Here is a 115343-nt window from a genome sequence, read left to right on the forward strand (position 1 = left end):
CCGCACCCGTCGGTGAACATCGTCTTCCAGTGCTACGAGGGCCGGGAGCCCTTCGCCGAGCTCTCCGGCATCGGCCTCGGCCTCTTCACCCGGAAACTGGAGGGCAGGGGCCGGGTCTGCGACTTCACGACCACGGTGGGGGTGCCGCCGACGGCGTACGCGGAAGCCGTGGCGCCTCCCACTACTTCGCGTGCGTGACCGCGTAGATCATCACGAAGGCCACGAGGTGGATGCCGAAGAGGAAGTACGCGAGGTACCACCACACGTACCGCTCGTCCTTCTTCTCCTGCGCGAGGCGACGCCCCTCGGGCGTCAGCTCCTCCTCCGCCATCACAGCTCCCGGTGCACCTTGGTGTTGGAGGCCTGGGCGCGGGGGCGCAGCACGAGGAGGTCGACGTTGACATGGCTGGGCCGGGTGACCGCCCAGGTGATCGTGTCGGCGACGTCGTCGGCGGTCAGGGGCTCCGCCACGCCCTCGTAGACGCCCGCCGCCTTCTCCGCGTCGCCGCCGAAGCGGGTCAGGGCGAACCCGTCCGTCTTCACCATGCCGGGTGCGATCTCGATGACCCGCACCGGCGTGCCGACGATCTCCAGCCGCAGCGTCTCGGCGAGGACGTGTGCGCCGTGCTTGGCGGCGACATAGCCCGCGCCGCCCTCGTACGTCCCGTGGCCCGCCGTCGACGACACCACGACCACCGTGCCGTCTCCGCTCGCGGTCAGCGCGGGCAGCAGGGCCTGGGTGACGTGGAGCGTGCCGATGACGTTCGTCTCGTACATCGAGCGCCAGTCGGCCGGGTCGCCGGTGGCCACCGGGTCGGCGCCGAGCGCACCGCCCGCGTTGTTCACCAGCACACCGATCGTCCGGAACGCGGTCGCGAACTCGTTCACCGCCGCGCGGTCCGTGACGTCCAGGGCATACGCCGTGGCCTGCCCGCCGCCGGCGTCGATCTCCTCGGCCAGCGCCTCGATGCGGTCCTTGCGGCGCGCGGTCAGCACCACGCGGTACCCCGCCGCGGCGAGCTGCCGGGCCGTGGCGGCGCCGATCCCGCTGCTCGCACCGGTGACGACGGCGATGCGGGCGGCGGCGGACGGTGCGGCGGTGGCCATGAGCTGCTCCTGAACGGTACGGAATCGGACAGTCCTTGCCCGGCCAGGATAGGCGTGCGGTGGGACAATGAGACGGGTGGTCCCTGTACAGGAGGTGGATCATGGGACAGGCCCGCGAGACAATGGACCAGTTCACCGAAGCGCTCACCACACATCAGGACGTCAAGACCATCGCGAACCTCTTCGCGGAGGACGCGGTCGCCTACACCCCCGACGGCGGAGAGATCCACGGGCGGGAGAACATCGCCGAGTACTGGCGGCAGATGACGAACGCCGTGCCCGAGGCCACGTTCGAATCGCTCGCCGCGTTCGAGGTCGGCGACACCGCCGTCGACGAGGGCATCTTCAGCGGCAGGAACACCGGCCCACTGGCCTTCCCCGACGGGACGTCCATCCCGGCGACCCAGAAGGACATCAGGCTGCGCGGCGTGGACTTCGCCACCGTCCAGGACGGTCAGATCACCAGCTACCGGCTCTACTTCGACCAGCTGGAGTTTCTGGGCCAGCTGGGACTGCTGCCGGAGGAACTGGCGCAGCCTTCGTAGCGGTCGACCGGCCCGCCGTCACCCGCCTCGCGGCGCATACATGATCACCGCCATGCCCGCGAGGCAGATCAGCGCGCCCGTCACGTCCCAGCGGTCGGGCCGATAGCCGTCCGCGACCATCCCCCAGGCGATCGACCCGGCCACGAAGATCCCGCCGTACGCGGCGAGGATCCGCCCGAAGTGCGCGTCCGGCTGGAAAGTCACCACGAACCCGTACGCCCCCAGCGCGAGCACCCCCGCACCGATCCACACCCACCCCCGGTGCTCCCGCACGCCCTGCCACACCAGCCAGGCCCCGCCGATCTCGAACAGCGCGGCGAGCACGAACAGGGCGGCGGAGCGGGCGATCACCATGAACGACAGCTTCGCACGGGGCTCCGGGCGGGTCTCAGCCCTTCACGCACACGACCTGCCTGAGCTTCGCCACCACCTGCACCAGGTCCCGCTGCTGGTCGATGACCTGCTCGATCGGCTTGTAGGCGCCCGGGATCTCGTCCACGACACCGGAGTCCTTGCGGCATTCCACGCCCCGCGTCTGCTCCTCCAGGTCCTTCGTCGAGAAACGCCGCTTCGCCGCGGTGCGGCTCATGCGCCGACCGGCGCCGTGGGACGCCGAGTTGAAGGCCTTCTCGTTGCCGAGGCCCTTCACGATGTACGAGCCCGTGCCCATCGAGCCCGGGATGATCCCGTACTCGCCGGAGCCCGCGCGGATCGCGCCCTTACGGGTCACCAGGAGGTCCATGCCGTCGTAGCGCTCCTCGGCCACGTAGTTGTGGTGCGCGCTGATCTCGGGCTCGAAGGTCGGCTTCGCCTTCTTGAACTCCTTGCGGACGACGTCCTTGAGGAGGGCCATCATGATCGTGCGGTTGTACTTCGCGTACTCCTGCGCCCAGAACAGGTCGTTGCGGTACGCCGCCATCTGCGGGGTGTCCGCGACGAAGACGGCGAGATCACGGTCGACCAGGCCCAGGTTGTGCGGGAGCTTCCGGGCGATGCCGATGTGATGCTCCGCCAGTTCCTTGCCGATGTTCCGGGAACCGGAGTGCAACATGAGCCAGACATAACCGGTCGAGTCCGTGCAAACCTCGATAAAGTGGTTTCCTCCGCCGAGCGTTCCCATCTGCTTCTCCGCCCGGTCATGACGGAACTTGACCGCTTCCGCCACCCCGTCGAACCGCCCCCAGAACCCGTCCCACCCCGCGGTGACGAGTCCGTGCAGTCGCCCCGGATCGACGGGGTCGTCATGCATCCCCCGCCCCACCGGAATCGCCTGCTCGATCTTCGACCGCAGCCGGGACAGATCCCCGGGAAGGTCATGGGCCGTCAGGGACGTCTTCACCGCCGACATTCCGCAGCCGATGTCGACGCCCACGGCCGCGGGACAGACGGCCCCCCGCATCGCGATGACGGAACCGACCGTCGCGCCCTTGCCGTAATGCACGTCCGGCATCACGGCAAGACCCTTGATCCACGGCAGGGTCGCCACGTTGCGGAGCTGTCGCAGCGCACCCTCCTCGACCGACGCGGGGTCGGTCCACATGCGGATGGGTACCTGCGCGCCCGGTATCTCGACGTACGACATATCAGCCTTATTCCCCCGAAAAGAAAATGAAATTCCCAGAACGCAAAACCGGCGCCAAGGTCAACGAAAGGGATGCCGGACCGGCGTCCACGGCAGTGCGTGCGATACACATGGTGCCCGGGGGTCACCCCCGGACGGCAAGTGAATAACCACAGGACAGGACAGCGCAGGCGTCCCGAGGGACCCCGTCGAGAGGAGCCCCACCGTGCAGCGGAAGGCGTACGTACCCGGCGTCGCCGTGCTCCTCGCGGCCCTGCTGGCCGCGTGCACGGGGTCGCAGGACAGCGCTTCGACCGACGATCCCCGTCCGGGCGACGCCGCCGCGACGGCCTCCGCGGCCCAGCCCGGCCGCTACGACACCCTCCCGGAACCCTGCGGCGTGGTCGGGCACAGCACCCTCGACTCTCTCCTCCCCGGCATCAAGCAGCTCACCGACGCGGAGCAGCGCGAGCAGGCGTACGAGGGCGAGGCGACGCAGACCTACGACACGGACCGGAAGGTCGGCTGCCGTTGGAAGGTGCCGTCCACGGCCGCCACCGACTATCTCCTCGTCGATTTCGAGCGCGTGGTGTCGTACGACAACGCGGTCAGCGACGACAACAAGGCGCAGGAGGTCTACGGCGGCAAGGTGGAGGCGGCGGACCTCCCGGAGCCGTCGCCCAGCGGGACCACCTCCGAGGAGAGCGAGGACACGGAGGAGACGGCGGAGACGGCCGAGGCCAAAGACGCCGACCAGGCGGGCGAGACCGCCTCCGGCCCGTCGGCGAGCGCCTCCGCCTCACCCACCGGCTCATCCGGATCCCCCGGCTCCTCCCCGACCGCGACCGCCTCCGAGACCCCCGCCTCCCTGCAGCCCCGCACGCTCGACGGTCTCGGGGACGAGGCGTTCCTGAACGACCGGCTCGGGACGAGCCGGCAGCGCACGGTGACTGTGGTGTTCCGCACGTCGAACGTGATCGTGACGGTGGAGTACGAGGAGCAGCCGGCGACCACGACGGTGGTGCCGGACAGTGCGGAAATGCAGGACAGGGCTGGGATTCTGGCGCAGCGACTGGCCGAGGCGTTCGACGACTGAGCAGAGTTCGGGGGCGGTTCGGGTGTCCGCGCGAACCCCCTGATTCAGGACCGCACTTCCTCGTCACCGCGTACCGTGGCCCCTCGGACCCGATCCGATCGCGGGAACACCACAGGAAGCACGCAGGAAGCCCGCAGGAACACCGCAAGCAGACCGCAGGAACCGCGAGCGTGATGAAGTCATGAGTGAAGGAACCATGCAACGAGCCGCAGAGTCAGATCAGCACCCGTCGCCACGCCTCGTGCCCTCGGCACGTGTCGCGCGTCGCGGGCGTCCGGGCCGGGCGCGGGTTCTCGTGGGCGCGGCCGTCGTCCCGGCGCTGCTGTTGGCGGTCGGCTGCTCGTCGGGCTCCGACTCCGACGGTGCCTCCGGTGACGAGACGCCGGCGGGGGTGAACGAGACGTTGACGGAGAGCGCCACGCCGGAGGTGGTCGAGGCGGCGTACGCGTCGCTGCCGGACGCGTGTGAGGTGTTCTCGCAGAAGACGCTGAAGTCGGTGGTGCCGGAGGGCGCGAAGTCCGGCAAGGCCATCAACACCGCCGAGGAGAACGTGACCGGGGACTGCCGATGGATCAGTCTCGACAACAACGGTGTGGACGGCTCCCAGTACCGCTGGCTGAGCGTGTCCCTGCACCTGCTGGCGTCGGACGCGGCGAACGGCCCAGGGGAGGACCGGGCACACAAGGCGTTCCGGTCGAAGGTGACCGCGGCGAAGGCGGTGGACGGGGCGAAGAACGTCAAGACGGAGCCGGTGACGGGCACCGGCGACGAGGCGACGGTGGTCCGGTACGACCTGAAGAAGGACGGGGACTCCTTCGAGCAGCAGACGATCGTGGTGCGCACGGAGAACGTGGTCATCACGCTCGACTACAACGGGGCCGGTCTGGCCGGTGACAGGACGCCGGACGCGGACGACCTGCTGAAGTCGGCGAAGTCGGCGGCCAAGGAGGTCGTGGAGGCGGTCGAGGACGCGAACGACGGTACGGACGCGTCGGCGTCCCCGTCGAAGAGTGCCACCAAGGCGCCGTCGGGGGACGCGACGAAGGAGTCGTCGGGTGGTTCGGGCGCGGATGTGAGTTCCGACTCGGATTCCGACTCGGACTCCTCCACGTCCGGCGGCAAGAAGAGCAGTTCCTAGCCTTCACCTGGTGTTTTTCCGGAGCCCGGTCCCGCGCGGGACCGGGCTCGGCACCTTCCGGCAACCCGTTCGCCGTACACATGTGCCACCCTGTTGCGCGCAACAACACGCAAGGGGAGGGGAGTACGGGTGGCCGCGCCAATGCAGCTGACTCGAATGCACCGCGTTCTCATCGGCGTGGTCGTGTTCGGCGCCGTCATCATCGCCGGGATCGGCTTCGCGGGTTCGTACGCGGCCGTACGGGAACTGGCCGTCCAGAAGGGCTTCGGGAACTTCTCGTACGTCTTCCCCATCGGCATCGACGCCGGCATCTGCGTCCTGCTGTCCCTGGACCTGCTCCTGACGTGGATCCGCATCCCGTTCCCCCTGCTCCGCCAGACGGCGTGGCTGCTGACGGCGGCGACGATCGCGTTCAACGGGGCCGCGGCCTGGCCGGACCCGCTGGGTGTCGGCATGCACGCGGTGATCCCGGTCCTGTTCGTCGTCTCGGTCGAAGCGGCCCGGCACGCCATCGGACGCATGGCCGACATCACGGCCGACAAGCACATGGAGGGCGTCCGCCTCACCCGCTGGCTTCTCTCCCCCTGCCCACGTTCCTCCTCTGGCGCCGCATGAAGCTCTGGGAGCTCCGCTCCTACGACCAGGTCATCAAGCTGGAGCAGGAACGTCTCGTCTACCAGGCCCGTCTCCGCTCCCGCTTCGGCCGGGCGTGGCGCCGCAAGGCCCCGGTCGAGTCCCTGATGCCCCTCCGCCTGGCCCGCTACGGCGTCCCCCTGGCGGACACGGCCCCGGCGGGCCTGGCGGCGGCGGGCATCGAGCCGGCCCTGCTGCCCCCGACGCCGCAGACCGACGTCGACATGGCCGCGGGCAATCGTGCCGCCGGGGTGTCACGGGTGGGCGCGGCGGCATCTCCCGGCGAGCAGCGCCCCCAGTTGGAGAGCACCCCCACCCGGCAGCAGCCGGAGCACGCCGAGCACCAGGAGCAGGCCCCTCCCGCCGCCGTGCCGGACGAAAGCCCCTGGCTGCACGCCCGCCACCCCCAGGAGGTGCCCTACCAGGGCGGCTACAACCCCTCGTACGAACCCGAGGAACAGTACGAGGACTGGTACGAGGAGCAGGACCCGGAGCAGTACCAGGCCGAGCAGTACCGGCAGTACCGGCAGCAGGCGGAGCAGTACCGGGGGCAACAGTTCGAGGAGCCCGAGCCCCAGGACCGCGACCCCTCTCCGGAGGAGACCGGCAGCTTCCCCATCCCGGCCGGCCCCGGCCGCACCCGGGAACTGGGCGGGGGCGGCGGCACCCCCGAACCCGCCGCGCCGGACGAGGAGTCGTACTACCAGGTCTTCAAGCAGTCGATAAGTTCCGACAGCGGCTACCCGACCCCCCGCGAGTTCAGCGACAACATCGAGACGACCTACGGCGTCTCCGTCCTGGACGCCGATGCCAAGCGCATGGTTCTGCGCTTCCAGAACCGCCACACCGCGGAGTTGGAGGACGATCACATCGCGTGACCCGCGCGCGTTACGACGATGGGGGCGCCCGGCAGACACAGGGCGCCCCCATCGTCGTAACGCTGGGTCGGTCTACTCCCCGAGCAGGGCCCGCACCCGCTCCTGCCCCACCGCCAGCAGCAGCGTGGGCAGTCGCGGACCGGTGTCGCGCCCCACGAGCAGGTGGTACAGCAGGGCGAAGAACGACCGCTGGGCGGTCTTGATCTCCGCCGGCAGCTCCTTCGGCGTCGCGTCGGCCGGGAACCCGGCCTGCACCTTGGGCACGCCGTAGACGAGGTGCGTGAGTCCGTCCAGGGACCAGTGCTCGGCGAGGCCGTCGAGCAGCAGCCGCAGCGACTGCTGGGACTGCTCGTCGAGGGACTTCAGCAGTTCGGCGTCGGCCTCGTCGCGCACGATGGTCCGCTGGTCGGCGGGGACGTGCGTGTTGATCCAGGCCTCGGCCCTGTCCAGCCGGGGCCGGACCTCGTCGAGGGAGGACAGCGGGTCGGCGGGGTCGAGTTCGCTGAGGATGCGCAGGGTCTGGGCCTCGGCGCCCGCGGTGATGTCGGCGACGGACGCGAGGGTGCGGTACGGCATCGGGCGGGGCGTGCGGGGCAGTTCGCCGGCCGCCGTGCGCACCGCGCGGGAGTGCGCGGCGATGTCGGCCGGGAGGGCGGACCCGTCGGCCACCTTGGCGTCGAGCTTGTCCCACTCGTCGTACAGCCGCTGGATCTCCTGGTCGAAGGCGATCTTGAACGACTGGTTGGGCCGGCGACGGGCGTAGAGCCAGCGCAGAAGCTGCGGCTCCATGATCTTCAGGGCGTCGCCCGGGGTGGGCACACCGCCCTTGGACGACGACATCTTGGCCATGCCGGAGATGCCGACGAAGGCGTACATCGGCCCGATGGGCTGCTCGCCGCCGAAGATCCCGACGATCTGCCCGCCGACCTGGAAGGACGAGCCGGGCGAGGAGTGGTCGACACCGGAGGGCTCGAAGACGACACCCTCGTACGCCCACCGCATCGGCCAGTCGACCTTCCAGACGAGCTTGCCGCGGTCGAACTCGTTCAGCGCGACGGTCTCGGCGAAGCCGCAGGCGGTGCAGGTGTACGTCAGCTCGGTGGTGTCGTCGTCGTAGGCGGTGACGGTGGTGAGGTCCTTCCCGCACCGCCCGCAGTAGGGCTTGTACGGGAAGTACCCGGCGGTGCCGCTGCTGCCGTCGTCCTCGGCGGCGGCGCCGGAGCCTTCCGCCGCCTCCAGCTCGGCCTCGTCGACGGGCTTCTGGGACTGCTGCTTCCTGGCCGGGGCCTTCCTGGTGCGGTACTGGTCGAGGATCGCGTCGATGTCGCCGCGGTGCCTCATGGCGTGCAGGATCTGCTCGCGGTACACGCCGGAGGTGTACTGCGCGGTCTGGCTGATCCCGTCGAACTCGACGCCCATCTCGGCGAGCGCGTCGGCCATCGCCACCTTGAAGTGCTCGGCCCAGTTGGGGTGGGCGGAGCCCTTGGGGGCCGGCACGGAGGTGAGCGGCTTGCCGATGTGCTCGGCCCAGGAGGCGTCGACGCCGTCGACGCCGTTCGGGACCTTGCGGTAGCGGTCGTAGTCGTCCCAGGAGATGAGGTGCCGGACCTGGTGCCCGCGGCGGCGGATCTCGTCGGCGACGAGGTGCGGGGTCATGACCTCCCGGAGGTTGCCGAGGTGGATCGGGCCGGAGGGGGAGAGCCCGGACGCGACGACGACCGGTTTGCCCGGGGCCCGACGCTCCGACTCCTCGATGACCTCGTCCGCGAAACGGGAGACCCAGTCGGTGGTCTCGGTGCTCTGAGCCACGATCGGCACGTCCTCTTTTTCTGGTTGCTCCACCGCAGCCGGTACGGTCGCACGGCTGTCCGGCCCCATTCTCCCAGCTCTCCCCGCAACCACGAAAACGCATTGCCGTCGGCCGGCGCCGCCGGCACGGAGCCGCCCGCCGGCCGGGCCCGCGACGCCGGGTCACTCCCCTACCCGGATGTCGAGGGTGACGCCGGCACCGCCGTCGATCACGTCGGTGAGGGCGACACCACCGGACACCGCCCGAGAAAATCGCTTTGCCCCCCATGGGATACTGGCGTGTCTATCCATCCCCACGAGGAGAACGGCACCCACCCCATGGCCTCGGTCACGTCCCTCACCGCCTCCGTCCACCAGCGTCTCGCGCACGCCCTCACGGCAGCCCTGCCGGAGGCCGGCACGGACCCGCTGCTGCGACGCAGTGACCGGGCGGACTTCCAGGCCAACGGCATCCTCGCCCTCGCGAAGAAGGCGAAGGCGAACCCGAGGGAGCTGGCGACCCAGGTCGTGGCCCGGGTCGAGTCGGGCGAGCTGATCAAGGAGATCGAGGTCTCGGGCCCCGGCTTCCTGAACATCACGCTCACCGACCGGGCGATCACCGAGAACCTCGCGGCGCGGTACGCGGACGCGGACGCCCGTCTCGGCGTGCCCCTCGCGGAGCACCCCGGTACGACGGTCATCGACTACGCGCAGCCGAACGTGGCGAAGGAGATGCACGTCGGCCACCTCCGCTCCGCCGTGATCGGTGACGCGATGGTCCAGATCCTGGAGTTCACCGGCGAGAACGTGGTGCGCAGGCATCACATCGGCGACTGGGGCACCCAGTTCGGCATGCTGATCCAGTATCTGGACGAGCACCCGCACGAGCTGGACCACAAGGAGACCGACGGCGACCTCCAGGCGTCCGGCGAGGCCGCGATGTCGAACCTGGACCGGCTGTACAAGACGGCCCGCAAGCTCTTCGACTCCGACGAGGAGTTCAAGACGCGGGCCCGCCGCAGGGTCGTGGACCTCCAGGCGGGCGCCCCTGCGACCCTCGCCGCGTGGCAGAAGTTCGTGGACGAGTCGAAGATCTACTTCTTCTCGGTCTTCGACAAGCTGGACATGGAGGTCCGGGACGCGGACATCGTCGGCGAGTCGGGTTACAACGACATGCTCGCGGAGACCTGCCGCCTCCTGGAGGAGTCGGGTGTCGCGGTCCGCAGCGAGGGCGCGCTGTGCGTGTTCTTCGACGACGTGAAGGGCCCGGACGGCAACCCGGTCCCGCTGATCGTGCAGAAGTCGGACGGCGGCTACGGCTATGCCGCGACGGACCTCTCCGCGATCCGGGACCGTGTCTTCCACCTGAAGTCGGACACCCTCCTGTACGTGGTCGACGCCCGGCAGTCGCTGCACTTCAAGATGGTCTTCGAGACCGCCCGCCGCGCCGGCTGGCTGAACGACGGCGTCACGGCGCGTCAGCTCGCGTTCGGCACGGTCCTGGGCAAGGACGGCAAGCCGTTCAAGACCCGTGAGGGCGAGACCATCCGGCTGGTGGACCTGCTGGACGAGGCGATCGACCGGGCGACGGCCGTCGTCCGGGAGAAGGCCGAGAAGATCGGCCTGTCGGAGCGGGAGATCGTCGAGAACGGCCGGTACGTGGGCATCGGCGCGGTGAAGTACGCCGACCTGTCGACGTCCGCCGTGCGGGACTACAAGTTCGACCTGGACCAGATGGTCTCACTGAACGGCGACACGTCCGTCTACCTCCAGTACGCGTACGCCCGTATCCAGTCGATCCTCCGCAAGGCGGGCGGGGCCGGCCCGGCCGCCCGTCCGGAGGTCGGACTGGCCCCGGCGGAGCGCGCGTTGGGGCTGCACCTGGACCAGTTCGGCGAGACCCTGGCCGAGGTGGCCGAGTCGTACGAGCCGCACAAGCTGGCCGCGTACCTCTTCAGGCTGGCGACGCTGCTGACGACGTTCTACGACCAGTGCCCGGTCCTCAAGGCCGAGACGTCGGCCCAGATGGAGAACCGCCTGTTCCTGGTGGACCTGACGGCCCGCACCCTGCACCAGGGAATGGCGCTGCTGGGCATCAGGACGCCCGAGAAGCTCTGAACCGCTCTCAGCAGGCTCAGTCGGCGAGTTGCCCGACGCCGGGAGCGGCGCGCGCGTCAGCCGCGCCGCCTCCGCGGCCCGCGCGCCCCGTACCGCGCGGCGAGCGCCGCCCGGAGCGCGGGCTCGCCCTCGGTTGTCGCGTACCGCAGGGCCGTCCCGCCGACTCGGCGAGCACATCGCGGTAGGCCGCCGCGATCCCCTCGGTGGCGAGCAGCTCCGGCGCGGGCAGACCACCCGCGAAGTTGACGACTTCGGGACGCGAGGTGACGGCGAGGATGCCCCGTACGGGGGAACCTCCGACGGCCGCGACCCGCTCGGCGAAGCGTGGCACAGCCGCCCCGGCACCCGCCGCGTCTTTGTCGCCCGAACCGCCCGTGCCCCCTCCCCTCCGGCAAACCCCACGTCACGCGCGGCACGCACGGCATCCACGGCACTCGTCCCATGTCTCCCTCGTCGCTCCCGGACGGCACGACCCCGCCCCTGCCCGCCCCACCCCGGACAGGTTCATGCCCCCACATCCACCGCTTCCGCGATGCGGCCCCCTCGGCACCCCCTAGGCTGCGTCCATGCTGCCCAGCGTGGACACGAACGACGAGTTGCAAGAAGTCGTCGGTGACGAGGCGCTGCTGCGACCGGCTGCCCAGGATCTCTGCGGTCAACTCGGTCTCACAGGCGCGCGAATCGTGCGTTTCCCCGAGGGCTCGCTGCCGGTGTACGCCGTCGGCGACGCCCTCGTCCTCAAGCTCTATCCGAGCTTCGAGGCGGCCGAAGCCGTCAGAGAAGCCCGCCTGTTGGACCTGCTGCGGGGAAAACTGCCCATCACCACACCCCGGTTGCACTCAGCCGGCCAGTACAAGAGCGGCTGGCGCTATGTGCTGATGTCGCGTCTGCCCGGCGAGGACCTCAACGAGGCCTGGCCCCGGATCCCCCGGCCCGACCAGGAACGTGTCGTCGCCAAGGCCGCCGAAGTCCTGGCCGCGCTGCACGCCCTGGACGCCGGGCCGGTGACCGCCCTCACCGGACCGCCGGACTGGGCCGGCTTCGTCGCCGCGCAACGCTCGGCCGCCGTCCAGCACCAGCGGATCGCCGGACTGTCGGCCCCCTGGCTGGAACAGATCCCGGATTTCCTCGACTCCGTCCCGCTCCCGGCACCGCGCCGCACCGTCCTCCTGCACACCGAGTTCATGCGCGAGCACCTCACCGTCGACCCCGGCGACGGCTGGCGCCTCACCGGCCTCTTCGACTTCGAACCAGCCATGGTCGGCGACCCCGCCTACGACTTCGTCAGCGTCGCCCTGTTCCTGACCCGAGCCGACCCCGCCCTCCTGAAACTCTTCTACGAGGCCTACGGCCACCCCCCGTTCGACCCCCGCGTACTGATGGCCTACACGCTGCTCCACGTCTACAGCGACCTGCACTGGTACCTGCGCAGCCTCCCGGCCCCACCACGCCAGGACCTGGAGGCACTGGCGGAGACGTGGTTCGGGGCCGGGGGGTGAAGGGGGCGCGGCCCTCACCGGTCCGCGCCCGGCCGGCTACGCCCTACGGCCCACCGCCGCGTACACATTGATGTCCGCGTCCGTCACATCGTTGATGTCCCGATACCGAACCTTCTCGATGTCGTCCAGCGCGGCCAGCCTCAAGGGATCGATCGCCTCCGGCAACGGTGCCCCACCCTCGAAGCGCCAGTGGTGGGCCGGCACCACACCCGGCTCGTCCAGCACGAGGCCGCTCTGCTCGAAGAAGCGGGCGACCTCGTCCCTGGACCGCAGCACGAAGGTGAACCCCCGCTTGGTGTAGGCCTCCTGCACGGCACGGACGTTCTCCGGATTGAGGTCCTCGGTGAGATGGCTGAGGACCAGCCGGCTCCCGGCGGGCAGCGCGTCGACCAGCTCACGCACGACGGAGTATGCCTCGTCGTCCTCGACGAAGTGCAGGACCGCCACCAGGCACAGCGCGATCGGCTGGTCGAAGTCGAGGGTCCTGGCTGCCTCTTCGACGATGCGCGCCGGTGCCTTGAGGTCGGCGTCGATGTAGTCCGTGGCGCCCTCGGGCCCGCTCGTGAGCAACGCGCGCGCGTGGGCGAGCACCACCGGGTCGTTGTCGACGTACACGACCCGCGAGTCGGGGGCGAGCGACTGGGCGATCTGGTGGACGTTCTCGGCGGTCGGCAGCCCGGTGCCGATGTCGAGGAACTGCCGGATGCCCTCGTCCTCGGCGAGCGTGGTCACCGCGCGGCGCATGAAGTCACGGTTGTGCCGGACGTCGAGGTAACCGCGCGGGTTGGCCGCCAGCGCCGCGCCCGCCGCCTCCCTGTCCACGGGGTAGTTGTCCTTGCCGCCGAGGAACACGTCGTAGACCCGCGCCGGGTGAGCCTTGGTGGTGTCGATCCTCTTCCGCAGTTCGGCGGGGTCCTGGCTGAGCGCCTCACCGGCCATAAAAGCTCTCCCTGGAGGGTCACATCATTGGGTGTCCAACAACCTAACTCGCAGGGGGAGTTGTAGGTGCCCGGCCATCGGTGACCCCGCGCTCCGGTACCGGTCGGCCGCACCCGGCTCTGTCCAATACCGGACGCACTTCGGCCCGTCGAGCGGACACTCGTACGCCGGTCGCCCGTTGACGTCAGCCGGGTCGCGGCCCCGGGCGGCGGACACCCGCCGCCCGGGGCCGCGCGCTCAGCGCAGCATCCGGGCGGCCTCGACGGCCCAGTACGTCAGGACGTTCCGCGCGCCCGCCCGCCTGATCCCGGTCAGCGTCTCCAGGATCGCCCGGTCCCGGTCGATCCACCCCTTCTCCGCGGCGGCCTCGACCATCGAGTACTCCCCGGAGATCTGGTACGCGACGACCGGCACGTCCACGCCGTCGGCGACCCGCGCGAGGATGTCGAGGTAGGGCCCGGCCGGCTTGACCATCACCATGTCGGCGCCCTCCTCCAGGTCGAGGGCGAGTTCCCGCAGGGACTCCCGGACGTTCGCCGGGTCCTGCTGGTACGTCTTCCGGTCGCCCTTCAGCGACGAGCCGACGGCCTCCCGGAAGGGCCCGTAGAACGCGGACGCGTACTTGGCCGTGTAGGCCAGGATGACGACGTCCTCGCGCCCGATCCGGTCGAGGGCGTCGCGGATGACCCCGATCTGGCCGTCCATCATCCCGCTGGGCCCGACCACGTGCGCGCCGGCGTCGGCCTGCACCCGGGCCATCTCCGCGTAGCGTTCGAGGGTGGCGTCGTTGTCGACCCGCCCCCGCTCGTCGAGGACCCCGCAGTGCCCGTGATCGGTGGTCTCGTCGAGACACAGATCGGACATCACCAGCAGCTCGTCGCCGACCTCGGCCCGCACATCTCGGATCGCGACCTGCAGGATCCCGTCCGGATCGGTTCCCGGCGTCCCGAGCGCGTCCTTCTTCTCCTCCTCCGGCACCCCGAACAGCATGATCCCGGAGACCCCGGCCTCGACGGCCTCCGCCGCGGCCTTCTTCAGGCTGTCCCGCGTGTGCTGCACGACCCCCGGCATCGCCGCGATGGGCACCGGCTCGCTGACGCCCTCCCGCACGAACGCGGGCAGGATGAGGTCGGCCGGATGCAGCCGCGTCTCCGCGACCATCCGCCTCATCACAGGCGTCGTACGAAGCCGACGGGGCCGCGTACCGGGGAAGGATCCGTACTTCGACATACCTCTACGCTACGCCCGCCCCGACAGCCCCTTTGCCGACGGCCCGTCGGCGGCCCCGAGCCCTTCCTACGCCCCCTGAACGCCATCCCCTGGGGCACGGGCGGCCCCTTCCTCGTCCCTGACGACCCGCAACACGGGCTCCGGCGCGAACTCACCGATCTCGAACGTGGCGTCCCGCCAGTGCGCGGCCAGGTCCAGCAACCGCTGGGGGTCGTCGTCGACGGGCGGCCCCGGCTGGCAGGGCAGCAGGGGGTACAGGACGGCCACGGCGAACCGGACGGCGTGCATGGCGGCCCCGGCATGGGGTTCCACGCCCTCCTCCACGCCTTCCCGCTTCAGGAACTCCAGGGTGGCCGCCGTATCGCGCAGGGTGTGGTAGGCCTGCACGTAGACGGAGTGGATCGTGTGGTCGGCCATGCGGTACTCCCTGGGCAGCTGTGTGGATCGGTCCGGCTCAGGCCGCACGGACGGATGCGGGTCCCGCCGCCCCGGCGGTACGGCGGTCGCGTTCGGCGCGGCAGTCTCGACACCACGTTCCCCTGGGTGCGCGGAAGGCACGATCACAGCCGCCCGCGCAGTCCACCATGGTGTACGACAGGGGCGGCTCGACCTCTCTCCTCGAAGCCGGGCTCCTGTGCGAGCGCGCAGTCCGCGGAGAACGGAACCGGATCGTCCGTGCTGCCCTCGCTCATGCCGTTCACGCCATGCACGCCGACCCGAGGCCCTTACGCCAAATAACCCGGCACACTCCGGCGTAACTCGACCGCACAAGGAGAAACGGCGTGAGGTCCCCGCGGACCTCACGCCGTTCTCCTGCCAACCCGTCCCCTCAGGTCGTAGACCGCCGTCTGCGCGCGCCCGGCCGCCGCTCACTCGGCCGAGTGACGGGGTCCCCCGCCTCGACCGCCGCGGCCCGCCGCCGCAGCCCGAAGTCCGCGAGCGCCTCGGCCAGCCTGTGCACGGACGGCTCGGGAGCCATCACGTCCACCCGCAGCCCGTGCTCCTCGGCTGTCTTGGCCGTGGCCGGACCGATACAGGCGATCACCGTCACGTTGTGCGGCTTCCCGGCGATCCCCACCAGGTTCCGCACGGTGGAGGACGACGTGAACAGCACCGCGTCGAACCCGCCTCCCTTGATCGCCTCCCGGGTCTCGGCCGGCGGCGGCGAAGCGCGCACGGTCCGATAGGCGGTGACGTCGTCGACCTCCCACCCGAGCTCGATGAGGCCCGCCACCAACGTCTCCGTGGCGATGTCGGCCCGGGGCAGGAACACCCGGTCGATCGGGTCGAAGACCGGGTCGTAGGGCGGCCAGTCCTCCAGCAGCCCCGCGGCCGACTGCTCCCCGCTCGGCACCAGATCCGGCTTCACACCGAAGGCGATCAGCGCCTTGGCGGTCTGCTCCCCCACCGCGGCGACCTTGATCCCAGCGAAGGCACGGGCGTCGAGCCCGTACTCCTCGAACTTCTCCCGCACGGCCTTGACCGCGTTCACCGAGGTGAAGGCGATCCACTCGTACCGCCCGGTCACCAGCCCCTTGACCGCCCGCTCCATCTGCTGCGGCGTCCGCGGCGGTTCGACCGCGATCGTCGGCACCTCGTGGGGCACGGCCCCGTACGAGCGCAGTTGGTCGGAGAGCGAGGCGGCCTGCTCCTTGGTCCGTGGCACGAGGACCCGCCACCCGAACAGGGGCTTGCTCTCGAACCACGACAGCTGGTCGCGCTGGGCCGCGGCGGAACGCTCACCGACCACGGCTATCACCGGCCGGCCGCCCTCCGGCGAGGGCAGCACCTTGGCCTGCTTCAGGGTCTGGGCGAGGGTGCCGAGGGTCGCGGTCCAGGTACGCTGCCGGGTCGTCGTACCGGCGACCGTCACGGTCATCGGCGTATCGGGCTTGCGGCCCGCCGCGACCAGCTCACCGGCGGCGGCGGCCACGGTCTCCAGCGTCGCCGAGACGACGACCGTCCCGTCGGACACGCCGACCTCCGCCCAGCAGCGGTCCGAGGCCGTGCGCGCGTCGACGAACCGCACATCCGCGCCCTGCTCGTCCCGCAGCGGCACACCGGCGTACGCGGGCACGCCGACGGCGGTCGCCACACCGGGCACCACCTCGAACGGCACGCCCGCGGCGGCGCACGCCAGCATCTCCTCGGTGGCGTACGTGTCGAGCCCGGGGTCCCCGGACACCGCACGCACGACCCGCTTGCCGCCCCGCGCGGCCTCCATGACAAGATGTGCGGCATCCCGCACAGCGGGTGCACCAACGGTTGTTGACGCGCCGTCAACGACCGTCAGCTGAGGCGTGCCTGGGCCCGGATACCTGTCCGCTGAAGTAGCCGCGGAAGAGGCAGAGGACGCCGAGGTCGGTGCCGACGGCGGGCCCGGGTCGGTGTCCAGTAGGGCGACGCCCGCGCGGGCATGCGTACGCACCACGTCGAGCACGTCGTGCTCGGCGATGAGAACGTCCGCGTTCGCCAGCGCCTCGACGGCGCGCAGTGTCAGTAGTCCCGGATCTCCGGGTCCGGCACCGAGGAAGGTGACGTGACCGTGGTCCGGACCGGCGGAAAGGGTGGTGGGGCTCAATGTGCTCGCTCCCCCATCAGACCGGCCGCGCCCTTGGCAAGCATCTCGGCGGCGAGTTCACGGCCGAGCGCCATTGCTTGGTCGTACGTCTCGGGCACGGGACCGGTGGTGGACAGCTGCACCAGCGTCGAGCCGTCGGTCGTGCCGACGACGCCGCGCAGGCGCATCTCCTTGACAGTCTGCCCGTCGGCCAGCAGGTCGGCGAGCGCACCCACAGGTGCGCTGCAACCGGCCTCCAGGGCGGCGAGCAGGGACCGCTCGGCGGTCACGACGGCCCGGGTGTACGGGTCGTCGAGCCCTGCGAGCGCGGCGATCAGTGCTGCGTCTTGGGCGGTGTTCCCCGCCCTGCATTCGATCGCGAGTGCCCCCTGGCCGGGGGCGGGCAAAACGGTGTCGACCGAAAGGAAGTCGGTCACTTCGTCGATACGTCCGATCCGGTTCAGTCCGGCGGCGGCCAGGACGACCGCGTCCAGCTCACCCTTCCGGACGTATCCGATCCGCGTGTCGACGTTCCCGCGGATCGGGACGGTCTCGATCGTCAGCCCGTGGCCGCGCGCGTACGCGTTCAGCTGGGCCATCCGCCGCGGCGAACCGGTGCCGACGCGGGCGCCCTCGGGAAGAGCCTCGAAGGTCAGTCCGTCCCGGGCGACCAGCACGTCCCGCGCGTCCTCGCGCACCGGTACGGCGGCCAGCGCCAGGCCGTCCGGGTGCGCGGTGGGCAGGTCCTTCAGGGAGTGCACGGCAAAGTCGACCTCACCGCGCAGCAGCGCCTCACGCAGCGCGGTGACGAACACGCCCGTGCCGCCGATCTGCGCCAGCTGCTCGCGGGAGACGTCGCCGTACGTCGTGATCTCCACGAGTTCGACAGGCCGTCCGGTCAGCCGACGGACCTCGTCCGCCACCTGCCCGGACTGGGCCATGGCGAGTTCGCTTCGCCTCGTCCCGAGCCTCAGTGGCCCGTTTTCACCCGCCCGCCGCGGGGCGGCTTCAGCCGGTGTCTCGTGCGGCTCACTCATGATCGCCCTCGGTTCTCGGCGTTCTGCTGGACGTTCTTGTCGCTGGCTTCGGCCCGGGACACGGCGGCGACCGTCTCCTGGTCCAGGTCGAACAGGGTCCGCAGCGCGTCCGCGTACCCGGCGCCGCCGGGCTCGGCCGCGAGCTGCTTGACCCGTACGGTCGGCGCGTGCAGCAGCTTGTCGACGACGCGCCGTACGGTCTGGGTGATCTCGCCGCGGTACTTGTCGTCGAGGGCGGGCAGCCGGCCCTCCAGGCGGGCGATCTCGGTCGCGACGACATCGGCGGCCATGGCGCGCAGCGCCACGACGGTGGGTGTGATGTGCGCGGCCCGCTGAGCGGCGCCGAAGGCGGCCACCTCGTCCGAAACGATCCTCCGCACCATGTCGACGTCGGATGCCATCGGAGCGTTGGCGGAGACCTCGGCCAGCGACTCGATGTCGACCAGCCGGACACCGGCCAGCCGGTGCGCGGCGGCGTCGATGTCCCGGGGCATCGCCAGGTCCAGCAGCGCCAGCACGGGCGCGGGCCGGGGCACTGCGGCGACCGGCTCGGGCCCGCGCAGCTCGGTGATCCGCCCGGTGACGGCCACGGCCGCGGCGAGCGCGGCGATCAGTTCGGCGTCGGCGGCCGGTGTGCGCGTGGATTCCCGCTCCGGCGTACGGCGGCTCGCGCGCCGGTCCACGGTCGCGTTGTCCACCCAGGCCGCGTGCTGCTCCAGCGTGGCCGCGTCCATCCCGGCCACCGCTGCCTCCCCGAGCACGGAGAAGCCTCCGCCCTGCGCGGCGGGCAGGTCGAGGGGGCAGTCGTCGTCGCCGGGGGAGACGGACGGCAAGACGGGCCGTATGTCGCTACGGATGTCCGTGCGGCCCTCCGGGCCGGCGGGGGCTCCCTCGGGCACCCGGCCCTCGACCGCCGCGGCGACCGTGTCGACGCTCAGGACCAGGCCCGTGGCGCCCGTGCAGGAGACGGCGACATCAGCACGTGTCAGTTCGGCCGGCACCGATTCCATCGGTATCGCGCGGGCCAGCACGCCCGTTCCGCCCTCTTCGGTCAGGCGTTGTCCATACTGCTCTTCGAGCAGGTGGGCCAGCCGCTCGGCCCGGTCGTACGTCCGGTTGGCGATCACGATCTCGCCGACGCCCGCCCGCGCGAGCGTCGCGGCGGCCAGCGAGGACATGGAACCCGCGCCGATCACCACGGCCCGCTTGCCCCGGGCCCAGCTCCCGACGTCCGCGCCGGCGGTGAACTGCTCCAGCCCGAAGGTGACCAGCGACTGCCCGGCCCGGTCGATCCCCGTCTCCGAGTGCGCCCGCTTGCCGACCCTCAGGCCCTGCTGGAACAGGTCGTTCAGCAGCCGCCCGGCGGTGTGCAGCTCCTGCGCACGGGCCAGGGCGTCCTTGATCTGCCCGAGGATCTGGCCCTCGCCGACGACCATGGAGTCGAGCCCGCAGGCCACCGAGAACAGGTGGTGGACGGCCCGGTCCTCGTAGTGCACGTACAGGTAGGGGGTCAGCTCGTCGAGTCCCACCCCGCTGTGCTGGGCGAGCAGCGTGGACAGCTCGGCGACGCCCGCGTGGAACTTGTCCACGTCCGCGTAGAGCTCGATGCGGTTGCAGGTGGCGAGGACGGCGGCCTCGGTGGCCGGCTCGGCGGCGACCGTGTCCTGAACCAACTTGACCTGCGCGTCCAGGGACAGCGCGGCCCGCTCCAGGACACTCACCGGAGCGCTGCGGTGACTCAGCCCGACGACCAGAAGACTCATGCCGGCATCACGGCGGGGACATCCCCGTCCGGCCCTTTCCCGGAGCCCTCAGGAGCCGGCAGCACGGCACCGGCCTCGGCCGCGGCCTCCTCGCCGGCCTTGCGCTGCTCGTGGAAGGCGAGGATCTGCAGCTCGATCGAGAGATCCACCTTGCGTACGTCGACCCCGTCCGGCACGGACAGGACGGTGGGCGCGAAGTTCAGGATCGACGTGATCCCGGCGGCGACCAGCCGGTCGCACACCTGCTGGGCGGCGCCGGCCGGGGTGGCGATCACCCCGATGGACACCCCGTTGCCATCGATGATCTTCTCCAGCTCGTCCGTGTGCTGGACCGGAATGCCCGCGACCGGCTTGCCCGCCATCGCCGGATCGGCGTCGATCAGCGCGGCGACCCGGAACCCGCGGGAGGCGAACCCGCCGTAGTTGGCGAGCGCGGCGCCGAGGTTACCGATACCGACGATCACGACCGGCCAGTCCTGGGTCAGCCCCAGCTCACGCGAGATCTGGTAGACGAGATACTCGACGTCGTACCCCACACCCCGGGTCCCGTAGGAGCCCAGGTACGAGAAGTCCTTGCGCAGCTTGGCGGAGTTGACTCCCGCCGCAGCCGCCAGTTCCTCGGATGACACCGTGGGTACCGAGCGCTCCGACAGCGTGGTCAGGGCACGGAGGTACAGCGGAAGCCTGGCGACGGTGGCCTCGGGAATCCCTCGGCTACGGGTCGCCGGTCGGTGAGTTCGGCCAGTTGCCACGGTGCTCCTGCGGGTAGAGCGGGGCTGCGGGCGGTCATGCGTCCCCAGACCGCCCCGTCGACAGCAGGCTATGTCTTTGTGAACGCGTGCACAAAGATGGTGTCCGATTTGCCCGGCCAACGTGACCGGGGTCACGCACGCTCGACACGCGCCCGGGGAACCGGCGCAGGCGTGCCTTCGTTCCTCGCGCGACACCCTGCTCGGCGCCTTCCTCGACGGGGGCAAAACCGCACACTCTCCTCACGAATCCCGCCCCCGAGACCAACCAGCCCGTCGATCCTAAGCGACCTTCGGGACCACTTGGACTGGTCGGTCAGGTCACATCTACGACAAGGCTTTGCGAAGGCGTTCCTCGTTCACACGCCAGAAGGTGTGCTGAGCGCCGTCCACCAGCACCACGGGGATCTGCTCCCAGTACTGGCGGTGGAGTTCCTCATCCTCGGTGATGTCCTTCTTCTCCCACCGAACGCCCAGCTCACCGCAGACGTTCTCGATCACCGCCTGCGCGTCGTCACACAGATGGCACCCGGGCTTGCCGATCAGTGTGACGAGCCGCTCACCGGAATCCTTCGGCGTCCGCCGAAACATGGCACTCATGCCGGCCATTGTCGCTCCGCACCGGATGCGCGCACCTCCTCCTCACCACAAAGCGCACGACCTGCACTTTTCCGCACCGGTTCCGCCTCGTTCCGCATGCCGACACGCCGCCGGGCCCCTTCTTCGACGGCATGGCCGCCAAGAGTTCACACCACGCGAACCTCTCAGCTCCGGAAGTCCCGAACAGACTGGCTATGCTCACGCCATGGCCGCTCTCGGATGGCTCACTCCCCGTAGGCGCTCCGCCACGGCGCGGAGCGTTTTGGCAGGCGAGGCCTCGGCGGAGGCAGCACGCAAGTCCTCCCAGGAGCTGGAGGACGCCGCCCCCGCGCCCGACGCCGTCCAGGAACCGGAGTTCCCGGTCCTCGGCGACGACAAGGCCGCCGCCTTCTTCGACCTCGACAACACCGTCATGCAGGGCGCCTCGCTCTTCCACTTCGGCCGGGGCCTGTACAAGCGGAAGTTCTTCGAGACCCGCGACCTCGCCCGGTTCGCCTGGCAGCAGGCATGGTTCAGGCTGGCCGGGTCCGAGGACCCCGAGCACATGCAGGACGCCCAGAACTCCGCGCTCTCCATCGTCCAGGGCCACCGTGTCGCCGAACTGACGATCATCGGCGAGGAGATCTACGACGAGTACATGGCCGAGCGCATCTGGCCGGGCACCCGCGCTCTGGCCCAGGCCCACCTCGACGCCGGCCAGAAGGTCTGGCTGGTCACGGCCGCGCCCGTGGAGATCGCCCAGGTGATCGCCCGCCGCCTCGGCCTGACCGGCGCCCTGGGCACGGTGGCCGAGTCGGTCGACGGCGTGTACACCGGCAAGCTGGTCGGCGAGCCGCTGCACGGCCCCGCCAAGGCCGAGGCCGTACGGGCCCTGGCCGTCGCGGAGAACCTCGACCTCTCCCGCTGCGCCGCGTACAGCGACTCCCACAACGACATCCCGATGCTGTCGCTGGTGGGTCACCCGTACGCCATCAACCCCGACAGCAAGCTCCGCAGGCACGCCCGCGACATGGACTGGCGGCTGCGCGACTACCGCACCGCCCGCAAGGCCGCCAAGGTGGGCCTGCCCGCTGCGGCCGGCGTGGGCGCGGTGGCCGGCGGCACGGCGGCGGCGATCGCGCTGCACCGGCGCCGCCGCTGAACCGGCTGTCGTTTTCCGAACACCGGAGGGGCTGGGACTCCCAGCCCCTCCGGCGTTCGCGCGTCCAGCCCTGCGGCCCCGCATTCCAGCCGTCCTACCCCCACTCCCCCCGCCTCAGTCCCGCCGTCCGCACCCGACCACAACCCGCCCCGCACCCAGACGGAACACGAACCCAATCGTTCAACAACCGATCACCGAGCAGTACTTGAGCAGCCGTCAATCGGTAACAGAAGCGACGTAATCGATGATTTGAGCAACCGGGTGTAGCAGTGCCTGTACGAAGCGTTATTCTCCTCAAACGCAAACCGGTACCCCCTCCGTCGCTACGACGGGTGAAAGGTCCCGCACTGCACGTGATGGAAGCTCTGCCTCTGGGAGTCCCGTGTACCCACACGTCGGGGTTGACGCCTCGGGCCTGGCTACGCTGCGCGCGACGGTCAACCACCTGTTGCGCGGCTTCGTCCCCACCGCGTACGCCGTCCCCGCCCTCGCCGCCTCCGCCGCGTCGCCCGTCGGCCCGTGCTACGCACGGGCCGACGGCAGCGCGGCGGTGGGCAGACGAGGCCGTTCGGGATCCACCGCCACCACCCGCCGGCCGGCCGCGGACAGCGACAGCGCCCGCATGATGGAGCTCGTCGAACGCGCCCAGTCCGGCGAGGCCGACGCCTTCGGCCGCCTGTACGACCAGTACAGCGACACCGTCTACCGCTACATCTACTACCGCGTCGGCGGCAAGGCGACCGCCGAGGACCTCACCAGTGAGACGTTCCTGCGCGCCCTGCGCCGCATCGGCACGTTCACCTGGCAGGGCCGCGACTTCGGCGCCTGGCTGGTCACCATCGCCCGCAACCTGGTCGCCGACCACTTCAAGTCCAGCCGTTTCCGCCTCGAAATCACCACCGGAGAGATGCTCGACGCCAACGAGGTCGAGCGCTCCCCCGAGGACTCCGTCCTGGAGTCCCTCTCCAACGCCGCCCTCCTCGAGGCCGTACGCCGCCTCAACCCCCAGCAGCAGGAGTGCGTGACCCTCCGCTTCCTCCAGGGCCTCTCCGTCGCCGAGACCGCCCGTGTCATGGGCAAGAACGAGGGCGCGATCAAGACCCTCCAGTACCGCGCGGTCCGCACCCTCGCCCGCCTCCTGCCGGACGACGCCCGCTGAGACCCCCGGCCGGGACGACCACCGACGACCGCCGCTGAGCGGCACCGCGCCGCCCGCGCTGACCACCTACCCCCGGCGACACTCAACTCACCCTCCGTCGACGTCCGTTGCCTTCCTGGTCCGGTCATCCGCCGTCCGTAACCCATGTGCCGCGCCACTCGTTGTGCGGGATACAGGCTCCCTGTGGTCGCACCCCGACCGACATCGATCACTCGATCGTGTGGATCGGTCGGAGACGTGCAACCCTCAGGACCCCCTGGGGAGTCGACCGTCATGACGAGAGGAGGTGCCGCCAGTGATCGCGAACGTATCGGCGCACCGGCGGGCGAACGCCTTCGCCCAGGCCCTGGAGGAGCTGTCCGACCGGGGCACGGCGGCCGAGCAGCCCGAGGGATCGACACCGGCCCCGGCAGCGGATCAGACCGAGCAGGGCCGCATGGTGGCCCTCGCGACCGGTCTCGACGAGCTGCCCAAGCCGGTGTTCGACCCCGAGGTCAAGGTCGTCCAACGCGCCCAACTGGTGGCCGCGATGGAAGCCATGCTGCGGGACGGCACGCTCACGGGGCGCGAGGCGGACCCTTCGGTGCCCGAGCAGAAGGGGAGCTCAGCGACTTCCGCGGAACGGTGGTCGCGGGAGACGGGCGGACGTGCGGGCAAGGCGCGAGGAGCTCACCGGGCAAGTCCGCTGGGAAAGCTGCGACCACGGTCTCGCCTGACGAAGGGGCTCGCCGCGGGCGGGCTCAGCGTCGGTGTGGCCGCGAGCGCCTTCGGCGGTGTGGCCGCGGCCAGCTCGGACGCCCTGCCCGGTGACTCGCTCTACGGCCTCAAGCGCGGCATCGAGGACGTGAAGCTCACTCTGACCGACGACAGCGACGACCGCGGTCGGCTCTACCTGGACCAGGCGTCCACCCGGCTCGGCGAGGCCCGTCGGCTCATGGAGCGCGATCGCGGCGGACAGCTCGACCACGAGTCCCTCGGCGAGATCCGCCGCGCCCTCACCGGTATGCGGCACGACGCCTCCGAGGGCCACCGCCTGCTCCATGAGGCCTTCGAGCGGGATCCCGACTCCCTGGGCCCCATCCAGGCCCTCTCGGCTTTCTCCCGGTCGCACCGAGAGGCTTGGGGCGCGCTCCGCGACCGGCTGCCCGTGCAGCTCGGGGACGTGAGTCAGGAAGTCTCGTCGGTCTTCGACGCCATAGACGAAGAGGTCGCCCCGCTCCAGTCGCGGCTGCCACGGCCCCCCGCCCAGGGCGGCGACGACAAGCAGCGCTCCACGGGCTCCGGCGCCCCCGGCTCCACGGACCCCGGCCGCCCGGCCCCCAGCGCCACCGGCGGCTCCGCCGACGGCAGCCCGGAGCGCGGCGGCAAGCCCAAGCCGTCCACCTCGGACAGCGGCGGCGAAGGCCTCGTCGGCGGCACCACCGGCGGTCTCCTCGACCCGCCCCAGGACGACACCACCAGCACCTCCCCGTCCGCCGGCAAGTCCACCCCGCCCGCGACAGAGCCCGACGTCACCCTCCCTCCCCTCCTCCCGGGCCTCCTGCCCGGCCTGGGCATCGACGGCGACGACACCGACTAGCCCGTACGACGGTGGGGGGCCCTTCCTGCGAAGGGCCCCCCACCGTCGAATCCGTGTCCCCGCCCCCTCAAACGCCCCGACCGGCGAAACCCCCGCTCAGAAGAACACCGACCGCCGCTGCACCAGCAGCTTGGCCCTTCCTCTCTGCTGCCCTCGCACTGCTTCGCAGGCTTCGGACAGCTGCGCCGGACTCCGTCCGGCTGCTCCGGGCGGCCGATGGGCTCCCCGACGCCCCGACCGGCGAAACCCCCGCTCAGAAGAACACCGACCGCCGCTGCACCAGCAGCTTGTACAGCGTGTGCTGGATCTGTTCCCGGACCTGGTCCGTCAGGTTGAACATCAGCATCGGGTCCTCGGCGGCCTCCGGCGGGTAGCCGTCGGTCGGGATGGGCTCGCCGAACTGGATCGTCCACTTCGTGGGCAGCGGCACCGCGCCCAGCGGGCCCAGCCACGGGAAGGTCGGCGTGATCGGGAAGTACGGGAAGCCGAGGAGGCGGGCCAGCGTCCTGGAGTTGCCGATCATCGGGTAGATCTCCTCCGCGCCGACGATCGAGCACGGAATGATCGGCGTACCGGCGCGCAGGGCGGTGGAGACGAACCCGCCACGGCCGAAGCGCTGCAACTTGTAGCGGTCACCGAACGGCTTCCCGAGGCCCTTGAAGCCCTCCGGCATGACCCCGACCAGCTCACCCTGCTGCAGCAGGCGTGAGGCGTCCTCCGCGCACGCGAGCGTGTGGCCGAGCTTGCGGGCCAGTTCGTTGACCACCGGCAGCATGAAGACCAGGTCCGCAGCGAGCAGCCGCAGATGCCGCCCGGCAGGGTGGTTGTCGTGGACGGCGACCTGCATCATCAGGCCGTCCATCGGCAGCGTCCCGGAGTGGTTGGCGACGATCAGGGCTCCACCGTCCGTCGGGATGTTCTCGATGCCCTTCACCTCGACCCGGAAGTACTGCTCGTACACCGGCCGCAGCAGCGACATCAGCACCTGGTCGGTGAGCTCGGCGTCGTAGCCGAAGTCGTCGACCTCGTAGTCACCGGTGAGGCGCTTGCGCAGGAAGGCGAGCCCGCCCGCGATCCGTCGCTCCAGCCCGCCGCCGTCCTGCGCCTCCGCGGCCCCCGGGGGCGGCTCCGGCTTCTCCCGTGTCACAGGGACATCATCGGTGCTGCCCGGCCGTCCGGGGAGGGCCTGGACCTCGCCGGATTCGCGGCCGTCTCGTGCGACCGCGGGCTCACCCTTGCGTCGGCTCCCCGCACTGCGGCGGCGCGGCGGGCGCTGCACGGCGCCCCCGCGCGCCCGGTCGTCGTCGAACGGAATGACCTTGGCATCCGCCATCGTTGATGCGCTCCTCAGTTGGCGCTCTGCGTCGGGGGGTGGCCGCCGCCCACCACGGGCACGGGCAATGCGGCGATCCGGTCGATGGCCCCAGCGAGGGCCTCCGGGGGCAGCAGTCCGGGCCCCCGGCTGCGCGCGAAGTCCGCGAAGGTCTCCGCCGTCGTGTACTTGGCCCGGTAGCCCAGCGTCTCGCGCATCTGGTTCGTCGACACGACCCGCCCGTGGGTCAGCAGCCGCAGCTGCTCCGGCGAGAAGTCCGTCACCCCGAGCGTACGGACCATCGAGCCGAGCCAGCTGACGGCCGGCATCAGCAGCGGCACCGTCGGTCGGCCCAGGCGCCGCGCGCACTGCGACAGCAGAAGGACGCCGTCACCCGCGATGTTGAACGTGCCGCTGTTGAGCGTGGCGCGCTCCGGCTCGTGCGAGGCGATCCGCAGCACCTCGATGACGTCGTCCTCGTGCACGAACTGCAGCCGAGGGTCGTACCCCAGCACGGTCGGCAGCACCGGCAGCGAGAAGTACGAGGCCAGCGGCGAATCGGCGCTCGGTCCGAGGATGTTGGCGAAGCGCAGCACACACACGGCAACATCGGGCCGCCGCCGCGCGAAGCCGCGGACATACCCCTCGACCTCGACGGTGTCCTTGGCGAAGCCGCCGCTGGGCAGCGACTTGGGCGGGGTGGTCTCGGTGAACACGGCCGGGTCGCGCGGCGCGGACCCGTAGACGTTCGTGCTGGACTTGACCACCAGACGTTTGATCAACGGGGACTTCTGGCAGGCACCGAGCAGCTGCATGGTGCCGATGACGTTGGTCTCCTTCAGCGTGGTCCGGCCGCCGCTGCCCAGTGGCGTGCCCGTGACGTCCATGTGCACCACGGTGTCCACGTTCTGCTCGGCCAGCAGACGGGCGATCGCGGGCTGACGGATGTCGGCCTGCACGAAGTCCGCGCCGCCCAGATGATGCCCCGGCGGCACCGCGTCCACCGCGATGACCCGGTCCACCTGCGGGTCACGCTGGATCCGCCGCACGAACCGGCCTCCCAGCTGGCGGGCCACCCCGGTCACGAGCACGACCTTTCCCAAGATCAGCGCCTTCCTTCCAGATGTCCGCTCACGTAGGCGTAACTCTGCTCGTACTCTGCCGCGTTCCCCGTGGCGGCCACGTTAGCGGGTCCATGTCGCACTGTGACGACCGCGACCCGTCAATGACCGCGAAAAACACCGTGGCCCCCCACCTCATTCGGTGGGGGGCCACGGCAACGCGCTCTCAACAGCGCTCGCGCAAGCAAGCAAGGCGTACGACCCCCTACGCGACGGGGGCCGGTCAGGCCCCCTCACAGAGGCCGGACCGCCCTACTTCTTGTTGCGACGCTGAACGCGGGTGCGCTTGAGCAGCTTGCGGTGCTTCTTCTTAGCCATCCGCTTGCGCCGCTTCTTGATAACAGAGCCCACGACTACCCTCGCTCACTTCTCATCACTCGGTGTTTGGGCGCCATGGGCCCATACGACCTACGAGGGGCCAGCCTACCCGTCCGAGCGCTGAGGTCGTAATCGAGGGGGAGCCGGGGGCATCCCGGGGGCCCACAGGACCTCCGGGAGCCCCTCGACCCGGTGGCCGTCAGGCCGTCTCCACCCCCACATAGCTCTCGCGGAGGTACTCGTGAACCGCTTGCTCCGGCACCCGGAAGGACCTGCCCACCCGGATCGCCGGCAGATGACCACTGTGCACCAGTCGGTACACGGTCATCTTCGACACTCGCATCACCGAGGCGACTTCCGCCACGGTCAGGAACTGAACCTCGTTCAGAGGCCTCTCGCCAGCAGCAGCCATGACACACCTGAACCTTCCGCACTCGACGGCCACCGGCTTCCCCTTCCGGTGACTCTTCGTCGTTGCGTGCTCACTCCCCAATGTAGGGGCGGGTGATGCGAGTGGGGAAGAGGGGATGCCATCGGCGGCCTACTGTGACAGACACGCCCGATTGAGTACGTAGCGGGTCAGCGGTCGGTAGTAATCAGACCGCACACCGTCATCAAGTGGAACGACGACGGACACGCGCCCCTCCGCCTCTCCCACGAAGAGCGCCGGATCGTCCGTATCGGCCAGCCCGATCGCCTCGAACCCCAGCTGACCAGCCCCGCAGACCCATCCATGGTCTCCCACCACGAGTTCCGGGAGGGGTCCGCCACCCTCCGCCGCAGCCGCCAGAACCGTGCGAACCGGCAGCGGCGAATGCGTGTGCACGCCGGTCGCACAACCGGAGCGCAAGGCGGTCGCCTCGCGGACGAGGGCGACGCCTCGTACGTAGTCAAGGTTGTACGTGCGTAGACCGAACCGGGTCGTTATGTCGACACGTCTACCCGTCGCAGGGGTGAGAACCTCACATCCCGCCGCCGACAAAGCGTCCGCCAACGCGCCGTAGAAACCGATCAGCCGATGCGGATGCCCGGTCCCGAAGAGGACCGCGCCACCACGCTGAGCCACCGCCCCGACCCGTTCCGCGAACCGGTCGAGCGCCCTCAGCGTCCGCGCGGGGTCAATCACATCCTGCCCGGATGTCGACCCGGGATCGGCCGAAACCCCGCACCTCGCCGCCATCAATCCGAGCACATCCGGCTGCCCCCAGGACAGCTCCGGATCAAGTCCGATCAGAAACCGAGGGTCGCGAGCCGCGAACAACCGATAACTGCGCAGACTCGCCTCACGCGAGGTAGCCACCCTCCCCGCCAGCCCGGAAGCCACCAGATACTCCCGCAACGCCCCAACGCTCACCACGCCCCGATGCTGACGCATCAAAGCTCTCTCGGCCGCCACGCCCCAGGCACACCACACAGTTGGCGTAACGACCGTCGCCCCGAAAGGGGCGCGGGGAACCGCGCGCCAAGCCCCCACTCACCCGCAGCCAACCGACGCGCCCGAAGGCCCCAAGAGGGCGAAGGGCACAGCCCCTGGATGGGGGGTCCCCCGCACGAACGAAGCCGAGAGTGGGGTGGGAGCGACGGGCAGGGGCGGGGGCGAGACTCCCTAGGGCAACAACCCCCGCAACGGAAACACGGCCTTCCGCGCGGCCAGCACCGCCTGATCCAACCGATCCGCGGGGTCGTACCCCGCCTCCCACCCGGCCGCCGACACAGGCCACCGCCCATCAGTCATCCGCACCGGCGCCAACTGCCGCGTCCGAGCGAACACCTCCTGCCGCCACCCCTCGGGAATCACACTCTCCGGCGCGATCTCCCGCCCCGCCACGATTCCCACCAGATGCGTCCAGGACCGCGGCACCACCTCCACCACCGCGTACCCGCCCCCGCCGAGCGCGACCCACCGCCCGTCGGCATACTCGTGCGCCAGTTCGTGCAACGCGACCTGCACCGCCCGCTGCGCGTCCAACGAAACCGCCAGATGCGCCAACGGATCCTCGAAGTGCGTATCGGCGCCATGCTGGGTCACCAGCACCTGCGGCCGGAAATCGGCGAGCACCTCGGGCACCACCGCGTGGAACGCCCGCACCCACCCCGCGTCCCCGGTCCCCGCCGGCAACGCCACGTTCACGGCCGACCCCTCCGCACTCGACGAGGCCCCCGTCTCCTCCGGCCACCCGGTTTGCGGGAACAACGTCCGGGGATGCTCGTGCAGCGAGATCGTCAGCACCCGGGGGTCCTCCCAGAACGCCGCCTGAACCCCGTCCCCGTGGTGCACGTCGACATCCACGTAGGCGACCCGCTCGGCCCCCAGCTCCAGCAACCGGGCGATGGCGATCGACGCGTCGTTGTAGATACAGAACCCCGACGCGCCCCCGGGCATCGCGTGGTGCAGCCCACCCGCGAAGTTCACGGCGTGCAGCGCGTCCCCCCGCCACACGGCCTCCGCCGCCCCCACCGACTGCCCCGCGATGAGAGCCGACACCTCGTGCATCCCGGCGAAGGCCGGATCGTCCACGGTCCCCAGCCCGTACGAGCCGTCCGCACCCCGGGGATCCGCGGACGCGGCCTTGACCGCCGCCACGTAGTCCTCCCGGTGCACCAGCCGCAGGGTCGACTCCCCCGCCGGCTTCGCGGCGACGACGTCCATCTCCCGGTCGAGCCCGAAGGCACTCACCAGACTCCGGGTCAACGCCAGCCGGACCGGATCCATCGGATGGTCCGGCCCGAAGTCATAGCCCGTTACTGCCTCGTCCCACATCAGCTGTGCGCGGCCGCTCATGCCCGCCACCGTATCGCTCCGGTTCCGTCTCGAACGAGCGGGCGTACACCAACGTCACCAGCACCAACACCATCGGCACGAGCATCGCTCCCCGGTAGCTCCAGAGGTCTCCCAAAGCCCCCACCAACGGAGAACCGATCAAGAACCCGACATAGTTGAAGATGTTCAGCCGAGCGACGGCCGCGTCCGAAGCCCCCGGGAACAGCCGCCCCGCCGCCGCGAACGTCTGCGGCACCAGCACACACAGCCCGAGCCCCAGCAGCGTGAACCCGAACATCCCGACCCAGGCCCCCGGCGCCCCCGCCACCACGGCGAACCCGACCGCCGCCACCAGCGCCCCGGCCCGCACGACGGCCGCAGCCCCGAACCTGCGCACCCCGAAGTCCCCGATCGACCGCCCGATCAGCGTGGTGACCATGTAGACGTTGTACGGCACGGTCGCGAGCTCCTCCGAGCTCCCGAGCACGTCCTGCAGATACTTGGCACTCCAGTTGGAGACGGTCGAGTCCCCGATGTACGCGAAGCACATCACCAGACAGAGCGGCAGCAGCATCTTGAAGGCGACGGACCCACCCGCCCCCACGGCGACGGCGTCCTCCTTCTTCTCCCCGGCCGGCCCCCCGTCGACGTACCACCGGCTCCCGGCCAGGACGGCCGGCAACAGTACGACCACCACCGGCAGATACGACACGAGCAACGGCAGCTGCCAGTGCGCCCCGACCCATGCCAGCGAGGCCCCGGCTATCCCGCCCAGGCTGTACACCGCGTGGAAGCCGAGCATGATGCTCCGCCCGTACGACCGCTGCAGGCTCACCCCGAGCATGTTCATCGACGCGTCGAGCGCCCCGACCGCCAGCCCGAAGGCCGCCAGCGAGGCACCGAGCACGGCCATGTGCTCGCCGGCCCCCACGCCGAGCAGCGCCAGGAGCACGACGGGCTGGGACCACCGCAGCACCCGGCTGGGCGGCACCCTCTTCACCAGGTGCTCGGTGCAGACGCTGCCGACTCCGGCCAGAATCGGTACGGCGGCGAGGAAGGCGGGCAACAGCGCGTCGGAGACCCCGTACCGATCCTGAATGGCCGGAATCCGCGTCACGAGCAGCGCGAAGGCGACACCCTGAGCGAGGAAGCTGAACGCCAACGCGGCTCTACCGCGCCGCAGCACATCTGTCATGGCGGCACAGTAGGGGGCACGCCCTACTCGTGGGTAGAGGAACTTGAAGATTGCTCAACTAAGCTGCGCGAGCAGCTGCTCCATGTCCGAGAAGTACCCTCTGGCCCCGGCCAGCTTCTCGGCGGGCGTCATCGCCGTGAACCCGTACACGTCCATCCCCGCCGCGCGACCCGCCCGCACTCCGAGGGGGCTGTCCTCCACGACGGCACACCTCTCCGGCGCGACGCCCATCCGAGCTGCCGCGTGGAGGAAGAGATCGGGCGACGGCTTCCCCCGCCCCACGTCCTGCGAACTGAACACGAGCCCCTCCACGAACCACCGGTCGAGCCCGGTCTTCCGGTGCCCCACACGGATCCGCTCATGGCTCCCGGACGACGCCACGCAGTACGGCACCTCGTCCGCGACCAGCTTCTCCAGCACCGCGACCACACCCGGCACAGGCTGCAACTCCCGCTCGAACGCGGCGAAGACACGGCGATGGAAGACATCGTCGAAGTCCTCCGGCAGCGTCTCCCCTGTCCGCTGCAGAACAAGCTCGTGAATCCGGTGCATGGCCGAGCCCATGTAGTCCCTGATGGACTCCTCATACGAAGTCGGGTGCCCGAGCTCGGTGAGGTATTCGGCGAGGAGCCGGTTGGAAATCTCTTCGCTGTCGACAAGAACACCGTCGTTGTCGAAGATCACGAGGTCATAGCTCATGACTCGACCCTAAACGCAGAAAACCCCCGCCGGTCACCCGGCGGGGGTTTTCTCACTGTTTGTTCGGCGGCGTCCTACTCTCCCACAGGGTCCCCCCTGCAGTACCATCGGCGCTGTAAGGCTTAGCTTCCGGGTTCGGAATGTAACCGGGCGTTTCCCTCACGCTATGACCACCGAAACACTATGAAACAGTCAACCGCACCGCCGTGACCATGGCGGGGTTGTTCGTGGTTTCAGAACCAACACAGTGGACGCGAGCAACTGAGGACAAGCCCTCGGCCTATTAGTACCGGTCAGCTTCACCCATTACTGGGCTTCCACATCCGGCCTATCAACCCAGTCGTCTACTGGGAGCCTTAACCCCTCAGAGGGGGTGGGAGTCCTCATCTCGAAGCAGGCTTCCCGCTTAGATGCTTTCAGCGGTTATCCCTCCCGAACGTAGCCAACCAGCCATGCCCTTGGCAGGACAACTGGCACACCAGAGGTTCGTCCGTCCCGGTCCTCTCGTACTAGGGACAGCCCTTCTCAAGACTCCTACGCGCACAGCGGATAGGGACCGAACTGTCTCACGACGTTCTAAACCCAGCTCGCGTACCGCTTTAATGGGCGAACAGCCCAACCCTTGGGACCGACTCCAGCCCCAGGATGCGACGAGCCGACATCGAGGTGCCAAACCATCCCGTCGATATGGACTCTTGGGGAAGATCAGCCTGTTATCCCCGGGGTACCTTTTATCCGTTGAGCGACGGCGCTTCCACAAGCCACCGCCGGATCACTAGTCCCGACTTTCGTCCCTGCTCGACCCGTCGGTCTCACAGTCAAGCTCCCTTGTGCACTTACACTCACCACCTGATTACCAACCAGGCTGAGGGAACCTTTGGGCGCCTCCGTTACTCTTTGGGAGGCAACCGCCCCAGTTAAACTACCCATCAGACACTGTCCCCGATCCGGATCACGGACCCGGGTTAGACATCCAGCACGACCAGACTGGTATTTCAACGACGACTCCACAACCACTGGCGTGGCTGCTTCAAAGTCTCCCAGCTATCCTACACAAGCCGAACCGAACACCAATATCAAACTGTAGTAAAGGTCCCGGGGTCTTTCCGTCCTGCTGCGCGAAACGAGCATCTTTACTCGTAGTGCAATTTCACCGGGCCTATGGTTGAGACAGTCGAGAAGTCGTTACGCCATTCGTGCAGGTCGGAACTTACCCGACAAGGAATTTCGCTACCTTAGGATGGTTATAGTTACCACCGCCGTTTACTGGCGCTTAAGTTCTCAGCTTCGCCCACCCGAAAGTGAGCTAACCGGTCCCCTTAACGTTCCAGCACCGGGCAGGCGTCAGTCCGTATACATCGCCTTACGGCTTCGCACGGACCTGTGTTTTTAGTAAACAGTCGCTTCTCGCTGGTCTCTGCGGCCACCCCCAGCTCGAGGAGCAAGTCCTCTCACCAGTGATGGCCCCCCTTCTCCCGAAGTTACGGGGGCATTTTGCCGAGTTCCTTAACCATAGTTCACCCGAACGCCTCGGTATTCTCTACCTGACCACCTGAGTCGGTTTAGGGTACGGGCCGCCATGAAACTCGCTAGAGGCTTTTCTCGACAGCATAGGATCATCCACTTCACCACAATCGGCTCGGCATCAGGTCTCAGCCACATGTACGACGGATTTACCTGTCGCACGGCCTACACCCTTACCCCGGGACAACCACCGCCCGGGATGGACTACCTTCCTGCGTCACCCCATCACTCACCTACTGCAGGTCTGGTCCGTCGGCTCCACCACTCCCCTTTGCCCGAAGGCTCCGGGACGGCTTCACGGACTTAGCATCGCCTGGTTCAATGTTTGACGCTTCACAGCGGGTACCGGAATATCAACCGGTTATCCATCGACTACGCCTGTCGGCCTCGCCTTAGGTCCCGACTTACCCTGGGCAGATCAGCTTGACCCAGGAACCCTTAGTCAATCGGCGCAAACGTTTCTCACGTTTGTATCGCTACTCATGCCTGCATTCTCACTCGTGAACCGTCCACAACTCGCTTCCGCGGCTGCTTCACCCGGCACACGACGCTCCCCTACCCATCCATACAGGCGTTGGCCCTGTTGTATGAATGACACGACTTCGGCGGTACGCTTGAGCCCCGCTACATTGTCGGCGCGGAATCACTAGACCAGTGAGCTATTACGCACTCTTTCAAGGGTGGCTGCTTCTAAGCCAACCTCCTGGTTGTCTCTGCGACTCCACATCCTTTCCCACTTAGCGTACGCTTAGGGGCCTTAGTCGATGCTCTGGGCTGTTTCCCTCTCGACCATGGAGCTTATCCCCCACAGTCTCACTGCCGCGCTCTCACTTACCGGCATTCGGAGTTTGGCTAAGGTCAGTAACCCGGTAGGGCCCATCGCCTATCCAGTGCTCTACCTCCGGCAAGAAACACACGACGCTGCACCTAAATGCATTTCGGGGAGAACCAGCTATCACGGAGTTTGATTGGCCTTTCACCCCTAACCACAGGTCATCCCCCAGGTTTTCAACCCTGGTGGGTTCGGTCCTCCACGACCTCTTACAGCCGCTTCAACCTGCCCATGGCTAGATCACTCCGCTTCGGGTCTTGAGCGTGCTACTGAAACGCCCTGTTCGGACTCGCTTTCGCTACGGCTACCCCACTCGGGTTAACCTCGCAACACACCGCAAACTCGCAGGCTCATTCTTCAAAAGGCACGCAGTCACGAGACAAGCACACGTGCTTGTCCGACGCTCCCACGGCTTGTAGGCACACGGTTTCAGGTACTATTTCACTCCGCTCCCGCGGTACTTTTCACCATTCCCTCACGGTACTATCCGCTATCGGTCACCAGGGAATATTTAGGCTTAACGGGTGGTCCCGCCAGATTCACACGGGATTTCTCGGGCCCCGTGCTACTTGGGTGTCTCTCAAACGAGCCGTTCATGTTTCAGCTACGGGGGTCTTACCCTCTACGCCGGACCTTTCGCATGTCCTTCGCCTACATCAACGGTTTCTCACTCGTCTCACAGCCGGCAGACTGTGAAAGAGAGATCCCACAACCCCGTATACGCAACCCCTGCCGGGTCTCACACGCATACGGTTTGGCCTCATCCAGTTTCGCTCGCCACTACTCCCGGAATCACGGTTGTTTTCTCTTCCTGCGGGTACTGAGATGTTTCACTTCCCCGCGTTCCCTCCACTTGCCCTATGTGTTCAGGCAAGGGTGACAGCCCATGACGACTGCCGGGTTTCCCCATTCGGACACCCCCGGATCAAAGCCTGGTTGACGACTCCCCGGGGCCTATCGTGGCCTCCCACGTCCTTCATCGGTTCCTGGTGCCAAGGCATCCACCGTGCGCCCTTAAAAACTTGGCCACAGATGCTCGCGTCCACTGTGCAGTTCTCAAACAACGACCAACCACCCATCACCCCGAACCAGAGCGGTCCGAGTGCACTGGGGCCGGCACTGAAGGCAGCCATACGGCCATACCCTCAGACACCCAACAGCGTGCCCGACACGATCAGTCGATGAGCTTCGCGTTCCACGCCGAAGCAGTACTAACGCTCTCACCCATACTGAACCGTGCCGAATAATCAACGTTCCACCCATGAGCAACCAGCATCAGACGTTCGCTGATGTCCTGGCCTCTGACCAGCCGAAGCCGGTAAGAAGTGCTCCTTAGAAAGGAGGTGATCCAGCCGCACCTTCCGGTACGGCTACCTTGTTACGACTTCGTCCCAATCGCCAGTCCCACCTTCGACAGCTCCCTCCCCACAAGGGGGTTGGGCCACCGGCTTCGGGTGTTACCGACTTTCGTGACGTGACGGGCGGTGTGTACAAGGCCCGGGAACGTATTCACCGCAGCACTGCTGATCTGCGATTACTAGCAACTCCGACTTCATGGGGTCGAGTTGCAGACCCCAATCCGAACTGAGACAGGCTTTTTGAGATTCGCTCCGCCTTACGGCCTCGCAGCTCATTGTACCTGCCATTGTAGCACGTGTGCAGCCCAAGACATAAGGGGCATGATGACTTGACGTCGTCCCCACCTTCCTCCGAGTTGACCCCGGCAGTCTCCTGTGAGTCCCCATCACCCCGAAAGGCATGCTGGCAACACAGAACAAGGGTTGCGCTCGTTGCGGGACTTAACCCAACATCTCACGACACGAGCTGACGACAGCCATGCACCACCTGTACACCGACCACAAGGGGGCGACCATCTCTGGCCGTTTCCGGTGTATGTCAAGCCTTGGTAAGGTTCTTCGCGTTGCGTCGAATTAAGCCACATGCTCCGCTGCTTGTGCGGGCCCCCGTCAATTCCTTTGAGTTTTAGCCTTGCGGCCGTACTCCCCAGGCGGGGAACTTAATGCGTTAGCTGCGGCACCGACGACGTGGAATGTCGCCAACACCTAGTTCCCACCGTTTACGGCGTGGACTACCAGGGTATCTAATCCTGTTCGCTCCCCACGCTTTCGCTCCTCAGCGTCAGTAATGGCCCAGAGATCCGCCTTCGCCACCGGTGTTCCTCCTGATATCTGCGCATTTCACCGCTACACCAGGAATTCCGATCTCCCCTACCACACTCTAGTCTGCCCGTATCGAATGCAGACCCGGGGTTAAGCCCCGGGCTTTCACATCCGACGCGACAGACCGCCTACGAGCTCTTTACGCCCAATAATTCCGGACAACGCTCGCGCCCTACGTATTACCGCGGCTGCTGGCACGTAGTTAGCCGGCGCTTCTTCTGCAGGTACCGTCACTTGCGCTTCTTCCCTGCTGAAAGAGGTTTACAACCCGAAGGCCGTCATCCCTCACGCGGCGTCGCTGCATCAGGCTTTCGCCCATTGTGCAATATTCCCCACTGCTGCCTCCCGTAGGAGTCTGGGCCGTGTCTCAGTCCCAGTGTGGCCGGTCGCCCTCTCAGGCCGGCTACCCGTCGTCGCCTTGGTGAGCCATTACCTCACCAACAAGCTGATAGGCCGCGGGCTCATCCTTCACCGCCGGAGCTTTCCACACCGAGGAGATGCCTCCCGGTGTCGTATCCGGTATTAGACCCCGTTTCCAGGGCTTGTCCCAGAGTGAAGGGCAGATTGCCCACGTGTTACTCACCCGTTCGCCACTAATCCCCACCGAAGTGGTTCATCGTTCGACTTGCATGTGTTAAGCACGCCGCCAGCGTTCGTCCTGAGCCAGGATCAAACTCTCCGTGAATGTGTACCCGTAATCGGGTGCAACACCACGAGAGCGGAACAGTCAGGCGGAATAAGCCCGACCGTTCACAGCGTCCTCGCTGTGTTTGTTTCAAAGGAACCTCGCCCCGACCGAAACCGGCCAGGAACGGGGTATCAACATATCTGGCGTTGATTTTTGGCACGCTGTTGAGTTCTCAAGGAACGGACGCTTCCTTTGTACTCACCCAAACCAACCGGCTCAGGCTTTCCTCCGGACGCTTCCCTTCGGTCTTACCTTTCCGACTCTATCAGATCCTTTTCCGATCCGATTTCCTCGGCGCTTTCCAGGTTCCCGCTTCCGCGTTTCCCTTTCCGGCGGCTCCGACTCTATCAGATCCCTTCGGGCCTGATTCCCAGTCAGCGGGAGTCGCCTTCGCGGCTGTTGAGCCGCTCCGACGAGTGAGACTTTAGCGGATTCCCAGCTCCCGAGCTAATCGGGGGCTGCATCCTTTCGAACGCGGATTCCTCATTCCACAAATACGCATGCCAATGGCGCGACGACGGATCGTCGACTGTTGGTGGTTCCTGCGGAATGGCTGTCCGGGGACCGACCGAGGGTCGGCGCTCGCGTCGGACAACTCGGAGAACAGTACGGATCGGCTCGGGGTGTGTCAACTCGCTGTCGGCCGGCATCCCGGAGGCGTAGCCTGGCCCCCATGACTACGCGTACGTGTCACCAGCTGTGGTGGGCCGCCTGACTGGCGGCCGTGTTCACGTATGCATGCGACGGCCGCCTCCTCGGCGGCCGTTGTCGTATCTCCTTCCTGAAGGGCGGCCGGACGGTGGCGTCGGTCCTGACAGAAGGAGGAGAGATGACACGGGTCTTCAGCGGGGTCAAGCCGACAGGGCATCTGACGCTCGGGAACTACCTGGGGACCGTACGGCGGTGGGCCGAGGTCGACCAGCACCGGACGGACGCGCTGTTCTGCGTCGTCGATCTGCACGCGCTGACGGTGGACCACGATCCGGCGCGGGTACGCAGACTCAGTCGGCAGGCGGCGACCTTGCTGCTGGCGTCGGGACTGGATCCGGAGCTGTGCACCGTCTTCGTGCAGAGTCATGTGGATGAGCACACGCGGCTGTCGTATCTGCTGGAGTGCGTGGCCACGGACGGCGAGATGCGGCGGATGATCCAGTACAAGGAGAAGGCCGCGCGGGAGCGGGAGCGGGGCGGCGGTGTTCGGCTGTCGCTGCTGACGTATCCCGTGCTGATGGCGGCGGACATCCTGGCGTACGGAACCGACGAGGTGCCGGTGGGGGACGACCAGACGCAGCATGTGGAGCTGACGCGGGATCTGGCGGTGCGGTTCAACCAGCGGTACGGGCAGACGTTCGTGGTGCCGCGGGCCACCCCTCCGAAGGTCGGAGCCCGGGTGATGAACCTGCAGGACCCGGCTTCGAAGATGGGGAAGACGGATGACGTCGGGCCGGGGATCGTCTATCTGCTGGACGAGCCGGATGTGGTGCGGAAGAAGGTCATGCGGGCCGTGACCGACAGCGGGCGGGACGTCGTATACGACCGGGAGGGGCGGCCGGGGCTCGCGAATCTGCTGGAGATCCTCGCGGCGTGTGAGGGTGGGAACCCCGAGGACCTGAGCGGTGTATATGAGTCGTACGGAGCTTTGAAGAAGGACACCGCAGAGGCCGTGGTCGAGCTTCTCAGGACCGTGCAGGAGAGGCACAAGGAGTTGTGCGCGGATCCCGCGTATGTGGAGGGGGTGCTGCGGTTGGGTGCGGAGAAGGCCAGAGAGATGGCTCGGCCGAGGGTGGATCAGGCGTATCGGGCGATCGGTCTTCTGGCCGGTTGACCGCGGGCGGCGTCAGCTGTTGTTGCCGGAGGCCAGTTCGCGGCTGCGGTCGCGGGCGGCCTCCAGTGCGGCGATCAGTGCGGCGCGCACGCCGTGGTTCTCGAGTTCGCGGATGGCGTTGATCGTCGTGCCGGCGGGGGAGGTGACGTTCTCGCGGAGCTTGACGGGGTGTTCGCCGCTGTCGCGGAGCATCGTGGCCGCGCCGATGGCGGACTGGACGATGAGGTCGTGGGCCTTGTCGCGGGGCAGGCCGAGGAGGATGCCCGCGTCGGTCATGGCCTCGACCAGGTAGAAGAAGTACGCCGGGCCGGAGCCGGAGAGGGCGGTGCAGGCGTCCTGCTGGGACTCGGGGACGCGGAGCGTCTTGCCCACAGCGCCGAAGATCTCCTCGGCGTGCGCGAGATCGGCCTCGCTCGCGTGGCTGCCGGCGGAGATCACGGACATCGCCTCGTCGACGAGGGCGGGGGTGTTCGTCATGACACGGACGACAGGGGTGCCTGCGGCCAGGCGCTCCTCGAAGAAGGAGGTGGGGATGCCCGCCGCGCCGCTGACCACCAGGCGGTCGGCAGGGGTGTGGGGGGCGAGTTCGTCGAGGAGGGCGGCCATGTCCTGGGGCTTGACCGTGAGGATGAGCGTGTCGGCGGTCTTCGCGGCCTCGGCGTTCGTGACCGGGATGACGCCGTGGCGAGCGCGGAGCTCTTCGGCCCGTTCGGGGCGGCGGGCGGTGACCAGGAGGTCCGCGGGAGCCCAGCCGGCTCGGATCATGCCGCTGAGCAGGGCCTCGCCGATCTTGCCGGTGCCGAGGACTGCGACTTTCTGGGTCATGGTGCGGGTGCCCTCCGGGATGCGTCGTCCTGGAGTCATCCTCGCATTGGGAGTGGGGGTTCGGCCGGGGTGTCCGGTGGTCGGGACGTTCGGGTGAACGGATATCCGGGGGAGCTGGGCCCTCAGACAGCCCTCATGGTCTTGCGGGTCATGACGTTGTCGACGGGGCAGCCGTCAGTCAGAGCGCTGCGTATCGGATATCGAGGTGTCGTGGTGTGTCGGACTGTCCGGGAGGAAGGTGACGCATGGCCGCGACGGCGGGATTGGATTGGAGCACCGCCGCCGCACACAGAACTGGTCCGCCTCCCGGATCGCATCCGGGCTCCAGGCAGAGAGGATCTCGATCCGTCGCCGCACGGCGTCCCGGCGCCTCTTCGCGCCGGGCTGAAGCGCCGTCGGTTCCTCGACCCGGACGGTGAAGCGAACCGGGAGCCATGGAAGATCACCGCCCGACGTCCCGGGCTCATGGTCCGCGGCGACGTGAAGAAGGTCCGCCGGATGCCTGACGACGGCGGCTGGAGAGCACACAGAAGAGCGAGCGCGAGCCTGGTTCGCCGCCCACGGCATCGTCCGCGTCGAGCCGCCTGGTGCCGCGGACCTTCTAGGTCGTCCGGCGCCTCAGGGTTGCTGCTCCCAAGGTCAGGACCAGGAGGGCACAGCCCGCGACGATCGCTGCGTCTCGTACGAAGCTGGCGGTCATGTCGGTGTGGAGGAGGACTTCGTTCATGCCGTCGACGGCGTAGGACATGGGGAGGACGTTCGAGATGGCTTCCAGGGCGGGGTGCATGTCTGGACGGGGCGTGAACAGGCCGCAGAGGAGGAGTTGGGGGAAGATCACGGCCGGCATGAACTGCACGGCCTGGAACTCGGAGGAGGCGAAGGCCGAGACGAAGAGGCCGAGGGCGGTGCCGAGCAGGGCGTCGAGGAGGGCGACGACAAGGAGGAGCCAGGGGGAGCCGGTGACGTCCAGGTCGAGGAACCAGACGGCCAGACCCGTGGCGAGGGCGGACTGGATGATCGCCAGGGTGCCGAAGGCCAGGGCATAGCCGGCAATGAGGTCTCCCTTGCCGAGGGGCATGGCGAGGAGGCGTTCCAGGGTGCCTGAGGTGCGTTCGCGGAGGGTCGCGATCGAGGTCACCAAAAACATCGTGATCAGCGGGAAGATGCCGAGGAGTGAGGCACCGATGGCGTCGAAGACCCGTGGGCTGCCGTCGAAGACGTAGCGGAGCAGGAAGAGCATCACGCACGGGATGAGGATCAGCAGAGCGATCGTGCGGGGATCGTGGCCGAGCTGGCGGAGAACGCGGGCGGCCGTGGCGGTCGTACGGGAGTAGTCGAGGGCCCGTGGGCGCGGGGCGGTGGGCATGGGCGGCTTCGCCTTTTCCGTCGTCGTCTTCGGCTGCGGGTTCGCGTTCGGTGTGGTGGTCATCGCGACGGCCCTTTCCGGTCCTTCCGGTGTGTGTCGGTCCCGGTGACAGTCGGGGGTGCGGGCGCTGTCGCCTCGTCGACCAGGTGGAGGAAGGCCGCTTCGACCGTTTGCGCGTGGGTGCGGGTGCGGAGGGCCTCGGGGGTGCCCTCGGCGAGGATCTCGCCGGCGCGCATGAGGAGCAGGCGGTGGCAGCGCTCGGCCTCGTCCATGACGTGGGAGGAGATCAGGAGGGTCGCCCGGCGTTCGGCGGCGATGGTGTGGAAGAGGGTCCAGAGTTCGCGGCGGAGGACCGGGTCCAGGCCGACGGTGGGTTCGTCGAGGACCAGGAGTTCGGGGGTGCCGAGGAGGGCCACGGCCAGGGAGACGCGGCTGCGCTGGCCGCCGGAGAGGTTGCCGGCGAGGGCGTCGGCGTGAGTGGTGAGGTCCACGTCGGCGATGGCCCGGGCGACGTTCTCGTGACGGCGGTCGGCGGCGGCGCGGCCGGGGTCGAGGATCGCGGCGAAGTAAGCGAGGTTCTGGCGGACCGTCAGGTCGTCATAGACCGAGGGCGCCTGGGTGACGTAGCCGATGCGGGGACGGAGGGTGGCGTCGCCGGCGGGGTGGCCGAGGACGTTCAGGGTGCCGGTGACCTTGGCCTGGGTTCCGACGATCGCTCGCATCAGGGTGGACTTGCCGCAGCCGGAGGGACCGAGGAGGCCGGTGATCCGGCCATGGGGGACGGCGAAGTCGAGGTGGCGGAGGACGGTGCGGGAGCCTCGGGTCACGGTGAGGTCCCGGGCGTGGACGGCGGGGGCGGCCGGGGGCTCGGGTGGGGGCTTCTTCGGGGAGCGATTCGAGTAATTCATCATGTGGTGAATATTGCGCAGGGCGGGTGGAGCGTCAAGGGAGGGGGCCATACGGGTTCGCGTGGGCGGTCGCGTGGCTCGGCGAGGTGATCAGGGGGGCGGAGTTCCGGGGGCGGCACTCCCACTGGGGAGTGGCGATCGCGGGAAGTGGGTGCACGGCATGCTCGCTTTGGGTGACAATGATATTGCTGAGCGTGTTCGGTCGCCCAGGGTGGTCGGCCGCGCGATGTCGCCCGGGTGATGTGTGACGGTCTCCCGTCGTGAGTTCTCGTGATCACCGTCGGAATCGGTTGCCTGGCTCGGGGCCGCGCATCTCCTGACGGCCACTCCTGTCGATCGCCGGCTGCCGGAGGTGCGTCTCTCGTGCGTAATGCCCCAAGCCCGTCTCGGTTCCGCTCTCGGTTCCGCTCTCGGTTCCGCTCTCGGCTCCGGCCTCGGCTGCGGGCGCGTGTGCCGGGGGGCTCGTTGTGGCGGGGCGAGTTGGCGGCTTCGCTCGTGGTGTTCCTGGTGGCGTTGCCGTTGTGTGTCGGGGTCGCGGTGGCTTCCGGAGTGCCTGCGGAGTTGGGGCTGGTCACCGGGATCGTCGGCGGGCTGGTGGTCGGGGCGTTGCCCGGGAGCAGGCTCCGGGTGAGCGGGCCGGCGGTCGGGTTGACCGTGTTGGTGTACGAGGCCGTGCGGGCGTACGGGGTGCAGGCGCTCGGTGTGCTGGTGCTCGGGGCCGGGGTGGTGCAGCTCGGGTTGGGGGCGTTGCGGCTGGGGCGGTGGTTCCGGGCCGTGTCGGCGGCCGTGATGCAGGGGATGTTCGCCGGGATCGGACTGGTGCTGGTGGCGGGGCAGGTGTACGCCCTGGGGGACGTGGCCGCGCCCGGTGGTGGAGGGCTGGGCGAGCTGGCGGGGCTCGGGGCGTTGCCCGGCGCCGTCGATCCGGTCGCGCTCGGGATCGGGGGCGCCACCGTGGCCGTCCTGGTGGTGTGGCCGTGGTGGCGGTGGGGTGCGCGTCTGGTGCCCGCGCCGTTGGTGGCCGTCGGGAGCGCGGCTCTGGTGACCTGGGTGTTCGACCTGGGGGTGCGGCGGGTCGAGGTGCGGGGGCTGCTGGAGGCCCTACGGCTGCCGTCGGTCGATGATCTGGGGCTGCTCGCGGAGGCGGGGGCGGTCGGGACGGTGCTCGCCTTCGCGCTGATCGCTTCCGCCGGGTCGTTGTGCGGTGCGGCGGCCGTGGACCAGCAGCATGACGGGGCGCGGACCGACTACGACCGGGAATTGGTAGCCCAGGGGGCCGGGAACGTGGTGTGCGGGGTGCTCGGGGCGTTGCCCATGTCCGCCGTGATCGAGCGGAGCACGGCTGGGGGTGCCCCCTTGGGGGGAGTACGGGCGGGAGCGCGCCCCAAGGCCTCACGGGTGCTGCACGGGGTGTGGCTGTTGGCGTTCACGGCCCTGTTGCCCGGAGTGCTCGGGGTGATTCCCGTCGCGGCGCTGGCCGGGCTGTTGGTGCACGCGGGGTGCAGGCTCGTGCCCGTACGGGAGGTGCGGGTGTGGTGGCGGGGGCGGGACCGGGGGGAGGCGGTGGTGCTGGGGGTGACCGCCTCGGCGATCGTGGCCTGGGGGTTGTTCGAGGGTGTGCTCCTGGGGCTCGCGTTCGCCGTGGTCAAGACCGCGTGGGACATCAGCCACGTCCATGTGGAGACCGAGGACCGGGGGGACGCGGGGGTGGTCGTGCGGGTGGTCGGCAACGCGACGTTCCTGCGGTTGCCCAAGCTGCTGGACGCGTTGGAGAGAGTGCCTCGGGGGCAGGGTGTGCGGCTGGAGCTGGACGGGCTGTGGCATGTGGATCACGCGTGCGCGACGGCTTTGGAGGCTTGGGAAGCGGGGTGGGGCGTGGAGGGGCAGGAGGAGAAAGCGGTGGGTGAGGCCGGCGCTCAGGAGGGTGAGGCCGAGAAGGGTGGGGCCGGCGCTCAGGGGCGGATGGCGAGGAGCAGGTCTACGCCGTAGGTCTCTTCGATCGTCTCGCGGGGGAAGAGCTTGCGGAGCCGGGCTCGTTCCTCGGTGAAGAACTCGGTGGCGGCCTCTTCGCCGAGGACCAGGAGGCCCGAGTGGCTGGCGGTGTTGGCCGGATGGGTGTCCAGGGTGACCTCGCGGCACCAGCGGATCTGACGGCGGGTGGAGTCCAGGTGCCCGGCGGTGTCGGCGAGGACGGCGGGGGCGCCGGAGCCGCTCCTCTCGACCGGGGGTGTCGGGGGCGACACCGAGGAAGCGGTGGATACGGGTGGAGGACCGCTGCGGTACCGCGCCTGCGGCGGTGCCGCGACGGCCCCCCACCCACCCCGGCGCGGGTCAGCCGCAGCGCGGCGCCACGTAGCCGTCGCTGCCGGTGTAGACGTAGGCGTCGGAGACGTACTGGCCGTCGGCGATGCTGTCCCAGACGTTGCTGGTGCCGTAGGGGCCGGAGATGGTCTGGCCCGGGGTCTGGCAGAAGATCGGCACCGTGGAGCTTCCGGCGAGGACGCGGACGACGCCGTAGTTGGTGCTCGGGCCGCTGCGGACGTTCAGGCGGATGCCGGGAGCGGTCGTGTAGTAGCGAACGGATGCCGTCACGGTCGCGGCGGTGGCCTCGGCCGGAGCCGTGGCGGCGGCCGTCTTTCCGCCCTCGCCGTCCCCCACGATCTCTTCTACACGGTCGACAGACATGGCAAAACTCCCCCCGTTTGAACCCCCATGAACGCCATGGGGAACCCGGTGATACCCCCGAATCAAGCCACGCACACCTGCGCGTTTCTCGCACGTGGTCGCCAGTAAGCCGCCTCTGTCCCGCACGTCTCATCGACTAGGCTCCGTGCGTCGCGGGAGCGGCCGGAACAGCACGGGGGTGGGCCCATGGCACCGCAGCGGGGCACCGGGTCGGGAGCGGAAGCGGATTTTCCGGAGTACGCCGGTCAGTACCGTCTGGAGTCGTGCTTGGGTTCCGGTGGCATGGGCGTCGTCCATCTGGCCACGTCGACCTCCGGACTGCGGCTCGCGGTGAAGGTGGTGCACGCCGAGTTCGCCAAGGACCCCGAGTTCAGGGGGCGGTTCAAGCAGGAGGTCGCCGCCGCTCGGCGCGTGAGCGGAGCCTTCACCGCGCCCGTCGTCGACGCCGACACCGACATCGCCCGGCCCTGGATGGCCACCCTGTTCATCCCCGGCCCGACCCTCGCCGAGCACGTCAAGCGGAACGGGCCCATGGCTCCCGGGCAGGTGCGCCGGCTCATGGCCGGACTGGCCGAGGCCCTGCGGGACATCCACCGCGCCGGTGTGGTGCACCGGGATCTCAAGCCCAGCAACGTCCTGCTCGCCGAGGACGGGCCCAAGGTCATCGACTTCGGGATCTCCCGGCCGAAGGACAGCGAACTGCGCACCGAGACAGGGAAGTTGATCGGCACGCCGCCGTTCATGGCCCCCGAGCAGTTCCGGCGGCCCAGGGAGGTCGGGCCCGCCGCCGACATCTTCGCCCTCGGGTCGGTGATCGTGCACGCGGCCACCGGGCGCGGGCCCTTCGACTCCGACAGCCCTTACGTCGTGGCGTACCAGGTGGTCCACGACGAGCCGGACCTCACCGGCGTACCGGAGAACCTCGCGCCGCTCGTCGGCGCCTGCCTCACCAAGGAGCCAGAGGACCGGCCCACGGCCGACGAGCTGATGCGCGAACTCCGTTCCGTGGCCGCCTCGTACGACACCCAGGCCTTCATACCGGCCCAGCGCGCCGAGTGGGAGGGGCAGGGGGAGGCTCTTGGAGGGGCGGAACGGGCCGGGCGGAGGGAGCGGGGGGACAGTTGGGGTGCTCCGCCGGTCCCGACCGCCGCCGCGGACACCGGTGCGGACACCGGTGCGGGCGGCGGCGAGGACGGGAGCACCGGAGCGGGCACGGGAGCGGGCACCGGCCGGGGCGGCGGCGGTGAAGGGCCCGATGGCCGTGGCGACTTCGTGCGTGACGGCCGCGTCGGTCACCGGCGGCGTGGGCGAGCCGTTGTTGTCGCCGCCGCGCTGGTACTCCTCGCGGGTGGAGGGCTCGTCTCCGTGCGGATGCTGGGGGACGACGGCGGACAGGGCGGCAGCGGCACGGCCAGGCCCCGGGCCAGTGGTGCCGTCGCTACCGCGCGCGCCCTCGAACCCTGGACCGCCGCGCCGGCGGGCGGGAGGAACGGTGCGCCGCAGTGCTCGTACGGGGCGGGGAAGTTGTTGTGTGTGCAGCCGGGGCTGGTCTCCGCGCTGGACCCGGCGGACGGCGGAGTGCTGTGGCGGCACGCCGTCGACGGGGTGGGCGTGGCCGGCACGGGTGAGCCGCCCGTCGAGTCGGGCGGTCTGGTGCATGTGCTGACGGACGAGGGCCGCCGGGCGCAGGCGCTCGACCCCGCCGACGGCAAGGTGCGGTGGGAGCGGGACATCTCCGCGTACGGCGGCAAGCGGTACGTGGGCGGCACGCTGCTGCTGACCGCGGCGGACGGGACGGTCACCGGCGTGGACGGCGCCACCGGCGACACCAAGTGGAGCGGACGGCTCCCGGGGCAGCCGGAGGCTTACTTCAGGGCGCTCGACGGGGACCCGCTGGCCTACGTGGCGAGCGTGTCCGGCGCGGGGGCGGCGGCTCGGACACGGATCACCGCGGTGGCCCCGGACACCGGGGACGTGCGGTGGGACGCCCGGCTGGAGGGCCATCTGGAGCCGGTGGGAGCCCGTGAGGGCGCTCTCTTCCTCACGGCGAGCGGGGGGGCCTACGCCGACTCGGTGGCCGTGGTCCGGTACGACCCCGGCACCGAGGCGACGGTCCGGGTCGAGCTGCCCGTACGGCTCGAACAGGCCCGCGCGACCGTGCGCGGCGACATCGTGTACCTGCTGAGCGGCGTCGGCGGTTCGCTGGCGGCCGTCGACATGGGGTCCCGCGAGCAGCTGTGGCGGACCGAGACGGGAGTGGCGCGGAGTTCGGCACCGGCCGCCGACGACCGGCACGTCTACTTCACCTCGTCCGACGGGCGGCTCCTCGCGGTGGACTCGCGCACGGGCGAGCCCGGCGGGGCGACCGACTCGCGGTTCGGCGACCCCGGCCGGGTCACCGCCGCGCTGCCCGAGCCCGTGCTCATCGACGGACGGATCTGCGCGGGCGCGCCCGACGGGACGGTCCTCGGGCTGGACGGGAGCGCTCCGGCCGACTGGTGAGCCCGGACACCCGCGACGGGCCGCCCCCGAGGTCCCCCGGGGGCGGCCCGTACCGCTCTCTCGTTGCCCCCTCAGGGGCCGGGCTCAGCCCAGCTTGCTGACGTCGCGGACCGCGCCCTTGTCGGCGCTGGTCGCCATCGCGGCGTAGGCGCGGAGCGCGGCGGAGACCTTGCGGTCGCGGCCCTTGGGGGCGTAGACGCCGTTCAGGGCCTGGTCGCGGCGGGCCAGCTCGGCGTCGTCGACCAGCAGCTCGATCGAACGGTTCGGGATGTCGATGCGGATGCGGTCGCCGTCCTCGACGAGGGCGATGGTGCCGCCGGCTGCCGCCTCCGGTGAGGCGTGGCCGATGGAGAGGCCGGAGGTGCCGCCGGAGAAGCGGCCGTCGGTGATGAGCGCACAGCTCTTGCCGAGGCCGCGGCCCTTCAGGTACGAGGTCGGGTAGAGCATCTCCTGCATGCCGGGGCCGCCCTTGGGGCCCTCGTAGCGGATGACGGCGACGTCGCCCTCCGTGATCTGTTTCATGAGGATCTTCTGGACGGCCTCCTCCTGCGACTCGCAGACGACCGCCGGACCCTCGAACGTCCAGATCGACTCGTCGACGCCGGCCGTCTTGACCACGCAGCCGTCGACGGCGAGGTTGCCCTTCAGCACCGCGAGTCCGCCGTCCTTGGAGTACGCGTGCTCGGCGGAGCGGATGCAGCCGCCCTCGGCGTCGTCGTCCAGGGAGTCCCAGCGCTCGGACGTGGAGAAGGCCTCGGCGGAGCGGACGCAGCCCGGGGCCGCGTGCCACAGCTCGACGGCCGCGGGCGACGGGGAGCCGCCGCGCACGTCCCACGTCTTCAGCCAGTCGGCGAGCGAGGGGCTGTGGACGGAGTGCACGTCCTCGTTGAGCAGGCCCGCGCGGTGCAGCTCGCCCAGCAGGGCGGGGATGCCCCCGGCCCGGTGCACGTCCTCCATGTAGTACGTGCGGTCCTTGGCGACGTTCGGCGCGACTTTCGCGAGGCACGGGACGCGGCGCGAGACCGCGTCGATCTCGCCCAGGCCGAAGGGCACGTCCGCCTCCTGGGCGGCGGCCAGCAGGTGCAGGATCGTGTTGGTCGAGCCGCCCATGGCGATGTCGAGGGCCATGGCGTTCTCGAAGGCCGCGAAGCTCGCGATCGCGCGGGGCAGGACCGTCTCGTCGTCCTGCTCGTAGTAGCGGCGGGTGATGTCCATGACCGTGCGGGCCGCGTCGACATACAGCTGCTTACGGGCCGTGTGCGTGGCGAGGACCGAGCCGTTGCCCGGGAGGGAGAGGCCGATGGCCTCGGTCAGGCAGTTCATCGAGTTGGCGGTGAACATGCCGGAGCAGGAGCCGCAGGTCGGACAGGCGTTCTCCTCGATACGGAGGATGTCCTCGTCCGAGATCTTGTCGTTCACGGCGTCGGAGATCGCGTCGACCAGGTCGAGCGTGCGGACCGTGCCGTCGACGAGGGTGGCGCGGCCTGACTCCATGGGACCGCCGGAGACGAAGACGGTCGGGATGTTGAGCCGCAGGGCGGCGTTCAGCATGCCCGGGGTGATCTTGTCGCAGTTGGAGATGCAGATCAGGGCATCCGCGCAGTGGGCCTCGACCATGTACTCCACGCTGTCCGCGATCAGGTCGCGGGAGGGGAGGCTGTACAGCATGCCGCCGTGGCCCATCGCGATGCCGTCGTCCACGGCGATCGTGTTGAACTCGCGCGGGATGCCGCCGGCCTCGCGGATCGCCTCGCTGACGATCCGGCCCACCGGCTGGAGGTGGGTGTGGCCCGGCACGAACTCGGTGAAGGAGTTGGCGACGGCGATGATCGGCTTGCGGCCGATGTCCGCGCCCGGTACACCGGAGGCGCGCATAAGGGCGCGGGCGCCCGCCATGTTGCGGCCGTGGGTGACTGTGCGGGACCTCAGCTCGGGCATCGCGCTCGCTCCTTCAGAGACTGCGATCAGAGACTTCTGACTGAGTCGAGCGTACGCCCGTTGCTCCACGGGTCGGACACCTCGTCCGGAATACGGGACGGGTGTCTCGGTTTTCGACTGCGGGCCCGCCGTGGTCGCTCGCGCCCACGCGGCGGAGCCACACATGTCACAGCCCGGCTCCCCTAAGGGCTTGCAGAGAATTAACTTACTGGTCCTGAACTTGACTTCGCAGGTCAGTGCGCTACTCGCCCGCATGTTGTTCCTCTGCAGGCCCTAAGAGGTCCTTGCGCTGTGAGCGCCAGGACTCCCTAGGGGCGCGGTGAGGTGAGCCTGCACCACGGGCGCCACCCTCCTGATGATCTGCTCCGGGTCCGCCGACGCCAAGGGCTCGACCTCGATCACATACCGGAGCATCGCGATGCCCACGAGCTGCGCCGCCGCCAGCTCGGCGCGCAGTTCGGCGTCCGGGAAGTCCAGGCGGTCGGCGATGCGGCGGAGTACCTGTGCGGCGATGATGCGGCGGAAGACGGCGGCGGCGGCCTCGTTGTTCACGGCGGAACGGACGATCGCGAGCACGGGCGCCCGGGTCGCCGGGTTCTCCCAGATGCCGAAGAAGAAGCGGGTGAGCCGTTCGCCGACGCCGTCGAGCGGGCCCTCCTCGACGGCCTTGGGGGCCTCCAGTGCCGGGGCGAAGGACAGCGTGACGGCCGCCTCGAACACCTGGTCCTTGGTGCCGAAGTAGTGGTGCACGAGCGCCGAGTCCACCCCGGCGGCCTTGGCGATGCCGCGTACGGACGTCTTGTCGTAGCCGCGCCCGGAGAACTCCTCGCGGGCCGCGGCGAGGATGCGGTCGCGGGCCGCGGGGGCGTCGGCCTCCGTACGGGGCGGCCGTCCCCGGCGGCGGGGGGTGGCCCCGGTCACGGCCGGGGCACCTTCATGGCGGAGGCGAGGTGCAGCCGGGTGAAGGCGAGGGCCTCCGCCAGGTCGGCCTCGCGCTCGGCGCCGGACATGGCGCGACGGGTGTTGACCTCGATGACGACGTGGCCGTCGAAACCGCTCAGGGCGAGACGTTCCAGCAGCTCGGCGCAGGGCTGGCTGCCGCGGCCCGGCACGAGGTGCTCGTCCTTGGCCGAGCCCTTCCCGTCGGCCATGTGCACGTGGCCGAGCCGGTCCCCCATCCGGTCGACCAACTCCAGGGCGTCGGTGCGGGAGGTCGCCGCGTGGCTGAGGTCGATCGTGAAGTGCCGGTAGTCGTCCTTCGTCACGTCCCAGTCGGGCGCGTACGCGAGCATCTCGCGGTCGCGGTAGCGCCAGGGATACATGTTCTCCACGGCGAACCGGACGTCCGTCTCGTTCGCCATCCGCCAGATGCCGGTGACGAAGTCGCGCGCGTACTGGCGCTGCCAGCGGAACGGGGGGTGCACGACGACCGTGCTCGCGCCGAGCTTCTCGGCGGCTGCCTGGGCGCGCTGGAGCTTGACCCACGGGTCGGTGGACCACACCCGCTGCGTGATCAGCAGACAGGGGGCGTGCACGGCGAGGATCGGGATCCGGTGATAGTCGGAGAGCCGGCGCAGGGCCTCCAGGTCCTGGCTGACCGGATCGGTCCAGACCATGACCTCCACGCCGTCGTAGCCCAGGCGCGCGGCGATCTCGAAGGCCGTTGCCGTCGACTCCGGATACACGGAGGCCGTGGACAGGGCGACCTTCGCATCCGGGATGCGTACGGGTTCTGCCACGCAGGACAGCCTAAGGGGTGCGTTTCGTGGTGCGGGCCGGGGAGGGGTGTCGGCCGAGGGTGAGGCGCCGTCGCCTGATCGCCGCCGGGGCTTTCTCGGTGGGCGTGTGCGGGCGGTTCGTGGCTGCTCGCGCCCACACGGCCAAGCCGCACCTGTCACAGCCCCGCGCCCCCTGAGGGGCGCCGCTGCCCCGCGCCCCGCCACAAGGCGCCCGAACACCTAGACCGTACCCATGTGGTCCAGGCGGCGCAGGATCACGCCCTCCCGCAGGGCCCACGGGCAGATCTCCAGGGTCTCGACCCCGAACAGGTCCATCGCGCCCTCGGCCACCAGCGCGCCCGCGAGCAGCTGGTTGGCGCGGCCCTCGGAGACGCCGGGGAGGGCGGCGCGTTGGGCGGTGGTCATGTCGGCGAGTTTGGGGACCCAGGACTCCAGCGCCTGGCGCTTGAGGTCACGCTGGACGTAGAGGCCCTCGGCGGAGCGGGCGGCGCCGCCGATGCGGGCGAGTTGTTTGAAGGTCTTGGAGGTGGCGACGATGTGGTCGGGGGCGCCGAAGCGGCTGAACTCACCGACCGTACGGGCTATCTCGGTTCGGACGTGGCGGCGCAGGGCCCGCACGTCGTCCGGGGCGGGCGGGTCGCCGGGGAGCCAGCCGGCGGTGAGGCGGCCGGCGCCGAGGGGCAGTGAGACGGCGGCGTCGGGCTCCTCGTCCATCCCGTAGGCGATCTCCAGGGAGCCGCCACCGATGTCGAGGACGAGGAGCTTGCCGGCCGACCAGCCGAACCAGCGGCGGACGGCGAGGAAGGTCAGCCGGGCTTCCTCCGCGCCGGCGAGGACCTGCAGTTCGACGCCGGTCTCGTCCTTGACGCGGGCGAGGACGTCGTCGGCGTTGCTGGCCTCGCGCACCGCGGAGGTGGCGAACGGGAGCATCTCCTCGACACCCTTGTCCTCGGCGGCCTGGAGCGCCTCGCGGACGACGGCTATGAGTTTGTCGACCCCTTCGGAGTCGATCGCCCCGGCCTCGTCGAGGAGTTGCGCAAGGCGCAGCTCCACCTTGTGTGAGTGCGCGGGCAGGGGGCGCGCGCCCGGGTGTGCGTCCACCACCAGCAGATGCACCGTGTTCGATCCCACGTCGAGGACACCGAGTCTCATGTACGGAACGCTACTGCCAGCGGAGCCGTGCACCGTCCTGGATGTGGTCTCGGGCGCCGTACTCTGGACGCGTGCCAAAGACGAAAAAGGCAAAGGCCGACAAGTCGACAGCGGGAGCGGCGGCGACAGCCGGATCGTCGCGGGCCAAGGCGGCGACGAAGCCCCCGAAGTCGAAGAAGGGGCCGGCGGAGTCCGGCGCGCCCGACGAGAAGGGACTCGATTTCGCGCGCGCCTGGGTGGAGTTCCCTGATCCGGCGGACGACGAGCAGGTCTTCCGCTGCGATCTGACATGGCTGACCTCGCGCTGGAACTGCGTCTTCGGCAGCGGATGCCAGGGCATCCAGGCGGGCCGAGCGGCCGACGGGTGCTGCACTCTGGGTGCCCACTTCTCCGACGAGGACGACGAGAAGCGGGTCGCCGAGCATGTGGCGAGGCTCACTCCGGAGATCTGGCAGTTCCACGATGTGGGCACGGAGACCGGCTGGGTCTCCGAGGACGAGGACGGCGACCGTCAGACCCGCCCGTACCAGGGCTCGTGCGTCTTCCAGAACCGGCCCGGCTTCGCCGGCGGCGCGGGCTGCTCGCTGCACATCCTGGCCCTCCAGGAGGGCCGCGAGCCACTGGAGACCAAGCCGGACGTCTGCTGGCAGCTGCCGATCCGACGCACCTACGACTGGATCGACCGGCCCGACGACACGCGTGTGCTCCAGGTGTCGATCGGCGAGTACGACCGCCGCGGCTGGGGTCCGGGCGGCCACGACCTGCACTGGTGGTGCACGTCGGCGACGTCGGCGCACGGCGCGGGCGACCCGGTGTACGTGTCGTACCGGCCGGAGCTGATCGAGCTGATGGGCAAGGCGGGGTACGACCGCCTGGTCGAGCTGTGCGAGCAGCGACTGGCGTCGCGGCTGCCACTGGTGGCACCGCATCCGGCGGATCCGGTAGGGCCGTAAGGGGCATGGACGGCCTTGGGGAGCTGGAACTCCGCAAGCGCACTACGAGGCCGGCGGGAACCCGCCGCCGTCGCTCGGCGGTGGGGTCGGGTCCGGGTCGGTCTGGTCCGGGTCGGTCGGGGCCTGGCCGGTGGGTGTCGGAGCCGGTTCGGGCTGGGCCGGGCCGGTGTGGGTGGGGTCCGGTGCGGGCGCCGGGGGCGGTGCGGTGGGCCTCGGCGGGCCGGGGTTCGGGACGGGCGGGGTCGGCCGGGAGCCGACCGGAGGTACCGGCACCGGGCCGTAGCCCTCGATCGTCACCACGGCTCCCGACGGAGCCAGCGACACCTGCGCCGTCCAGTACCCGGCGGGCTCGCTCAACTGGTCGACGTACACCTTGATCGTCAGTGACTCGCCGGGCCGCAGGGTGCCCGAGGACCGGCTGAGGTAGAGCCAGTCGGCGCCGGTGCGGGCGGACCAGTGGACCGGGGAATCGCCGGTCGGGGTCAGGGTGATGAGGGTGATGTCACCGTCGTTCGCGGCGACGACGGAGAGCGCGCCCCGCCCCTTCCCCTGGGAGACCTCCACCAGGACGTCGTCCGCCGCGCGCTTCCCCCGCCCGAGGCGGGCGCCGGGCTCGGCCCTGGCGCTGCCGGCGTTCTCGTACGTGTCGCCGCTGCCGTCGCCGAGGATTCCGTCGCCGTGTTCCTCGCCCGCGGTGACCGGGCGGCTGTCGCCGCCCTCGCCCATGAGGGGGGCGCCCCGGTAGGCGACCCAGAGGGCGAGGACGGGTGCGGCGACGACGGTGGCGACGACGGTCGTGGTGACGGCACGCGCGCGCAGGCGGTCCCGGCGGGCCGCGCGGTCCCTGGGGTCCATGGGGTCCACGGGGAAACCCCGCCGGTCGAAGCGGGGGGCGCCGCCACGCGCGCGCGTAAGGTGTGCCATCGCCGGTCCCAGAGCGGCGCGCGGGGCTTCGAGCACGGGCAGCGCGGCAGGCGTGACGCTCATGCCGGGCCAGCGGCCGGGGACGGCGCGCTCGGCGGCCCGGCGGCAGACGGGGCAGTCGTCGACGTGCCGGACGAGTGCCCGGCGCAGGGTGGCACTGAGGACGAGCTGATGATCGCCGGTCAGGCGGGCGACGGCGGGGCAGGCGCCGGTCTCGACCACGGCGAGGGCCGCGCGGGTGCGCTCCACCTCGCAGGCGGCGGAGGCGAGCAGTTCGCGCGCGGAGGCGGGGTCCATCCCCAGGACGTCGGCGACCTCGCGGGCGGCGAGCTGATGCCGCACCGCCAACTCCAGCGCCTCACGCTGCTCGGGGGTGGTGCCGACGGCCTCCGGCCAGGCGAGCAGGGCCAGTTCACGCCGCCGCTCCCGCTCCTCGTCCGCGGAGAGCGGCACGGACCCGACGGCGCCCTTCTGAGCGGCCTTCGAGGTGTGCTGCCTCTCGGCACCGTTGCCGCCGTGTGCGGGCCGGCGCCCGGAGACATGTGTGCCCTGGCTCTTCTGCCGGGCCTCGGCGAGCTTGCGCAGACAGGCCCAGCGGGCCAGCGCGTACAACCAGGCCCTGCGGTCGTCGGCGGCGTCGGGGCCCCGGCGGCGCTCGGCGAGCGCGAGCACGTCGGCCAGGGCCGCGGTCGCCGCGTCGCGGTCGCACAGCACGGACAGGCAGTAGGTGAACAGGCCGTCCAGGTACGGCTCGTAGCGCGCCGGCGGGCGCTCCGCCACCGCGTGCGCCGCCGCCCGATCGCGCGCCTCACGGTGCGCTCGGTGTGCGCCGGTGGTGCGGGTCGAGGTCTCCGGACTCCTGCTCATCATCCGTGGACGGTAGGCGCCCGGGAGCAGCGCCTTCCCACCTCTTCAGCACAATTACCCCGTACGGGTGAAACGATCCCTCATAAGGGGACAGGAATCCCGGGTTCCACGGTCGCGGCACATACGTTGTGCACTTCACTGACCGCCACTGCAAAGCAGCCCTACATTCCCGACGACCCAAGTCGCCTCCGGTTACGTCCCGCCACGTCCACCATTTCCCCTCCCCCGCGCGTCGACACGAGCCGCACCTCGTTCGGCGGCGCGGCGTACGTGCCGTACCGCCCGGCGGAGCTGACGGTCGGGCGGCGCTCACAGGGCACCGGCCGCCACCGCGCATGACGGCCCCTTCTCCTCCCTCCGGCACCCCCGGTCTCGCCCGCGAACCGGCCGACCGCCGGATCCCGCTGCGAATATCGATGTCAGTGGGGTCCGTTACGGTTCGTGCATGGCTGCCCGTACGAAGACCGCGAAGGACCGGCCGTCCTACCGCTGCACCGAGTGCGGCTGGCAGACGGCCAAGTGGCTCGGCCGCTGCCCCGAATGCCAGGCATGGGGCACGGTCGAGGAGTACGGCGCGCCCGCCGTCCGTACGACGTCCCCCGGCCGGGTCACCACCTCCGCCGTCCCCATCGGCCAGGTGGACGGCCGCCAGGCCACCGCCCGCACCACGGGCGTCCCCGAACTGGACCGCGTCCTCGGCGGCGGCCTCGTCCCAGGCGCCGTGGCCCTCCTCGCAGGCGAGCCGGGCGTGGGAAAGTCCACCCTCCTCCTCGACGTGGCGGCCAAATCGGCGAGCACCGAGCACCCGACCCTCTACGTCACGGGCGAGGAGTCCGCCAGCCAGGTCCGCCTCCGGGCCGACCGTATCGACGCCCTCCACGACCACCTCTACCTCGCGGCGGAGACCGACCTCGCCGCCGTCCTCGGCCACTTGGACGCGGTCAAACCGTCCCTGCTCATCCTCGACTCGGTCCAGACCGTCGCCTCCCCCGAGATCGACGGCGCCCCCGGCGGCATGGCCCAGGTCCGCGAAGTCGCCGGCGCCCTCATCCGCGCCTCGAAGGAGCGCGGCATGTCGACGCTCCTCGTGGGCCACGTCACCAAGGACGGCGCGATCGCGGGCCCCCGCCTCCTTGAGCACCTCGTCGACGTGGTCCTGCACTTCGAGGGCGACCGCCACGCCCGTCTCCGTCTGGTCCGCGGCGTCAAGAACCGCTACGGCGCCACGGACGAGGTCGGCTGCTTCGAGCTGCACGACGAGGGCATCACGGGCCTCACCGACCCCAGCGGCCTGTTCCTGACCCGGCGCGACGAACCGGTCCCGGGCACATGTCTCACGGTGACCCTGGAGGGCCGCCGCCCCCTGGTCGCCGAGGTGCAGTCCCTCACGGTCGACTCCCAACTCCCCTCCCCCGCCGTACGACGTCGGGCCTGGAGACCTCGCGGGTCTCGATGATGCTCGCGGTCCTGGAGCAGCGCGGCCGTATCAGCGCGCTGGGCAAGCGGGACATCTACTCGGCGACGGTCGGCGGCGTGAAGCTCTCCGAGCCCGCCGCGGACCTCGCGATCGCCCTCGCCCTGGCGTCCGCGGCGATCGACACCCCCCTGCCCAAGAACCTCGTGGCGATCGGCGAGGTGGGCCTCGCGGGCGAGGTCAGACGGGTGACCGGCGTCCAGCGCCGCCTCGCCGAAGCGCACCGTCTGGGCTTCACGCACGCGCTCGTTCCGTCCGATCCCGGCAGGACCCCTCCCGGCATGAAGGTCCTGGAAGTCGCCGACATGGGGGACGCGCTGCGGGTACTGCCCCGATCGCGTCGGCGAGAGGCCCCACGGGACGAGGAGGACCGCCGGTAGACTTTGCCCAGGTCTCGCCGTCCGTACGAACCACGTGTGCGAAACGGGCGCGCCCCAGAACCTGCGACCGGAGGAGTGCAGTGGCAGCCAACGACCGGGCAGCAGCTCCCGGAAAGTCCGGTGGGAGCTCCGGTGCCGATCGCCTGATGCGCGCCTCACTGAGCGCCGTGGCCCCAGGCACTGCGCTGCGCGACGGGCTTGAACGGATCCTCCGCGGCAACACCGGCGGACTCATCGTCCTCGGCTCCGACAAGACCGTCGAAGCCATGTGCACGGGCGGTTTCGTCCTGGATGTGGAGTTCACGGCCACGCGGCTGCGTGAGCTGTGCAAGCTCGACGGCGGCATCGTCCTGGCCTCGGACCTGTCCAAGATCCTCCGGGCGGGCGTCCAGCTGGTTCCCGACCCGACGATCCCCACGGAGGAGACGGGCACCCGGCACCGCACCGCCGACCGCGTGAGCAAACAGGTCGGCTTCCCGGTCGTCTCCGTCTCCCAGTCGATGCGCCTGATCGCTCTGTACGTCGACGGACAGCGGCGCGTCCTGGAGGACTCGGCGGCGATCCTGTCCCGCGCGAACCAGGCCCTGGCCACCCTGGAGCGGTACAAACTCCGCCTGGACGAGGTGGCGGGCACCCTCTCCGCACTCGAGATCGAGGACCTGGTGACGGTCCGGGACGTCTCGGCGGTCGCCCAGCGCCTGGAGATGGTCCGCCGCATCGCCACCGAAATCGCCGAATACGTGGTCGAACTGGGCACGGACGGCCGTCTCCTGGCCCTCCAGCTCGACGAACTGATCGCCGGCGTGGAACCGGAACGCGAGCTGGTGGTCAGGGACTACGTTCCCGAGCCGACAGCCAAACGCTCCCGTACGGTCGACCAGGCCCTCCACGAACTCGACGCCCTCGCCCACGCCGAACTCCTCGAACTCCCCATCGTCGCCCGCGCCCTCGGCTACACCGGCTCCCCCGAGGGCATGGACTCCGCCGTCTCCCCGCGCGGCTTCCGTCTCCTCGCCAAGGTCCCCCGCCTCCCGCGCGCCATCATCGACCGTCTCGTCGAACACTTCGGCGGCCTCCAGAAACTCCTCGCCGCAAGCGTCGACGACCTCCAGACCGTCGACGGAGTGGGCGAAGCCCGCGCCCGCAGCGTCCGCGAGGGCCTGTCCCGCTTGGCGGAGTCGTCGATCCTGGAGCGTTACGTATGACGGGTCCTTGCACTATGAGCGCCCGATGAGGTCGCGTGGTCCGGTGCCGTGCATCGCAAGGCGGAGGGTCGCCCGCGTACTGGGCGTACGCGGGCGATCCCGACAACGCGGCGAGGTGCGGTGCCAGACCACGCGACCCGGGCGTTCATGGTGCAAGGACCTCTAAGGGCTTGCAGAGAATCAACTTACTGGTCCTGAACTCGACTTCGCGGGTCAGTGCGCTACTCGCCCGCATGTTGTTCCTCTGCAGGTCCTAAGGCCTCGGGCCGCGTTGCGGCCCGTCCGGCCGTTTGATGACGAGCCCGAAGGGCGACAGCGGGGGCCCGGGGCGCGGCCTCAGGGTGGTACGGGGTCGAGGGGGCAGCATCCCTGAGGACGGACGGGCAGGGGCGGCGGGGGCGAAGACCTGAGGGCGACTCCGGCCCCAGTGTCCTTCTCCAGCCCTCAGTCCTTCTTTGGCCCTCAGTCCTTCTCCAGCACGAAGGACGTCCGTGCGGTGGCCAGCCCCGGGGCCTCCGCCTCCACCAGGTACGTCCCGGCGGCGGCCGGATCCGCCGACGGCGTCGCGCAGTTGGGCTCGCTCGGATCCCGGTTCCACTCCACTGTGTAGGTCACCCGATCCCCCGCCGGCACCTTGAACACCAGGCTGCCCGCGGTCTCATGGCAGTCCTCGGACGACCAGAACGCGTCGTCCGCGTCAGCCGGAGTGATCGTCACCACCGTGTTGTCCGGCCCGAGGTCGAGCTTGCAGTCACCACCGGAGGAGTTACGGGCGATGAGTTCGAATGTGGGGTTCACCCCGGGCACGTAGGCGTTGCGCACGCTGCGCACGGTCAACTTCACGGCCCCGGCGGTGCAGTCGGGCAGGCTGGAGTTCGCCGGCACCTGTTCGCCGGAGCTGCTCCCGTTCTTGCCGCCGTCGTCCGACGTACCGCCCCCGGCAGCTCCTGCGCCCCCTGAGCCCGAACCGGAGCCCGAACCGGAGTCCGAACCAGACCCGGAACCGGAGTCGGCGCCCGACCCGTCGCCCCGGGAACTCGCCTCGTCGCCCGACTCGTCGCGCCCGCCCGGCGCCTGACTGATCGCGGGACCCGAACCGGACGGCCCGGGGGTGATGGAGGTCACGGGATTCTTGCCGTTGGGCTCGCCCGCCTCGTTTCCGCCGCCCCCGCCGCCGCTGGTGACGACCCAGGCGACCAGCAGCGCGAGCAGGCCGACGACAGTCAGCAGAATGGCCCTCCGTCGCCAGTAGATGGAGGAGGGAAGCGGCCCGATCGGATTGCGCAGAGATCCCACGGCGCAAACTTTACGAGAGATACGGCACATCGCTTGCCCCACCCGCCGCCCGAGACTCAACTTTTCCGGATCATCATTCCGGTCGCCCCCGCCACTGGCCCGACCGGGCGGTTCACGATCGCGTTACGTGACCGGAGAGACCGGTCGCGCACCCTCCGTGACCGCGACCGCTCCTCGCGCGGACCACGAACGCCCCAGCCACACCCACCCGTTCACCAAACCCGCTCACGGGCCCGCCTCCGGCAACCGTCCCCACCACCAGAGCGCCCCGGAGGAAGACGCGGGGCGGATCCACGGCAGCGATGTCGGGGCCGCCGCGGAAGGCCGTTGGCTCCTGACCATCGACCTGTTCGACGGGGCCGGCCCCGCCTTCGTCCGCGGTACGCGGAGATCACCGAACGGCCGCACGGCCATGCACGGGACCGCCGGCCGCCGCGCTCCGTGAGATCGACGAGGCGGCCTTCGCACTGCCGTTCGCCCTTGACCCCGAGGACCACGTCCGGGCCTCACGGACATCGCGACGAAACCCGGCCCGCGACTGGACCGGCGCCCGGCCCTGACTTCACCTTCCTGGCCCCCCTCTCCCGACCCACCCCCGCCGGTCCCCGCCCCCACCGTTCCCGCATGGCAGGATCGTTGATGCCATGACTGCACCCACGAAGCCCCAGAGCAGCCCCGTCGCCGTAGCCCCCACTGCCCTGCACACCCCGGTGATCGCCTGGTTCGAGACGCACGCGCGTGATCTGCCCTGGCGGCGGCCTGAGGCGGGGGCGTGGGGGGTGATGGTCAGCGAGTTCATGCTGCAGCAGACCCCGGTCAATCGCGTACTGCCCGTTTATGAGCAGTGGTTGGCGCGCTGGCCCCGTCCGGCGGACCTGGCGAAGGAGCCGCCGGGTGAGGCGGTGCGCGCTTGGGGCCGGCTCGGCTATCCGCGCCGCGCACTGCGACTGCACGGCGCGGCGGCGGCCATAACGGAACGGCACGGCGGGGACGTACCGCAGGATCACGCGCAGCTGCTCGCGCTGCCGGGGATCGGCGAGTACACGGCCGCGGCGGTGGCCTCGTTCGCGTACGGGCAGCGGCACGCCGTGCTGGACACCAATGTCCGCCGTGTCCTGGCCCGCGCGGTCAGCGGCACGCAGTACCCGCCGAACGCCACCACGGCCGCCGAGCGCAGACTCGCCCGGGCCCTGCTGCCCGAGGACGAGGGCACGGCATCCCGCTGGGCCGCCGCGTCGATGGAGCTGGGCGCGCTGGTGTGCACGGCGAAGAACGAGACGTGTCAGCGCTGCCCGATCGCCGGGCACTGCGCCTGGCGCCTCGCAGGGAAACCCGCGCACGACGGTCCGGCCCGGCGCGGCCAGACGTACGCCGGTACCGACCGCCAGGTCCGCGGCAAGCTCCTCGCCGTACTGCGGGACGCGATCACGCCCGTACCGCAGACGGTTCTCGACCGGGTGTGGGACGAGCCGGCCCAGCGCGCCCGCGCCCTCGACGGGCTGGTCGCCGACGGACTGGTGGAACCGCTGCCGGGCGGTCTCTACCGTCTCCCCCTCAGCTGACCGCCCCTGGCCGCACGTCACCGCCGATCACCGGGGCCCAACGGGGCAAGCGGGCCCATTCCCACCCCAAGGGGCAGTCCGCCTCACCCCGTTCCTCCTTCTGTTACACAACCGACGGACAGCCGAGCGTTCACCGCAGGCTGCCTCGGACGTGTCCGTGACAACCCCTCCGTAGCTTCATGGACGTACCGCAGGAACCCGCGAAACGAACCAGCGGATCCGGCGGAACGAGCGGCACGAAGCGGTGGACAACCGGCGGCGCGCGAGAGCGCGGCCGTCGGAAACGGGGAACGGAGGCGGTTGATCATGGCGCACGGCGAGGTGCTCGCATTCGAGGAGTACGTACGCACCCGGCAGGACGCGTTGCTGCGCAGCGCCCGTCGGCTCGTCCCGGACCCGGTGGACGCCCAGGATCTGCTGCAGACGGCGCTGGCGCGGACGTACGGCCGCTGGGACGGCATCGCGGACAAGCGGCTGGCGGACGCGTATCTGCGCCGAGTCATGATCAACACGCGGACGGAGTGGTGGCGGGCCCGGAAGCTGGAGGAGGTCCCGACCGAGCATCTGCCGGACGCCTGCGTCGACGACTCCACCGAGCAGCACGCGGACCGCGCCCTCCTCATGGACATCATGAAGGTGCTGGCTCCCAAGCAGCGCAGTGTCGTGGTGCTGCGACACTGGGAGCAGATGTCCACGGAGGAGACGGCCGCCGCGCTCGGCATGTCGGCCGGCACGGTCAAGAGCACGCTGCACCGTGCGCTGGCCCGGCTCCGCGAGGAGTTGGAGTCACGGGACCACGAGGAGCGCGCCGCCCGCGCACTCGAACTGAGCAAGGAGCAGGAGCGTTGCGCGGCCTGAGCACAGCGGCCGACCCGGGTCCAGGGGTCAGGCAGCCCGCAAAGGCGGTGATCACGGCGGTGGCCGTGCTCGCCGCCCTCGGCCTTTCCGTCTCCGCCTGCGGCACGGGCGGGACCGGCGCACGCGACGAGGGTCCGGCGGAGAACGACTCCCTGGGCCCCGGCGCGGCCTCGCCGGCCGTCACCGCCTCGGCCGCCGGCGACCATCCGAGTGTGGGCCAGGTCGTCCGCATGGTCCGGGCCGACCCGCAGGTCAGCAAGGCGGTGAAGAGTGATCTGGAGCCGTGCGTGGCGAACAGGTACCCGGTCGACGTGATCTACGGCGACCTCACCGGGGGCTCGGCGGACGACATCGTGGTCAACGTGCTGTCCTGCGCGGACGCCGTCGGCGTGGCCTCGTACGTGTACCGGGCGGAGAAGGGGAAGTACCGCAGCGTCTTCCTCTCCGAGCAGCCCCCCGTCTACGCGGAGATCGACCGGGGAGACCTGCTGGTCACCAGGCAGTTGTACGAGAACGACGACTACGGCGACCCGGCCTCGTATCCGTCCAGCGAGGACGTGACCACCTACCGCTGGCTGAAGGACCGCTTCGTCCAGCGGTCCAGTACCCGCACCGAGTACAGCACCTCGGTCGGCGGTGCGGAGACGGCCACCCCCGAGCCGCACTGACACCGCCACCACTGGCGCGGCCGACGCCGACGGGCATCATCACCTTCGTTACCTTCGATCACTACCGAGAACGGACGAGAAGACCGGATGGCAGAGCAGACCCACGTCCTGTTCGTCGAGGACGACGACGTCATCCGTGAGGCCACCCAGCTCGCGCTGGAACGGGACGGCTTCGCGGTCACGGCCATGCCCGACGGGCTGTCCGGCCTGGAGGCCTTCCGCGCGGACCGGCCCGACATCGCGCTCCTCGACGTCATGGTGCCGGGCCTGGACGGGGTCTCGCTGTGCCGTCGTATCCGTGACGAGTCGACCGTCCCGGTGATCATGCTCTCCGCGCGCGCCGACTCCATCGACGTCGTCCTGGGCCTGGAGGCGGGCGCCGACGACTATGTGACCAAGCCGTTCGACGGCGCGGTGCTGGTCGCCCGGATCCGCGCGGTGCTGCGCCGGTTCGGACACGCGAGCGGTGGCGACGCCAAGGCCGAGGAGGCCGGGTCCCCCGGCACCGGCGGGGTGCTCACCTTCGGTGAACTGGTGATCGACACCGAGGGCATGGAGGTACGGAAGGCCGGGGTACCGGTGGCGCTGACGCCCACCGAGATGCGGCTGCTCCTGGAGTTCTCCTCGGCCCCCGGCACGGTCCTGTCCCGCGACAAGCTGCTCGAACGCGTGTGGGAATACGGCTGGGGCGGCGACACCCGGGTCGTGGACGTCCACGTCCAGCGGCTCCGGACGAAGATCGGCCAGGACCGCATCGAGACGGTTCGCGGCTTCGGCTACAAGCTGAAGGCCTGAGCGGGGCGAGCCGACATGAACATGAGGGGGATACGAGGCGAGCGGGACCCGGAGCCGTCGCGCCCCGACGACACGGGAGCGGGACCGGACGCCGGCGGACACGTCGGCCGTAACGCGGGATCACGCGCCACCAGCCATGGTGGAGGTTCAGGTGTCGCCGGTCGTGGCAGTGGGTCGGGGGCCGTCGGGGTCGGCGGTCATTCCGGTGTTGGGGCCGCTGTTCGGAGCGTTGCCGATCGCCGGGCCGGCGCAGGGCTCGCCTCGGGCGTGCGGACCGGTCTGCGGTGGCAGTTGAGCGCGGCGATCGCGCTGGTCGGCGCGCTTGTGGCGATCGCGCTCAGCCTGGTCGTGCACAACGCGGCGCGTGTGTCGATGCTCGACAACTCGCGCGACCTCGCCGACGAACGTATCCAGGTCGCCCAGCGCATGTACGAGTCCGGCCGCCCGCTGAAGTCGGGCGCCTTCGGGGTGAAGCTCGACGACCCCGACATCCCGAAGGACCTGCTGGCCAAGGTCGCGGAGGGCCGCCGGGCCACGTACGTGTCCGAGGGCGAGAACGGCGTGCCCGACATATGGGCGGCGGTCCCGCTGAAGGATAACCGCGTCCTGTCGCTGCACACCGACTTCACCGACCACAGCGCCGCCGTGATGAGGGACCTCGACCAGGCCCTGCTGATCGGTTCGATCGCGGTCGTCTTCGGCGGCTCGGCCCTCGGTGTGCTCATCGGCGGCCAGATGTCCCGTCGGCTGCGCAAGGCGGCAGCCGCCGCGCACCAGGTGGCGAAGGGCGAGACGGACGTACGTGTGCAGGACGCGATCGGCGGTGTCGTGCGCGACGAGACCGCCGAGCTGGCGCGGGCCGTGGACGCCATGGCGGACACCCTGCGGCAGCGCATCGAGGCGGAGCGCCGGGTGACGGCGGACATCGCCCACGAGCTGCGGACCCCGGTGACCGGCCTGCTGACGGCCGCGGAACTGCTCCCCCCGGGCCGCCCCTCCGAACTGGTCCGGGACCGGGCCCAGGCGATGCGCACCCTCGTGGAGGACGTACTGGAGGTGGCCCGGCTCGACGGGGCCTCCGAGCGGGCCGAGCTGCAGGACATCATGCTGGGCGAGTTCGTGGCCCGGCGGGTGGCGGCGAAGGACGCGGGGGTACGCGTACAGATCGTGCACGAGTCGGCGGTGACGACGGACCCCCGCCGCCTCGAACGCGTCCTCCTCAACCTCCTGGCCAACGCGGCGAAGCACGGCAGACCACCGATCGAGGTGTCCGTCGAGGGCCGTGTCATCCGGGTCCGCGACCACGGCCCCGGTTTCCCCGAGGACCTTCTCGCCGACGGCCCCCGCCGATTCCGCACCGGCGCCTCCGACCGCGCCGGCCAGGGCCACGGCCTCGGTCTCACCATCGCCGCCGGGCAGGCCCGTGTCCTCGGCGCCCGCCTCACCTTCCGCAACGTCCGCCTGGCCGGAGTCCCGGACGACGTACCGGCGGAGGGCGCGGTCGCCGTGCTCTGGCTCCCGGAACACGCCCCCACGAACACGGGAAGCTACCCGATGCTGCCGCTCTCGGGCGACGCTTCGAACTGACCGCCTTCAAGGGGCGCGGGGAACCGCGCGACCAACCCCGACGGACCGGCACCCGCCAACCAACCCGAACACACCGAGCCATCAGGCGCTCAGAGGAGCCGAAGGGGCACAGCCCCCGAGGACGGGAGGGTACGGGCGGCGGAGGCGCATGACGCGCTGCCGCCGTCAGACAGCCACCGCCTCCTTGGCCCCGGCCGCCGCATCCCCGCACGTCGGCCTGTTCGTCCTCCGAGACGTCGAAGGCGACCCCGAGGACAAGCGCGAGGCTGTCCTGGAGGTCGCGATCGACCTGGTGACACAGGCACACGGCGGCACCCAGTCCTCCTGAACGCCGATACCGATGCCGACGGCAACGCCGGTGCCGGTGCCGGTGACAGTGGCGATGCCGGTGGCGGTGGCGGTGGCGGTGGCGGCACTGACACCGGTGCCGTAGGGAAATGACTCCCCAGGCCCCCTTCGCCGGCTCGGCTCAGATGGTGACGCCCTTGGTGCGGAGGAAGGCGACCGGGTCGACGGCGGAGCCGTATTTCGCGGTCGTACGGATCTCGAAGTGCAGGTGCGGCCCGCTGGAGTTGCCGGTGTTGCCGGAGAGGGCTATGCGCTGCCCGGTCTTGACGATCTGGCCGGCCTTCACGTTGACCTTCAGGAGGTGGGCGTACTGCGAGAACGTGCCGTTGCCGTGCTTGATGACGACGGCGTTGCCGTACGCCGGACCGTCACCGGCGCCGTTGCCGCCGGCCTTCACGACGGTCCCGCCGTGCGCGGCGACGACCGCCGTACCGCTCTTGACGGCGAAGTCCTGGCCGCTGTGCTTGGCGGACCACAGGTTCCCGGCCTGCGCGAACCGCGCGCTCAGCTTGTAGCCCTTGACGGGGCTGACCCAGGAGGCCGCCTTCTTGGCGGCGGCGGCCTGGACGGTGCCGGTACCCGCGGCCTGCACGGCACCCGAGGCCTGAGCACCGGCGGCCACCGCGGCTCCGGCCCCCAGCACACCCGAGACCCCCACCCCGACGGCCACCACGGCCGCCCGGACACGGAGCTGGGACATACGGGAACGGGGAGTGCGAACACGCTGCGACATGGATACCTCACGGGGACGGGGAAAGGGACTGCGCCTCGGCGGACACGGCCTCGACGCACACGAATCCCACCCGGCACACATCCGCGACCGCCGAATGGGACACCCCTTGGTACCCCCACTCCCCGAAACACCTCAAACGTGTGACCTACGACAGAACTTCGTACTCCGCCGTAAATCGCCCTACTTCTTGACAACCACCCCCAAACACACCCCTACCTGCACTCCACGGCCACACCTCTTCACTCCTGGAACCAAAAGTCCGTTCTGCCTGCTGAAGTTCGCCCACTATTCCCCCTAGTACCGGACAAAACCCCTGTGCGGCATGTCACCGGGCCCCAACATCAAAGAGCCCGGGAATGTGACGCGGGCTACGCTGCTTTCCTGCCGCTCCGGTAACGGCCGCACACCGAAAAAGGGGCTGCCCCAGGACCGAAGTCCTGGGGCAGCCCCTTCCGCTCAAGCCGAGCGCAGCGGTTACGCGTCCTTGCTCAGGTTGGGCCCGGCGCCACCCGCCGCCTGCTCGATCGGCGGGACGTCCGGCAGCGCCGCCTTCTCCTCACCCCGGAAGGTGAAGGTCCTGTCGTCGCCCTCGCCCTCGGTGTCCACGACCACGATGTGGCCGGGGCGCAGCTCGCCGAAGAGGATCTTCTCGGAGAGGCTGTCCTCGATCTCGCGCTGGATGGTCCGGCGCAGCGGCCGGGCGCCCAGCACGGGGTCGTAACCCTTCCTGGAGAGCAGTTCCTTGGCGGACGGGGAGAGCTCGATGCCCATGTCCCGGTCCTTCAGGCGCTCGTCGACCTTGCCGACCATCAGGTCGACGATCGCGAGGATGTCGGCCTGCGTCAGCTGCGGGAAGACGACCACGTCGTCGACGCGGTTGAGGAACTCGGGCCGGAAGTGCTGCTTCAGCTCGTCCGAGACCTTGTTCTTCATGCGCTCGTAGTTGGACTTCTTGTCGCCCGAGGCCGCGAAGCCCAGGTTGAAGCCCTTGGAGATGTCCCGGGTGCCGAGGTTGGTCGTCATGATGATGACCGTGTTCTTGAAGTCCACGACCCGGCCCTGGGAGTCGGTCAGGCGACCGTCCTCCAGGATCTGCAGCAGCGAGTTGAAGATGTCCGGGTGGGCCTTCTCGACCTCGTCGAAGAGGACGACGGAGAACGGCTTGCGGCGGACCTTCTCGGTCAGCTGGCCGCCCTCTTCGTAGCCCACGTATCCGGGGGGCGAACCGAAGAGACGCGACACCGTGTGCTTCTCGCTGAACTCCGACATGTCGAGGGAGATCAGCGCGTCCTCGTCACCGAAGAGGAACTCGGCGAGCGCCTTGGACAGCTCGGTCTTACCGACACCGGACGGGCCGGCGAAGATGAAGGAACCACCGGGGCGCTTGGGGTCCTTGAGGCCCGCGCGCGTACGGCGGATCGCCTTCGACAGCGCCTTGACGGCGTCGACCTGGCCGATGACCCGCTTGTGGAGCTCGTCCTCCATGCGGAGCAGACGCGAGGACTCCTCCTCCGTCAGCTTGAAGACCGGGATGCCGGTGGCGGTCGCGAGGACCTCGGCGATCAGCTCGCCGTCGACCTCGGCGACGACGTCCATGTCGCCGGCCTTCCACTCCTTCTCCCGCTTGGCCTTGGCGGCCAGGAGCTGCTTCTCCTTGTCGCGGAGGGAGGCGGCCTTCTCGAAGTCCTGCGAGTCGATCGCGGACTCCTTGTCCCGGCGGACACCGGCGATCTTCTCGTCGAACTCGCGGAGGTCCGGCGGAGCGGTCATCCGGCGGATACGCATCCGCGAACCGGCCTCGTCGATCAGGTCGATCGCCTTGTCCGGCAGGAAGCGGTCCGAGATGTACCGGTCGGCCAGCGTGGCCGCCTGGACCAGGGCCTCGTCCGTGATCGAGACGCGGTGATGCGCCTCGTACCGGTCGCGCAGGCCCTTGAGGATCTCGATGGTGTGCGGGAGCGAGGGCTCGGCGACCTGGATGGGCTGGAAGCGGCGCTCCAGGGCCGCGTCCTTCTCCAGGTGCTTGCGGTACTCGTCCAGCGTGGTGGCGCCGATGGTCTGCAGCTCACCGCGGGCCAGCATCGGCTTCAGGATGGAGGCCGCGTCGATGGCGCCCTCGGCGGCACCCGCACCGACCAGCGTGTGGAGCTCGTCGATGAACAGGATGATGTCGCCGCGGGTCCGGATCTCCTTGAGGACCTTCTTCAGGCGCTCCTCGAAGTCACCGCGGTAGCGGGAGCCGGCGACCAGCGCGCCCAGGTCGAGGGTGTAGAGGTGCTTGTCCTTGAGGGTCTCGGGCACCTCGCCCTTGACGATGGCCTGCGCCAGGCCCTCGACGACGGCGGTCTTGCCGACGCCGGGCTCACCGATCAGGACCGGGTTGTTCTTGGTGCGGCGGGACAGCACCTGCATGACCCGCTCGATCTCCTTCTCGCGCCCGATGACCGGGTCGAGCTTGGACTCACGGGCGGCCTGGGTGAGGTTCCGGCCGAACTGGTCGAGGACCAGGGACGTCGAGGGGGTGCCCTCTGCGGGGCCGCCGGCGGTGGCGGTCTCCTTGCCCTGGTAACCGGAGAGCAGCTGGATCACCTGCTGCCGCACGCGGTTGAGATCAGCGCCCAGCTTGACCAGGACCTGGGCGGCGACGCCCTCGCCCTCACGGATCAGGCCGAGCAGGATGTGCTCCGTGCCGATGTAGTTGTGGCCCAGCTGAAGGGCCTCGCGGAGCGACAGCTCCAGGACCTTCTTGGCACGGGGGGTGAAGGGGATGTGGCCGGACGGGGCCTGCTGCCCCTGCCCGATGATCTCCTCCACCTGCTGGCGGACCGCCTCGAGCGAAATCCCGAGGCTCTCCAGGGCCTTAGCGGCGACACCCTCACCCTCGTGGATCAGGCCCAGGAGAATGTGCTCGGTGCCGATGTAGTTGTGGTTGAGCATCCGGGCTTCTTCCTGAGCCAGGACGACAACCCGCCGCGCGCGGTCGGTGAACCTCTCGAACATCGTTAATCGCTCCTCAGAGCGGTCAGGCAGTAAGGGGACGCTCCCCTCGCTGTCCTTCCGCAGCTTAGTCCCGCGAGCGGGGACCGCTCATTCCAACTGCCGACACCGTCGATGGCCTCCTGACCCCGAACGCCGACATCTGCTCCAACCCGATGGTGCGAGACGATGTTCCCGCAGGCCAGGCAGTTACCCCCGCCATCAGTACGCCGATGGCGAACGCGAGACGGCCTTTCCTGCGTGTCGCCCCCTCCCACTAGGGATGTCTTACCCGTAGGCACTGACACTCCATGCCGGATGCACCGGTTCCCTCCGCTAAGGGCGAACATCCTTGCGTCGCCGCACACCGTGGAACACCCCCTTTCCCGGCGCTCTTCGCATCCGCGCCAACACCCAGCGTAACTCCGGGGTCCTTCGCACGGTTGCTCCTGACATGACCATCGTCCCCCTTCCCCGCCGTCCGCTCGACCGGAGCGACGCCTCGGGCGACATCCGGTGCGACGCGGTGCGGCACTGGTACGAGAACGATCTCGGTTGGGCGACCGTGCCCGGGACGCCCGTACATCTCCTTACGGGCCTGCGCTTCGATGTGCTCGACGCGCCGGCGGAAGCGGGGATCGCGGCGCTCAGGCACCTGGGCCCGGTCCCGGGGCCCGGCTCGCCGGTGGCCCTGCACGGAGCGCGGATGCGGATCCTCGTCGCGGCGGGCAGCGCCGAGGAGCTGCCGGGGCTGCTGCAGTGGCTGGACTGGGGCGGCCTCGACCTGGACCTCGCAGCCGTCGGAACGGGCGGTCACATGGCGGCGCCGACGCCTCGGGGCGGGGCCGGAAGGCTCGGGGACGCGCGTCGGGCAGCCGGATCACAGGGGGCCGCCGCGTGGTTGCGGCCCCCCGAGCCGGGGCGCGAGGTGGAATCCTCGCTGCCGACGATGTCGGCGTTGGGGGGCGGTGAGGGCGCCCCCGACCTCGTACGGGTGGTGGACACGGTGGCGACGCACTGCCACCGCGTCCGGCTGCGGCACACGAGCACCGGGCCGTCGGAGTGTCAGCCGTTGGCCTTCTCGTAGGCCTCGCGGATGGAGGCGGGGACGCGGCCGCGGTCGTTGACCTCGTAGCCGTTCTCCTTCGCCCAGGCGCGGATGGCCGCGGTGTCCTGGCTGCCGCCGGAAGCGGCACGGGCCTTGCCGCGCCCGCCCGAAGCACGGCCCCCGGTACGCCGACCACCCTTGGCATAGGGCTCGAGAAGACCGCGAAGCTTGTCCGCGTTGGCGGTCGTGAGATCGATCTCGTACGTCTTGCCGTCCAGCGCGAACGTCACGGTCTCGTCCGCCTCGCCGCCGTCGAGGTCGTCGACAAGAAGGACCTGAACCTTCTGTGCCACTGGATTTCCTTTCATCGATAACTTCAGGGCCGAGGGCCTGCGGCGTGCGCCGCTGTTTCGCGTCCCCTGTTATATGCAGTACTGCAGTACGTCGGAAAGCAAACCGCTTTTCCAGGAAAAACACAAACCCCTGGGAGAGACCGGGGAGAGGATGCGGAGAGGGCGAGGAGCCCGGGGAAGACCGGAAACGTGCGCGTTTCGGACATAGGCCACCGGGGCAAGGCGACCCTCACCGGGAGAGCTCACCGGAAGACCTCGGGAAGACCTCGGGAAGCGGATGACCTCTCGGGAATAGGTCTCCTCCGGCGATCACAGATGCAGAAGCATCCGGCTGTTGCCCAAGGTGTTCGGTTTCACTCGTTCGAGACCGAGGAACTCCGCGACGCCCTCGTCATAGGAACGCAGCAGCTCCGCGTAGACATCGGTGTCGACCGGAGTCTCGCCGATCTCCACGAAGCCGTGCTTCGCGAAGAACCCGACTTCGAAGGTCAGACAGAAAACCCGGCGAACACCCAGCCAGCGAGCGGTGTGCAGCAACTTCTCCAGCAACTGGTGCCCGACGCCGAGCCCCTTGGTGTCCGGGTCCACCGCGAGAGTGCGGACTTCCGCGAGGTCTTCCCACATCACGTGCAGCGCCCCACAACCGACGACCTCCGCGCCGGAGCCGGCGCCCCGTTCCGCGACCCAGAACTCCTGGATGTCCTCGTAAAGCGTCACCGTCGCTTTGTCGAGCAGGATGCGGCGCTGGACGTACGAGTCGAGGAGGCGACGCACGTGCGGGACATCGCTGGTCCGAGCCCGCCTGACGGTGATGGCTTTCGTGGTGGCTTCGGGACTCGTTGCTGACATGAGCGGACGCTATCGCCCGGGGCGATCCGGGGATTCGCCGGGGGTCTCCTGTGTTTCGCCGGACGATTCGACGGATTCGCCGACGGTTTCGGCGGCCGGGGCGGCGGGCGCGGCCGGTTCGGGTTTGACGGCCTCGGGGCCTTGCACGATGCGTACGGCGTCGGTGAGCGCCTGGCGCTGTTCCTCGCTCATCATCCCGAAGAAGGCGACGAGAGCGGCGGCGGGGTTGTCGCTCTGCGACCAGGCTTCGTTCATCAGTGCGGCGGCGTAGGCGGCACGGGTGGAGACCGCCTCATATCGATAGGCCCGGCCTTCCGCCTCACGGCGCACCCAGCCCTTCTGATGGAGATTGTCCAGAACGGTCATCACCGTGGTGTACGCGATGGACCGTTCCCGCTGCAGGTCTTCCAGGACTTCTCGAACGGTGACCGGGCGGTTCCACTTCCACACCCGCGTCATGACCGCGTCTTCGAGTTCTCCCAAGGGGCGAGGCACAGTTCCGCACGATATCCGGAACAGGGGAACAAAAAGGGCGTACGACTCGAAAAGCACACAAGTCGTACGCCGATGGGGGTGCGTGGCGTCAGGCGCCGGTGTCCCGGGAGTCGGGGCCGTCGGCCTGGCGGGCGTTCTCCGCGCGCGCGAGTGCCGCGTCGACGACCGCGTCCTCCTTGGCCTTGTTGGGGCCGCCCTGGGTCTTCACGATCACCCTGATGACACCGATGAACAGCACGGCCATCACGAAGGGGGGCAGCAGCGCGGAGACGTAGTCCATGGGTCCAGGGTAGCCAGGGCTAGACGGCGGCCAGTTGTCGGGGCGGGTTCGCGGGCGGGGCCGCCGGTTTGCGTTTGGGCGGGAAGACCTCGCCGGGGGTGGGGACGGGGCGGCGGGCCGGGCGCGGGGCCTCGGGACGGGGCACGGGGCCGGGCTTCTCGGCGGGACGGGCCGGGCGGGACGGCTTCGGCTCGTCCCGTTCTCCGGCGCCGCGCGCGCGTGTGCCGTGCTCGGACAGGCCGCCGGGGAGGGCGGTCAGCCGGAGCCGGGAGCGGGAGGCGGGGACGACGACCGCCGAGGTGGCCGCGCGCCCCGCGAAGCGGGCGCGGATGTCCTGTTCGACGAGCGGGCGGCAGCGCTCCAGGAGGGCCGTCGCGGCGGGGTTGCCGCGCAGGGCGCGCAGGGCGGCGAGGTCGTCCGGGCGAGGACGGTACCCGGCGTCCAGGGCCTGCGCCAGGAGCGCCGCGTAGCCCGTGACCGTGCCGGGGAGCGCGGCGCGGTAGCGGGCGAGGTCGGCCAGCAGGAAGGCCCTCAGACGGGCGTCCTCGCGGGTCGCCTCGTCGACGGACTCGGCGAGCCGGAGGCAGTCCTGCACGTCCTCCGCCGAAGCGGGACTGGGGTTCAGGGCGAGGGCGAGGGCACGACGGAGCACACGCAGCTCCTCAGCGCCGAACGCCATGCCGCCGCGGGTTCCGTGGGGCGTGGGCATGCGGCGACGATACGCGCTAATCAGACAAAAGAGATGCGCTGGGAGTGCGTGGCGTGAGGGGACCACCCGGCTGGGGGTGCGCTCGTCGGCTGGGGGCCGGTGCGGGCTTCTCGCGGGGTTCCCCGTGCCCGTTCCAGGGGCGCGGGGAACCCCGCGCACCACCACGGAGCGCGCGCGGGGGGGCACCTCACGAGAATCCTCAGAGACGGGACATGTTCCGCTCGTACACCAGCCGCAGCCCGATCAGCGTCAGCCACGGCTCGTGCTCGTCGATCACGGAGGACTCGCCCAGCACCATCGGCGCCAGACCGCCCGTCGCGATCACCGTCACGTCCTGCGGGTCGTCGGCCAGTTCGCGGACCATGCGGCTCACGACACCGTCGACCTGCCCGGCGAACCCGTAGACGATGCCCGCCTGCATGGCCTCGACCGTGTTCTTGCCGATGACACTCCGCGGCCGGGCCACCTCGATCTTGCGAAGCTGCGCACCCTTCACACCGAGCGCCTCCACGGAGATCTCGATACCGGGGGCGATGACCCCGCCGACGTACTCGCCGCGCGCACTGACCGCGTCGAACGTCGTGGCCGTACCGAAGTCGACGACGATCGCCGGCCCGCCGTACAGCTCGACGGCGGCGACCGCGTTGATGATGCGGTCGGCGCCGACCTCCTTGGGGTTGTCCGTCAGGATCGGCACGCCCGTCTTCACACCCGGCTCGACGAGAACCGCCGGGACGTCGCCGTAGTAGCGGCGGGTCACCTCGCGGAGCTCGTGCAGGACCGACGGGACGGTGGCGCAGATCGCGATGCCGTCGATGCCGTCGCCCAGTTCCTCGCCGAGGAGCGGGTGCATGCCCATGAGGCCCTGGAGGAGGACCGCCAGCTCGTCGGCGGTGCGGCGCGAGTCCGTGGAGATGCGCCAGTGTTCGACGATGTCCTCGCCGTCGAACAGACCGAGCACGGTGTGGGTGTTGCCCACGTCGATCGTCAGCAGCATGGCCCGTCCCCGTCCCTACTCGGCCGCGCGCAGGTCGAGGCCGATGTCCAGGATGGGCGACGAGTGGGTCAGGGCGCCCACCGCCAGGTAGTCGACGCCCGTGTCCGCGTACGCCTTCGCGTTGGTGAGGGTGAGGCGGCCCGAGGCCTCCAGCAGCGCCCGGCCGGCGACGACGGCCACGGCCTCCTCGCACTCGATCGGCGTGAAGTTGTCCAGGAGGATCAGGTCGGCGCCCGCGTCGACGACCTCGCGGAGCTGGTGGAGGGTGTCGACCTCGACCTCGATGGGCACCTCGGGGAACATCTCGCGCACGGCCTCGAACGCCTGGCCGACTCCGCCTGCGGCGACCACGTGGTTGTCCTTGACGAGGGCCGCGTCGGACAGCGACATGCGGTGGTTGACTCCCCCGCCGCAACGGACCGCGAACTTCTCCAGGGAGCGCAGCCCCGGCGTCGTCTTCCTGGTGTCACGCACCTTCGCCTTCGTGCCCTCCAGAGTGTCCGCCCACGCGCGCGTGGCGGTCGCGATGCCGGAGAGGCGGCACAGGAGGTTCAGGGCGCTGCGCTCGGCGGTGAGGAGGTCGCGGGTGGCGCCGGTGACGCTGAGGAGCTTCTGGCCGGCCTCGACGCGGTCGCCGTCGTCGACGTGGCGCTCGACCTCGAACTCGTCGGAGCAGGCCACCGAGAGGACCGCCTCGGCGACCCTGAGACCCGCCACGACGCCGCCCTCGCGGGCGGTGAAGTCGGCGGTGGCGCGGGCGTCCTCGGGGATGGTCGCGACCGTGGTCACGTCCACGCCCTGGTCGAGGTCCTCCTGGATGGCGACGTTGGCGATGTCCTCGACCTCCACGGGGTCGAGTCCGGCGTCGGCCAGGAGCTGGGCGAGCGCGGGGTCGAGCCCGCACTCCGCGTATTCGGCGTAACCCTCGTCTGAGATGCCTTCGTCGGCGCCGCAGGCGCAGCCGTCGCCGCAGCCGCCGCTCTGGGCGAGGGGAAGGTCGGGAGTACTCACGTCTGTCACTGCTCCTGCTGGTGCTGCCGGGTCGGGGGAAGTCTGCGGTATCGGTGGTGCGTACGGCGAGCGTCCGGTCCGGATTCAGCCGTACGACGATGTGGCGGCGCCAGTCGGTGTCGTCGCGCTCGGCGTGGTCCTCGCGCCAGTGGCAGCCGCGGGTCTCCTCGCGCAGCCGGGCGGCGGTGACCAGGACACGGGCCACGCACAGGAGGTTGGTGACCTCCCAGGTGTCGACGCCGGGCTCGGCCGTCTTGCCGTTCTCGGCGAGGGCGTCCCGGGCCTCGGCGTGCAGCCGGTCCAGGGTCGCGGCGGCGGTCGCCAGGGACGCCTCGGAACGCAGGACACCGGCGCCCTCCGTCATGGTCCGCTGGATCGCGAACCGTATCTCCGGGGCGAGCAGCGGGTGCGCCGGCGTCTCCCCGTACGGGACGGGCTGGGGCACGCGCGCGTGGAGGCCGTTCCCGGCGTGTCCGGCGGCGATGTCGACGGCGATGCGCTCGGCGTAGACCAGGCCCTCCAGGAGGGAGTTCGAGGCGAGCCGGTTCGCGCCGTGGACGCCGGTGCAGGCGACCTCACCGCAGGCGTAGAGGCCGGGGACGGTCGTGCGGCCGTGGGAGTCGGTGCGGACGCCGCCGGAGGCGTAGTGGGCGGCGGGGGCGACCGGGATGGGCTCGGTGACCGGGTCGAGGCCGTGGGCGCGACAGGTGGCGAGGATCGTCGGGAAGCGGTGCCGCCACATGTCGGCGCCGAAGTGCCGTGCGTCCAGGTACATGTGTTCGGCGCCCTGTTCCTGCATGCGGCGCATGATGCCCTTGGCGACGATGTCCCGGGGTGCCAGTTCGGCCAGTTCGTGCTGGCCGACCATGAAGCGCGTGCCCTCGGCGTCGACCAGGTGGGCGCCCTCGCCGCGTACCGCCTCGGAGACCAGCGGCTGCTGGCCCTCGGCGTCCGCGCCCAGGAACAGCACGGTCGGGTGGAACTGGACGAATTCGAGGTCGGAGACCTCCGCGCCCGCGCGCAGGGCGAGGGCCACGCCGTCGCCGGTGGACACGGACGGGTTCGTGGTGGCGGAGAAGACCTGGCCCATGCCGCCGGTGGCGAGGACCACGGCGGGGGCGTGGACGGCTCCCACGCCGTCGTGCTGGCCCTCGCCCATGACGTGCAGGGTGACGCCGGCGGTGCGACCGTCGGCGTCGGTCAGCAGGTCCAGGACGAGCGCGTTCTCGACCGTGCGCAGGCCCGCCCGTCGCCCGCCACCACCCCTGGCCGAGAGCGCTTCGCGCTCGCTCCTTCCCATTGCGCGGACGGCCCCGACGAGGGCCCGGGAGATCTCGGCGCCGGTGGCGTCGCCGCCCGCGTGGGCGATACGGCGGCGGTGGTGGCCGCCCTCGCGGGTCAGCTCCAGGCCGCCTTCCTCGGACTCGTCGAAGCGGGCGCCGGTCGCGATCAGGCGGCGCACGGCGTCGGGGCCCTCCGTGACGAGCAGCCGTACCGCCTCCTCGTCGCACAGGCCCGCGCCGGCCACCAGGGTGTCGTCCTGGTGCTGTTCGGGGGTGTCGCCCTCGCCGAGGGCCGCGGCGATGCCGCCCTGGGCCCAGCGGGTGGAGCCGTCGTCGAGTCGGGCCTTGGTGACGACGACCGTGCGCAGGCCGGCGGCCTCGCAGCGCAGCGCGGCGGTGAGGCCGGCGACGCCCGAGCCGACGACCACGACGTCGGCGGCGATGGACCAGCCCGGTGCGGGCGTGTGCAGTCGTATGCCTGTGCTGGTCACGAGGCGGCTCCGAAGGTCAGGGGGATGTTGTCGATCAGCCGGGTCGCCCCCACCCGGGCCGCGACGGCGAGGACGGCTTCACCGGTGAAGTCGTCCGGGATGTCGGTGAAGTCGGCCGGGTCGACCAGGGCCACGTAGTCCAGGGTGATCGGCGGCTTCATGCGCAGGGCCTCGTCGAGGACGAGGCGGGCGGCGGCGCGGACGGCGGCCGGACCGCCGGGCACCGCCTTGGCCATGGCGTGCGCGTCGGCCGCCGCGCGGGACTCGCCGATCGCGCTGAGGGCCTCGGCACGCGCGCGTGTGGCGGGGACCTCGCGGGCACGCGCGCGCAGCGCCTCCTGCGCGGCGTGCCGGTCGCGGCCCGCGAACAGGGCCTCGGAGAGGGCGAGGGCGGTGCGGCGCTCCTCGGTGGACAGGTACCGGTTGCGGCTGGACAGGGCCAGTCCGTCGGGCTCGCGGACGGTCGGTACGGCGACGATCTCCACGCCGAAGTTCAGGTCGCGGACCATGCGGCGGATCAGGGCGAGCTGCTGGGCGTCCTTCTGCCCGTAGAGCGCCACGTCGGGGCGGGTGAGGTGGAGGAGCTTGGCGACGACGGTGAGCATGCCGTCGAAGTGGCCGGGGCGGGCGGCGCCCTCCAGGCGCTCGCCCATGGGGCCCGCGGTGATGCGGACCTGGGGCTCGCCGCCCGGGTACACCTCGTCCACACCGGGGGCGAACACGACGTCCGCGCCCGCCTGCTCGGCGAGCTTCACGTCGGCGTCCAGGGTGCGCGGGTAGCGGTCGAGGTCCTCGCCCGCGCCGAACTGGAGGGGGTTCACGAAGACGGTGACGACGACCTCCCCCGTGCCGTCCGCGATCTCGCGCGCGGCGCGGATCAAGGTGGCGTGGCCCTCGTGCAGGGCGCCCATGGTCATCACGACGGCCCGGCGTCCCGCACGCGCGCGTGCGTGCAGTTCGTCGGCGGTGCGCAGCACGGTGGTGGTCATCGGGCGTTCCCTTCGGACCCGTCGGTCCCGTCGGCTCCGCCGGTTCCGTTCGTCCCGCCCGCGAGTACCCCGAGAAGGTCCTCGGCTAGCTCCGGCTTGAGCAGACCGCGGGCGAGTGCCCGGTCGGCGGTCGCGCGGGCCATCGCCAGATACCCGGCGACGGTCGCGGGGGCGTGTGCGCGCAGCTCGGCGACGTGCGCGGCGACCGTGCCCGCGTCGCCGCGTGCGACGGGGCCGGTGAGTGCCGCGTCCCCGGAGCGCAGGGCGTTGTCCAGGGCGGCGCCCAGGAGCGGGCCGAGCATACGGTCGGGTGCCTCGACGCCGGCCGTGCGCAGCAGCTCCATGGACTGGGCGACCAGGGTCACCAGGTGGTTGGCGCCGAGGGCGAGAGCCGCGTGGTAGAGCGGCCGGTTCGCCTCGGCGATCCACTCCGGTTCGCCGCCCATCTCGATGACCAGCGCCTCGGCGGCCAGCCGCAGCTCGTCGGGGGCCGTGACCCCGAAGGAGCATCCGGCGAGCCGCTGCACGTCCACCTCGGTCCCCGTGAACGTCATCGCGGGGTGCAGCGCCAGCGGCAGCGCCCCGGCCCGCAGCGCGGGGTCCAGCACTCTCGCGCCGTACCGCCCCGAGGTGTGCACGAGCAGCTGCCCCGGTCGCACCGAACCGGTCTCGGCGAGGCCCTCCACGAGGCCCGGCAGGGCGTCGTCCGGGACGGTCAGCAGGACCAGGTCCGCGTGGCGCAGCACGTCGGCCGGGGACATCAGCGGCGCCTCGGGCAGCAGTTCGGCGGCCCGCCGCCGGGAGGCGTCGGAGACGCCGGACACGGCCACCGGGCGGTGTCCCGCGAGCCGCAGCGACGCCGCCAGCGCGGGGCCGACGCGGCCGGCGCCGACGACCCCGACGGTGAGCCGCGCGGGGCGGTCCTTCGGCTCTGGTTGCTGGAATGTACTCACTCGGTGGTGGCCTTCCCGTTCCAGTCCGCTCTGGGTACCGGACGATTTCTCGTCATGTTAACGCGATTGGTTCGAGGGGTGTCCGGTCGTCCACAGGCTGTGGGTTTTCTTGGGCCGCCGCCATCGCCCGTGCCGATGGCCCAGGCACGGGCCGCCGGCGGGAAATCCGGGTACCGGACGGGGGCCCGCACGGGATGATCCGGGGATGGGCGAGACGGCGGAGACGGCGGAGACCACGGAGACGGCCGCAGAAGCGGAAGCGGAAGCGGAGTCCCCGGCCGCACTGCGGTACGAGCGGCGGCGGACCGCCCACCGGGCCGCCGGGCGGGTGCTGTCGCGGACGAGTGCGCTGGCGACGATCCGGGAGCGGCTGGCGCTGCTGGACGGGGCCGGGGACGTGTACGACCTGGACGAGCCGGCGGACATCTACGGCAACGGGGTCACGAGGCCCTGGAGGAGCGGACCGCCGTGCTGCTCGGCACGGAGGCCGCCGTGTTCTTCCCGACCGGCGCGATGGCCCGGCAGGTGGCCCTGCGCTGCTGGGCGGCCCGCACCGGGAACCCGACCGTCGCGCCGCACGCGCTCGCCCGTCCCGAGGTACCTGATCGGCATGCTTTCAGCCAGGTCAGCAGCTTGCGTCCGGTCCGTCTGACGAAGGGGCCGTTGATCCACAGCAGCGTGTCAGCACCCCAACGGGCGTGGATCACCCAGGGGTCACGCTTTCTGTGGCTCGACGGTGGTCGGCGGTCCGCGAAGCTCAGCCCTGACCGCCCGCCCGTACCAGGCCCGTCTCGTAGGCCAGGACGACCACCTGGACGCGGTCGCGCAGGCCCAGTTTGGTGAGGATGCGGCCGACGTGGGTCTTGACGGTGGCCTCGGAGAGGACCAGGCGGGCGGCGATCTCGCCGTTGGAGAGGCCCTGGGCGACGAGGATCATGACCTCGCGTTCGCGATCCGTGAGACGTTCCAGCTCCTTGTGCCGGGGTTCCGATCCGGTGCTGGGGAGCATCGGGGCGAACCGGTCGAGCAGGCGCCGGGTGGTGGAAGGGGCGACGACGGCGTCGCCGCTGTGGACGGAACGGATCGCGGTGAGCAGTTCGCCGGGCGGCACGTCCTTGAGCATGAAGCCGGAGGCGCCGGCCTTCAGCCCGGAGAAGGCGTACTCGTCGAGGTCGAAGGTGGTCAGGATGAGCACCTTCGGCGGGTTGGGGTCCGAGCAGATGCGGCGCGTGGCCTCGACGCCGTCCAGCTTCGGCATACGGACGTCCATGAGGACCACGTCCACGGCGGTGGACCGCACGACCTGCAGGGCCTCGACGCCGTCGCCCGCCTCCGCCACGACCTCCATGTCCGGCTGGGCCGCCAGCACCATCCGGAACCCGGTGCGCAGCAGCACCTGGTCGTCGACGAGCATTACGCGGATCGCCATCGGGGTCCTCTTCCGTGTCCGTAACAGGTGTCAGCGAGTGGCATGGCTGTGTCAGTGTGCGGGTTTCAGGGGAAGCAGGGCGCTGATCCGGAAGCCGCCGCCGGGGCGGGGGCCCGCGTCCAGCGTGCCGCCGACCATACCGACGCGCTCACGCATCCCGATGAGGCCGTGGCCCTGGCCGTCGACGCCGCCCTCCTCGTACAGCTCGTGGGGCGCGCCCTTGCCGTCGTCCTCGACGAGCAGGCCGAGGCCGTCGTCGAAGTAGACCAGCCGGACGCTCGCACCCGTGTTGGGGCCGCCGTGCTTGCGGGTGTTGGTGAGGGCTTCCTGGACGATGCGGTACGCCGTCAGCTCCACGCCGCTGGGCAGCGGGCGCGGGGTGCCCTCGATCCTGAAGTCGACGGGCAGACCGGCGACGCGGCACTGCTCGACGAGGTCGTCGATCTGCTCGACGTCGGGCTGCGGGACGTACTCGCCGACCTCCTGGTGCTCACCGGTGCGCAGGACGCCGAGCAGCCGGCGCATCTCGGCGAGGGCCTGGCGGCCGGTGGAGGAGATGGTCTCCAGGGCCTTCTTCGCCTGGTCGGGGGCAGCGTCGAGGACGTACGCGGCGCCGTCGGCCTGGACGACCATCACGGAGACGTTGTGCGCGACGACGTCGTGCAGTTCGCGGGCGATCCGGGCGCGCTCGGCGGCGACCGCCACCTTGGCCTGCGCCTCCCGCTCCTTCTCCAGCCGGGCGGCGCGCTCCTCCAGCTGCGCGAAGTACGCGCGGCGGGTGCGCAGGGAGTCGCCGAGCACCCAGGCCAGTGCGAACGGCACGGTCAGGACCACCGCGAGCACCGCGTTGCCCAGCGTGCTCGTCTCCTGCGAGGTCCAGCGCAGCTGCGCCAGCGAGGCCGCGCAGAGGCCGCCGCCCAGGGCGAACCAGGAGGCCCAGCGGGCGCCGTTCGCCGCGACCGTGTAGATGACCACCAGCATCGCGAAGTCGGCCGGGATTCTCGGCACGTCCAGGATCAGCTGCGCGATACCCGCCGCGGCGGCCAGCATCAGCACCTTCTCGGGCATGCGGCGCCGCAGCGCGATCGACAGACACAGAGCGAACGAGATCACCACGAACGCGGTCTCGTTCATGTCCGTCGCGTAGTCCGGGTCGATCGCTCCGCTCGCCAGGGTCATCCCGAGCAGGACGAGGGCCCAGAAGCCGTCGACCCATGTCGGGTGTCTGCGGAGGAAGTCATAGAGGCGCTGCACGTAACCCAGCGTAGGGAAGCGCGTGGTGTGCCGGGGTCAACCGGAGGGCCGATCCGTGACCGGCCCAGGTACTCCCCAAGGTGGAGGCGCCTAGCCTGTGACGGTGACGGATCGTCCACGAACTCCGGAGAGTGCGTTGTCCTGCCACTGCGGGTCACCCGTGGCTGGTCCCGCCCACCCGGCGGAGCCGCACGGGTCGCAGCCCCGCGCCCGTGGTGCGGCGGGACCCTGGCTCTGCTGGCGCGCCGCGACCCATGAGGCCCTGTACGGGCCCGGCGGGTTCTACCGGCGGACGGAGGGGCCCGCCGGGCACTTCCGTACCTCCGTGCACGTCTCCCGGCTCTTCGCCGCCGCCGTGGCGCGGTTGCTGTGCCGGGTGGACGAGGCGTTGGGGCGGCCGGACGGGCTGGGGTTCGTGGACATGGCCGCCGGGCGGGGAGAGCTGGTGAGCGGGGTGCTGGCCACGCTGCCCGCCGAGGTCGCCGCCCGCACGCGCGCGTACGCCGTCGAGGTCGCCGACCGGCCGCCCGGTCTCGATCACCGCGTCGCGTGGCTCGGCGAACCTCCGACGGGGATCACCGGGCTGCTGTTCGCCAACGAGTGGCTGGACAACGTGCCCGTGGAGGTCGTCGAGGTGGACGCGGCGGGCGTACCCCGGCTGGTCCTCGTACGGGAGGACGGCGGTGAGCTGCTCGGGGAGCCCGTCGGCGGGGAGGAGGCCCGATGGCTGGCCCGGTGGTGGCCGCCGGGCCCGGAGGAGGGGCTGCGGGCCGAGGTCGGGCTGCCCCGGGACCGGGCGTGGGCCGCCGCCGTGGCGGGCGTCGACCGGGGGCTCGCCGTCGCCGTCGACTACGCGCACCTCGCCGCCGCCCGGCCGCCCTGCGGGACGCTCACGGGGTTCCGGGAGGGACGGGAGACCACGCCGGTCCCGGACGGCTCGTGCGACATCACCGCGCATGTGGCGCTGGACGCGTGCGCGCTGCCGGGGGCGCGGCTGCTCACCCAGCGGGACGCCCTGCGTGCCCTGGGAGTCGACGGCGGGCGCCCGCCGCTGTCCCTGGCGACCTCCGACCCGGCGGCGTACGTTCGGGCCCTCGCGGGCGCCGGCGAGGCCGCCGAACTGACCGCGCCGGGCGGGCTGGGCGACTTCGGGTGGCTCGTCCAGCCGGTCGGGATTCCGGACCCACTCGGCACGACCGGCGCTTCCCTCACCTAGCCCTACTTGTCGACGTCCCCCACCACGAAGAACAGCGAGCCCAGGATGGCCACCATGTCGGACACCAGGGTCCCCGGCAGGAGTTCGGTGAGGGCCTGGATGTTGTTGTACGAGGCGGAGCGGAGCTTCAGGCGGTACGGGGTCTTCTCGCCCCTGCTGACGAGGTAGTAGCCGTTGATGCCGAGGGGGTTCTCGGTCCAGGCGTAGGTGTGGCCCTCGGGTGCCTTGAGGACCTTGGGGAGGCGCTGGTTGATCGGACCGGGCGGGAGTGCGGCGAGACGGTCGAGGCAGGCGTCGGCGAGGGCGAGGGAGTTGTGGGCCTGCTCCAGGAGGCACTCGAAGCGGGCGAGGCAGTCGCCCTCCTCCCGGGTGACGACCCTGAGGACGTCCTGGAGCTCCCCGTACGCCAGGTACGGCTCGTCGCGCCGCAGGTCGAGGTCGACGCCGGAGGCGCGGGCGATCGGACCGCTGACGCCGTACGCGTGGACGGTCTCAGGGGAGAGGACGCCCACGCCCCGCGTACGGCCCCGGAAGATCTCGTTGCCGATGACCAGGTCGTCGAAGACGCCCAGGCGGGAACGGACGTCCGCGACGGCGCCGCGCGCGCGTGACGTCCAACCCGCCGGGAGGTCCTCCTTGAGGCCCCCGACGCGGTTGAACATGTAGTGCATACGCCCGCCGGAGATCTCCTCCATGACGTTCTGGAGTTCCTCGCGCTCCCGGAACGCGTAGAAGACCGGGGTGATGCCACCGAGCTCCAGCGGGTACGAGCCGAGGAACATCAGGTGGTTCAGGACCCGGTTCAGCTCGGCGAGGAGGGTGCGCATCCAGACCGCGCGCTCGGGGACCTCCATGCCGAGCATGCGTTCGACGCCGAGGACCACGCCGAGTTCGTTGGAGAAGGCGGAGAGCCAGTCGTGGCGGTTGGCGAGCATGATGATCTGGCGGTAGTCGCGCGCCTCGAAGAGCTTCTCCGCGCCCCGGTGCATATAGCCGATGACCGGTTCGGCGTGCTGGATCCGCTCGCCGTCGAGGACGAGCCGCAGCCGCAGCACACCGTGCGTGGACGGATGCTGCGGACCGATGTTGAGCACCATGTCCGTGCTCTCGGCGGCACCGCCGATACCGACCGTCGTCTCTCTGGTCTCCGTCGGGGGAGTCATGGACACAGTCTGTCGTACGTACGCTGGCGGTATGGAGACGGGGACCTTGGAAGACGGCGCTGAGCGCGCGGAGGGCGGGCCGGCCTGGACCGGACTGCCGCGTGGGCTGTTGCGGATGAGACGACTTTTGCTGGTGGTGTGGCTGGGACCGATAACCCTCGCCACGGCCCTTCTGCCGGGCTGGCTGGCCGGACCCGCCTGGGCGGCCTTCGCGCTGTTGCCGCTGGGCCTGCTGTTGTGGGGCTGGCCCATGCTGGGCCGCAACTGGCGCTCGTGGCGGTACGCCGAACGGGCGGACGACCTGTTGATCAGCCGGGGGGTGCTCTGGCACGAGGAGACCGTCGTGCCGTACGGCCGCATGCAACTCGTCGAGGTGACCTCCGGCCCCGTCGAACGCCACTTCGGCCTGGCGAGCGTCCAGCTCCACACCGCCGCTGCCGCCACCGACGCCCGCATCCCGGGCCTCGCCCCCACCGAAGCCGAACGCCTGCGCGACCACCTCACCCAACTGGGCGAGGCCCGATCGGCAGGCCTGTGACATGCCGACACACGCGGACGACGACGCGGTACGGGCGGGAGCACCGGGGGGACCGGGCGTTGAGCCGGGGCCGGGAGGCGAGCCGGGCCCGGCGCCCGAGGCGAAGACCGAGAGTGAGCCGGGTCTGATGCCGAAGCCCCCCGCCGAAGACCGGGCCGGCGAGAAACCCGAGGGCGAGAGCGGGGCCGAAGACCGGCCCGGCCGGGTGGCCGGGCCCGAGGTCGGTGGTGGGCCGGGCCAGGTGCCGGGGGTCGGCGTTGAAGGGCGGGCCGGCGGCGGGGCGGTCGTGGAGCAGCGGCTGCATCCCGTGACGCCGTTCCGGCGGGCGTGGGCGCCGGTGGCGGTGATCATCGGGTGGGCCTTTCATGATCCGGACGGGGCTCAGCGGCAGCTCACACGGCTCGATACGTCGACCCTGCTGATAGGGCTCGCGGTGTTCGTGCCGGCCGCCGCCCTGTACGGCTTCCTGACCTGGTGGTTCACCCACTTCGCGGTGACCGACAGCGAACTGCGCATCCGTACCGGCCTGTTGTTCCGCCGTACCGCCCACATCCGCCTCGAGCGCATCCAGGCCATCGACGTCACCCGACCGCTGCTGGCCCGGATCGCGGGCGTCGCCAAGCTCAAACTCGACGTCATAGGCACCGACAAGAAGGACGAGCTGGCCTACCTCGGCGAGGCCCACGCCCGCGCCCTGCGGGCCGAACTCCTCGCCCGCGCCGCCGGTTTCGCGCCCGAGACCGCGCACGAGGTCGGCGAGGCCCCCGTACGGCAGCTGCTGAGGATCCCGGCCGGCGTACTCGCCGTGTCGCTGGTGCTGACCGGCGCCACCTGGGGAGCCTTGACCGCCGCGATCGTCGTACCCTCCGTGCTGTGGTTCGCCACGGAGAGCGTGTGGACCGTCCTCGCGACCGCGCTGCCGCTGCTCGGTGCGGCCGGGGCGAGCAGCGTGGGGCGCTTCGTCACGGAGTACGACTGGACGGTCGGCGACTCCCCCGACGGGCTCCGCATCGACCACGGGCTGCTCGACCGGACCCACGAGACGGTCCCGCCCGGACGCGTGCAGACCGTACGCGTCGTCGAACCGCTGCTGTGGCGGCGACGGGGGTGGGTGCGCGTCGAGCTGGACGTGGCCGGGTCCTCGAACTCCGTTCTCATGCCGGTCGCGACGCGCGAGGTCGCCGAGTCGGTGATCGCGCGCGTGCTGCCCGGCGTGAGCGTGCCGGACGCCGCGGCCCTGACACGGCCGCCGGGGCGGGCGCGGTGGTGCGTGCCGCTGTGGTGGCGGGGATACCGACTCGCCGTCAGCGACACGGTGTTCGCCGCGCGGCACGGCCTGCTGCGGCGCCGGCTCGACCTTGTGCCGCATGCGAAGGTGCAGAGCGTACGGCTGTCGCAGGGGCCCTGGGAGCGGCACAAGGGCCTCGCCGACGTCCACGTCGACACCGGGGCCAACAAGACCGTGACCGCTCGGCTGCGGGACGGCGCGGAGGCTGCGGAGCTGTTGCGGGCGCAGGCGGAGCGGTCGCGGACGGGGCGACGGGAGGCTCGGCCGGATCGGTGGATGGCGTAGCGGCGGGACCCTTCGGGCGCCGGGTGCCTTCACGACGCTCGGCGCCTTGGGCGCCCGGCTGCTGGCGTGCCGGGCGCCCGGTGGCTGTGCCGGGCGCCCGGCGCCGCCGTCGGGCGGGGCGGGTTCCGCTCACCGGCGCGGCGCTTGCCGGTGCCGCCGCGCCCGCCCCCCGAGCGCGCCGCCCGCGCCCACCCCCGTGCGGCCCCAGCGGCACGACTCCCCTCAACCGAGTGCCGCAGGTACCGCGGCGGACGGCTGGACGGCTAGGCCCGCACTTCGCAGGTCGCCGAGAAGGTTCGCCGTAGCGGCCTCCGGGCCTGCGATCTCGACCGATCCGGACCGGCACGGCTCTCGCCGCTACGGTTCCGATCGACAAGTGATCGGCTATGACCGCTTGATCTTCACGATCGGGTGACCTGCGAAGTACGAGGCTAGGACGCCGCCGACCGCAGGCCCTGTACGTCGATCTGTTCCGTCTCGTCGTGGGCCGTGAGGTCGATGACCTGGCCGACGCCACGCGATGCCTCGTCGGGCCGCTTGAACCGCGCCTCGGACTCGGCCTTGTGCAGCACGAGGGCCTCCTGGCCGACCACGTCGGCGAGGTCCTCGTTCTGCACGGCCTGCAGGGCGTCCGCGTCCTTCTCCGTACCGAAGAAGTCGAACCCGCCCTCGACGGCCGTCCGCCGCTGCGGCGCGGTCGGGACGACGGCCACGGCGGTGGGCACCGCGAAGTGCCCGGCGGGCGGAAGGGCCGGCAGCGCGGGCACCGCCGACCGGGCCACCCGCTCCTCGGGCGCCGCCTCCTCCGGTTGCTCCGTCTCCCCCAGCCGCGTCGACCGCGTGGGAGCGGAAACGGCGGGTACGGGCTCGGCGCCCGCGCGCTCATGCCCGTCGGCCGCCACGGACTTTCCCGCCGCGTCGTCCTCCTCGGCGGTGAGCACCGGAACCGGCTCGTCCTCCGCCTCGGCGGAACGTCCCTGCCGAGTACCGCCACCCGTCGGCCCGTCCGGATCACCCTTCGGGGACGGCCCCTTGGGGGAACCACCCTTCGGTGCCTGCCCCTCGGCAGTCACATCAGCGGACTCGGCGGAAGCGGCGGCGGAGTCGCCGACCGGTACGTTGGCGGAGTCGCCGACCGGTACGTTGGCGGAGTCGCCGACCGGTACGTTGGCAAAGTCGCCCTCGGCCTCGGCCGCTTGCGACTCGACCGCGGCTACGGCACCGGTGCGGGTCTCGGCGTCGACCTCCGCCTCAGCCTCAGCGTCGTCCCCCGTCTCGATGTCGGCCCGGCTCTCGACGCCCACCACCGCGGCCCCGGACTCCACGTCGGCCTCGGCCGCGCTCTCGCCCGCCTCGGCCACGGCCTCGCCCGACCCCTCCGCCGAACCCCGCTGCGTGATGATCCGGTCCAACGCCGAGTTGGCGCGCAGGAAGAGCGAGGAGCCGGCGGGCGAGAACACCGCAGGGGCCGCGTTCCTCGCCCCGGTGCCCTCCTCATCGACCGCGCCCTCGGCATCGGCCCCGTCGCCGTCATCCTCGGCGGAATCCCCCGCCCCGTCGTCGCCCGACGCGGCCCGTGCCTTCGCCGCCTTGGACGCGGCCTCCCACGAAGCCCAGGGCGCCCCCGGCGCGGGAACCCCCTGCGGCGGCACCGGCGAAGCCTGGGCCGCCGCGCTGCCTTCGGCCGCCGGCAACGCCCGTGCCTCCTCGGGATCGGTCGCCTCGACCTCCAGCAGGCGGCGGCCTTCCAGTGCGCTGGCACGCTCGGTCTCGGCGGTGGCGTAGCGGCGCAGCAGCGCGGCGTGCTCGTTGCGGAGGTTGGCGAGTTCGGCGCGCTTGGCGCGGAGCTTGTGCTCCAGCTTGGTGCGCAGTTCGCGCGACTCGTCGAGGTCGGTCTCCAGTTCGGCGACCTTCTCCTCGTGGCGCCACTCGTCGCTCGCCCGCGCGCGCGTGAGGTCGGCGACGCGTTTGCCCGCCTCGACGTCCCAGCGGCGCATGACCGCCGCGCCCACGGTCGCGGTCGCCGCGGCGACCGCGGCGGTGACTCGGAGCACCGCCTGCTCGGAGAACACCCAGGGCCCGAGGGCGCAGACGAGCGAGACGCCTGCGATCGCCGTGGGGGGCAGCAGCCTGTGCAGAGGCGGAGAATGGCGGTGACGTCCACGTGGCATGGCCAGAAACTTACCGCGCGTAGGCGAATGATGGTGCCCCGGGCCGTAAAAACTCAGCCGTCCCCTAACCTCTCACAAGCCCTCACAAGCTCCCTCACCGCCGGTGCGCCAATGCGCCCACCGGCCACTCCTCTACTCGATCAACCTCATTGAATCCAGATACGCCTTGACCACATCTGTTTCATTCCGCACGGGGAATTCCGCGCGCACCGAGGCACATTCGGGAAGGGCGCCGAGGAGAGCCGAGCGCCACCGGTCAGACTCGACGACGGCGCCCCCGCACCCGGCCCTCACCGGTCACTCGGCCGCCCGCTGATCCACTGCGGCGGCGCCGGGATCTCCCGCCGCCACGTGTTGAAGTTGTGCCCGCCGCTGTCGAGGATGATCGACGAGATGCGGGTCGGCTGTTCGCGCTTCACCGGTTCGATGAACCTGAGCGTGGCCTTGTAGTCGGTCTCCCCTTGTTCGCTGCTGGTCACCAGTGGAGAGATGTCGGGGGCCTGACGGGCTTCGGATTCCAGAACAGGTCCGCCTCGTTCCGCAGCGTCTTGTTCCCCCGGAAGAGATCACCGGTCGTCGCGTCGATCGGCGCCTTGCGGTACGGCGTGGCCGGCCGCCGACCGACCGCCGGCCACGGCGGGCCGGCCGTGGCCACAGCCACACCGTGCCGATGAACAGCAGCACGGCGGACAGGACCGCAAGCGCCGGCACCTTGTTGCTCGTAAGACCCATCGGACTGTCCCCCGTCGTCCCGCCCGCTCCGGCGGCCCGCTCCGCGACCGTTTCTTTCCCTGTCCTTGGGAACAGCTTCTCGACCGAGAGTGAACCTCCCTCGCCGCGTCGCCGTCCTAGAGGGCGCAATGTCGCCGGATGCCGGAAAGGCACCGGATCCAAGGTCTCTCGCGGAACTACGGGATGCGATGTCTGTCAGCGCAGATGGGGAAGTATCGGGTGGGGTTCCGCTCCACGCGGGCCGACCGTCGGACCGGACGCAGCCGAACCAGGCGCCGCCGACCCGGCTGTCGCGTCGGCTGCCGTCCACCGGCGTACGACGCCTCCTGCGCGGGCCGCGCCCCGAGGCCGTGCCCGCCCTGGTCGCCAGGGCATGCACGCTCGTCGGGCTCGTGGACATCGCCGCGGGTGTGTTCCCCCACTTCCGGTACAGCCGTGTGCACACGCTGGCCGAGGTGCTGCCCGGCGCGCTCGGCCCCTTCGCGGCGGCCCTGTCGCTGAGCGCCGGCGTGCTGTTGCTCCTCCTCGCCCACGGGCTGCGCCGACGCAAGCGGCGGGCCTGGCGCGCGGCCGTGGTCCTGCTGCCGGCCGGGGCGATCGCCCAGTTCGCCTACCGTCACTCACTCGTCGGCTTCCTCGTCTCCCTGGCCCTCCTCGTCCCGCTGCTGCGCCACCGCGACGAGTTCCGCGCCCTGCCCGACCCGACCAGCCGCTGGCGGGCGCTCGCCAACTTCGTGCTGATGGGCGCCGGTTCGATCGTCCTCGGTCTGATCATCGTCAGCGCCCACCCCGAGCGCGTGGTCGGCGACCCGAGCCTGGCCGCCCGCCTCGAACACGTCATCTACGGCCTGTTCGGCTTCGAGGGCCCGGTCGGCTACGCGGACACCACGTCCTGGACGGTGGCCTGCTCGCTCGGCGCCCTCGGTCTGCTGACCGCCATCACCACCGTCTACCTGGCCTTCCGTCCCGAACACCCGGCGGCCCGCCTCACCGCCGACGACGAGTCACGGCTGCGCGCCCTGCTGGACAGACACGGCGGCCGTGACTCCCTGGGCCACTTCGCGCTCCGCCGCGACAAGGCGGTGGTCTTCTCGCCGAGCGGCAAGGCGGCGGTGACGTACCGCGTCGTCTCCGGGGTGATGCTCGCCAGCGGCGACCCGATCGGCGACGTCGAGGCCTGGCCCGGCGCGATCGAACGCTTCATGGACGAGGCGGAGGCCCACTCCTGGACCCCGGCCGTGACGGGCTGCTCGGAGACGGGCGCCGAGGTGTGGACCCGGGAGACCGGTCTCGACGCCCTCGAACTGGGCGACGAGGCGGTGGTGGACGTCGCGGATTTCTCCCTCACCGGGCGCGCGATGCGCAACGTGCGTCAAATGGTGAAGCGCATCGAGCGGCTCGGTTACGAGACCCGGGTACGGCGCGTCCGTGACCTCGGCGAGGCGGAACTCGACCGGATCCGCCGCGCCGCCGAGGACTGGCGGGGCACCGACACCGAGCGCGGCTTCTCCATGGCGCTCGGCCGCATCGGCGACCCGGCCGACGGGGACTGTCTGATAGCCACCGCCCACAAGGAGGACGGGCCCCCCGGGCCGTACGGCGACCTGAAGGCCGTACTCCACTTCGTGCCCTGGGGGCCCGACGGCGCCTCCCTGGACCTGATGCGCCGCGACCGCTCGGCTGACCCGGGCATGAACGAACTCCTCATCGTCGCGGCCCTCCAGGCGGCCCCCCGCCTGGGCGCACGGCAGGTCTCGCTGAACTTCGCGATGTTCCGCTCGGCCCTGGCCCGCGGCGAGAGGATCGGCGCCGGCCCGGTGCTGCGCGCCTGGCGCGGACTGCTGGTCTTCCTCTCCCGCTGGTTCCAGATCGAGTCCCTGTACAAGTTCAACGCCAAGTTCCGCCCCCGCTGGGAGCCACGCTTCGTCGTCTACGCCGCCTCCCGCGACATCCCCCGCATCGGCCTCGCCGCCATGCGGGCCGAGGGCTTCGTCGACCTCGCCCTCCCCCGCTCCCCGCGCCGCCGCCCCGGGATCCCGGCCCCGTGCGCACACGCGGTGCGCTCCGCCGGCCACACCGCCTGAGGCGCAGGCCGGGATCCGGCTCAGTCACGACGCACCGCGGCGGGGGCCTAGGCTTGGCGTATGAGCAAGCAGAACCGGCGCGGCCAGGTGTCCGGAATGCCCCGGTGGGATCGCTGCGCGGTCATGGGCGTCGTCAATGTCACCCCGGACTCGTTCTCCGACGGCGGGCGCTGGTTCGACACCACGGCGGCCGTGAAGCACGGGCTGGACATGGTCGGCGAGGGCGCGGACCTGGTGGACGTCGGCGGTGAGTCGACCCGCCCCGGTGCCGCCCGCGTCGACGAGGCCGAGGAGCTCAAGCGTGTCATCCCCGTCGTACGGGGCCTGGCCTCCGAGGGCGTCACCGTCTCCGTGGACACCATGCGCGCCTCCGTCGCCGAGCAGGCCCTCGCGGTCGGCGCCGCCCTCGTCAACGACGTCAGCGGCGGCCTAGCCGATCCCGCGATGATCCCGGTGGTCGCCGACGCGGGCGCCCCCTTCGTGGTGATGCACTGGCGCGGCTTCCTGAAGGGCGGCAACGTCAAGGGCGTCTACACCGACGTCGTCCTGGAGGTGCTGGAGGAGCTGCACGCGCGCGTGGAGGCCGTCCTGGAGGGCGGGGTCGCGGCGGACCGCGTCGTCGTCGACCCGGGCCTCGGCTTCTCCAAGGACGCCGAGCACGACCTCACCCTCCTCGCCCACCTCGACCGGCTGCACGGCCTCGGCCACCCCCTGCTGGTCGCCGCCTCCCGCAAGAGGTTCCTCGGCCGCGTGCTGGCGGGCCCCAAGGACGCCCCGCCGCCCGCGCGGGAACGCGACGCCGCCACGGCCGCCGTGTCGGCCCTCGCCGCCCAGCAGGGCGCCTGGGCGGTCCGGGTGCACGAGGTGCGCGCCACCGCCGACGCCGTACGCGTCGCCCGCGCGATCGAAGGAGCCCGGGAGCGGTGAGCTCGGCCCACACCGACGTCGAACAGGTCGAACTCGCCAACCGGGCCTTCTACGAGGCCGTGGAACAGGGCGACTTCGAGACGCTCTCCTCGCTCTGGCTGACCCCGGCCGACCTGGGCGTGGACGAGGAGTACCACGATCCCGCCGAGGCGGGCGTGATCTCCTGCGTGCATCCCGGCTGGCCGGTCCTCACCGGCCGCGGGGAGGTGCTGCGGTCGTACGCGCTGATCATGGCCAACACGGAGTACATCCAGTTCTTCCTCACCGACGTGCACGTGTCGGTCACCGGGGACACGGCACTCGTCACCTGCACCGAGAACATCCTCAGCGGCGCACCGGCTCCGGACGGCAGTGACGAGCTGGGTCCGCTCGTGGGGCAGCTGGTGGTCGCCACGAACGTGTTCCGGCGCACGACCGACGGCTGGAGGATCTGGTCGCACCACGGCTCCCCCGTCCTGACCGAATCCGATGACGACGAGGGCGACGACCCACCTTCCTGAGCGGGCGGGCGCTGCTACGAGCGCCGAGGAGTGATTGGGAACGGGGACTCCCGGGTATGGGCCGCTTCCGACCCGTGAGCCGCCGTGTCCCCTGGGGAGAACGCTGGGTGAACCCTTCCCGTACGGGGGCGGGGTCGAGCCCCGGTGGGTGAGCGCTGTCCGTGCTCGCAGGTAGATTCGAGGGTGGCCGGTGTGCCGTCCGTACGCGGAAGACACCGGCCGTCACCGACGATTGCAGGAGGGATTCGCGTGGATCGTGTCGCGCTGCGCGGCCTCAGGGCCCGTGGGTACCACGGGGTGTTCCCGCACGAGCGCCAGGAGGGCCAGACCTTCGTCGTGGACCTCACGCTCGGCCTGGACACCCGGCCGGCGGCGGCCGACGACGACCTGGCGAAGACCGTCCACTACGGGATCGTGGCGGAGGAGGTCGTGGGCGTCGTCGAGGGCGAGCCGGTGAACCTCATCGAGACGCTCGCCGAGCGCATCGCCCGGACGTGCCTGAAACACGACGGGGTCCAGGAGGTCGAGGTCAGCGTCCACAAACCGAACGCGCCGATCGCGGTCCCCTTCGACGACGTGACCGTCACCATCACCCGGAGCCGAGTATGACCGCGTCCTTCACCGAGGGTCAGAGCGACCCGACCGTACAGCCGGTGCCCGCCTCCGTCGTGCAGAAGGTGGACGAGGCCGACACGACCCTGCACAACCCCCGGCGGGCCGTGATCTCCCTTGGGTCGAACCTGGGCAACCGTCTGGAGAACCTCCAGGGCGCCATCGACGCGCTGGAGGACACCCCCGGCCTCCGCGTCAAGGCCGTGTCGCGGGTGTACGAGACGGAGCCGTGGGGCGTGGCGCCCGGCAGTCAGCCGAGCTACTACAACGCGGTCGTCGTCCTCAAGACCACCCTGCCCCCGTCGTCGCTCCTGGAGCGGGCCCAGGCCGTCGAGGAGGCCTTCCACCGGGTCCGGGACGAGCGCTGGGGGCCGCGCACACTGGACGTGGACATCGTCGCGTACGCGGACGTGGTCTCCGACGACCCGGCGCTGACCCTGCCGCACCCGCGCGCCCACGAGCGGGCCTTCGTCCTCGCCCCCTGGCACGACGTCGAGCCCGAGGCGCAGCTCGCCGACCGCGGCCCCGTGGCGCGGCTCCTCGACGCCGTCACCCGCGAAGGCGTGTCGCCGCGCGCCGACCTGGAACTCCAGCTGCCCGAGTAATCGTTAAGGTCTACCGGGTCGGGATCATCACCCGACGCCGTCGGGACCGACCGCCGGGCCGACCACCCGGCGGCCGTGGATCCCGGCGTCCGTGGACCATCGGGCTCGTCGAAGGGGCATCGTGAAAGAGCTGCGCATCAGGACGCTGGCCGCGGTGTTCGTCGTGGCGGGGGTGCTGTCCTGGGCCGGGGCCCGGCTGTGGAACTCGGTGGGCACACTGCCGAGCGTCCCGCTGGCCGCCCCCATCGTGCTCGCGCTGATCGCCGCGGTCCTGACGGCCACCGCGCTGTCCATCCGCAACCGGCTCAAGGCCCAGCGGGAGCGCCAACCGGACGCGAAGGGCGTCGACCCTCTGATGGCCGCCCGCGCGGTCGTCTTCGGCCAGGCCAGCGCCCTCGTCGCCGCCCTCGTCTCCGGCATGTACGGCGGCGTGGGCGCCTTCCTCCTGGAATCCCTGGAGGTCCCGGCCCGCCGCGACCAGGCCGTCTACGCCGGGTTCTCCGTCCTCGCCGGCATCGCCGTCATAGTGGCCGCCTTCTACCTGGAGCGCGTCTGCAAGCTCCCGGAGGACGACGACACCAACGGCGGCGCGGCGCGGGCGGCCTAGGGCGGGCCCGCGCGGTGCCGCACGCGGTGGGGCCCCCAGATGGGTCACCGCCTCCCGTTTCAGCCCGCGCAACCCCTGGACTTCATCACCGGCAAGGAGAACGTGGTCCTCCTTTGGCAGGCACAGATGCCCGAAGCGACGGCCAGGTGGGTCTTGCCGGTTCCGGGCGGGCCGAGGGCGTGCCGGTCGGTCAGTGGGCCATGATGAGGCTCATCGCCTCGTTCCGGGTCGCCGCGTCCCTCAGCTGGCCGCGCACCGCCGACGTTATGGTCTTCGCGCCGGGTTTGCGGATGCCCCGCATCGACATGCACATGTGCTCGCACTCCACGACCACGATCACCCCGCGCGGCTCCAGGATCTCCATCAGCGAGTCGGCGATCTGTGACGTCATCCGCTCCTGCACCTGCGGGCGCCGCGCGTAGACGTCCACGAGCCGCGCCAGCTTCGACAGACCGGTGATCTTTCCGCTGGTGGACGGGATGTACCCGACGTGCGCCACGCCCCTGAACGGCACCAGGTGATGTTCGCAGGTCGAGTACACCTCGATGTCCTTGACCAGCACCATCTCGTCGTGGCCGAGGTCGAACGTCGTGGTCAGCACGTCCTCCGGCTGCTGCCACAGCCCCGCGAAGATCTCCCGGTAAGACCGCGCCACCCGCGTCGGCGTCTCCCTGAGTCCCTCGCGGTCGGGGTCCTCGCCGACCGCGATCAGCAGCTCGCGTACGGCGTTCTCGGCACGCTTCTCGTCGAACTCGCCGATGGTGCCCTCGCCGTCCAGCGTCACGGGGTCGGTCATGTGGTGCCTCGCTCCTGAGCCTGCGACGCATACGGGTTACGCGTCTCATGTTTCGGCCATACGAAAGATGCCGCGCCCCCAGGCTAGAACCAGGGGGGGCGCGGCATCCATTCCGGGCCTGGTGAGGTGGCCGTGGGCCGGGAGCCAAGGCTTCCGGTGGCCGGTTCTCACCGGGTGGGCGTCAGCTCTCCGGGTGCTCCTCCGGGGTCGCCTCGGCGGGCGCCTTGGTGGTGGTGATCACCGGCGTCGCGCCGTTGGCGCCGTTCGTCAGTGCGAGCTCCTTCGGGGAGAGCACCGGCGGACGGGTGGAGGGGGTGCGGCGGGAGGAGCCGGTCCAGGCGGGCCGGGGCGGACGCTTGACGATGGGGGCGAAGATCTCGGCGATCTCCTCCTTGCCCAACGTCTCCTTCTCCAGCAGCTGGAGCACCAGGTTGTCGAGGACGTCGCGGTTCTCGACCAGGATCTCCCAGGCCTTGTTGTGCGCGTTCTCGATGAGCTTCTTGACTTCCTCGTCCACGAGCGCGGCGACCTCTTCCGAGTAGTCGCGCTGGTGAGACATCTCACGTCCGAGGAACGGCTCCGAGTTGTCGCCCCCGAACTTGATCGCGCCCAGACGCTCGGTCATGCCGTACTGGGTGACCATCGCGCGGGCCAGGCTGGTGGCCTTCTCGATGTCGTTCGAGGCGCCGGTGGTCGGGTCGTGGAAGACCAGTTCCTCGGCGGCGCGACCGCCCAGCATGTAGCCGAGCTGGTCGAGCATCTCGTTGCGGGTGGTCGAGTACCGGTCCTCGTCCGGCAGAACCATCGTGTAGCCGAGGGCGCGGCCTCTCGACAGGATGGTGATCTTGTGGACCGGGTCGGAGTTCGGGGAGGCCGCCGCGACCAGGGCGTGACCGCCCTCGTGGTACGCGGTGATCTTCTTTTCCTTGTCCGACATGATCCGGGTCCGCTTCTGCGGGCCCGCGACCACGCGGTCGATCGCCTCGTCCAGCATCTGGTTGTCGATCAGCTTCCTGTCGCTGCGAGCCGTCAGGAGCGCGGCCTCGTTCAGGACGTTGGACAGATCGGCACCCGTCATGCCGGGGGTCCGGCGGGCGACGGCGGACAGGTCGACGTCGGGCGCGACCGGCTTGCCCTTCTGGTGGACCTTGAGGATCTCCAGACGACCCTGCATGTCCGGGCGGTCGACGGCGATCTGGCGGTCGAAGCGGCCCGGGCGCAGCAGCGCCGGGTCGAGGATGTCCGGGCGGTTCGTCGCGGCGATGAGGATCACACCGCCCTTGACGTCGAAGCCGTCCATCTCGACGAGCAGCTGGTTCAGCGTCTGCTCGCGCTCGTCGTGACCGCCGCCGAGGCCGGCGCCGCGGTGCCGGCCGACCGCGTCGATCTCGTCGACGAAGACGATCGCCGGGGCGTTCGCCTTGGCCTGCTCGAAGAGGTCACGGACCCGGGAGGCACCGACACCCACGAACATCTCGACGAAGTCGGAACCCGAGATCGAGTAGAAGGGGACACCCGCCTCGCCCGCGACGGCGCGCGCGAGCAGCGTCTTGCCCGTACCGGGCGGGCCGTAGAGCAGCACGCCCTTGGGGATCTTGGCACCGACGGCCTGGAACTTGGCGGGCTCCTGCAGGAACTCCTTGATCTCGTGGAGCTCCTCGACGGCCTCGTCCGAGCCCGCGACGTCCGAGAACGTCGTCTTCGGGGTGTCCTTGGTGATGAGCTTGGCCTTGGACTTCCCGAAGTTCATGACACGGGAGCCGCCACCCTGCATCTGGTTCATCAGGAACAGGAAGACGACCACGATGAGGACGAAGGGGAGCAGGGAGAGCAGGATGCCGACGAAAGCGTTCTGCTTGGTCGGAGTGACCGTGTAGCCGTCGGGGATCTGCTCGTTCTGGAACTTGTCCTGCAGGGTGTTGGCGAGGTTCACGCCCTGGTCGCCGATGTAGCTCGCCTGGATCTTCGAGCTGCCTTCGATCTTCTGCCCGTCCTTGAGCTGGGCCTTGATGGTCTGCTCTTCGCCGGTGGTCAGGCTGGCCTCTTGGACCCGGTTGTCATGGATCGCCTGGACCACCTGGCCCGTGTCCACCGTCTTGTAGCCGCCGGACGAGCCGACGACCTGCATCAACACGACCACGGCAAGGACGGCCAGCACGATCCACATGACTGGCCCACGGAAGTATCGCTTCACGTCCATCCATACGGAGCGGTGCCGCCCCGTCCCTCCTGCCATAGTGAGTTTGATAAAGACTGTTCTTCGGACGGTACCCCAGCATTGTCACCCGAAGTCGCAGGGGACTGTCGGCAATCCCGTCCTCGCATGCTTCAACGGTGCGAAACCCGCTGGGGTTCCCGAGCGTCTTACGGGGGTTGGTTCAGCCGCCGTAGACGTGGGGCGCGAGCGTACCGACGAAGGGGAGGTTGCGGTACTTCTCGGCGTAGTCGAGGCCGTAGCCCACGACGAACTCGTTGGGGATGTCGAAACCGGCCCACTCCACGTCGATGGCGACCTTGGCGGCGTCGGGCTTGCGCAGCAGCGTGCACACCTTCAGGGAGGCGGGCTCGCGCGAGCCGAGGTTGGAGATCAGCCAGGACAGGGTCAGGCCCGAGTCGATGATGTCCTCGACGATCAGGACGTGCCTGCCCTTGATGTCGGTGTCGAGGTCCTTGAGGATCCGCACCACGCCGGAGGACTGGGTGCCCGCGCCGTAGGAGGACACGGCCATCCAGTCCATGGTGACCGGGGTGGACAGCGCCCGGGCGAGGTCGGCCATGACCATCACCGCGCCCTTGAGGACTCCGACGATGAGCAGGTCCTTGCCCGCGTACTCCGCGTCGATCTTCGCGGCCAGCTCGGCCAGCTTCGCGTCGATCTCTTCCTTGGTGATGAGTACCTCTTTGAGGTCGGCACCCATGTCTTTCGCGTCCACCCGCATCACTTTCGGTCGGTCGTCCCGGGGCCGCTCCCGGACGCCCGCGTCCCGTGCGGGGTCCGGGGCCCGTGTGCGGGGCCCCGTCGGCGTCCGGTTTCAGCCTTGCCGAATCACCAGTCTGCCACCCTGCCGCTGGGCGACGACCCGGCCGGGGAGATTGATGGCCCCCTGACCGCGCCAGCCGGTGATGAGGCGGTCGATCTCCTCGATGTGCCGGGCGAAGAGGGAACCGGCCGGGGCACCGGCCTCGATGGCGGCGCGGCGCAGGATGCGGCGGCGCACGGCGGGCGGCAGGGCGTAGAGCTTGGCGCACTCCAGAAGCCCCGCGGCGTCGCGGACGGAGGCCTCGGCCTGGCGGGCCCAGGTGTCGAGGGCGTCGGCGTCGTCGCGGGAGAGCCGGGCCGTACGGGCGAGGGCCTCGACGACGCCCTTGCCGAGCGCTTTCTCCAGAGCGGGCAGTCCTTCGTGCCGGAGCCTGGAGCGGGTGTAGGCCGGGTCGGCGTTGTGGGGGTCGTCCCAGACGGACAGCGACTGGACCATGCAGGCCTTGCGGGCGGTCTGCCGGTCGAGTTGGAGGAAGGGGCGCCGGTAGCGGCCGTCGGCCCCCGAGACCGCGGCCATACCGGACAGGGAGCGGATGCCGGAACCGCGGGCGAGACCGAGCAGGACGGTTTCGGCCTGGTCGTCGCGGGTGTGGCCGAGCAGGACGGCGGTGGCGCCGTGGCGGTCCAGGGCGGCGTCCAGGGCGGCGTAGCGGGCGTCGCGGGCTGCGGCCTCGGGTCCGCCGTCCCGCCCGACGGTCACGGCCACGGACTCGACCGGGTCCAGGCCGAGTGCGTTCAGGCGCAGGACGACTTCCTCGGCGCGGAGGCCGGAGCCGGGCTGCAGACCGTGGTCGACGGTGATGCCGCCGGCGCGGACGCCGAGCTTGGGTGCCTCGAAGGCGAGGGCGGAGGCGAGCGCCATGGAGTCGGCGCCGCCGGAGCACGCCACGAGCACGAGCGGCGGCCCGTGCACGGCGGTCCTCGCACGCGGGGACACACTGAGCGTGGTCCCGGCGGGCACGGCCGCGGGGGGTACGGCCGTGGGGCGCGTGGGCGCCGGTTGTGCGCTTGTCGCGGAGGGCGCGCCGGGGGTCGCGCAGGCGGGCGCGTGCGGGGTGGTGTTCGTGTGGTGTTCGGTCAGGAGGTCGTGGAGTACGCGGCGGACCGCCAGGCGTATCGCCGCGACCGCGGGGTGGGGACCCATGTCCGGTTCCCTTCATGAAATTGTCGGGAGGTGAGCCCGATCTCGGTCACTCAGAGTGTGTAGATGGTGACAGAGACGGGCCGTTCCCCGAGCATTGCACGCCTACCCATGGCTCACGGTCCCTCGGACGGGTGATTGGAGGGGCGTTCGCCTGCCGTCGGCCGGATTCGTTCACCACGCTCGCGCGCGGCTCACGACCCCGCCCTGCGATGCACCCGCGCGACCCAGTCCGCCGGTTTGGCGATCTCCGCCTTGGTCGGCAGGGTGTTCGGGGAGGTCCACACGCGGTTGAAACCGTCCATGCCGACCTGTTCGACGACCGCCCGTACGAACCGCTCGCCGTCCTTGTACTGCCTGAGTTTGGCGTCGAGTCCCAGGAGCTTGCGCAGGGCCTGGTCCAGGCGGGAGGCCCCCTTCGCGCGTCGCTGCTGGAACTTCTCGCGGATCTCGGCGACCGAGGGCACGACCGCCGGGCCGACCCCGTCCATCACGAAGTCGGCATGGCCCTCGAGGAGGGACATGACGGCGGTCAGCCGGCCGAGGATCTCCCGCTGGGCGGGGGTCTGCACCAACTCCACGATCGAGTGAGCGTCGTCGCCCTGCTCGCCCTCGGGCCGACCCCCCGCGAGTGACTGGGCGGCCTCCCGGACGCGCTCCAGGAAGGTCGTGGGGTCGACCTCGGTCTCCTTGAGGAACGACTGGATTTCGCCCTCCAGGTGGTCCCGCAGCCAGGGGACCGCCGTGAACTGCGTGCGGTGCGTCTCCTCGTGCAGACAGACCCAGAGGCGGAAGTCGTGAGGCTGTACGTCGAGTTCGCGCTCCACGTGCACGATGTTCGGCGCGACCAGCAGCAGCCTGCCGCCGCCGTTCTCGGCGCCCGGGAAGTCGCGGGTCGCCGGGGCGAACGTCTCGTACTGGCCGAGCACGCGGGAGGCGAGGAACGACAGGAGCATGCCCAGCTCCACGCCGGTGACCTTGCCGCCGACCGCGCCGAGGACGGCCCCGCCCGGCGTGTTGCCGCGACGTTCCTCCATCTTGTCGAGCAGCGGCTTCAGCAGCTCCCGGAAGCCGGCGACGTTGGCCCGGACCCAGCCCGGCCGGTCGACGACGAGGACGGGGGTGTCGTCGCCCGTGTCGGGGAGCATCCGCGTGAACGCGCGGACGTGTTCCTCCGACTCCTTCGCGTGCCGGCGGAGCTCGGCGACGATGTCCCTGGCCTCGTCGCGGCTCACCTCGGGGCCCGGCCGCACGAGCCGGGTCGCGGTCGCCACCGCGAGATTCCAGTCGACCATCTCGGCACCACCGATACGAGTCATGCTGTCAACCGTACGGGAGCGCTGCCGCTGGGGGCAGGTCGCGAGGGATGGGGGGCCTTGGGTGGGTGGGCACGTGCGGGTGGGTGTGGTCGCTCGCACCCACGCTGCGGAGCCCCATACCGGCACACGCCCGCGCCCTCCTCCCAAGGCCTGCGGCCGTTTCGAGGGCGGCATGCTCTGGAAGGAGCGTCACCTCAGCGGCAGCCGCAGGTCGCCAGGGCCGAGGCCGCCGCGTCCAGGGCCTTGTGGGCCGCTGTGCGGTCCGTAGCCCCCGTGGCCAGGACGGCGAAGGCGAGGAGGCGGCCGTCGGCGTCCACGACCGTGCCGGCGAGGGTGTTCACGCCGGTCAGCGTGCCGGTCTTGGCCCGTACCACTCCGGTGCCGTCGGGCTGGGTGGCGTAGCGGCTGCTGAGGGTGCCGGTGAAGCCGGCCACCGGGAGACCGGTGAGCACCGGGCGGAGTTCGGGGTGGGAGGGAGCCGCCGACTCGGCGAGGAGGGCGGTGAGCAGGTCCGCGGTGAGCTGGTTGTCCCGGCTGAGACCACTGCCGTCGGCGAACTCGACGCCGTCGAGGGGCAGTCCGAGTTTCTTCAGCTGCTTCTTGATCGCTGCCGCGCCGCCTTCGAAGCTCGCCGGTTCGTCCGTCGCCACGGCGACCTGGCGGGCCAGTGCCTCGGCGAGGTCGTTGTCGCTGTGGGTGAGCATGCGCTCCACCAGGGCGGACAGGGGTGGAGAGGAGACCGAGGCGAGTTCCTCGGTGTCCGCAGTCGCCCTCGAGGAGTCCGGGAGGGGGCCCGTCGCCTCCGTCTTGACGCCGCGGTCCGCCAGGAGGTCCGCGAACTTCGCGGTCGCGTCCCCCGCCGGGTCGGTGGAGCGGGTCGTGGTACCGCTGGTGGAGTCGTCGAGACGGGCCTCGTCGACCATGAGGGCGGTGACGGGGGCGATGTTGCCGTCCACACCGATGGAGTGCAGCTCGGGGCCCTCGTAGAGGGAGGTGTCGTAGGTGAGCGTGATCTCGTCCAGGTGACGCTCGGCGAGAGCGGCGGCCGTCCGGTCGGCGAGGGCGCGCAGGCTCGCGTGGCCGCCCGCCTCCTCACGGGCGGTGAGGGTGGGGTCGCCGCCACCGACGAGGACCACCTCGGCGGAGTCGGGCTTCAGGACCGTACGGGTCTCGATGCGGTGGTCGGGGCCGGCCGCCGAGAGGACCGCCGCAGCCGTGGCGATCTTGGTGGTGGACGCGGGGGTCAGCGCGTCGTCCGCGTTCTGGCCGTAGAGCTGCCTGCCCGTCGCGACGTCGACGACGGCGGCTGCCGGACGAGGGCCCAGGTCCGGGGAGTTCAGGAACGGGTCCAAAACGGCTGCCAGGGCCGCGGACTCGGGCGCGGAGCCGGCGCCGGCCTGGGCGGCGCCGGCGCCCAGGCCGGTGAGCACGGAGAGGGCGCTCGGCGCGGGCTTGGGCGCCTCCGCCGACATACCGGGATCACGTCCGTGATCTGCGCCACCCTGCCCCGCGGGCGATGCCGCACGGTCACGCTCGGCCGTACGCTGACCCGATGAGTCCCAGGGTCCGGCGGCGGCCACCGCCCCGGCCGAGAGCACCAGCCCCAGGGTGGCCGCGCCAGCGGTGAACTGAAGGGTCGTGAGCTTCTTCGTGTTCCCCGCGAGCTGCGAAGAGCGTGCCGAGACGGCGCTCGTGACGCGTACGACACCGGGTTTCACCACCCGTGCGACGCGTTCCGCGCCGGGTTTCACGGCGCGTGAGAGGCGCACGACCCCCGGCTTCACGGCGCGCGCGACCCGCACCACGTGCGGTCTCGCGGCCCGCCAGACCTTCGGCTCAGGCACGACCACCAGCCCCTTTCGCGATCACACACCTGCGTGAGGGACACTTAACCACCAGAACTATGTGTTGATCATGGAGGAGCCACCGGTGGAGTTCGACGTCACGATCGAGATTCCGAAGGGTTCACGGAACAAGTACGAGGTGGACCACGAGACCGGTCGGATCCGCCTGGACCGTCGACTCTTCACCTCGACCGCCTACCCGACCGACTACGGCTTCGTCGAGAACACCCTCGGCGAGGACGGCGACCCGCTGGACGCGCTGGTCATCCTGGACGAGCCGACCTTCCCGGGCTGCCTCATCAAGTGCCGTGCGATCGGCATGTTCCGGATGACGGACGAGGCCGGCGGCGACGACAAGCTGCTGTGTGTCCCGGCGACCGACCCGCGTGTGGAACACCTGCGTGACATCCACCACGTCTCGGAGTTCGACCGCCTGGAGATCCAGCACTTCTTCGAGGTCTACAAGGACCTGGAGCCCGGCAAGTCCGTCGAGGGCGCCGACTGGGTCGGCCGCGTCGAGGCCGAGGCCGAGGTCGAGAAGTCGTACATGCGCTTCAAGGAGCAGGGCGGTCACTGACCTGCCGGCTCCGCCGACCGTTGTCACGGACGGGCCGCGTGTCCCCTTGAGGGGCGCGTGGCCCGTTCGCGTGTCAGTGGGTACCGATGCGCATACTGAGGCGTACCGGAGGTGTCGTACAGGGAGCGCGGCGGAGTGGGAGTGACGGAACGCGAGAAGCGCAGGCCGGAGGAGGAGCGCAAGCCGGTGTCGGACGAGGCGGGCGGCACCTTCGTGTCGGTGACGGGTCTCACCATGGGTATCGACGGCGACGCGTCGGTGACGTCGGAGTTCGCGATCCCCGACGGGCTGGCCGTGCTTGGCGCCGGGGCGGAGCCCGAGGCGCTAACGACCTCCGAGTTCGCCCTGCCGAAGGGGCTGGCGCCGCCCGAGCCGGTCCCGGTGGAGCAGGAGGAGTCCGCGTTCAGCGCGCCGCGCACCTACAGCGCGCGGCACGCGCCGGTCGCGTTCACGCCGCCCAGCGGGATCCCGGCCGTCAGACTGGCCACGGACGTGCCCTGGCAGGACCGGATGCGCACGATGCTGCGGATGCCGGTGGCGGAGCGGCCCGCGCCGGAGCCGCCGCCGCGTGCGGAGGGCGATACGGGGCCCGCGGTGCCGCGCGTGCTCGACCTCACCCTGCGTATCGGCGAACTGCTGCTCGCGGGCGGCGAGGGCGCGGAGGACGTGGAGGCGGCGATGTTCGCCGTCTGCCGCTCCTACGGCCTCGACCGCTGCGAGCCGACCGTCACCTTCACCCAGCTGTCGGTCACCTACCAGCCGTCGCTCGTGGACGACCCGGTCTCGGCGTCCCGGATCGTCCGGCGGCGGGCCACCGACTACACGCGGCTCGCGGCCGTCTACCGGTTGGTGGACGACCTCAGCGACCCGGAGAACGTGATCTCGCTGGAGGAGGCGTACCGGCGGCTCGCGGAGATTCGGCGCAACCGGCACCCGTACCCCGGCTGGGCGCTGACCGCGGCCAGCGGGCTGCTCGCGGGCGCCGCCTCCGTGCTGGTCGGCGGTGGGTTCATCGTCTTCTTCGCCGCGGCGCTGGGTGCGATGCTCGGCGACCGGCTGGCCTGGATGTGTTCGGGGCGGGGGCTGCCGGAGTTCTACCAGTTCCTGGTGGCGGCGATGCCCCCCGCGGCGATCGGGGTGGCGCTGACCGTGGCGCACGTGGACGTGAAGGCGTCTGCCGTCATCACCGGTGGGCTCTTCGCGCTGCTGCCCGGGCGGGCGCTGGTGGCGGGGGTGCAGGACGGGCTGACCGGCTTCTACATCACCGCCTCCGCCCGGCTCCTTGAGGTCATGTACCTCTTCGTGGGCATCGTGGTGGGGGTGCTGCTCGTCCTGTACTTCGGCGTGGAGCTGGGTGCCGAGCTGAACCCGGACGCGGCACTCGGCAGCGCGGACCGGCCGCTGTTGCAGCTCGGGGCGTCGATGCTGTTGTCGTTCACCTTCGCGGTGCTGCTTCAGCAGGAACGAGCCACCGTGCTGGCCGTGACCCTGAACGGGGGTGTCGCCTGGGCCGTGTACGGGGCGATGCACTACGCGGGCGAGATCTCGCCGGTCGCCTCCACGGCCGTGGCCGCGGGTGTGGTGGGCCTGTTCGGGCAGTTGCTGTCGCGGTATCGGTTCGCTTCGGCGTTGCCGTACACGACGGCGGCGATCGGGCCCCTGCTGCCGGGGTCGGCGACGTATTTCGGGTTGCTGGGGTTCGCGCAGAACGATGTGGACGCGGGGTTGGTGTCGCTGACGAAGGCGGCGGCGCTGGCCATGGCCATCGCCATCGGGGTGAACCTCGGGTCCGAGACGTTCCGGCTGTTCCTGCCGGGGGCGGCGCGCGCTGGGCGCAAGGCCGCGAAGCGGACCAGGGGGTTCTGAGCGCCTGACGGTTCGGGGGTGTGGGGGCCGTTGGCGACTGCGGGTTCCCTGGGGCTGATCGCGCCCACGCGGCGGAGCCGCACATCGATACAGCCCCGCGCCCCTGTAAAGCACGAACACCCGCGCCCCCGAGTCACGGGAGCGCGGGTGTGGGACCTGACGGTCAGTACCGCGGGTAGTCCTGGCCCTGGTAGCCCTGCTGGTTCTGGTTCGGGGGGGCTGGTTGGGCTGGGGGTGCTGCTGGGCGTACGGCTGTTGCCCGGGCTGCTGGTAGCCGTAGTCCGGGTAACCCTGCTGCTGGTAACCCTGGTTGCCGTAACCCTGGTTGCCGTAACCCTGGTTGGGGTCGTACGGCTGCTGCTGGGGCTGGGTCGACGGGATGCGGCGGAGCTGGGTCGTGGCGTCGTCCATGACCGGGACGGCCGGCGGCTGCTCGGCCTGCTGGGGCCGGTTCTTCTTCGCCTTCCTCGCCTTGACGAGCTCGAAGATGATCGGGAGTACCGAGAGGAAGACGATGAGGATCAGCATCGCCTCGATGTTCTTGCGGACGAACTCGATCTGACCGAGCCAGGAGCCCAGAAGGGTGACGCCCGCGCCCCAGAGGATGCCGCCGACGATGTTGAAGATGAGGAACGTGCGATACCGCATGCCACTGACGCCGGCGATGATCGGCGTGAACGTGCGCACGATCGGCACGAAGCGGGCCAGGATCAGGGACTTCGGACCGTGCTTCTCGAAGAACGCGTGGGCCTTGGTGACGTTCTCCTGCTTGAAGAAGCGGGAATCGGGCCGCTTGAACAGGGCGGGGCCGACCTTCTTGCCGAACATGTAGCCCGCCTGGTCGCCCAGGACCGCGGCGACGCAGATCAGCACGATGGCCGGCCAGAGCGGGAAGTCCAGCGTCTTGGCGGTGATCAGCATGCCCGCCGTGAACAGCAGCGAGTCACCCGGCAGGAAGAAGCCGATGAGGAGGCCTGACTCGGCGAACACGATCAGGAGCAGGCCCCAGATGCCGAACGAGTTGAGCAGATAGTCCGGATCCAGCCAGCTCGGTCCGAGGGCGATCGTCGTCACGGTTCCGGGCTCCTGGGGGGTGAGAGAAAGTGAGGGCCTACGGGTGAGGACCCACTAGGGCTGGACCCATAGGGGTGACCAAAGCTATCAACGCACGGTCACCCCACGAGGTTCCACCGGTTCCACCAGAGTGCCCTGTGGCCACACTGAGACCAAGCTGTGTGGTCAGACGTGGTGCCGCGCCGCGTTCGCGGTGATCGCCTCCCGCAGATGCTCGGCAAGTCCGGGACGCATGGAGTCGTAGAACGCCTTGAACCGCTCGTCGGAGACGTACATCTCGCCGAGGCACTGGTGCATCTCGTACGGGCAGTCGTAGAACCAGGCGCCGATGTGCTGCCGGTGCTCCTCGGCCATGTTCATGGCCACCTCGCCGGTCGGCGCCTCACCGGCCGTCATCAGGGCGTCGTAGCGCGCGCCCCAGTCGGCCACCTCGTCCTGCATGCGCTTCCAGTCCTCCTTGGTGTACGTGGCGGTGCGGCGTTGCGACTCGGCGTACGCCGACGTGCCGCCCCAGCGCTGTTCCGCCTCCTCGGCGTACCGCTCGGGGTCGTTGTCGCCGAAGACCTCGAACCGCTCCTCGGGGGTGAGGTTGATGCCCATCCTGCGTGCCTCCATGGTGTGTTCCACGGCCGCGGCCATCTTCCGCAGCTTCTCGATCCGGGCGGTCAGCAGCTCGTGCTGGCGGCGCAGGTGCGCGCGCGGGTCCGCATCCGGGTCGTCGAGCAGGGTCGCGACCTCGTCGAGGGGGAAGCCGAGCTCCCGGTAGAACAGGATCTGCTGGAGCCGGTCGAGGTCGGCGTCGTCGTAGCGGCGGTGGCCCGCGTGGGTGCGCTCGGTCGGTACGAGCAGGCCGATCTCGTCGTAGTGGTGCAGCGTGCGCACCGTGACGCCGGCGAATCCGGCGACCTGTCCCACGGTGTGGCCCATGCTTCCGTCCCTTTCCCTTCTCGGTACGCACTCCAGGCTGGGTCCTCACGCCACGTGAGGTGCAAGTCCTTTGTCCCTCCACACCGGGGGCCGGGCGACGGAGGCCGTGCGGCCCGTAGCGGACTGTGCACTTCCGCAAGTGATGTCCCTCACGAAACGCACTGTTCGCGCATCACACGGGTCCCACTGTGCACAACGCGAGGCTCCGTCGCGCAGACCGTGCACTTGTGCAATGGCCCGCTCCCGGCGGTCTTCCTACGCTGGGCGCACTTCGTCCGGAGTCCTCCCGTGGGACGGCCCGGATGATGTCGGCCACCTGCTCGGTTCGGTGTCCGTGGACGAGACGTCTGGCCCGCCACGGGGGTGCGGGCCAGGCGTCTCGTCCACGGACGGGCAGCACCGCCCGCGCGCCGGTGCCGAGGGCGCGTGACCCGTCCTGTGGCGGGTGGACACACCGGCTCCGTGAGCGCGGCAGCCGGTGCCCCCGGCGGGCGCCGGGCCGTGGTGCGACCCGCTGGATCGCAGAATCACCCGAGCCGCCCGCGCACGTGTTGGGGCACGTGCGCGGGCCCACGGGGTCGGACGCGGTGGGCGGTCAGTCGCGGGGCGGCTGGCTCAGGGCCGGGCGGCCCAGCAGGACGTGCAGCGCGAGGGCGATGTCCGCGACGGTCACCACGTCGGTGTCGTGGATCCCGACCATCTTCGTGGAGAAGTCCATGCCGAGGAGTGTGGCCGCGTCCCGGGTGTGGTTACGGACGGTGGCCTCCGAGAGGCCCAGGGCGCGGGCCGTCTCCCTGGTGCTGAGGTTGTTCTCCAGCCAGACGCAGAGGGTCTCCACGAGATCCCGCTGGTCGGCCTGTACGGGGCGCAGCCGTTCCTCCGCCCAGGCCTTGGGTCCGCCGTCCGCGGCTCCGGCCGTCATCAGCGCGGCGAAGTCGGGGACGTCGGCAGCGGGGTCGCCGGGGGTCGGGCCGGGGCTCGTGTCCGGGGCCGGCAGGGCGAGTATGTCGAGGGCGAGCAGCGTCAGGACGCGGTCGTTGGCCGAGCCTCGGAGGTCGAGGGAGAGGATCCTGCCCGCTCGGTTCAGGCGCTGGGTGACCGTGTTGCGGTGCACACCGAGGCCGCCGGCGGCCTCGGTGTGCTTGAAACTCAGGGCGGTCGGGAGGGTTTCGAGCAGCAGCTTCCGCTCGTCGCCCCGGCCCGGGAAGTCGTCCAGGAGCGGGGACATCAGGTCGGCGGCCCAGGCTCTGGCCTCCCGCCTGGGGAGCAGTGGGGCGAACTTGGCCTTGGCGCCGCCCAGCCTGATGCGGTGCGGGGTCCCGGCCGCGTCGCCCACCGCCGTCAGCGCCTCCAGGTAGCCGACAGCGGTCTCGGCGAGCGGATGCAGCCGGCTCTGGCCCATCAGATGGCCCTGGCGGGCCGCGATCATGTTTTTGAGGACGGTCTCGACCCGGTCGCTCTCGCGGACGGGGTCGAGGATGAGGATGTGATTCGGCTTCCCCGGGCAGGCGGACACGATGGCCTGTTCCGCGAGGGCCCGTTCGCACCAGCTCAGGGTGGACTCGCGTTCCTGCGGTCCGGTGTCGACGATGAAGACCCGGGCGGTGTCGGTGTCCAGCAGAGCTTGTGCGGCGCCCGTGTAGACGACCTGCGCCAGAACCGTTTCGCCGCGCATGAGCAGTTGGAACGCGGCGTGCCGTACCGACCGTGGGGTCTCCACCCTGGCCTGGTGTTCCCGGCGCGCCTGGTCGCACAGCCCGACAAGCTTCGCCGCGTGCTGGATCAGGGCCGCGCCCGCGCTGTCGAAGGGGCTGTGTGAGGCGATGGCCAGGCGGACCTCGTCCTCGCCGCCCGGGGATCCCGGGGATCCCGGGGATACGGACACGATCCGGGTGTGCATGGTGCCGCAGGGGGCGCCCGGCACCGGGGCCGCCGTCTCCAGGGCGGCGGTGATGACGGCGTGGGCCAGACCGGCGGGCGCGCTGTCGGGCGCCGCCGCGAGGACGCCGCGCCGTGCCGAGCTGACGAGGACCTCGGCGTCCAGGGCCAGGGAGAGCCAGTCGGCGATGCGCCGCGCCGCCGTGGGGTCGGCGAGCCGGGCCGGGAGCCGGTTGAGGAGACCGTCGAGATGCTCGACCTGCCGCTCCGCGAACTGGGCGCGCCGCAGCCGCAGGTCCTCGTTGACGTGGTCCCACGCGGTGGGCTCCGCGGAGGTCACCAGCAGCGGCAGTCCGAGGCGGTTCGCGGCGGCCAGGGTGGGCTCGGGGAGCGACGTCAGGTCGTGGCCGGGTGTGCCGAGCACCAGACCGGCCGCCCCGCGCCGGTCCAGGAGCCGGATCAGCTGGTCGAGCGTCTGGACGGTGGGCCGTGACAGGTGGGGCGTGTCCAGGGTGGCCAGGAACAGCGTCCCGTGCTCGAAGGAGGAGCCGGTGAGCACATGGGGCGGCTCGGACAGCGGCCGGGCGACGACATCGGTGACCCTGGTCGCTCCGTGGCGGGAGGCGTGGCCCGGTTGCAGGAACCGCAGCCGCAGCTGCGGCCGCTCGTTGGTCAAGTAGTCAAGGGTGGGCAACTCGGCCCGCCTCCCTCGCTCTCGCACGTGGTTCCCGTTCGGTCGACTCCGCCTTCCGTGTTCGCTTTTGTCACGTGTGCGGCGTTCGGCGTCAGCCTAGTGGAGCCGGGGAACGGGGCAGACGGCGCCCTCACGGCCCCTCATTCCCGCGTACGGCGCGCGTGCAGGAACGGGTTCTCGTCCGATCTCGCGGGGCTGTTTCTGGAGGACCTCGGGCGGTTGCTGCCTGAACTCAGGCGGCAGTCGGGGCCGTCGACGCGGGACGAGGGGGCGGCTACCGGGTTCCACCACCGAGAGGGGGAACCCGGTAGCCGCCCGTGTCACTTGCCCAGTCGCCCGAACCGCCGTACCGCCAGCGGGATGAAGACCGCCATCAGGGCCACCGGCCAGGCGATCGCCGTCCAGAGGTGGTCCGCTTCGGCGCCCGGCGTGCCGAAGAGGTCGCGTACGGCTGTCGCCGTGTGGGACATCGGGTTCCATTCGACGACCGTGCCGAGCCAGTCGGGCATGGAGGCGGGGGTGGCGAGGGCATTGGAGAGGAAGCCGACCGGCCAGACGAGGATCTGTACGGCGGTGACGAGTTCGGGTTTGCCGGCCACCATCGCCAGGTGGATGCCGATCCAGAGCATGGCGAAGCGGAAGAGGAGGAGGAGGCCCACCGCGCCGAGGAAGGCCGCGGGGCCGCCGTGGACGCGCCAGCCGAGGGCGAACGCGACGCCCATGAGGATGGCGAGTCCGACGGCCGACTGGAGCATGTCCGCGACCGAACGGCCCACCAGGACCGCCCCGTTGGTCATCGGCATCGAGCGAAAGCGGTCGATCACCCCCTTGTCGAGGTCCTGGGTGACGGCGAGCATCGTGCCCTCCAGGCCGAAGGCCATGGTGAGGGCGAGCATGCCGGGGGCCAGGTAGTCGAGGTAGCTGCCGGTCACTCCTCGGCCGCCGCCGATCAGGTAACCGAACATCAGCAGCAGCATCACCGGGAAGACCAGCCCCACGAGCAGTTGCACCGGCTGCCGTGCCCAGTGGGCGAGTTCGCGGCGGGTCATGGTCCAGGAGTCGGTCAGGGCGTACACGCCCATGCCGCGACGCGCCATCGTGTTCGTGCTCATAGGGCCTCCTTCACTCGGTCGTTCCCGGTGAGGTGCAGGAACACCTCGTCCAGGGTCGGGCGGCGCAGGGCGATGTCCTCCGCCTCGACGCCGGCGTCCTCCAGAGCGCGGACGACCGCGGAGAGGGCCGTCATGCGGTCGGTGACCGGGACACTGAGGCGGCGACGGTCGGTGTCCACGGCGATGTGCCCCTTGGGGAGGGGCAACAGGGCTACGGCTGCGCCCAGTTGGCCGGCGTCGCGCAGGACCACGTCGATGCGGTCGCCGCCGGTCAGGCCCTTCAGCTCGTTCGCCGTGCCGTCGGCGACGACCCGGCCGCCGTCGACGACGGAAATGCGGTCGGCGAGCTGGTCGGCCTCCTCCAGGTACTGGGTGGTGAGCAGGACCGTCGTGCCGCCGCCGACCAGGGAGCGGACGGAGTCCCAGACCTCGGTGCGCCCGCGCGGGTCGAGGCCGGTCGTCGGCTCGTCCAGGAAGAGCACCTCCGGTTCGGTGATGAGGGACGCGGCGAGGTCGAGGCGGCGCCGCATACCGCCGCTGTACTGCTTGACGGCCTTGCGGCCGGTCTCGCCGAGGCCGAACCGCTCCAGGAGTTCGTCGGCCCGCACGCGGGCGCGGCGGGCGCCCAGGTGGTAGAGGCGGCCGAACATCTCCAGGTTCTGGCGGCCACCCAGCTCCTCGTCGAGCGCGGCGTGCTGGCCGAGCAGACCGATGCGGAAGCGCACCTCACGCGCGCGGGCCAGCACGTCGTGGCCGGCCACCTCGACGCGGCCGGCATCGGGACGCAGCAGGGTCGACAGGATCCTGACCAGGGTCGTCTTGCCGGCGCCGTTGGGCCCGAGAACCCCGTGCACGGTGCCGCGCGCGACCTGGAGGTCGAGTCCGTCGAGGGCGACCTCGCCACCCTTGCCGCCGTATGTCTTGCGTGCCCCTTCGACAGTGATCGCCGAATCCGCCATCGGGACCTCCCCATGGGTCGAAATCAGTAGTCAAACTTGACTACACACTCGGACGATATCCCCTTCGAGCTCAATGGTCAAACTTGATTAGCGGTGATCCTCCGGATGCCGCTCTCCCGTCGCGTACGGGTTCTCCTGCCCCTCCGTCAGGACGCCGACGAACGGTTCACCCTCCCCCGCGAAGGTGTAGGCGCCCTCGCGGATGCGGTCGATGAGGCCTCGGGTCCACTCGGCGCCCGTGTCGGCGGAGTGGATCCAGAAGTTCATGATCTCGCCGATGTGGCCGAACTGGCCGGGGCCGTCCTCGGGTACGTAGTACTCGGTGACGCCCTTGCGCCATTCCCCGATGGCCCGCACCCGCCGCTCAAGGAGCCCGAGGACCTCCTCGCGGCCGAGGTCCACCATGAAGCCGATCCCGGCGGAGAGCACGTCCGGCTCCTGGTGGTAGGCGGCGAGGGATGCGCGCAGCAGCTTGAGGTACTCCTCGGTGCCCGCCTCGGTGATCGTGTACTCGGTGCGGGGCGGGCCGCCGGCGGTGGAGGGGGCGATCTCGTGCGCGAGCAGCAGTCCCTGCTTCGCCATCTGCTTCAGGGCATGGTAGATCGAGCCGGGCTTGGCGTTGGACCACTCGTGCGCGCCCCAGTACTCCAGGTCGTTGCGCACCTGGTAGCCGTGGGCCCGCCCGTGCTGACGCACCGAACCCAGCACGAGAAGACGGATCGCTGACATGGGTCAAGCGTAGAACCACGCGAGGTCACCCCGGCTCGCACCCGGCTTCTCGGACACCCGGCCCGTCGGCCGCCGTTGCCGGGGCCGGGGCCGGCAACGTCTGCCTGTGAAGGAGCGGCGTCCGGTGCGTGCTCTCGGCGTGCCGGCCGGAAGTCCTCGTACTGGGGGTACCCGGACTTCCGGCCGACGCGGCGGGAGGACGCGCCGGGGCGTCGCGAAGGGGCGAAGGGGCGAAGGCCACCTCAGAACGGGAAGAAGCTCCGGCCGTGCTGGACCGAGATCCACTTCTGGGTGGTGAACGCGTCCACCGTCGCCTCGCCGTTCAGGCGGCCGATACCGGAGTGCTTCTCACCGCCGAAGGGGACGAGGGGCTCGTCGTGGACGGTGCCGTCGTTGACGTGGAACATGCCGGTGTCGATCCGCTTGGCGAAGGCGACGCCGCGCTCGATGTCCCCGGTGTGGACGGCACCGCTGAGGCCGTACGGGGTGTCGTTGACGAGGCGGACGGCCTCCTCCTCGCCGTCGAAGGGGACGAGGAAGGCCACCGGCCCGAAGACCTCCTGCCGGAGGAGCGCGGAGTCGGCGGGGAGATCGGTGAGGACGGACGGCTCGACCAGGTTGTTGGTCGTGCCGCCCCGGAGAAGCGCGGTGGCGCCCTCCGCGAGCGCCTGCTCGACGACGGACGAGAGGGAGTCCGCCTGGGAGGAGTTGATGACCGGGCCGATCACGGTCTGCGGGTCGCGCGGGTCGCCGACCTTCAGGGACTTCACCTTCGCCACGAACTTCTCGGTGAACTCGGCCCGGACCGAACGGTCGACCAGGACGCGGTTGGCCGCCATGCAGACCTGGCCCTGGTGGACGTAGCGCGAGAAGACGGCCGCGTCGACGGCGTAGTCGATGTCCGCGTCGTCCAGGACCACCAGCGCGCTGTTGCCGCCCAGTTCGAGGATCGAGCGCTTGAAGTGCGAGGCAGCGACGGTGGCGACGTGGCGGCCGACCTTGTCGGAGCCGGTGAAGGAGATCAGCTTGGGTATCGGGTGCTCGATGAAGGCGTCACCGATCTCGGCGATGTCGGTGACGACGACGTTGAGCAGACCGCCCGGCAGACCGGCCTCCTCGAAGATCTTCGCGACCAGGGTGCCGCCGGCGATCGGGGTGTTCTGGTGCGGCTTGAGTACCACGCCGTTGCCGAGTGCGATGGCCGGGGCGACGGACTTGACGGAGAGCAGGAACGGGAAGTTGAAGGGGCTGATGACGCCCACGACACCGACCGGCACCCGGTAGAGGCGGTTCTCCTTGCCGTCGATCGGCGAAGGAAGGATGCTGCCCTCGGGGCGCAGCGCGAGCTGTATCGACTCGCGCAGGAACTCCTTGGCGAGGTGCAGCTCGAACCCGGCCTTCAGGCGCGTGCCGCCGAGCTCGGCGATGATCACCTCGGTGATCTCCTGCTCGCGCTCCTCGATGACGCGCAGGGCCTTCTCGAAGACGGCACGACGCGCGTAGGCGTTGACCTGGGACCAGTCCTTCTGGGCCGCCTGGGCGGCCCGGTAGGCCTCGTCCACCTCGTCGACCGTGGCTATCGTGATCGACGCGAGCTTCGCGTCGTCGTACGGGTTGAAGTCGATGATGTCCCAGGAGCCGGCCCCCGGGCGCCACTCGCCGCCGATGTACTGCTGGGCCAGGTCGGTGAAGTAGGACGACATGTGATCCTCAATCAGTCGGCATCGATCAATGATTGATCACACGTCATCGTACTTGCGAGTAAGAGGAGTTGGAGAGCTACTCCGAAGACTCCGTGAAGACTCTCAGGTGACCGCCGCGGCGATGCGGGGGACCGCCACGGAGTTCAGGAGAGCTGCAGCAGACCCCTGAGCAGGTCTCGGCTCTCCGCCGGGGACGGGCTGTCGTCCTGGAGCTGCCTGATCGCCCGCTCGTACTGGGCGATGTCCTCGCTCTTGTCCAGGTAGAGGGCGCTGGTGAGCTGTTCGAGATAGACCACGTCGGAGAGATCGGACTCGGGGAAGCTCAGCACGGTGAAGGCGCCGCTCTCGCCGGAGTGGCCGCCGAAGCCGAACGGCATGACCTGGAGCCGTACGTTCGGGCGCTCGGAGATGTCTATGAGGTGCTGGAGCTGACCCCGCATCACGTCCCGGCCTCCGTACGGCCGGCGCAACGCGGCCTCGTCGAGGACGCAGTGGAACTCGGGGGCGCTCTCGGCCACCAGATACTTCTGGCGCTCCATGCGCACCGCGACCCGCTTGTCGATCTCGGCCGCGCTCGCGCTCCTCATCCCGCGGGCGACGACCGCGTGGGCGTACGCCTCGGTCTGCAACAGGCCGTGCACGAACTGGACTTCGTAACTCCGGATGAGGTGGGCCGCGGCCTCCAGGCCGACGTAGGTGGGGAACCAGCTGGGCAGGACGTCCGAGTAGCTGTGCCACCAGCCGGCGACGTTGGCTTCCTTCGCCAGGGAGAGCAGGGAGTTGCGCTCGGACTCGTCGGTGACGCCGTAGAGGGTCAACAGGTCCTCCACGTCACGGGACTTGAAGCTGACCCGGCCGAGTTCCATCCGACTGATCTTCGACTCGGAGGCGCGGATGGAGTACCCGGCCTTCTCCCGGGTGATCCCCTGCGACTCGCGCAGCCGCCTGAGATGCGAGCCCAGCAGCATCCGCCTCACCACCGACCCGCTCGATTCACCGGCGCCCACGTTCGTCCAGCCTCCCCAACTTCTCCAAGGGCCGCAGTCTGCCACTAAACCACTCCGATCCGCACTCGCGCGGTTACAGAAAGGGAAAGTATTGGACGTCCGTGACGGGTGGGACACGGGAAGTGGCCGGCGAACCGTCAGATGGCGACCGCCATCCGGTAACAGAGCGACAGAAGAAATATCCAGTAAGCGGTACGGGAAGGTCCATTTCGGGCGCGTGCACGTGCATCTGCCCTTGCATCTGCCGTTCGCATCAGAAACCATGGTCTCGCGCCACCGCTGCTATGTCGCAACGACCGCGATCGATCACGGGGAGTGCCTCGCATGGGGACGAATGGATCGACCATGCTCGAACCCGTACGGCAGGGACTTCCGCCACTTGATCCCGCGTCCGTGTCCAACGCCGCGTCCTGCGCGCTGCCACCCCGCTACGAAGCGGTGCGCGAGGCGAGGCAGTTCACCCGGGGCACGCTCGACCAGTGGCGGATGGGC

General features: G+C 70.4%; 93 protein-coding genes, 3 rRNA genes and 11 pseudogenes (2 of these 107 running past the window's edge). 39 read left to right on the forward strand and 68 right to left on the reverse strand.

The genetic code is table 11. The features are described from left to right. Nucleotides 1-120: pseudogene (locus tag WBG99_RS14305) on the forward strand (DUF6597 domain-containing transcriptional factor); its annotated part reaches 167 nt to the left of the window's first position; the annotation flags it as partial. A 61-nt stretch (nt 121-181) separates the two neighbouring features. Here WBG99_RS14305 and WBG99_RS14310 read toward each other — a convergent pair. Together WBG99_RS14310 and WBG99_RS14315 are read right to left on the reverse strand one after the other, a co-directional pair. Next, nucleotides 182-331: a hypothetical protein gene (locus tag WBG99_RS14310; protein WP_338896680.1), complete on the reverse strand. Its 150-nt coding sequence runs from the start codon at nt 329-331 to the stop codon at nt 182-184. After that, nucleotides 331-1107: an SDR family NAD(P)-dependent oxidoreductase gene (locus WBG99_RS14315; protein ID WP_338896681.1), complete on the reverse strand. Its 777-nt coding sequence runs from the start codon at nt 1105-1107 to the stop codon at nt 331-333. The genes WBG99_RS14310 and WBG99_RS14315 overlap by 1 nt, the downstream gene beginning before the upstream one ends. 101 nt (nt 1108-1208) lie before the next feature. On the opposite strand from WBG99_RS14315, the gene WBG99_RS14320 reads away from it, so the two are divergent. Then, nucleotides 1209-1652 carry a nuclear transport factor 2 family protein gene (locus tag WBG99_RS14320; protein ID WP_338896682.1) on the forward strand — a complete coding sequence of 148 codons (444 nt, stop codon included), beginning with the start codon at nt 1209-1211 and terminating at the stop codon, nt 1650-1652. Between the two features lie 18 nt (nt 1653-1670). Here WBG99_RS14320 and WBG99_RS14325 read toward each other — a convergent pair whose 3' ends face one another. Together WBG99_RS14325 and WBG99_RS14330 are read right to left on the reverse strand one after the other, a co-directional pair. Next, nucleotides 1671-2006 carry a YnfA family protein gene (locus WBG99_RS14325; RefSeq protein ID WP_338896683.1) on the reverse strand — a complete coding sequence of 112 codons (336 nt, stop codon included), beginning with the start codon at nt 2004-2006 and terminating at the stop codon, nt 1671-1673. Between the two features lie 34 nt (nt 2007-2040). Further along, on the reverse strand, nt 2041-3234 hold the full coding sequence (locus WBG99_RS14330; RefSeq protein ID WP_338896685.1) for an RtcB family protein: 1194 nt from the start codon (nt 3232-3234) through the stop codon (nt 2041-2043). A gap of 205 nt (nt 3235-3439) precedes the next feature. Between WBG99_RS14330 and WBG99_RS14335 the strand changes: the two genes are divergently transcribed. The 3 genes and pseudogenes from WBG99_RS14335 (at nt 3440) to WBG99_RS14345 (ending at nt 6958) form a co-directional block, all read left to right on the forward strand. Beyond that, nucleotides 3440-4309 carry a DUF3558 domain-containing protein gene (locus tag WBG99_RS14335; protein ID WP_338896686.1) on the forward strand — a complete coding sequence of 290 codons (870 nt, stop codon included), beginning with the start codon at nt 3440-3442 and terminating at the stop codon, nt 4307-4309. Nucleotides 4310-4490: 181 nt separating this feature from the next. Continuing rightward, on the forward strand, nt 4491-5447 hold the full coding sequence (locus WBG99_RS14340) for a hypothetical protein (RefSeq protein WP_338896687.1): 957 nt from the start codon (nt 4491-4493) through the stop codon (nt 5445-5447). 129 nt (nt 5448-5576) lie between these two features. Next, nucleotides 5577-6958: pseudogene (locus WBG99_RS14345) on the forward strand (DUF2637 domain-containing protein). 72 nt (nt 6959-7030) lie between these two features. On the opposite strand, the gene lysS reads toward WBG99_RS14345, so the two are convergent. Then, on the reverse strand, nt 7031-8776 hold the full coding sequence (lysS, locus tag WBG99_RS14350; protein WP_338896688.1) for a lysine--tRNA ligase: 1746 nt from the start codon (nt 8774-8776) through the stop codon (nt 7031-7033). Nucleotides 8777-9085: 309 nt separating this feature from the next. On the opposite strand from lysS, the gene argS reads away from it, so the two are divergent. After that, nucleotides 9086-10864, forward strand: coding sequence for an arginine--tRNA ligase (argS, locus tag WBG99_RS14355; protein ID WP_338900343.1), 1779 nt, complete (start codon nt 9086-9088; stop codon nt 10862-10864). A 77-nt stretch (nt 10865-10941) separates the two neighbouring features. Here the strand turns inward: argS and WBG99_RS14360 are convergent. Further along, nucleotides 10942-11266, reverse strand: a pseudogene (locus WBG99_RS14360) (PLP-dependent aminotransferase family protein); the annotation flags it as partial. A 164-nt stretch (nt 11267-11430) separates the two neighbouring features. On the opposite strand from WBG99_RS14360, the gene WBG99_RS14365 reads away from it, so the two are divergent. Then, the gene (locus WBG99_RS14365; RefSeq protein ID WP_338896689.1) at nt 11431-12363 is read left to right on the forward strand and encodes an aminoglycoside phosphotransferase family protein; all 933 of its coding nucleotides are present in this window, start codon (nt 11431-11433) and stop codon (nt 12361-12363) included. A gap of 36 nt (nt 12364-12399) precedes the next feature. Here the strand turns inward: WBG99_RS14365 and WBG99_RS14370 are convergent, their stop codons facing one another. The 9 genes from WBG99_RS14370 to WBG99_RS14410 all read right to left on the reverse strand — a co-directional run bounded on the left by WBG99_RS14370 (nt 12400) and on the right by WBG99_RS14410 (nt 21250). Further along, on the reverse strand, nt 12400-13302 hold the full coding sequence (locus WBG99_RS14370) for an SAM-dependent methyltransferase (RefSeq protein ID WP_338896690.1): 903 nt from the start codon (nt 13300-13302) through the stop codon (nt 12400-12402). Between the two features lie 237 nt (nt 13303-13539). Then, nucleotides 13540-14532, reverse strand: coding sequence for a porphobilinogen synthase (hemB, locus tag WBG99_RS14375; RefSeq protein ID WP_338896691.1), 993 nt, complete (start codon nt 14530-14532; stop codon nt 13540-13542). Nucleotides 14533-14598: 66 nt separating this feature from the next. Beyond that, a complete protein-coding gene (locus WBG99_RS14380; protein ID WP_338896692.1) occupies nt 14599-14949 on the reverse strand; it encodes a hypothetical protein in 351 nt (116 codons plus the stop codon). Between the two features lie 143 nt (nt 14950-15092). Beyond that, on the reverse strand, nt 15093-15224 hold the full coding sequence (locus WBG99_RS14385) for a hypothetical protein (RefSeq protein ID WP_338896693.1): 132 nt from the start codon (nt 15222-15224) through the stop codon (nt 15093-15095). A gap of 137 nt (nt 15225-15361) precedes the next feature. Then, entirely contained in the window at nt 15362-17113 is a 1752-nt protein-coding gene (locus WBG99_RS14390; protein WP_338896694.1) for a uroporphyrinogen-III synthase, read from the reverse strand. Continuing rightward, nucleotides 17110-18129 carry a hydroxymethylbilane synthase gene (gene hemC / locus WBG99_RS14395; RefSeq protein WP_338896695.1) on the reverse strand — a complete coding sequence of 340 codons (1020 nt, stop codon included), beginning with the start codon at nt 18127-18129 and terminating at the stop codon, nt 17110-17112. The genes WBG99_RS14390 and hemC overlap by 4 nt, the downstream gene beginning before the upstream one ends. Further along, entirely contained in the window at nt 18126-19892 is a 1767-nt protein-coding gene (locus WBG99_RS14400) for a glutamyl-tRNA reductase (RefSeq protein ID WP_338896696.1), read from the reverse strand. Before WBG99_RS14400 ends, hemC begins: the two co-directional genes overlap by 4 nt. Further along, on the reverse strand, nt 19889-20644 hold the full coding sequence (locus WBG99_RS14405) for a redox-sensing transcriptional repressor Rex (RefSeq protein WP_338896697.1): 756 nt from the start codon (nt 20642-20644) through the stop codon (nt 19889-19891). Before WBG99_RS14405 ends, WBG99_RS14400 begins: the two co-directional genes overlap by 4 nt. A 324-nt stretch (nt 20645-20968) precedes the next feature. Beyond that, the gene (locus WBG99_RS14410) at nt 20969-21250 is read right to left on the reverse strand and encodes a glutaredoxin family protein (protein WP_338896698.1); all 282 of its coding nucleotides are present in this window, start codon (nt 21248-21250) and stop codon (nt 20969-20971) included. Between the two features lie 196 nt (nt 21251-21446). Between WBG99_RS14410 and WBG99_RS14415 the strand changes: the two genes are divergently transcribed. The 3 genes from WBG99_RS14415 to WBG99_RS14425 all read left to right on the forward strand — a co-directional run bounded on the left by WBG99_RS14415 (nt 21447) and on the right by WBG99_RS14425 (nt 25120). After that, nucleotides 21447-22382: an HAD-IB family hydrolase gene (locus tag WBG99_RS14415; protein WP_338896699.1), complete on the forward strand. Its 936-nt coding sequence runs from the start codon at nt 21447-21449 to the stop codon at nt 22380-22382. 382 nt (nt 22383-22764) lie between these two features. After that, entirely contained in the window at nt 22765-23541 is a 777-nt protein-coding gene (locus tag WBG99_RS14420; protein WP_338896700.1) for an ECF subfamily RNA polymerase sigma factor, BldN family, read from the forward strand. 295 nt (nt 23542-23836) lie between these two features. Next, nucleotides 23837-25120 (forward strand): DUF5667 domain-containing protein, encoded by a 1284-nt coding sequence (locus tag WBG99_RS14425; RefSeq protein WP_338896701.1) that lies wholly within the window; start codon nt 23837-23839, stop codon nt 25118-25120. 253 nt (nt 25121-25373) lie between these two features. On the opposite strand, the gene WBG99_RS14430 is transcribed toward WBG99_RS14425, so the two are convergent. The 11 genes from WBG99_RS14430 to WBG99_RS14480 form a co-directional block, all read right to left on the reverse strand. Beyond that, nucleotides 25374-26453 carry a lysophospholipid acyltransferase family protein gene (locus WBG99_RS14430; RefSeq protein ID WP_338896702.1) on the reverse strand — a complete coding sequence of 360 codons (1080 nt, stop codon included), beginning with the start codon at nt 26451-26453 and terminating at the stop codon, nt 25374-25376. Between the two features lie 14 nt (nt 26454-26467). Further along, nucleotides 26468-27535: an NAD-dependent epimerase/dehydratase family protein gene (locus WBG99_RS14435; protein WP_338896703.1), complete on the reverse strand. Its 1068-nt coding sequence runs from the start codon at nt 27533-27535 to the stop codon at nt 26468-26470. Nucleotides 27536-27805: 270 nt separating this feature from the next. Continuing rightward, on the reverse strand, nt 27806-27904 hold the full coding sequence (locus tag WBG99_RS14440) for an AURKAIP1/COX24 domain-containing protein (protein ID WP_003948845.1): 99 nt from the start codon (nt 27902-27904) through the stop codon (nt 27806-27808). A 166-nt stretch (nt 27905-28070) separates the two neighbouring features. After that, on the reverse strand, nt 28071-28283 hold the full coding sequence (locus tag WBG99_RS14445; RefSeq protein WP_004984898.1) for a helix-turn-helix domain-containing protein: 213 nt from the start codon (nt 28281-28283) through the stop codon (nt 28071-28073). 129 nt (nt 28284-28412) lie between these two features. Next, nucleotides 28413-29228: a phosphatase gene (locus WBG99_RS14450; RefSeq protein WP_338896704.1), complete on the reverse strand. Its 816-nt coding sequence runs from the start codon at nt 29226-29228 to the stop codon at nt 28413-28415. Between the two features lie 249 nt (nt 29229-29477). Next, a complete protein-coding gene (locus tag WBG99_RS14455) occupies nt 29478-30653 on the reverse strand; it encodes an acetoin utilization protein AcuC (protein ID WP_338896705.1) in 1176 nt (391 codons plus the stop codon). After that, a complete protein-coding gene (locus WBG99_RS14460) occupies nt 30604-31827 on the reverse strand; it encodes an MFS transporter (protein ID WP_338896706.1) in 1224 nt (407 codons plus the stop codon). The genes WBG99_RS14455 and WBG99_RS14460 overlap by 50 nt, the downstream gene beginning before the upstream one ends. Before the next feature lie 54 nt (nt 31828-31881). Further along, entirely contained in the window at nt 31882-32526 is a 645-nt protein-coding gene (locus WBG99_RS14465; RefSeq protein ID WP_338896707.1) for an HAD family hydrolase, read from the reverse strand. A gap of 61 nt (nt 32527-32587) precedes the next feature. Then, nucleotides 32588-32704: ribosomal RNA gene (rrf, locus tag WBG99_RS14470) — 5S ribosomal RNA — on the reverse strand. Between the two features lie 85 nt (nt 32705-32789). Next, nucleotides 32790-35910: ribosomal RNA gene (locus WBG99_RS14475) — 23S ribosomal RNA — on the reverse strand. 308 nt (nt 35911-36218) lie between these two features. Continuing rightward, a 16S ribosomal RNA gene (locus WBG99_RS14480) occupies nt 36219-37747 on the reverse strand. Together the 16S, 23S and 5S rRNA genes form the textbook arrangement of a ribosomal RNA operon. An 832-nt stretch (nt 37748-38579) precedes the next feature. Between WBG99_RS14480 and trpS the strand changes: the two genes are divergently transcribed. Beyond that, nucleotides 38580-39575, forward strand: a complete 996-nt coding sequence (gene trpS / locus WBG99_RS14485; protein WP_338896708.1) for a tryptophan--tRNA ligase — start codon at nt 38580-38582, stop codon at nt 39573-39575. Between the two features lie 12 nt (nt 39576-39587). Here trpS and proC read toward each other — a convergent pair whose 3' ends face one another. After that, the gene (gene proC / locus WBG99_RS14490) at nt 39588-40400 is read right to left on the reverse strand and encodes a pyrroline-5-carboxylate reductase (protein WP_338896709.1); all 813 of its coding nucleotides are present in this window, start codon (nt 40398-40400) and stop codon (nt 39588-39590) included. A gap of 352 nt (nt 40401-40752) precedes the next feature. On the opposite strand from proC, the pseudogene WBG99_RS14495 reads away from it, so the two are divergent. Continuing rightward, nucleotides 40753-40943: pseudogene (locus WBG99_RS14495) on the forward strand (IS481 family transposase); the annotation flags it as partial. A 58-nt stretch (nt 40944-41001) separates the two neighbouring features. Here WBG99_RS14495 and WBG99_RS14500 read toward each other — a convergent pair. Beyond that, a complete protein-coding gene (locus WBG99_RS14500; RefSeq protein ID WP_338900344.1) occupies nt 41002-41766 on the reverse strand; it encodes an ABC transporter permease in 765 nt (254 codons plus the stop codon). Nucleotides 41767-41825: 59 nt separating this feature from the next. Next, entirely contained in the window at nt 41826-42677 is an 852-nt protein-coding gene (locus WBG99_RS14505) for an ABC transporter ATP-binding protein (RefSeq protein ID WP_338896710.1), read from the reverse strand. Nucleotides 42678-43124: 447 nt separating this feature from the next. On the opposite strand from WBG99_RS14505, the gene WBG99_RS14510 reads away from it, so the two are divergent. Next, nucleotides 43125-44663 (forward strand): SulP family inorganic anion transporter, encoded by a 1539-nt coding sequence (locus WBG99_RS14510; RefSeq protein ID WP_338896711.1) that lies wholly within the window; start codon nt 43125-43127, stop codon nt 44661-44663. Here the strand turns inward: WBG99_RS14510 and WBG99_RS14515 are convergent. Beyond that, nucleotides 44627-44917 carry a hypothetical protein gene (locus WBG99_RS14515; RefSeq protein WP_338896712.1) on the reverse strand — a complete coding sequence of 97 codons (291 nt, stop codon included), beginning with the start codon at nt 44915-44917 and terminating at the stop codon, nt 44627-44629. The genes WBG99_RS14510 and WBG99_RS14515 overlap by 37 nt on opposite strands. A gap of 88 nt (nt 44918-45005) precedes the next feature. Further along, nucleotides 45006-45359, reverse strand: coding sequence for an SH3 domain-containing protein (locus WBG99_RS14520; protein WP_338896713.1), 354 nt, complete (start codon nt 45357-45359; stop codon nt 45006-45008). Between the two features lie 186 nt (nt 45360-45545). Between WBG99_RS14520 and WBG99_RS14525 the strand changes: the two genes are divergently transcribed. Next, on the forward strand, nt 45546-47861 hold the full coding sequence (locus WBG99_RS14525; RefSeq protein WP_338896714.1) for a serine/threonine-protein kinase: 2316 nt from the start codon (nt 45546-45548) through the stop codon (nt 47859-47861). 84 nt (nt 47862-47945) lie between these two features. Here WBG99_RS14525 and ilvD read toward each other — a convergent pair whose 3' ends face one another. The 4 genes from ilvD to WBG99_RS14545 form a co-directional block, all read right to left on the reverse strand. Next, nucleotides 47946-49799: a dihydroxy-acid dehydratase gene (ilvD, locus tag WBG99_RS14530; protein WP_338896715.1), complete on the reverse strand. Its 1854-nt coding sequence runs from the start codon at nt 49797-49799 to the stop codon at nt 47946-47948. Nucleotides 49800-50072: 273 nt separating this feature from the next. After that, nucleotides 50073-50720 carry a TetR family transcriptional regulator gene (locus WBG99_RS14535; RefSeq protein ID WP_338896716.1) on the reverse strand — a complete coding sequence of 216 codons (648 nt, stop codon included), beginning with the start codon at nt 50718-50720 and terminating at the stop codon, nt 50073-50075. After that, entirely contained in the window at nt 50717-51538 is an 822-nt protein-coding gene (locus WBG99_RS14540) for a sugar phosphate isomerase/epimerase (RefSeq protein ID WP_338896717.1), read from the reverse strand. Before WBG99_RS14540 ends, WBG99_RS14535 begins: the two co-directional genes overlap by 4 nt. 219 nt (nt 51539-51757) lie before the next feature. Continuing rightward, nucleotides 51758-52690, reverse strand: a complete 933-nt coding sequence (locus WBG99_RS14545; protein ID WP_338896718.1) for a Ppx/GppA phosphatase family protein — start codon at nt 52688-52690, stop codon at nt 51758-51760. Between the two features lie 71 nt (nt 52691-52761). Here WBG99_RS14545 and WBG99_RS14550 point away from each other — a divergent pair, with 71 nt between their 5' ends. Beyond that, on the forward strand, nt 52762-53643 hold the full coding sequence (locus tag WBG99_RS14550) for a hypothetical protein (protein ID WP_338896719.1): 882 nt from the start codon (nt 52762-52764) through the stop codon (nt 53641-53643). A 42-nt stretch (nt 53644-53685) separates the two neighbouring features. Here the strand turns inward: WBG99_RS14550 and WBG99_RS14555 are convergent, their stop codons facing one another. Then, nucleotides 53686-55437, reverse strand: coding sequence for a hypothetical protein (locus tag WBG99_RS14555; RefSeq protein WP_338896720.1), 1752 nt, complete (start codon nt 55435-55437; stop codon nt 53686-53688). Nucleotides 55438-55879: 442 nt separating this feature from the next. Between WBG99_RS14555 and radA the strand changes: the two are divergent. Both radA and disA read left to right on the forward strand, forming a co-directional pair. Next, nucleotides 55880-57288: pseudogene (gene radA / locus WBG99_RS14560) on the forward strand (DNA repair protein RadA). Nucleotides 57289-57368: 80 nt separating this feature from the next. Then, nucleotides 57369-58493, forward strand: coding sequence for a DNA integrity scanning diadenylate cyclase DisA (disA, locus tag WBG99_RS14565; protein WP_338896721.1), 1125 nt, complete (start codon nt 57369-57371; stop codon nt 58491-58493). 462 nt (nt 58494-58955) lie between these two features. Here disA and WBG99_RS14570 read toward each other — a convergent pair whose 3' ends face one another. Continuing rightward, the gene (locus WBG99_RS14570) at nt 58956-59789 is read right to left on the reverse strand and encodes a hypothetical protein (protein ID WP_338896722.1); all 834 of its coding nucleotides are present in this window, start codon (nt 59787-59789) and stop codon (nt 58956-58958) included. Nucleotides 59790-59916: 127 nt separating this feature from the next. Here WBG99_RS14570 and WBG99_RS14575 point away from each other — a divergent pair, with 127 nt between their 5' ends. The 7 genes and pseudogenes from WBG99_RS14575 to WBG99_RS14605 all read left to right on the forward strand — a co-directional run. Further along, on the forward strand, nt 59917-60234 hold the full coding sequence (locus WBG99_RS14575; protein ID WP_338896723.1) for a hypothetical protein: 318 nt from the start codon (nt 59917-59919) through the stop codon (nt 60232-60234). Between the two features lie 199 nt (nt 60235-60433). Beyond that, nucleotides 60434-61351 (forward strand): A/G-specific adenine glycosylase, encoded by a 918-nt coding sequence (locus tag WBG99_RS14580; protein ID WP_338896724.1) that lies wholly within the window; start codon nt 60434-60436, stop codon nt 61349-61351. Nucleotides 61352-61657: 306 nt separating this feature from the next. After that, nucleotides 61658-62209 carry a SigE family RNA polymerase sigma factor gene (locus tag WBG99_RS14585; RefSeq protein ID WP_338896725.1) on the forward strand — a complete coding sequence of 184 codons (552 nt, stop codon included), beginning with the start codon at nt 61658-61660 and terminating at the stop codon, nt 62207-62209. Next, nucleotides 62197-62877, forward strand: a complete 681-nt coding sequence (locus tag WBG99_RS14590; RefSeq protein WP_338896726.1) for a hypothetical protein — start codon at nt 62197-62199, stop codon at nt 62875-62877. Before WBG99_RS14585 ends, WBG99_RS14590 begins: the two co-directional genes overlap by 13 nt. An 87-nt stretch (nt 62878-62964) precedes the next feature. Continuing rightward, entirely contained in the window at nt 62965-63672 is a 708-nt protein-coding gene (gene cseB / locus WBG99_RS14595) for a two-component system response regulator CseB (protein WP_338896727.1), read from the forward strand. A 15-nt stretch (nt 63673-63687) separates the two neighbouring features. Beyond that, nucleotides 63688-65259 carry a two-component system sensor histidine kinase CseC gene (cseC, locus tag WBG99_RS14600; RefSeq protein ID WP_338896728.1) on the forward strand — a complete coding sequence of 524 codons (1572 nt, stop codon included), beginning with the start codon at nt 63688-63690 and terminating at the stop codon, nt 65257-65259. A gap of 202 nt (nt 65260-65461) precedes the next feature. Continuing rightward, nucleotides 65462-65587, forward strand: a pseudogene (locus WBG99_RS14605) (TetR family transcriptional regulator); the annotation flags it as partial. Between the two features lie 141 nt (nt 65588-65728). Here WBG99_RS14605 and WBG99_RS14610 read toward each other — a convergent pair. Further along, complete coding sequence (locus tag WBG99_RS14610) at nt 65729-66340, reverse strand: M23 family metallopeptidase (protein WP_338896729.1); 612 nt, start codon at nt 66338-66340, stop codon at nt 65729-65731. A 474-nt stretch (nt 66341-66814) separates the two neighbouring features. Then, nucleotides 66815-69340, reverse strand: coding sequence for an ATP-dependent Clp protease ATP-binding subunit (locus WBG99_RS14615; protein WP_338896730.1), 2526 nt, complete (start codon nt 69338-69340; stop codon nt 66815-66817). A gap of 430 nt (nt 69341-69770) precedes the next feature. On the opposite strand from WBG99_RS14615, the gene WBG99_RS14620 reads away from it, so the two are divergent. After that, on the forward strand, nt 69771-70403 hold the full coding sequence (locus WBG99_RS14620) for an SCO3374 family protein (RefSeq protein WP_338896731.1): 633 nt from the start codon (nt 69771-69773) through the stop codon (nt 70401-70403). Here WBG99_RS14620 and WBG99_RS14625 read toward each other — a convergent pair. From WBG99_RS14625 to WBG99_RS14670, 10 genes and pseudogenes are all read right to left on the reverse strand, one after another. Then, nucleotides 70382-70717: an Lsr2 family protein gene (locus tag WBG99_RS14625; RefSeq protein ID WP_338896732.1), complete on the reverse strand. Its 336-nt coding sequence runs from the start codon at nt 70715-70717 to the stop codon at nt 70382-70384. The genes WBG99_RS14620 and WBG99_RS14625 overlap by 22 nt on opposite strands. 309 nt (nt 70718-71026) lie before the next feature. Next, a complete protein-coding gene (locus WBG99_RS14630; protein ID WP_338896733.1) occupies nt 71027-71566 on the reverse strand; it encodes an amino-acid N-acetyltransferase in 540 nt (179 codons plus the stop codon). Nucleotides 71567-71575: 9 nt separating this feature from the next. Continuing rightward, on the reverse strand, nt 71576-72061 hold the full coding sequence (locus WBG99_RS14635) for a BlaI/MecI/CopY family transcriptional regulator (protein ID WP_338900345.1): 486 nt from the start codon (nt 72059-72061) through the stop codon (nt 71576-71578). Nucleotides 72062-72149: 88 nt separating this feature from the next. Continuing rightward, complete coding sequence (locus WBG99_RS14640) at nt 72150-72341, reverse strand: hypothetical protein (RefSeq protein WP_338896734.1); 192 nt, start codon at nt 72339-72341, stop codon at nt 72150-72152. Nucleotides 72342-72360: 19 nt separating this feature from the next. Then, nucleotides 72361-73020 carry a hypothetical protein gene (locus WBG99_RS14645; protein WP_338900347.1) on the reverse strand — a complete coding sequence of 220 codons (660 nt, stop codon included), beginning with the start codon at nt 73018-73020 and terminating at the stop codon, nt 72361-72363. A 229-nt stretch (nt 73021-73249) separates the two neighbouring features. After that, nucleotides 73250-74047 (reverse strand): type III pantothenate kinase, encoded by a 798-nt coding sequence (locus WBG99_RS14650; RefSeq protein WP_338896735.1) that lies wholly within the window; start codon nt 74045-74047, stop codon nt 73250-73252. A gap of 15 nt (nt 74048-74062) precedes the next feature. Then, nucleotides 74063-75058 carry a carboxylating nicotinate-nucleotide diphosphorylase gene (gene nadC, locus WBG99_RS14655; RefSeq protein ID WP_338896736.1) on the reverse strand — a complete coding sequence of 332 codons (996 nt, stop codon included), beginning with the start codon at nt 75056-75058 and terminating at the stop codon, nt 74063-74065. Between the two features lie 34 nt (nt 75059-75092). After that, nucleotides 75093-76832: pseudogene (locus WBG99_RS14660) on the reverse strand (L-aspartate oxidase); the annotation flags it as partial. Next, entirely contained in the window at nt 76829-77821 is a 993-nt protein-coding gene (gene panC, locus WBG99_RS14665) for a pantoate--beta-alanine ligase (RefSeq protein WP_338896737.1), read from the reverse strand. The gene panC and the pseudogene WBG99_RS14660, both read right to left, overlap by 4 nt. Further along, entirely contained in the window at nt 77818-78774 is a 957-nt protein-coding gene (locus tag WBG99_RS14670; protein ID WP_338896738.1) for a DUF2520 domain-containing protein, read from the reverse strand. Before WBG99_RS14670 ends, panC begins: the two co-directional genes overlap by 4 nt. Nucleotides 78775-78979: 205 nt before the next feature. Between WBG99_RS14670 and WBG99_RS14675 the strand changes: the two are divergent. After that, nucleotides 78980-79428 (forward strand): annotated as a pseudogene (locus tag WBG99_RS14675) (threonine aldolase); the annotation flags it as partial. 103 nt (nt 79429-79531) lie between these two features. Here the strand turns inward: WBG99_RS14675 and WBG99_RS14680 are convergent. Further along, a complete protein-coding gene (locus WBG99_RS14680) occupies nt 79532-80203 on the reverse strand; it encodes a response regulator transcription factor (RefSeq protein WP_338896739.1) in 672 nt (223 codons plus the stop codon). A gap of 51 nt (nt 80204-80254) precedes the next feature. After that, a complete protein-coding gene (locus WBG99_RS14685) occupies nt 80255-81457 on the reverse strand; it encodes a sensor histidine kinase (RefSeq protein ID WP_338896740.1) in 1203 nt (400 codons plus the stop codon). Between the two features lie 262 nt (nt 81458-81719). Between WBG99_RS14685 and WBG99_RS14690 the strand changes: the two genes are divergently transcribed. Next, nucleotides 81720-82673, forward strand: coding sequence for an SAM-dependent methyltransferase (locus tag WBG99_RS14690; protein WP_338900348.1), 954 nt, complete (start codon nt 81720-81722; stop codon nt 82671-82673). Nucleotides 82674-82675: 2 nt separating this feature from the next. Here the strand turns inward: WBG99_RS14690 and WBG99_RS14695 are convergent, their stop codons facing one another. Further along, nucleotides 82676-83842: an NADH-quinone oxidoreductase subunit D gene (locus WBG99_RS14695; RefSeq protein ID WP_338896741.1), complete on the reverse strand. Its 1167-nt coding sequence runs from the start codon at nt 83840-83842 to the stop codon at nt 82676-82678. A gap of 25 nt (nt 83843-83867) precedes the next feature. Here WBG99_RS14695 and WBG99_RS14700 point away from each other — a divergent pair, with 25 nt between their 5' ends. Together WBG99_RS14700 and WBG99_RS14705 are read left to right on the forward strand one after the other, a co-directional pair. Continuing rightward, complete coding sequence (locus tag WBG99_RS14700; RefSeq protein WP_338896742.1) at nt 83868-84374, forward strand: PH domain-containing protein; 507 nt, start codon at nt 83868-83870, stop codon at nt 84372-84374. Nucleotides 84375-84501: 127 nt separating this feature from the next. Next, the gene (locus tag WBG99_RS14705) at nt 84502-85947 is read left to right on the forward strand and encodes a PH domain-containing protein (protein ID WP_338896743.1); all 1446 of its coding nucleotides are present in this window, start codon (nt 84502-84504) and stop codon (nt 85945-85947) included. Between the two features lie 431 nt (nt 85948-86378). Here the strand turns inward: WBG99_RS14705 and WBG99_RS14710 are convergent, their stop codons facing one another. Beyond that, nucleotides 86379-88118, reverse strand: coding sequence for a hypothetical protein (locus WBG99_RS14710; protein WP_338896744.1), 1740 nt, complete (start codon nt 88116-88118; stop codon nt 86379-86381). Nucleotides 88119-88408: 290 nt separating this feature from the next. Further along, a pseudogene (locus WBG99_RS14715) lies at nt 88409-88725 on the reverse strand (esterase); the annotation flags it as partial. A 412-nt stretch (nt 88726-89137) separates the two neighbouring features. Between WBG99_RS14715 and WBG99_RS14720 the strand changes: the two are divergent. The 6 genes from WBG99_RS14720 (at nt 89138) to WBG99_RS14745 (ending at nt 94185) form a co-directional block, all read left to right on the forward strand. Beyond that, nucleotides 89138-90934: a phosphatidylglycerol lysyltransferase domain-containing protein gene (locus WBG99_RS14720; protein ID WP_338900349.1), complete on the forward strand. Its 1797-nt coding sequence runs from the start codon at nt 89138-89140 to the stop codon at nt 90932-90934. 60 nt (nt 90935-90994) lie between these two features. After that, entirely contained in the window at nt 90995-91861 is an 867-nt protein-coding gene (folP, locus tag WBG99_RS14725) for a dihydropteroate synthase (RefSeq protein WP_338896745.1), read from the forward strand. Continuing rightward, nucleotides 91858-92361 (forward strand): nuclear transport factor 2 family protein, encoded by a 504-nt coding sequence (locus tag WBG99_RS14730; protein ID WP_338896746.1) that lies wholly within the window; start codon nt 91858-91860, stop codon nt 92359-92361. Before folP ends, WBG99_RS14730 begins: the two co-directional genes overlap by 4 nt. Before the next feature lie 249 nt (nt 92362-92610). Further along, complete coding sequence (gene folB, locus WBG99_RS14735; RefSeq protein ID WP_338896747.1) at nt 92611-92970, forward strand: dihydroneopterin aldolase; 360 nt, start codon at nt 92611-92613, stop codon at nt 92968-92970. Beyond that, on the forward strand, nt 92967-93578 hold the full coding sequence (gene folK, locus WBG99_RS14740; protein WP_338896748.1) for a 2-amino-4-hydroxy-6-hydroxymethyldihydropteridine diphosphokinase: 612 nt from the start codon (nt 92967-92969) through the stop codon (nt 93576-93578). The genes folB and folK overlap by 4 nt, the downstream gene beginning before the upstream one ends. Nucleotides 93579-93699: 121 nt before the next feature. Continuing rightward, a complete protein-coding gene (locus tag WBG99_RS14745; RefSeq protein ID WP_338896749.1) occupies nt 93700-94185 on the forward strand; it encodes a DUF3180 domain-containing protein in 486 nt (161 codons plus the stop codon). Nucleotides 94186-94375: 190 nt separating this feature from the next. Here the strand turns inward: WBG99_RS14745 and folE are convergent, their stop codons facing one another. The 6 genes from folE to dacB form a co-directional block, all read right to left on the reverse strand. Further along, nucleotides 94376-94981 (reverse strand): GTP cyclohydrolase I FolE, encoded by a 606-nt coding sequence (gene folE / locus WBG99_RS14750; protein ID WP_338896750.1) that lies wholly within the window; start codon nt 94979-94981, stop codon nt 94376-94378. A gap of 181 nt (nt 94982-95162) precedes the next feature. Then, nucleotides 95163-97181, reverse strand: a complete 2019-nt coding sequence (gene ftsH, locus WBG99_RS14755; RefSeq protein ID WP_338900350.1) for an ATP-dependent zinc metalloprotease FtsH — start codon at nt 97179-97181, stop codon at nt 95163-95165. Nucleotides 97182-97359: 178 nt separating this feature from the next. Next, the gene (hpt, locus tag WBG99_RS14760; protein WP_338900351.1) at nt 97360-97920 is read right to left on the reverse strand and encodes a hypoxanthine phosphoribosyltransferase; all 561 of its coding nucleotides are present in this window, start codon (nt 97918-97920) and stop codon (nt 97360-97362) included. Nucleotides 97921-98013: 93 nt separating this feature from the next. Beyond that, nucleotides 98014-99165, reverse strand: a complete 1152-nt coding sequence (gene tilS / locus WBG99_RS14765; protein WP_338896751.1) for a tRNA lysidine(34) synthetase TilS — start codon at nt 99163-99165, stop codon at nt 98014-98016. A 191-nt stretch (nt 99166-99356) separates the two neighbouring features. Then, nucleotides 99357-100481: a zinc-dependent metalloprotease gene (locus WBG99_RS14770; protein ID WP_338896752.1), complete on the reverse strand. Its 1125-nt coding sequence runs from the start codon at nt 100479-100481 to the stop codon at nt 99357-99359. Between the two features lie 194 nt (nt 100482-100675). Then, nucleotides 100676-102331: a D-alanyl-D-alanine carboxypeptidase/D-alanyl-D-alanine-endopeptidase gene (gene dacB, locus WBG99_RS14775; RefSeq protein ID WP_338896753.1), complete on the reverse strand. Its 1656-nt coding sequence runs from the start codon at nt 102329-102331 to the stop codon at nt 100676-100678. Between the two features lie 79 nt (nt 102332-102410). Here dacB and WBG99_RS14780 point away from each other — a divergent pair, with 79 nt between their 5' ends. Further along, entirely contained in the window at nt 102411-102902 is a 492-nt protein-coding gene (locus WBG99_RS14780) for an inorganic diphosphatase (RefSeq protein WP_338896754.1), read from the forward strand. Between the two features lie 234 nt (nt 102903-103136). Then, a complete protein-coding gene (locus WBG99_RS14785) occupies nt 103137-104768 on the forward strand; it encodes a threonine/serine exporter family protein (protein ID WP_338900353.1) in 1632 nt (543 codons plus the stop codon). A 163-nt stretch (nt 104769-104931) separates the two neighbouring features. Here WBG99_RS14785 and WBG99_RS14790 read toward each other — a convergent pair. The 3 genes and pseudogenes from WBG99_RS14790 to WBG99_RS14800 all read right to left on the reverse strand — a co-directional run bounded on the left by WBG99_RS14790 (nt 104932) and on the right by WBG99_RS14800 (nt 109323). After that, nucleotides 104932-105842 (reverse strand): annotated as a pseudogene (locus WBG99_RS14790) (VTT domain-containing protein). A gap of 165 nt (nt 105843-106007) precedes the next feature. After that, a complete protein-coding gene (locus WBG99_RS14795) occupies nt 106008-106769 on the reverse strand; it encodes a MerR family transcriptional regulator (RefSeq protein ID WP_338896756.1) in 762 nt (253 codons plus the stop codon). A gap of 595 nt (nt 106770-107364) precedes the next feature. Continuing rightward, complete coding sequence (locus WBG99_RS14800) at nt 107365-109323, reverse strand: helix-turn-helix domain-containing protein (protein WP_338896757.1); 1959 nt, start codon at nt 109321-109323, stop codon at nt 107365-107367. Nucleotides 109324-109491: 168 nt separating this feature from the next. Here WBG99_RS14800 and WBG99_RS14805 point away from each other — a divergent pair. Then, nucleotides 109492-109632, forward strand: a pseudogene (locus tag WBG99_RS14805) (glutamate decarboxylase); the annotation flags it as partial. Nucleotides 109633-109661: 29 nt separating this feature from the next. Here the strand turns inward: WBG99_RS14805 and WBG99_RS14810 are convergent. From WBG99_RS14810 to WBG99_RS14830, 5 genes are all read right to left on the reverse strand, one after another. After that, nucleotides 109662-110423, reverse strand: a complete 762-nt coding sequence (locus WBG99_RS14810; RefSeq protein WP_338900354.1) for an ABC transporter permease — start codon at nt 110421-110423, stop codon at nt 109662-109664. Nucleotides 110424-110449: 26 nt separating this feature from the next. Further along, entirely contained in the window at nt 110450-111412 is a 963-nt protein-coding gene (locus WBG99_RS14815) for an ATP-binding cassette domain-containing protein (protein WP_338896758.1), read from the reverse strand. A gap of 87 nt (nt 111413-111499) precedes the next feature. Next, nucleotides 111500-112141 (reverse strand): PadR family transcriptional regulator, encoded by a 642-nt coding sequence (locus tag WBG99_RS14820; protein ID WP_338896759.1) that lies wholly within the window; start codon nt 112139-112141, stop codon nt 111500-111502. Nucleotides 112142-112383: 242 nt separating this feature from the next. Next, nucleotides 112384-113844 (reverse strand): aldehyde dehydrogenase family protein, encoded by a 1461-nt coding sequence (locus WBG99_RS14825; protein WP_338896760.1) that lies wholly within the window; start codon nt 113842-113844, stop codon nt 112384-112386. Nucleotides 113845-113987: 143 nt separating this feature from the next. Further along, entirely contained in the window at nt 113988-114812 is an 825-nt protein-coding gene (locus WBG99_RS14830) for a helix-turn-helix transcriptional regulator (RefSeq protein WP_338900355.1), read from the reverse strand. A 363-nt stretch (nt 114813-115175) separates the two neighbouring features. Between WBG99_RS14830 and WBG99_RS14835 the strand changes: the two genes are divergently transcribed. After that, nucleotides 115176-115343 carry the start of an ATP-binding protein gene (locus tag WBG99_RS14835; protein WP_338896761.1) on the forward strand. Its footprint extends 369 nt past the window's final position, so only the first 168 of its 537 coding nucleotides appear in the window; it begins with the start codon at nt 115176-115178; its stop codon lies off the right edge, out of view.

This window comes from Streptomyces sp. TG1A-60 (assembly GCF_037201975.1).
Taxonomy (GTDB): domain Bacteria; phylum Actinomycetota; class Actinomycetes; order Streptomycetales; family Streptomycetaceae; genus Streptomyces.

Bases quoted from the DNA above. Each gene is read 5' to 3' on its own strand.
- WBG99_RS14580 (WP_338896724.1), top strand. From the start codon at position 60,434: ATGACTGCACCCACGAAGCCCCAGAGCAGCCCCGTCGCCGTAGCCCCC.
- WBG99_RS14505 (WP_338896710.1), bottom strand. From the start codon at position 42,677: ATGATGAATTACTCGAATCGCTCCCCGAAGAAGCCCCCACCCGAGCCC.
- hpt (WP_338900351.1), bottom strand. From the start codon at position 97,920: ATGCGGGTGGACGCGAAAGACATGGGTGCCGACCTCAAAGAGGTACTC.
- WBG99_RS14710 (WP_338896744.1), bottom strand. From the start codon at position 88,118: ATGCCACGTGGACGTCACCGCCATTCTCCGCCTCTGCACAGGCTGCTG.
- cseC (WP_338896728.1), top strand. From the start codon at position 63,688: ATGAACATGAGGGGGATACGAGGCGAGCGGGACCCGGAGCCGTCGCGC.
- WBG99_RS14585 (WP_338896725.1), top strand. From the start codon at position 61,658: ATGGCGCACGGCGAGGTGCTCGCATTCGAGGAGTACGTACGCACCCGG.
- WBG99_RS14365 (WP_338896689.1), top strand. From the start codon at position 11,431: ATGCTGCCCAGCGTGGACACGAACGACGAGTTGCAAGAAGTCGTCGGT.
- WBG99_RS14445 (WP_004984898.1), bottom strand. From the start codon at position 28,283: ATGGCTGCTGCTGGCGAGAGGCCTCTGAACGAGGTTCAGTTCCTGACC.
- trpS (WP_338896708.1), top strand. From the start codon at position 38,580: ATGACACGGGTCTTCAGCGGGGTCAAGCCGACAGGGCATCTGACGCTC.
- hemB (WP_338896691.1), bottom strand. From the start codon at position 14,532: ATGTCGAAGTACGGATCCTTCCCCGGTACGCGGCCCCGTCGGCTTCGT.
- WBG99_RS14525 (WP_338896714.1), top strand. From the start codon at position 45,546: ATGGCACCGCAGCGGGGCACCGGGTCGGGAGCGGAAGCGGATTTTCCG.
- WBG99_RS14830 (WP_338900355.1), bottom strand. From the start codon at position 114,812: ATGCTGCTGGGCTCGCATCTCAGGCGGCTGCGCGAGTCGCAGGGGATC.
- argS (WP_338900343.1), top strand. From the start codon at position 9,086: ATGGCCTCGGTCACGTCCCTCACCGCCTCCGTCCACCAGCGTCTCGCG.
- WBG99_RS14330 (WP_338896685.1), bottom strand. From the start codon at position 3,234: ATGTCGTACGTCGAGATACCGGGCGCGCAGGTACCCATCCGCATGTGG.
- WBG99_RS14795 (WP_338896756.1), bottom strand. From the start codon at position 106,769: ATGGGCCACACCGTGGGACAGGTCGCCGGATTCGCCGGCGTCACGGTG.
- WBG99_RS14640 (WP_338896734.1), bottom strand. From the start codon at position 72,341: ATGGACTACGTCTCCGCGCTGCTGCCCCCCTTCGTGATGGCCGTGCTG.
- WBG99_RS14820 (WP_338896759.1), bottom strand. From the start codon at position 112,141: ATGTCAGCGATCCGTCTTCTCGTGCTGGGTTCGGTGCGTCAGCACGGG.
- WBG99_RS14410 (WP_338896698.1), bottom strand. From the start codon at position 21,250: ATGGCCGGCATGAGTGCCATGTTTCGGCGGACGCCGAAGGATTCCGGT.
- WBG99_RS14810 (WP_338900354.1), bottom strand. From the start codon at position 110,423: ATGGGCGTGTACGCCCTGACCGACTCCTGGACCATGACCCGCCGCGAA.
- WBG99_RS14555 (WP_338896720.1), bottom strand. From the start codon at position 55,437: ATGATGAGCAGGAGTCCGGAGACCTCGACCCGCACCACCGGCGCACAC.
- WBG99_RS14770 (WP_338896752.1), bottom strand. From the start codon at position 100,481: ATGACTCGTATCGGTGGTGCCGAGATGGTCGACTGGAATCTCGCGGTG.
- WBG99_RS14325 (WP_338896683.1), bottom strand. From the start codon at position 2,006: ATGGTGATCGCCCGCTCCGCCGCCCTGTTCGTGCTCGCCGCGCTGTTC.
- WBG99_RS14465 (WP_338896707.1), bottom strand. From the start codon at position 32,526: ATGAGCTATGACCTCGTGATCTTCGACAACGACGGTGTTCTTGTCGAC.
- WBG99_RS14310 (WP_338896680.1), bottom strand. From the start codon at position 331: ATGGCGGAGGAGGAGCTGACGCCCGAGGGGCGTCGCCTCGCGCAGGAG.
- WBG99_RS14785 (WP_338900353.1), top strand. From the start codon at position 103,137: ATGGGTATCGACGGCGACGCGTCGGTGACGTCGGAGTTCGCGATCCCC.
- WBG99_RS14615 (WP_338896730.1), bottom strand. From the start codon at position 69,340: ATGTTCGAGAGGTTCACCGACCGCGCGCGGCGGGTTGTCGTCCTGGCT.
- WBG99_RS14315 (WP_338896681.1), bottom strand. From the start codon at position 1,107: ATGGCCACCGCCGCACCGTCCGCCGCCGCCCGCATCGCCGTCGTCACC.
- WBG99_RS14460 (WP_338896706.1), bottom strand. From the start codon at position 31,827: ATGACAGATGTGCTGCGGCGCGGTAGAGCCGCGTTGGCGTTCAGCTTC.
- WBG99_RS14455 (WP_338896705.1), bottom strand. From the start codon at position 30,653: ATGAGCGGCCGCGCACAGCTGATGTGGGACGAGGCAGTAACGGGCTAT.
- WBG99_RS14630 (WP_338896733.1), bottom strand. From the start codon at position 71,566: ATGTCAGCAACGAGTCCCGAAGCCACCACGAAAGCCATCACCGTCAGG.
- WBG99_RS14430 (WP_338896702.1), bottom strand. From the start codon at position 26,453: ATGGCGGATGCCAAGGTCATTCCGTTCGACGACGACCGGGCGCGCGGG.
- WBG99_RS14825 (WP_338896760.1), bottom strand. From the start codon at position 113,844: ATGTCGTCCTACTTCACCGACCTGGCCCAGCAGTACATCGGCGGCGAG.
- WBG99_RS14545 (WP_338896718.1), bottom strand. From the start codon at position 52,690: ATGAGACTCGGTGTCCTCGACGTGGGATCGAACACGGTGCATCTGCTG.
- WBG99_RS14610 (WP_338896729.1), bottom strand. From the start codon at position 66,340: ATGTCGCAGCGTGTTCGCACTCCCCGTTCCCGTATGTCCCAGCTCCGT.
- folK (WP_338896748.1), top strand. From the start codon at position 92,967: ATGACCGCGTCCTTCACCGAGGGTCAGAGCGACCCGACCGTACAGCCG.
- WBG99_RS14815 (WP_338896758.1), bottom strand. From the start codon at position 111,412: ATGGCGGATTCGGCGATCACTGTCGAAGGGGCACGCAAGACATACGGC.
- WBG99_RS14620 (WP_338896731.1), top strand. From the start codon at position 69,771: ATGACCATCGTCCCCCTTCCCCGCCGTCCGCTCGACCGGAGCGACGCC.
- WBG99_RS14705 (WP_338896743.1), top strand. From the start codon at position 84,502: ATGCCGAAGCCCCCCGCCGAAGACCGGGCCGGCGAGAAACCCGAGGGC.
- panC (WP_338896737.1), bottom strand. From the start codon at position 77,821: ATGACCACCACCGTGCTGCGCACCGCCGACGAACTGCACGCACGCGCG.
- WBG99_RS14370 (WP_338896690.1), bottom strand. From the start codon at position 13,302: ATGGCCGGTGAGGCGCTCAGCCAGGACCCCGCCGAACTGCGGAAGAGG.
- WBG99_RS14520 (WP_338896713.1), bottom strand. From the start codon at position 45,359: ATGTCTGTCGACCGTGTAGAAGAGATCGTGGGGGACGGCGAGGGCGGA.
- WBG99_RS14645 (WP_338900347.1), bottom strand. From the start codon at position 73,020: ATGGCGTTCGGCGCTGAGGAGCTGCGTGTGCTCCGTCGTGCCCTCGCC.
- WBG99_RS14320 (WP_338896682.1), top strand. From the start codon at position 1,209: ATGGGACAGGCCCGCGAGACAATGGACCAGTTCACCGAAGCGCTCACC.
- hemC (WP_338896695.1), bottom strand. From the start codon at position 18,129: ATGAGTGAGCCGCACGAGACACCGGCTGAAGCCGCCCCGCGGCGGGCG.
- cseB (WP_338896727.1), top strand. From the start codon at position 62,965: ATGGCAGAGCAGACCCACGTCCTGTTCGTCGAGGACGACGACGTCATC.
- WBG99_RS14385 (WP_338896693.1), bottom strand. From the start codon at position 15,224: ATGAGCGAGGGCAGCACGGACGATCCGGTTCCGTTCTCCGCGGACTGC.
- proC (WP_338896709.1), bottom strand. From the start codon at position 40,400: ATGACCCAGAAAGTCGCAGTCCTCGGCACCGGCAAGATCGGCGAGGCC.
- WBG99_RS14650 (WP_338896735.1), bottom strand. From the start codon at position 74,047: ATGCTGCTGACGATCGACGTGGGCAACACCCACACCGTGCTCGGTCTG.
- WBG99_RS14340 (WP_338896687.1), top strand. From the start codon at position 4,491: ATGAGTGAAGGAACCATGCAACGAGCCGCAGAGTCAGATCAGCACCCG.
- folE (WP_338896750.1), bottom strand. From the start codon at position 94,981: ATGACCGACCCCGTGACGCTGGACGGCGAGGGCACCATCGGCGAGTTC.
- ftsH (WP_338900350.1), bottom strand. From the start codon at position 97,181: ATGGACGTGAAGCGATACTTCCGTGGGCCAGTCATGTGGATCGTGCTG.
- tilS (WP_338896751.1), bottom strand. From the start codon at position 99,165: ATGGGTCCCCACCCCGCGGTCGCGGCGATACGCCTGGCGGTCCGCCGC.
- folP (WP_338896745.1), top strand. From the start codon at position 90,995: ATGAGCAAGCAGAACCGGCGCGGCCAGGTGTCCGGAATGCCCCGGTGG.
- WBG99_RS14380 (WP_338896692.1), bottom strand. From the start codon at position 14,949: ATGGCCGACCACACGATCCACTCCGTCTACGTGCAGGCCTACCACACC.
- WBG99_RS14680 (WP_338896739.1), bottom strand. From the start codon at position 80,203: ATGGCGATCCGCGTAATGCTCGTCGACGACCAGGTGCTGCTGCGCACC.
- WBG99_RS14415 (WP_338896699.1), top strand. From the start codon at position 21,447: ATGGCCGCTCTCGGATGGCTCACTCCCCGTAGGCGCTCCGCCACGGCG.
- WBG99_RS14500 (WP_338900344.1), bottom strand. From the start codon at position 41,766: ATGCCCACCGCCCCGCGCCCACGGGCCCTCGACTACTCCCGTACGACC.
- WBG99_RS14700 (WP_338896742.1), top strand. From the start codon at position 83,868: ATGGAGACGGGGACCTTGGAAGACGGCGCTGAGCGCGCGGAGGGCGGG.
- ilvD (WP_338896715.1), bottom strand. From the start codon at position 49,799: ATGCCCGAGCTGAGGTCCCGCACAGTCACCCACGGCCGCAACATGGCG.
- WBG99_RS14400 (WP_338896696.1), bottom strand. From the start codon at position 19,892: ATGAGTCTTCTGGTCGTCGGGCTGAGTCACCGCAGCGCTCCGGTGAGT.